Source organism: Actinocorallia populi, assembly GCF_002995495.1.
Lineage (GTDB): Bacteria > Actinomycetota > Actinomycetes > Streptosporangiales > Streptosporangiaceae > Actinocorallia > Actinocorallia populi.
This window is the reverse complement of record NZ_PVZV01000014.1, coordinates 1-96063: the sequence shown is the minus strand read 5'-3', so window position 1 is coordinate 96063 and position 96063 is coordinate 1. Positions and strand designations below refer to the sequence as shown.

Genomic DNA, 96063 nt, shown 5'->3' with positions numbered 1-96063 from the left:
AGCAGCAACGGGAACGCCAGGAACACGTCCATCGCCCGGCTGATCACCGTGTCGACCCAGCCGCCGAAGTAACCGGCCAGCACGCCCATGACGGTGCCGATCAGCACCGACAGCAGCGTCGCCAGGAACGCCACCAGCAGCGAGATGCGGGCGCCGGAGACGATCCGCGAGAGCATGTCGCGGCCGGTGTTGGGCTCCACCCCCAGCAGGTGGTCCCAGCTGATGCCCGAGTGCAGCCAGCCGCTCTTGGGGCGCTGGAACGTCGGGTCGATCAGCTGCTGGTTGTACAGGGTGGGGTCCTGCAGGAAGAACGGGCCGAAGAGCGCGGCCGCGATCAGCAGGACGATGACCACCCCGCCGGCCAGCGCCGCCTTGTCCCGCTTGAGGCGGAGCCAGGCGATCTGCCCCAGGGATCGCCCCTGGACGGCCTTGCCGGGGACCCCCTGCAGGACGTCCTCCGGATGGGCCTCGACCTCGCCCTTCGACACCTCGATGGGCGCGGTCACGCGGCCTCCCTAAGCTCGCTCACGCACGTTCCTCTCCTGCCATCGCCACCCGCCGCCGCAGCGCCGTGGTGTACGTGCCCCTTGTATCCGCGTCGTGGTCGACGACAAGGCGCTCGAAGCAGCCCTCTTAACAGAAAGTTACCGTCTGATGACGTATTCCGAACTCTTCCCCGCCCCACGGAAGAACTTCCGTTACAAAGGCCGAATCCGGACACACCGCAAGAGAGTATCCACGCAGCCGGATAGGGCTTTGTTCCCGGAAGCCATGATCACGGAAAGATTTACATTTTCGAGTCATACGTGTGATCTGATCACCCGACGGGGGGTACGGGCGCTGAAGGATATTCGTACCGACGGGTAGCTCCGTCCGGATGCCGGAACGATCCAACGTGTCCTTAATCACATTGCGGACAGCACGAAGGCCCGCCCCCGTTCGGGGGCGGGCCTTCGTCCGTCCGCTCGGGGGCACCGCCCCCGGACGCTCAGATCCCGCGGCGGCGCAGGATCTCCTCGATCTCCTTCATGTCGTCGTCCATCCCGTCTCCCACGGACTGCCCGCCGCGCGGTGCCGGGGCGGCGGCGGGCCGCCCGCCGGCCTCCACCCGGCGCGGACCCGGCTCCCCGGCCCGCGGACCCCCGGTCCGCGAGCGCAGCTTCACCCCGGAGACCACGTAGAGGACGCCGGCCAGGCCCAGCACCGCCACACCCGCCCAGCGGGCCGGGTTGAGCGCCAGCGAGGCCAGGAACCCGGTCAGCCCGGTCAGGTAGAACCCCAGCGGCACCAGCGACCAGGCCGCGCCGCGCAGCCCCGAGGCCGCACCGCGGCTCCGGGCGAACCGCCAGCTGGCCAGCAGCCCCAGGACGGTGACCGCGAGGCTGGCGGTGAACAACAGGACATCACTCATCTTCACTCCCCAGTGCGCGCTCCTTCCATCGTCACACGCGGGAGCAAGCGGCTCCTCCTCCCCCGGGAGGGTTGTGCCCCCCATCTCTGCGGGGGGCCGCCCCCTACGGAGGTCAGGGGCCGACGATCAGGGAGCGCAGCCGCTCGACGGTCAGCCCCTCCATCGAGGGCAGCACCGTCCGGGTCGGCGCGTGCTCGACCGGCACCACGCACGGGATCGCCACCACCGCGCAGCCCGCGGCCTCCGCGGCCTTCACCCCCGTCAGCGAGTCCTCCAGCGCCACGCACCGCGCCGGGTCGGCGCCCAGCAGCCGCGCCGCCTTCAGATAGGGCTCGGGGTGCGGCTTGGTGTACTCCACCTCGTCCCCGGCGACGGTCAGCGTGAAGTGGTGGCGGCCCAGCGCGTCGATCGCCACGTCGGCCAGCGACCGGACCGTCGAGGTCACCAGCGCGATCGGGACGCCCTCCGCGGCCGCCTCGGTCAGCAGCTCCTTGGCCCCCGGCATGACGGCCAGCTCCGTCGGCAGCCGCTCGGCCATCAGCCCCAGCAGGCGCTCGGCGACCGCCTCGCGCGGCACGCTCGAGCCCGCGAGCGCCAGCATGTAGTCGACGGTCGACCACAGCGCCCCGCCCACGACGGCGTTCTGGTGCTCGACGTCCCACGGGCCGCCGAGCCATTGCATGACCTCGTGCTCCACCGCCAGCCAGACCGGCTCGGAGTTGATGAGGGTGCCGTCGAGGTCGAAGAGGATCGCTTGGAGGGTCACGGGTAGTGAGGATATGGCGGAACCTTGACGGGCGCAGTAGCGTTCCCCGGACAGAGACTACCGACTGGTAAGGAGCACCCCCCATGACGTACCGGTCCATCCTCGTGGGCACCGACGGTTCGGCTTCCTCCTTCCTCGCCGTGGATCGTGCGGCCTCCCTCGCCGGGGCCACCGGCGCGGTGCTGGTGCTGGCCTCGGCCTACCACCCGATGCCCGAGAAGGAGCGGACGACCGCAGCCGACCAGCTGGGTGATCTGGCCTACAAGGTGCAGGGCGCCACCCCCGCCGAGGACGTGCTGCGCGCCGCCCGGGAACGGGCCGTGTCCGCGGGCGCCAAGGAGGTCGAGACGGTCGCGGTGGAAGGAGACGCCGTGGACGCGCTGGCCACGATCGCGCGCCGCCGCCAGGTCGACCTGGTCGTGGTCGGCAACCGGGGTCTGAACAGCCTGGCCGGGCGGCTGCTCGGCTCGGTGCCGGCGAACCTCTCCCACAAGTCGCCGTGCGACGTCCTCATCGTCCACACCACCGACGGCAGGTAGTTTCGGTCCCGCGAAGCCGGGAAAATCCCCGTGAAACAAGCGGGGATCACCCGAAACGTCGACATCCCTCCCCGGCCCGCCCCGGGGCGGGATGCCCGGTCGAAGGGACGGGGACGGGCCGCCAGGACATAGGCTGGAGTCGGCCCCGACGTGTCGTCACCCCCGGTAAGGAGGCCGCGTGCTCGAACTGGAATCCGTGCCGGAGCTCGACCGCCCGGTGCTGGTCGCCGCGTTCGAAGGCTGGAACGACGCGGGCGAGGCGGCCAGCGGGGTGATCGACCACCTCGCGGAGAGCTGGGGCGCGCGCCAGATCGCCGAACTCGACCCCGACGACTACTACGACTTCCAGGTGACCCGCCCCTCGGTCCGGCTGGCCGGGGACGGGGACCGGCGCGAGATCGTCTGGCCCACCACGCGGATCTTCACGGCCCGCCTGGAGTCCGGCCGCGACGTGGTCCTGCTGCACGGCATCGAGCCGAACATGCGCTGGCGCGCGTTCTGCCGCGAGATCACCGACTACCTCGTCCGCCTGGGCGTGCAGAGCGCGGTGCTGCTGGGCGCCCTGCTGGCCGACTCGCCGCACACCCGCCCCGTCCCGGTCAGCGGCAGCGCCGCCGACCTCGGCCTGGGCGAGACGCTGGCCCTGGAGCCCTCCCGCTACGAGGGCCCCACCGGCATACTGGGCGTGCTGCAGGACGGCTGCGACGGGCTGGGCATCACCACCGTCTCGTTGTGGGCGCAGGTGCCCCACTACGTCTCCTCCCCTCCCTCGCCCAAGGCCACCCTGGCGCTGCTGCGCCGGGTGGAGGACATCCTGGACGTGACGGTGCCGCTGGGCGAGCTGCCCGAGCAGTCCCGCGCCTGGGAGGAGGGCGTCAACGAGCTCGCCGAGCAGGACACCGAGGTCGCCGACTACGTGCGCACCCTGGAGGAGCAGAAGGACGCCGCGGAGCTGCCCGAGGCCTCCGGCGAGTCCATCGCCCGGGAGTTCGAGCGCTACCTGCGCCGCCGCGGCATGGAACCCCCCGTCTGAGCCACCCGGGATCACCCGGATCATCAGCCCGTCGGCCACCGGCGGCACGCGCTGATCCATGCGCACCGCCGCACGCGTCAGCGCGCGTCGGCCGCCGGCGGCTGCGCGAGCACACTGCCCTTCGTGCGGACCACCAGCCCGTCGGCCACCGGCGGCACGCACTGATCCGTGCGGGCCGGCGGCGCGCGTCGGCCACCGGGAGCGTGGGCGAGCATGCGTCTATTCGTGTGGATAAGCTGCCTTCATGCGTTCCTGGTCTGCTCCCGAGGTCCCCCGGCTCCCCGCTCTCGGCCTGCCCGGTCCGGGCCCGGCCCTGAAGCTCCACGACAGCGGCACCGGGACGGTGCAGCCGACCGCGCCCGGTCCGGTCGCCCGCATGTACGTGTGCGGCATCACGCCCTACGACGCCACGCATCTGGGGCACGCCAACACCTACCTGGCCTTCGACCTGGTGAACCGGGTGTGGCGGGACGGCGGGCACGAGGTGCACTACGTGCAGAACGCCACCGACGTCGACGACCCGCTGCTGGAACGTGCCGACGCGATCGGCGTGGACTGGCGGGACCTGGCCGAGCGCGAGATCGAGTTGTTCCGCACCGACATGGAGGCGCTGCGGATCCTGCCGCCCGCCCAGTACGTCGGCGCGGTCGAGGCCATCCCGATGATCATCGAGATGATCGCGGAGCTGAAGGCCCGGGGGCTGACCTACGAGGTGGACGGCGACCTGTACTTCCCCGCCGCCGCCGACCCCGGTTTCGGGCAGGTGAGCGGCCTGTCGCGGGCCGAGATGCTGCCGCTGTTCGCCGAGCGCGGCGGCGACCCCGACCGCGCGGGCAAGAAGGACCCGCTGGACGCCCTGCTGTGGCTGGCCGAACGGCCCGGCGAGCCGTCCTGGGACTCCCCGTTCGGCAGGGGCAGGCCCGGCTGGCACATCGAGTGCTCGGCGATCTCGCTGCGCCATCTGGGCATGGGCTTCGACGTGGAGGGCGGCGGCAGCGACCTGACCTTCCCCCACCACGAGTTCAGCGCCTCCCACGCCCAGGCCGCCACCGGGGAGAGCCCGCACGCCCAGGCGTACGTGCACGCCGGGATGGTCGCCCTGGACGGCGCGAAGATGTCCAAGTCCAAGGGCAACCTGATCTTCGTCTCCCGGTTGCGCGCCCAGGGCGCCGACCCGATGGCGGTCCGGCTGGCGCTGCTGGCCCACCACTACCGCTCCGACTGGGAGTGGACCCTGTCCCAGCTCGAGACCGCCCACGAGCGGCTGGACCGCTGGCGCGCCGCGGCCGCCCGCCCGTCCGCCCCGCCGGCCGCCGCACTGCTGGAGCAGGTGCGCGCCGCCCTGGCCGATGACCTCGACGCCCCGGCCGCCCTGGCCGCCGTCGACGCCTGGGCCGCCGCCGACGGCGACGACACCGCCGCCCCCGCGCAGACCGCCGCCATCACCGACGCCCTGCTGGGCGTGGTGCTCTAGCCCAGGACGGTCGTCCAGGCCGACGGGTCGCCCGGGCGGCCGGAGAAGTCGTAGCGCACTCCGGTCGGGCCCAGGGCGACCAGGCTGACCGAGGTGGTGGCGAAGACGCGGCCGGTGTCGGTGAGGTGGCGGTGCAGGAGGGCGCGGGGGTCGGCCGGGTCGAGGCCGTCGCCCTCGGCCAGGGGGAGCCAGTCGCCCCAGGCCTCGGCGGCGGGTCCGTCCTTGGGTTCGGGGCGGGCGGCGGCCTCCAGGCGGGGCCGGAAGTGCGCCAGGCGGGCGCGGATGCCGTCCAGGGCGGTCTGCGGGATGGCCGTGGGCCCGGGGCAGGTGGCGTCCAGGCCGGTGTTCACCACCAGGTGGACGCCCGGTTCCAGGGACCGTTCGGTGAGGTCCTGGCCGGTCCACGTCCACACCCGGACCCGGTCGGGTTCGGCGCACACCAGGTGGAACGGGTCGAGCCGGGACAGTTCGAGCCCGTCCGGCGTGCCGTGCTCGGCGGCGCGCAGCGGGAGGTCGCCGCGGGAGAGCCTGCCCTCGGCGGGCGCGTCGACGCCGCAGCCGTTGAGCACGCACGCCGCCCTCGGCGCGGCGGGGTCGACCGCCAGCCAGGTGCCTCCGGCCTGGCGGTCCCGGCCGCCCAGCAGCCCCGGGCGGTCCGGCCAGTGCGCGGCGGGCGGGTCCCAGAGCCGGTCGGCGTACTCGTCGCGTACTCCGACGAGTAGCACCGGCACCGCGGAGGAGGGGTCAAAGCTCAGCAGGCAAGTACACACTCCGCCATTTCACCAAATAAACAGAAATGCTTTTACATCGGGGGCCAGGGAACGGCAGGCCAGTCCTCCGGCGGGTAGGGGTGCACCCGGTGCTTGAGCATCAGGTCGACCCGGCGCCGGGTGGCCTCGACCTCCTCGGCGGTGATCAGCTCGGCCAGCCGCCCGGCCAGCGCGCCCTCCAGTTCGGCCCGCACCTTGGCCAGCGCCTGCAGCGCCAGCGGCTTGAGCGGCTTGCCGCGCCACTGCCAGAGCACCGTGCGCAGCTTGTACTCGGTGGAGAAGCACACCCCGTGGTCGCAGCCGTGCACGTGGCCGCCCTCCACCGGCAGCAGGTGGCCGATCTTGCGGTCGGCGTTGTTGATCACGGCGTCGAACACCGCGATCCTGCGCACCGCCGCGTCGTTGGCGCGCGACAGGCCCACGACGTCGACCGAGGGGTCGGGCTCGATCCACAACTGCACCATGCCCGGGCCCCACGGCCCGTCGCGGTGCACGGTCGGCGGCACGATCCGCCAGCCCATCGCCTGGGACACCAGGTAGGCCGCGACCTCGCGCCCGGCGAGGGTGCCGTCGGGGAAGTCCCACAGCGGGCGCTCCCCCGCCACCGGTTTGTACACGCACTTGGCCCGCAGACCCTCGAGCTCGATGTCGCAGCGGAGCGTGGCGTTGGAGGCCTGGACCAGCCGCCCTTCGACCGCCATGGCGCCGTGCGTCAGCAGCCGTTCGGCCGCGGCGGTGTCCTCCGCGAGGGACTGCGTCATATCGTCCTGAGGTGTCCGTTCTGGCGGGGGCACACATGCCCGGTGGCGTCCAGGGGGAGCCCGCACAGCGGGCAGGGCGGGCGGCCGGCGGCCACCAGCCGCAGGGCGCGGTCGGCGAACGCCCTGGCCTGGGCCGCGGTGATCGTGACCCGCAGCGTGGAGCCCTCCGGCTCCAGCTCGACGGGCTCGTCGGGGTCCAGCAGCGTGGGGTCGTTCTCGGCGGCCTCGATGATGATGCGCTCGTCCTCGGGGTCCCAGGCCAGCGCCATCGAGCCGACCCGGAACTCCTCCTCCACCGGCTGGTCGAGCGGGGAGTCGTCGTGCAGGGACTCGGGGGCGACCGCGGGGACCGGGGCGGTGCCGCCGCTGCGCCGCAGCACCTCGTCCAGCAGTTCCTCCAGGCGCTCGGCCAGCAGTCCGACCTGGAACTTCTCCAGGCCGACGCTGGTCACCCGGCTCCCGGCGCGGGCCTGCAGGTAGAAGGCGCGCTGCCCGGGGCCGCCGACGGTGCCGACGACGAACCGCTCGGGCAGGTCATAGGAGATGACGGGCATGATCCGACCCTACGCGCCGCCGCCGACCGGCGCGTCACCGTCCCCCTGGTTCACCGGCACCAAACCGCTCAGATCGCTCCCGCTGTCGTTCAGCCGCACCAGGAAGGGCCGCAGTTCGGTGTAGCGGATCACGGTCAGCGAGGCGGGGTCGACCTGGATGCGCTGGAACTGGTCGAGGTGCAGGCCCAGCGCGTCGGCCACGACCGCCTTGATGATGTCGCCGTGGGAGCAGACGGCGTAGACGGCCTCGGGGCCCAGCAGCTCGTTCCAGTCGCGCACCGCGCGCACGGCCCGCAGCTGCGCGGCGGCCAGCGGCTCCCCGTCCGGGCCGGGGAAGACGACCGAGCTGGGGTGGGCCTGCACCACCTTCCACAGCGGCTCCTCGGCGAGCTCCTTGAGCTCCCGGCCCGTCCAGTCGCCGTAGCGGACCTCGCCGAACCGCTCCTCGACGCGGAGCCCGCCGGGCGTGTCACGGGCGTCCAGGAGCGCCTGCGCGGTCTGCACGCACCGTTCCAGGGGGCTGGTGACCACCGCGTCCAGCGGCAGGCCGGCCAGCCTGGCCCCCACGTCCCGTACCTGGGCCGCGCCGCGCTCGTCCAGCGGCACTCCCGGGGTCCAGCCGGTCAGCACCGGCCCTGTCTTGGCGGTCAGGCCATGGCGGATGAACAGAACAGTGGGCACGGTTCACACTTTATGCCGGATACTGGGCGGCATGATTGTCGACTGCGCCCTCTACCGCGGCGGGTTCCGGCAGAAGGCGGACGGCGACATCCGGGAGACGCTGCGGGCGGCCAGGCAGGAGGCGGACGCGTTCCTGTGGATCGGGCTGCACGAGCCTGGCCCCGAGGAGTTCGACACCGTCCGCAAGGACCTGGGGCTGCACCCGCTGGCCATCGACGACGCCGCCTACGGGCACCAGCGCCCCAAGCTCGAGGACTACGGCGACAACATCTTCGTGGTGCTCAAGACCGCCACCTACGCCAAGCCGGCCGAGGTCGTCATCGGCGAGATCATGCTGTTCGTCGGCGCCGGCTTCGTCATCACCGTCCGGCACGGCGCGGCCAACCCGCTCGCCCCGGTGCGCCGCCGCATGGAGAGCGACCCCGACCTGCTGGCGACCGGCCCCACGGCGGTGCTGTACGCGGTGCTGGACGAGGTCGTCGGCAGCTACGACGTGGTCAACCACGACATCGAGGCCGACATCATCGCCCTGGAGAGCCGCATCTTCACCCGCAGCGGCGGTGACGCCACCGAGGACGTCTACACCCTCAAGCGGGAGATCCTGGAGTTCCGCACCGCGCAGGACCCGCTGCTGCCGGTGCTGCAGGAACTCGTCAAGGGCAGGATCCCGCTGTGCGTGCGGCACAAGGAGCGCTTCCGCGACGTGCAGGACACCCTGCTGCGCATCGACCAGCAGATCGACGCGCACAGCGAGATGGTCACCAGCGTGCTGACCGCGCACCTGGCGCTGCAGGGCAGGCAGCAGAACGAGGACATGCGCAAGATCTCCGCGTGGGCGGCCATCCTGGCGGTCCCCACGATGATCGCCGGGATCTACGGCATGAACTTCGAGCACATGCCGGAGACCGGCTGGGTGTTCGGCTACCCGCTGGCCGTGCTCTGCATGGCGGCCGCCTGCACGGTGCTGTACCGCAAGTTCAAGAAGAGCGGCTGGCTGTGAGGCCGCCCGGCCGCGCGGGGCTCTGACGGCCGCGCGGATCCGGGTCGTGAACGCGCCCGCTCAGCCCTTGCCGCGCAGGGCTCTGACGCGGGTCGCCGCCGCCGAGGCGCGGTGCATGAGGCCGACGGCGATCTTGCCGACCTGCATGCCCTCGGGCTTCGTGGGGTGCAGGATCGCGTCGGTGCCGCCGTCGGCGAACAGCACCGAGCCGACCAGGAGCGAGGAGGCGTCCGACAGCAGGAACACGATCGCCTCCGCGACCTCCTCGGGCCTGCCGGGACGGCCCAGCGCGCTGGGGTAGGCGTCGGCGAACACGCCCAGCTTCGGGTCCTTGCGCAGGCCGTCGGTCATCGGGGTGGCGATCATCCCGGGGGCGATGGCGTTGAGCCGGATGCCCGCGCCGATCCACTCCTCCTTCACGCTCTCGCCGCGCGCCCAGTAGGCCAGCGCCGCCTTGGTGGCGGGATAGGCCGCGACGGCGTCGGCGGACTCGGCGGCCCGGCGCGCGCCCTCCTCGTCGTCGCGCAGGCACGCCGCCGCCACGTCGGCGTTCCAGCCGGGCTGGCAGGTCACCGAGTTCGACGACAGCAGCACCACCGAGGAGTTCCCGGCCGCCGCCAGCTCCGCGCGCAGCCCCCGCACCAGGGCCAGCGCGCCGAAGTAGTTCACCGACACCACCAGCGCCGGGTCCACGCCGGTGAGCCCGGCGATCCCCGCGCACGGCACGACGCCGTGCACGGCGGGCGCCTTCTCGCGCACCGCGGCCACCGCCTCGGCCCTGCCCCGCGCGGTGGACAGGTCGGCGGTCACGTCCGCGTCCCGCAGGTCGACCGTGACGACCTCGTGCCCCCGCTCGCGCAGCAGCGCGGTGGTGGCCGCTCCGATGCCCGACGCCGCTCCGCTGACGACAAAGGTTCCCATCCGCCCGCCCGCCTTTTTGTTCCGGTCGCGTCCGGGCGAACTGTAACGAATTTCAGCCTCTGCCGTCAGCCCTTCGCGCCCGCCCGGCGGTAGGGGGCCAGCAGGGACGCCCACAGGCCGCTGCTGACGCCGCCGGCCTCCATCCGCGCCCTTATCCGCTCGATCGTCCCGCGCGTCGGGAGCGCCAGCGCGACCACCAGCGGATAGCCCAGGCAGAAGGACAACGCCATCGGCAGGAAGCTGTCGGCCGCCATCGACAGCGGAAGCCCCAGGAGCACCACGCCCTCGGTGAGCGCGAAGCGCAGGAACAGGGTGGCGCGGAAGGACTCCGACGCGCTCATCCGGGAGCCCGCGGCGTCGCGCGGCAGCGCCGACGGCAGCCTGCGCGCCGTGACCAGCGCGCCCGCGGCGGCGAGCGGGACGACCGCGCACGCCCACAGCGGCTGCGCGTCCACGGTGTGCGTCTCCAGCCGGACGATGTACGGCGAGAGCGCCAGCACCCCGACGGGCACGGCCAGCAGCCCCAGGAACGCCCTGCGCAACTGGGCGAGCAGGGTCGCGGTGCGCAACGACGCGAGGTATCCGGGGTCGCCCTCGGGGCCCGCCCCCGGCGAAGGATCTACGGGAACTACCACGAGCCCGAACCTTAGCCTGACACGCCCGTTTCGGACAGTGCCGGTGCGTGCGCGCACGCCGCGCCCCTCGCCGCTCCCTCCCGGAGTCCGGAAACGCTATAACCTGTGGATCTTATGGAGCAGCGTCAGCTCGGTCGGAGCGGTCTCATGGTGTCCCGGCTGGGACTCGGCACCATGGACTGGGGTGAGGGCACCAGACCCGAGGAGGCCGCGGCGCAGCTCACCGAGTTCGTCGACGCCGGCGGCAACCTCGTCGACACCGCGGACGTCTACGGCGGCGGGCGCAGCGAGCAGATCCTCGGCCAGCTGCTGAACACCGTCGTGGACCGCGACGACATCGTCGTGGCGACGAAGGCGGGGGTGACGCCCCGCGGCTACGACTCCTCGCGCCGGCACCTGCTGGCCGCGCTCGACCGCTCCCTGGACCGCCTCTGCCTGGACCACGTGGACCTGTGGCAGGTCCACGCGCACGACCCGGCCACCCCGTACGAGGAGACGATGGCGGCGCTGGACGAGGCCGTCGCCTCCGGCCGGACCCGCTACGTCGGGGTGTCCAACTACGGCGGCTGGCAGCTGGCGACCGCCGCGACCTGGCAGCGCGCCTGGCCGGGACGGCAGCCGATCGTCTCCGACCAGGTGGAGTACTCGCTGCTGCAGCGCGACCCCGAACGGGAGGCGGTCCCGGCGGCGCTGGACTCGGGCACCTCGATCCTGGCGTGGTCGCCGCTGGGCCGCGGCGTGCTCACCGGCAAGTACCGCACCGCGATCCCCGCGGACTCCCGCGCGGCGCGCGACCGGCTCGAGGACTTCGTGGCACCGTATCTGGGCGAGCAGAGCTCCCGGATCGTGGAGTCGGTCGCCACCGCCGCCGACGGCCTGGGCGTCACCCCGCTGGCCGTCGCCCTGGCCTGGGTGCGCGACCAGCCGGGGGTGGCCGCGCCCCTGGTCGGCGCGCGCACCGCCGCCCAGCTGCGGGCCGCCCTGCAGGCCGAGGAGCTGACCCTGCCCGACGAGATCCGCGACGCACTGGACGACGTATCCGATGTCTGAACCGACCTCCCCCTCCGCGCTGGGACTGCCCGGCGACCTCGCCGCCCGCGCCCGCGCCCACCTCGGCGAGGACGCCGAGACGCTGCTGCGCGCCGACCCGTGGGACCTGCTGCGGGTGCCGGGCGTGACGCCCGCGCAGGCCGACAGGTTCGCGTTGTCGGTGCTCCCGCCGAGCAGTCCCGCCGACCCGCAGGATCCGCGGCGCGGCCGGGCGCTGGTGGAGTTCCTGCTGGCCGAGGCCGCGCGGCGCGGCGACACCGCGCTGCCGGGCGAGGAGGTGGTCGAGGCGCTGCGCGGGCTGCGCATCGCCGACCCGAACGCGGCGGTGAACGCGGCGCTGGACGAGGCGCGGGTCATGCTGTTCGAGGTGGAGCCCGAACTCCCCGACGTCTTCGACGAGTCGATGGAGGACCTGCCCGACGCGCAGCAGTGGCTGGCGCTGGCCCGGTACGGGCTGGCCGAGGAGACCGTCGCCGAGGGCGTGGAGCGGCTGGCCGCCACCGCGCCGCCGCTCGAGGCCGCCCCCGGCGCCCCGGAGCACGGCGAGGCGGCGCGCCAGGCGCTCTTCCACGGCGTGAGCGTCGTGACGGGACCCGCGGGCTCGGAGGACGGCCTGATCGCCGATCTGCGGGCGCTGGAGCCGTCCCTGCCCGTCCCCGTGACGGTGGCCGCGGCCACCGCGACGGCGGCCGCGCGCCACGAGGGCGCGGTGAGCCTGCACCGGCTCCTGGAGGCGCGTGAGGGCCTCGGCGGGCTCGGATACGCCCGGGGCGAGCAGTGGCCGCTGGAGCCCGGCGTGCTGGTGGTGGCGGGCGCGGAGGCGCTCGACGTGGAGCTGGCCGCCGCGCTGGTGGAGGCGTGCCCCGACGGCATGCACCTGGTGCTGGCGGGCGACCCGGACGGACTGGCCTCCTACCGGCCGGGCCGGGTGCTGGCCGACCTCGTCGAGGCGCAGGCGGTGCCCGTCACCCCGGTGCCGCCGAGGGGCGGCCCGCTGGCGGAGCTCGCCGAGGGCGTGCGCGCGGGCGGGCTGCGCCGGGTGGAGGCGCCGGGCAAGGAGGTCGTGGTGGTCACGGCCGCCGACGGGCGCGAGGCCGCCCACCGGGTGGGCCAGCTGCTGGCCGATTCCATCCCGCGGGCGCTGGGCATCGGCGCCGAGGACGTCCAGGTGCTCACCCCGGGCCCGGCGGGGACGGCGGCGCTCAACGCCGCGCTGAAGGCGCGGCTGAACCCCGGTCCGGGCGTGTGCGGCGGTTTCGACGCCGGGGACCGGGTGGTGGTGGCGGTGCCGTTCGCCGAGGCCGCCGCGGGCGAGACGGGGACGGTCACCGAGGCCTCCCCCGAAGGGCTGACGGTCCGGTTCCCCGACGCGGTGGCGCACGTTCCCGCCGCTTCGCTGCCGCGGTTGCGGGCGGGCTGGGCGATCCCGGTCCAGCAGGCGGCCGGCACCCGATGGCCGGCCGTCGTGGCGGTCTTCCCGGCGGCCGCGGGCCTGTCGCGCCCGCTGGTGCTGACCGCGTTCACCCGGGCGCTGGAGCACCTGTCGGTGGTGACGGCGGCGGGGCCGGGACTCGCCGGATCGCTCACTGACTTTGCCCCGGTTAAGAGACAGACGAGACTGATGTCTCTTTTTTCCTAGAACGCCATTCGTTTTTTCTCTTTGTCAAGACGTGACTCCACCGCCATTGATCCGTTAAACAAGGACAGAGCGACACCACCCCCGGGCAAGGAGGAGCATGCTTCCAGGACGATTCCCCGTCCGCCGGCTGGGCGCGGCCTCCCTCGCGCTGTCGGCCGGCGTGCTGATGGTCTTCGCCGCGCCCGCGCCCACCGCGGCCGCCGAACCCCGAAAGTGCGTGAAGGGACACGACCCCCAGTCCTCGATGAAGGACATCGAGTGCCAGTTCCACAACAACGTCGAGGCGATCAAGAACAAGATCGACGAGGCGAACGGCAAGGAGACCGAGAAACCGGCAGACAAGGCCGAGAGCGACAAGAGCGATAAGGGCGACAAGGGTTCCACCGCGGCGAACAAGCCCAAGAAACCCAAGAAGCCCGCGAAACCCTCCGGTCCCCGCAACAGCCCCCCGATCGCCCCCCAGACCAGCGTCCGGGCGCCCTCGGGATTCACGGTCCAGCCGCCGAAGAACCCCGGCGTCCGGCCCCCGGAGTCCGTGGCCGACGCGCTGCCCGAGCAGCCGCAGGTCGCCGACGCCCCGCAGGCCGAGCCGGTGCTCGCCCTGCCCGAGACCCACCTGGTCGCGCCCGTCGCGGCCACCCGGCCCCTCGAAGGCGACTCCGCGCGGGCCATGTGGGCGGCAGGGGCCTCCGCGGCCATCACCGCGGTGGTGATGGGCCAGTTCAGCCTCATCGGCTCGCGGCTGCGCCGCAGGGCCCGCGGGAGCCGCTGAGAAGCGCACGCAGCGCCGAAAGGCCCCGGACGTCGGAGCGTCCGGGGCCTTTCGGTGCGGGGCGAACACGGCGGAACACGGGGCTCCCGCGACCGTCCGCGGTCCGGGGCCGGCCCCGGACCGGCGGGTCAGTCGAACTGGCCGCCCATGGCGTGCACGCCGCCGTCGACGTGGACGATCTCGGCGGTGGTCGCCGGGAACCAGTCCGACAGCAGCGCGACCGTCGCCTTGGCCGTGGGCACCACGTCGGTGATGTCCCAGCCCAGCGGCGCCGACTTGCTCCAGCCCTCGGTGATGCCCTCGAAGCCCGGGATGTTCTTGGCGGCCATCGTCTTGATCGGGCCGGCCGCCACCAGGTTGAAGCGGATGCCCTCCTTGCCCAGGTAGCGGGCGAGGTAGCGGTTGGTGGACTCCAGACCCGCCTTGGCCACGCCCATCCAGTCGTAGACCGGCCAGGCGGCGCGCGCGTCGAAGGTCAGGCCCACGACCGAGCCGCCGTCCTTCATCAGCGGCAGGCACGCCATCGTCAGCGACTTCAGCGAGTACGCCGAGATCTGGACGGCCGTCGCCACGTCCTCCCACTTGGTGTTGAGGAAGTTGCCGCCGAGCGCGTCCTGCGGCGCGAAGCCGATGGAGTGCACCACGCCGTCGACCCGGTCCCAGCCCAGCGCGCGCAGCTGCGCCTCCAGGCCGCCCAGGTGCTCCTCGTTGGTGACGTCCAGCTCGATGACCGCCGGCGGGTCGTCGGGGCCGCTGGGCAGCTTCTTGGCGATGCGCTGGGTCAGCGTCGGCCGGGGGAACGCGGTGAGGACCACGTTCGCGCCCTGCTCCTGCGCGATCCGCGCCACGTGGAAGCCGATCGAGGCGTCGGTCAGGACGCCCGTCACCAGGATGTTCTTGCCCTCGAGGATGCCCATGCTCAGTGCCCCATTCCCAGTCCGCCGTCCACCGGGATCACGGCCCCGGTGATGTAGGCGGCGTCGTCGCTCGCGAGGAACCTGACCACCTTGGCGATCTCCTCGGGCTCCGCCTGCCGCTTCAGCGGGATGTTCTGCTTGATCGTTTCCTGCAGCTTGTCGTCGAGCACCGCGGTCATGTCCGTGTTCACGAAGCCGGGTGCCACGACGTTGGCGGTGATGTTGCGCGAACCCAGCTCGCGGGCGAGGGATCGGGCCATGCCCACCATGCCCGCCTTGGACGCCGCGTAGTTGGCCTGCCCGCCCGAGCCGGAGAGGCCGACCACCGAGGAGATGAAGACCATCCGGCCGCGGCGCATCTTCATCATGCCCTTCACGGCGCGCTTGGCGACCCGGAAGGAGCCGGTGAGGTTGGTGTCCAGGACCGAGGTGAACTTCTCCTCGCTCATCAGCGCCAGCAGCTGGTCCTGGGTGACGCCGGCGTTGGCGACGACGACCTCGACCGGGCCCTGCTCGGCCTCGATCTTGCCGAAGGCGTTGTCGACGTCCTCCCAGCTCGTGACGTCGCACTTCACCGCGAAGAGGCCTTCCGGCGGTTCGCCCGACCGGTAGGTGACGGCCACGGCGTCCCCCGCGGCCTGCAACTCCCGGGCGATCGCGAGTCCGATGCCGCGGTTTCCGCCGGTGACCAGGACTGAGCGCGCCATGCGCTGCACCTCCGTGTGGGTTTGTGGGTAGCGAACGTCACATCGCGGCACGAGGTTACCGGTCCGGGGGCCGCGTGTCGGGTGTCGAGATCCACAAGATTCCGGCGGGTGTTCTTGTGCGCGCGGGGCCGCGGGCCCGGCAAACCCGGTGCCGGGCCGGGGCGGGTGCGGATAGGTTCGAATCCGTGCATGAAATCGATCCGGCTTTCACCGCGCTCCCCCTCCGCGTCCTCGCGGACGCCGCGCTGTCCCGGGCACGGGAGCTGGGGGCCTCCCACGCCGACTTCCGGCTGGAGCGCATCCGCAGCCAGTCCCTGCGCCTGAAGGACGGCGCCCTGGAGACCTCACTGGAAACCGACGACATCGGCCTGTCGGTCCGGGTCGTCAAGGACGGCACCTGGGGGTTCGCCTCGGGCATCGACCTGACCCCCGAGGCCGCCGCCGGGCTGGCCGGGCAGGCGGTCGCCGTCGCCCGGGTGGCGGGCGCCATCAACCGCGAGCCCGTCGAGCTGGCGCCCGAACCGGCGCACGGCGAGCAGACCTGGGTGTCGTCCTACGAGATCGACCCGTTCGCGATCCCGTCCGCCGAGAAGGTCGAGCTGCTGGGCGAGTGGTCGCGGCGGCTGCTGGCGGCGGGCGTGGACCACGTGGACGCCTCCCTGCTGCAGGTGAAGGAGAACAAGTTCTTCGCCTCCCTGGAGGGCACCGTCACCACCCAGCAGCGTGTCCGGGTGCACCCGCAGCTGACCGCCGTGCGGGTCGCCCAGGGCGCGTTCGACACGATGCGCACGCTGGCGCCGCCGGCCGGACGCGGCTGGGAGTACCTCACCGGCACCGGCTGGGACTTCGACGCCGAGCTGGCCGAGATCCCCTCGCTGCTGGCCGAGAAGCTCGCCGCGCCGTCGGTGGAGGCGGGCTCCTACGACGTGGTCGTCGACCCGTCGAACCTGTGGCTGACCATCCACGAGTCGATCGGGCACGCCACCGAGCTGGACCGGGCGCTGGGCTACGAGGCCGCCTACGCCGGGACGTCGTTCGCCACCCCCGACAAGCTCGGGAGGCTCCAGTACGGCTCGCCCGTCCTGAACGTCACCGGCGACCGCACCGCCGAGCACGGCCTGGCCACCATCGGGTTCGACGACGAGGGCGTGGCGACCCAGGAGTGGGACATCGTCACCGGGGGGCTGTTCACCGGCTACCAGACCGACCGGCGCATCGCCCACCTGACGGGCCGGGAGCGCTCGAACGGCTGCGCCTTCGCCGACTCCCCCGCCAGCACCCCCATCCAGCGGATGGCGAACGTGTCGATCAGGCCCGCGCCCGGCGGCCCCTCCACCGAGGAGCTGATCTCCCGGGTCGAGAACGGCGTCTACATCGTCGGCGACAAGAGCTGGTCGATCGACATGCAGCGCCACAACTTCCAGTTCACCGGCCAGCGCTTCTTCCGCATCCGCGGCGGCCGCCTGGACGGCCAGCTGCGCGACGTCGCCTACCAGGCCACCACCACCGACTTCTGGAACTCCATGGAGGCCGTGGGCGGCCCGCAGACGTACGTGCTGGGCGGCGCGTTCAACTGCGGCAAGGGCCAGCCCGGCCAGGTCGCGCCGGTCAGCCACGGCTGCCCGTCCGCCCTGTTCCGGGGCGTCAACATCCTCAACGCGCTCAAGGAGGCCGGCAAGTGAGGCCACAGGAAGCGGTCGAGCGCGCTCTCGACCTGTCGACGACCAGCGACTGCATGGTCATCGCCGAGGAGTCCAGCTCCGCCAACCTGCGCTGGGCGGGCAACACCCTGACCACCAACGGCGTGGGCCGCTCCCGGCGGCTGACGGTGATCGCCGTCCAGGACGGCTCGGTCGGCGTGGTCTCCCGCGCGGGGGCGGGCGCCGATGAGCTGCCCGACCTGGTCAAGGCCGCCGAGGAGCAGGCCCGCGGCGCCGAGCCCGCCGAGGACGCCGCGCCGCTGCCGGCCGGGGCCGTCGCGGGCGACTGGGACGCCGAACCGGCGGTCACCGACATCTCGGTGTTCTCCTCCTTCGCCCCGGCGCTGGGCGAGCAGTTCGCGGCCGCGCAGGCGGCGGGCAGCAGGCTCTACGGCTTCGCCGAGCACCAGCTGACCTCCGCCTACCTGGGCTCCTCCACCGGCCTGCGGCTGCGCCACGACCAGCCGACGGGAAGGCTGGAGCTCAACGCCAAGAACGACGACAGCTCCGCCTGGACGGGGGCCGGCACCCGCGACTTCACCGATCTGGACGTGCCGGGCCTGGGCGCCGAGCTGGAGCGCCGCCTGGGCTGGGGGCGGCGCCGCCTGGACCTGCCCGCCGGGCGCTACGAGACGCTGCTGCCGCCCAGCGCCGTCTCCGACCTGATGATCTACCTGTACTGGACGGCAGGGGCGCGCGACGCGCACGAGGGCCGCACGGTCTTCAGCTCCCACCCCGTCGGCTCGCGGCTCTCGCCGCTGCCGCTGCGGCTGTACAGCGACCCGCACGCGCCCGGCATGGAGTGCGCCCCGTTCGTGCTGGCCCACGCCTCCGGCCGCGACACGTCGGTGTTCGACAACGGCCTGGCGCTGGGCGCCACGGACTGGATCTCCGGCGGGGAGGTCGCCGCGCTGACCCAGACCCGGCACTCGGCGGGGCTCACCGGGCGGCCGGTCACCCCGGCCGTCGACAACCTCATCATGGAGGGCGCCCCCGGCGGCGCCACCCTCGAGGAGATGGTGGCGCGCACCGAGCGCGGGCTGCTGCTGACCTGCCTGTGGTACATCCGCGAGGTGGACCCGCAGAGCCTGCTGCTGACCGGCCTCACCCGCGACGGCGTCTACCTGGTGGAGAACGGCGAGATCACCGGCGAGGTCAACAACTTCCGGTTCAACGAGAGCCCGGTGGACCTGCTGTCCCGGGTGACCGAGACCGGCCGCACCGAGCGGACCCTGCCGCGCGAGTGGTCGGACTACTTCACCCGCGCGGCCATGCCGGCCCTGCGCGTGCCGGACTACAACATGTCCACGGTGAGCCGGGCGTCCTAACCCTCGCCGGGTTCGGGCTCCTCGAGGCGGAAGCCCACTTTCAGGGTGACCTGGAAGTGGGCCACCTCGCCGTTCTCCACCTGGCCGCGCAGTTCGGTGGCCTCGAACCAGTCCAGATTCCGCAGGGTGGCCGCGGCGCGGCCGATGCCGTTCCTGATCGCCTGCTCGACCCCGTCGGGGGAAGTGCCGACGATCTCGGTCACCCGGTAGGTGTGGTTGCTCATCTGCTCCTCCTGAAAGCCGTTGCCCTCCCCCTACCCAGCGGGCCGTCCGGATGTCGCCTAACGTGGAGGGCGTGAGGGCACTTTCCCGTCGGAAGACCACCGTCTACACCGTTACCGATGCCTCCCGGCCCCTGTCGGAGGACGTCGACGAACGCCAGCGCCACTACCTGATCTCCATGGGCGTCCGGATGGCCTGCCTCGTCCTGGCCGTGGTCCTGTGGGGCCGGGTCCACCCGGTGCTGCTGGGGCTGCTGCTGGTCGGCGCCATCCTGCTGCCCTACACCGCCGTCGTCTTCGCCAACGGCGGGCGCAAACCCCCGCCGGGCGGCGGTCCCGCCGAGCTCTTCGAGGGCCGGGCGATCTCCGCGCCCCCGCCGCCTCCCCAGGCGTTCCGGCGGGATTCCCCGGCGGCGGATCCGGCGGATTCCAGCGTCCCTTCAGAAACCAGTCCGTGACTATCTCTTGACTAACCCCGGGGGGGTTCGGTGTACGATTTGTACCTGGCGCTCCGGTCCCCCGTCGGGGCGCCCGTGCCGGTGTTCCGGGCCCCCGTCGGAACACCGATGTGCGGCGCAGGGAGGGTTGCCCCCGTATCCTCCCTGCGCCGCTTTCCTTTTCCCCGCCCTCAGCCCTCGCCGGGCTCGGCGACGACGACCACGGGGCAGGCCGAGTGGTGCAGCACCGCGTGGCCGACCCGGCCCGGCATCGCGCCGAGGCCCGGCCTGCGTCTGCGGGCCCCCAGCACCAGCAGCGCGGCCTCCTCGGACGCCTCGACGAGCGCGCGTGCGGGGGTCGTCTCGGCCAGCACGTATTCCACCGCCACGTCGGGGTGATCGCTCACCCGCCCGGCCAGCGCCTCCGACAGCTCCATCTGCTCGCCGATGCGCTGGCCGGGCGCCCCGAAGCCGCCCACCGCGTGCAGGGCCGCCAGCGGCGCCCCGCGCAGGTCGGCCTCGGCGAAGGCCCAGCCGATCGCCGCGGACTCCCGGTGCCGCTCGTCGACGCCCAGCACGATGCGGTCGCCGCGCTCGCGCTCCCCGCCGCGCGGCACCACCACGACGGGGCAGTGCCCGTGTGCCGCCACGTGCAGCCCCACCGAGCCCAGCAGCAGCCGTTCGAACCCGCCGGCGCCCCGGGTACCGACCACGACCATCAGCGCCGTCCTGCTGAGCTCCGTCAGCACCTGCGCCGGGTCGTCGGCCTCCAGCTTCAGCTCGACCCGCAGTTCCGGCAGGCCCCGCAGGAGTCCCTCGCGGGTCGACTCCAGCAGCCGCCACCGCTCCTCCCGCAGCCGCTCGAGCGCCTCCCTCCCGAGCATGCTCCCGGGTTCCAGCAGCCTGCTGGCGTGCGTCAGCAGCAGCGGCGCCCTGCGGAGGGCGGCCTCGGCCGCCGCCCACTCCAGCGCCGCCGACGCCCCCGAAGAGCCGTCCACGCCCACCACGATCGTTTCGTTCACGATGTCGACGTCCATGCGGGCCGGCCGTCAGACCGGAACGATCACGACGGGGCAGCGGGCGTGGTGGAGCACGGCGTGGCCGACCGAGCCGAGGAGGAGGCTGCCCAGGGAGCCTCTCCCGTGCGTGCCCACCACCAGCAGGTCGGCGTCGGCGGAGGACTCGCTCAGGACCGCGGCGGGGTGCGCGTTGACGATCTCCTCGGCGACCTTGACGTCGGGGTAGCGGACCCGCCAGGACTCCAGCAGCTCGGTGAGGCGGTCCAGGGGGTCGACGAAGGAGGGGTCCTCGGCCGCCTGGCGGGCGAAGGTGTCGGTGACGTCCCAGGCGTGCACGGCCCTCAGCCGCGAGCCGCGGCGGCGGGCGGCCTCGAAGGCGTAGGTGAGGGGGCCGGTCGGGTCGTGGTCGAAGGCCACGCCCACCACGATCTCGCCGCGGCGGGTCGCCGGCTCGCCCCGCACCACCACCACGGGCCGGGCGGCGTGCCCGGCCACCCGCAGGGTGGTGGAGCCCAGCAGCAGCTCGGCGAACCGGCCCCGCCCCCGGCTGCCGAGCACCAGCTCGCCGCCCCGCTCGGCGAGCAGGCGCAGCGCCCGGACGGTCTCGCCCTGGATGTTCTCGGTCTGCACGGTCAGTTCGGGGCGGCCCTTCGCGGCCAGCGCGGCGGCCTCGTCGAGGATCTCCCGGGACTCCACCGCCCGTGCCTCGTCGGCCATCGGCGGCGGGATGTCGGGCAGGCCCAGCGTCCACGGCTCCTGCACGTGGACGATGCGCAGCGGGCGGCCCGTGCGCAGGGCCTCGTCGGCGGCCCAGGCCACCGCGGCGTGCGAGGCGGGCGAACCGTCGGTGCCGACGATCACCGGCTCCGGGGAAATCTCGTTCATACCCCGAGACTGCTCCTCCCCTCCCCCGCACGCGAGGCACGGAGGTCACGGCGGGCAGGGACCTTCGTCCCGCCTCGCCGGTCAGCGCAGGGGTACCCGCCACAGCAGGACGGTGCCGCCGCCCTCGCGGTCCCTCAGCTCCAGGAAGCCGCCCAGGGCCTCGGCGCGCGCGGCCATGTTCTTCAGGCCGCTGCGCCTGCCGCCGGGCGGGATGCCGCAGCCGTCGTCCTCGACCCGCAGGACGAGGTCGTCGCGGACGTCCAGGACGACCTCGACGCGGCCCGCCCCGGCGTGCCTGGCCACGTTGGACAGCGCCTCGGAGACCACCGCGACGAGCTGCTCGCCGATCTGGGGGTCGACGTCGGTGTCGAGGAGCCCGTCGAACCGGACGGAGGGCGCGAAGCCCAGGAGCCCGGTGAAGTCGTCGACGACCGAGTGCAGCCGGCTGCGCAGGCTCTCGGCGTCCGGCTCGACCTGGAGGGCGAAGATCGTGGAGCGGATCTGCCGGATGGTCTCGTCCAGGTCGTCCACCGAACGCTGGATGCGGCGCCGCACGTCGGGCCGGTCGGCGAGCTTCCCGGCGCTCATCAGGGTCATGGCGGTGGCGAACAGCCGCTGGATCACGGTGTCGTGCAGGTCCTTGGCGATGCGGTCGCGGTCCTCCAGCAGCGACAGGCGCTCCAGGTCGCGCCGCCGGTCGGCCAGCTCCATCGCGACCGCGGCCTGCCCCGCGAACGGCTCCAGCAGCCGCTGGGTGACCTCGGTGAAGGCGGCGCCGCCCGCGGCGTTGGCCACCGCGAGCACGCCGCGGGCCGAGCCGCCGCGGCCCAGCGGGACCAGCAGGGCGGGCCCGATCGGCAGCTCCACGCAGATGGCGTCCCCGGGGGCCGCCTCCCGGGCGTCGGCGACCAGCAGGCACCTGTCGTGCTCGTGCACCTCGGCGCCCAGGGCGCCCTCGAACGGCAGCCGCAGGCCGCGGATGCGCTCGGCGCCGCGCCCGGCGGCGGCCGCCACCACGAACTCCCCGGCCACCTCGTCGGCGGTCGCGACGAAGGCCAGGTCGGCGTCGCAGATCTCCCTGGCCCGGTCGGCGACCAGGCCGCCCACCTCGTCGGGGGCGGTGCCCGACAGCAGCGCGGTGGAGATCTCGGTCAGCGCCTGCTGCCAGCGCTCCCGGCGGCGGGTCTCCTCGTACAGGCGGGCGTTCTCGATGGCGACGCCCGCCGCGGTGGCCAGCGCGGTGAGCACCACCTCGTCCTGCTCGTCGAACTCCCCGCCGTCGCGCTTCTCGGCCAGGTAGAGGTTGCCGAACACCTCGTCGCGCACCCGGATGGGCACGCCGAGGAAGCGGTGCATCGGCGGGTGGTTGGCGGGGAAGCCCGCCGATTCCGGGTGGGCGCCCAGGTCGGCCAGGCGCAGCGGGCGCGGCTCCTTGATCAGCAGGCCGAGGATGCCGCCGCCGTGCGGCCAGTGCCCGATGGCGGCGATCTCCTCGTCGGTGACGCCGACGGTGACGAACTCCGCGAGGCTGTCGCCGCCGTCGCCGATCACCCCGAGCGCGCCGTATCTGGCCTCCACCAGGGTGGTGGCGGCCTCGGTGATGCGGCGCAGCACGGTGCCCAGGTCGAGGTCGCTGCCGATGGAGACCACGGCCTCCAGCAGGGAGTGCACCCGGTCGCGGGTGGAGCGCGCGGCCTCCAGGCGGGACTGCAGCTCGCTCAGCAGATCGTCCAGCCGCAGCTGCGGCAGGATCAGCCGGGCCCGGTCCCCGTGCCGGAAATCGCCCTCCACGTTCGCGGCCCCTCCTGGATGAACGCCCTGGTCACACGGTCGGAGCGGCCCGGCCGCGGCGGCGGGCCCGCAGGGACCTTGGTCCCGCGTTCCCGGGCCTTCGGCCGTTGTCACAGGACGGACGCCCCGATACCTTCAGCAGCAACATACCGTCCGAGGAAGAAGGCCATTCCGTGACCCAGGTCACCCACGGCGCCAAGATCCGCGTTTTCCTGCTCGACGACCACGAGGTGGTGCGCAAGGGCGTCGCCGCGCTGCTGGAGGCCGAGGGGGACATCGAGATCGTGGGGGAGGCCTCCTCCGCGGCCCAGGCGCTGGCCCGCATCCCCGCCTCGGCGCCGGACGTGGCGGTGCTGGACGTGCGGCTGCCCGACGGCGACGGGGTGAGCGTGTGCCGGGAGATCCGGGCGCAGCTGCCGCAGGTGGCGTGCCTGATGCTCACCTCCTTCTCGGACGAGGAGGCGTTGTTCGACGCGGTGATGGCGGGGGCGTCCGGGTACGTCCTCAAGCAGATCCACGGCTCGGACCTGGTGGGCGCGGTGCGCACCGTGGCGTCCGGCCAGTCGCTGCTGGACCCGCGCTCCACCAGCCAGATGCTGCAGCGGCTGCGCGAGCGGGAGAGCCGCAAGGACCCGCTGGCCGCGCTGTCGGACCAGGAGCGCCAGATCCTCGAGCTGATCGGCGAGGGCCTGACCAACCGGCAGATCGGCGAGCGCATGTTCCTGGCCGAGAAGACGGTGAAGAACTACGTCTCCAATCTCTTCGCCAAGCTGGACATGCGCCGGCGCACCCAGGCCGCGGCGTTCGCCGCCCAGCTCAAGGCGTCGCGGGCCCCCGCCGACCGGGAACGCCACGGCGAGGGGCAGCCGGGATAGGGACCTTCGCCCCTACGAGCCCGCGGGCGCGGGGAGCAGGATGGCGGCCATGCCCTTGGATGCCGGAGGCCTGGAGATACTCGGGGACGACGAGTGCCTGGCCCTCCTCCAGACCACCCCCGTGGGCCGGATCGTCTTCACCCACCAGGCCCTGCCCGCCGTCCAGCCGGTGAACTACGCCATGGACGGCGCGGACGTCATCATCCGCACCTCGCCGGGTTCGAAGCTGGCGGCCGCCGCGCGCAGCGCGGTGGTGGCCTTCGAGATCGACGACTACGACGCCCGGAGCCGCACCGGCTGGTCGGTGGTGCTGGTGGGGCAGGCGCGGCGGGTGGACGACCCCGCCGAGGCGGCGGCGCTGGCCGGGCTGGACCTGTGGCCGTGGGTGCCCGGCGGCCGGGAGGAGTTCATCCGCATCTCCCCCCGGCTGTGCTCGGGCCGCCGCATCCTCACGTCCCCGGCACCGGCCGGTCCGGCTGATCGGGCCGGTAGTTCCAGCCGCTGACCAGCGGGTCGTCCTCGCCGTGCGCGCGGGTGTAGGCGCGGCAGCGCAGCCGCTCGTCGGCCATCCGCTGGCGCAGCGGCGCGACCTTCCCGCCCAGGCCCGGCACCCGGTCGATGACGTCCATGACCAGGTGGAAGCGGTCGAGGTCGTTGAGCATCACCATGTCGAACGGGGTCGTGGTGGTGCCCCTCTCCTTGTAGCCGCGCACGTGCAGGTTGGCGTGCCCGTGCCTGCGGTAGGTCATCCGGTGCACCAGCCACGGGTAGCCGTGGAAGGCGAAGATGACCGGCTTGTCGGTGGTGAACAGGGCGTCGAACTCCGCGTCGCTCAGCCCGTGCGGGTGCTCCGACGGCGGCTGCAGGCGCAGCAGGTCGACCACGTTGACCACGCGGACGCGCAGTTCGGGCAGGTACTTGGCGAGGAGGCGGGCGGCGGCGAGGGTCTCCAGCGTCGGGATGTCGCCGGCGCAGGCCAGGACGACGTCGGGGTCGGCGCCCCCGCCGGTGCTCGCCCACTCCCAGACGCCGATGCCGCGGGCGCAGTGCACGACGGCATCGTCCATCGGCAGCCACACCGGGGCCTCCTGCTTGCCCGCGACGATGACGTTCACCACGTCCTTCGTGCGCAGGCAGTGGTCCGCCACGGCCAGCAGGGTGTTGGCGTCCGGCGGCAGGTAGACCCCGACGACCTCGGGCCGCTTGTTGAGGACGACGTCCAGGAAGCCCGGGTCCTGGTGGGTGAAGCCGTTGTGGTCCTGGCGCCACACGTGCGAGGACAGCAGGTAGTTCAGCGCGGCGATCGGCCGCCGCCAGGGCAGTTCGCGGGAGGCCTCCAGCCATTTGGCGTGCTGGTTGAACATGGCGTCGACGATGTGCACGAACGCCTCGTAGGTGTTGAACAGGCCGTGCCTCCCGGTCAGCAGGTAGCCCTCCAGCCAGCCCTGGCACAGGTGTTCGCTGAGCACCTCCATGACCTGGCCGTGCTCGGCGAGGTGCTCGTCGGTGGGCAGCAGCTCGCCGCGCCAGACCCGGTCGGTGCGTTCGAAGACCGCCGACAGCCGGTTGGAGGCGGTCTCGTCGGGCCCCATGATGCGGAAGCTCGTGCGGTTGGCCGCGACCACCTCGCGCAGGTAGCCGCCGAGCACCCCGGTGGCCCCGGCCTGGACCATGCCGTGCTCGGGCACGGCCACCGCGTAGTCGCGGAAGTCGGGCAGGTCGAGGGGGCGCAGCAGCAGCCCGCCGTTGGCCCTGGGGTTGGCGCTCATCCTGCGGTCCCCCGCCGGGCTCTGCGCCAGGATCCGCGGCACCGGGGCGCCGCCGGAGTCGAAGAGCTCCTCGGGCCGGTAGGAGCGCAGCCACGCCTCGAGCTGCGCCAGCTGCCCGGGTTCGGTGCGGGGCGCCTTCAACGGGATCTGGTGGGCGCGCCAGGTGCCCTCCACCAGCACGCCGTCCACCTTGCGGGGGCCGGTCCAGCCCTTGGGGGTGCGCAGGACGATCATCGGCCAGGCGGGCCTGCCGTGGTCGCCGCCCGAGCGCGCGGCCTCCTGGATCCCGGCGATGTCGTCCAGGGCGCGGTCCAGGGCGCGGGCCATCAGCCGGTGCATCTCGGCCGGGTCGTCGCCGCTCACCAGGTACGGGCGGTGGCCGTAGCCCTCCATGAGGGCGAGCAGCTCCCCCTCGGGGATGCGGGCCAGCACCGTCGGGTTGGCGATCTTGTAGCCGTTGAGGTGGAGGATCGGCAGCACCGCGCCGTCCCTGACCGGGTCGAGGAACTTGTTGGAGTGCCAGCTCGCCGCCAGCGGCCCCGTCTCGGCCTCGCCGTCGCCGACGACGCAGGCCACCGTCAGGCCGGGGTTGTCGAACGCCGCGCCGTAGGCGTGGGCCAGGGAGTAGCCGAGCTCGCCGCCCTCGTGGATGGAGCCGGGCGTCTCGGGGGCGGCGTGCGACGGGATGCCGCCGGGGAAGGAGAACTGCCGGAAGAGCCGCGCCATGCCCCGCTCGTCCTGGGAGACGTGCGGGTAGATCTCGCTGTAGGTGCCGTCGAGCCAGGCGCTGGCCACCGCGGAGGGCCCGCCGTGGCCGGGGCCCATCACGAACATCATGTCCAGGTCGCGCCGCCGGATCGCCCGGTTCAGGTGGGCGTAGCAGAAGTTCAGGCCCGGGGAGGTCCCCCAGTGCCCGAGCAGGCGCGGCTTGATGTGCTCGGGCCGCAGGGGTTCGCGCAGCAGCGGGTTGTCCAGGAGGTAGATCTGCCCGGCGGAGAGGTAGTTCGCCGCCCGCCACCAGGCGTCCAGGGTGTCCAGTTCGTCCGGTTCGCTCATGCTTCCTCGTCGGTGAGTTCCTCGGGTCTCCTGCGTACCGTTCCCAGAGTCGCGGTGGGCTCACCCAACCGGAGCAGGACCTGGGGGTGTCCTCCGTGACACAGGCGGACGCGGATGAGGGTGCGCAGTTCGGGTATCTCCAGCGGCTGGGTGTGCAGCGCCGCCGCCAGCCCCTCGGCCGAGGCGTGCAGCAGCATGCGCTGCAGGCCCTGGCCGGCGGCCAGCCAGTCGGCGCGCCCGTCGCCGCGGGTGGTGACGATCGCGACCACCCCCGTGATGCCGGATTCGGCCGACGGCTCCTCGGGCGCGCCCCACGGGCGGCCCTGCGCGAAGTCGCGCGCCGCGAAGTGCGGGTCGGTGAACACGTCCTCGGCCGGGTAGGAGCGGTCGACCATGCCCTCGTGGCGGTGGCGGCCCGGCGGCGGCGCCCAGCGCGCCGCCTCCGCCTGGTGCTCGGGGTCCAGGCGCTGGAGCTGCTCGGCCACCTCGGTGAAGGCGGCCAGCGCGCGCCGCTCCCTGGCGTCGGACACCAGGAGCAGCTCCGCGCCCTCCCGGTGGACCTCCTCGCGCAGCGCGGTCAGCGCGCCGGTGGCCACGACGGCCTGCCTGAAGGGGCCGCGGTGGCTGCGCCGCTCCCTCACCTGCCGGTACAGCCGCTCGATCGCCATCAGGGCGCCCGGCTCGACCCGCGCGGCGGGGTCGATGACGAGGTCGGCGAGCAGGCCGGGCCGGTCGGGTTCGGGCAGCGTCCGCACCCGCGGCTCGAACCCCTGCGCCTGGACGGCCAGGCGCAGGGTGAACAGGGCCGCGCCGCAGCTGACGAGCATCTCCCGGCCGTCGGGGTCGGCGATGTCCAGCCGCCGCTCGGAGTCGGAGTGCAGGCTGATGCGCGCGCCGCCGTCCCCGTGGTCGCAGGTGCCGAACCACCACGGCTGGGTGTTGTGCACGGACGGCGCCCACACCGCGGCCTCGATGGCGGCGCGCACGATCCCCTCGACGTCGGTTCTCACCGTCTCAGCACACCATCGCGGGCACGGCCGCGACAGGGACCAAGGTCCGCCGCCGCACCGACCAACGCTCGCCGTCCGGGACCTTCGGCTCTGCACCGGGCGGCGCCGCGCGTCCCACGATGATTCCATGGAAGTCGACGCTCATGGACTCGAAGTGCTGGACCAGCGGGAGTGCCTGCGGCTGCTGTCCTCCGTCCCGGTCGGCAGGGTCGCCTTCACCGACCGGGCGCTGCCGGCGATCCAGCCCGTCAACTTCGTGCTGGACGGCTCGGACGTCATCCTGCGGACGGGTGTCGGCAGCAAGCTCGGCCTGGCCATCCGGCGCGCGGTCGTGGCCTTCGAGGCCGACGACTTCGACCCCGAGGTGCGCAGCGGCTGGTCGGTGACGCTGATCGGCGAGGCCAGGGCCGTCACCGACCCGGCCGAGGCCGAGCGGCTGTCCCGGCTCCCGCTGCCCGCCTGGGCGCCCGGCCCCCGCGACCGCTACATCCGCATCTTTGGCCGGTACGTGTCGGGCCGCAGGATCAACGCCGTGGCCGCCTGAGCCCCCGCCCGCTCACCTGGCGATCGCGACCGGGCAGTGGGCGTGGTGCAGCATCGCCTGGCCGACCGAGCCCAGGAGCAGCCCCGCGAAGCCGCCGCGCCCCCGGCTGCCCACCACCAGCAGGTCCGCGCGGGCGGACGCCCCGGACAGGACGCGGACGGTCCCGCCGCGCACCGTGTCCTCGACGACCTCCACGTCGGGGTGGCGGGACCGCCAGCCCGCCAGCGCCTCCGCCAGGACCCGGGACTCCTCGCCGGCGACCAGTTCGGGGTCGTAGACCGGGGGCTGCATCTCGCCCCAGCCCAGGGAGGCGGGGTCGTGCCAGGCGTGGACGGCCCGCAGCCGCGCCGAGCGCAGCCCTGCCTCCTCGAAGGCGAACGCCAGCGCCTTCTGGGCGCTCGGCGTGTCGTCCACCGCCACCACGATCTCGCCGTACGCCGTCTCCTCGGTGCGCCGGACCACCACGACGGGGCAGTTCGCGTACAGCGCGACCTGGTTGGTGGCCGAGCCGAGCAGCAGCCCGCCGAACTCCCCCAGGCCCCGGCCGCCGACCACCAGCATCGGGGCGTCCTCGGCCTCCTTCAGCAGCGCCTGGGCGGGGCTGCCGGGGACCAGTTCGCTCTCCGTCCGCACCCGCGGCTCCCGCGCCGCGGCACGGGCGGCGGCCTGCCTGAGCACCTCCTGGCCGTTGTCGCGCAGTTCGCGGCGCATCCGGTCGGCGTTGGGCTCGGACAGCGGCTCCAGCAGCCAGGGCGGGAGCACGGAGACGATCCGCAGGCGGAGCCCGCGGCGGACCGCCTCCTGCGCCGCCCACTCGACGGCGGCGTAGCCGGGTCCGGAGCCGTCGGCCCCGACGATGACGGGTCTCTCCGCGCGCTCGTTCATCCTTCGAGCGTAGGAGCGGAGATCTTGGCGCGGAAAGGACCAAGGTCCCGCGGGCTGGTGCTGGACGGCCCTCTCCCGACATTCCCGTCACAGGATGGACTGGACCCCGGGTGACACACGCGTGGGGGTCTCATGTCCTACAGCCGTCCCGCCATGGTGGCCGAGACGCACATAGCCACCGTCTTCTTCTCCGGCGACCGCGCCTACAAGCTGAAGAAGCCGGTGCGCAACGGTTTCCTCGACTTCACCACCCGGGAGGCGCGGGAGCGCGCCTGCCGCCGCGAGGTGGAGCTCAACCGCCGCTTCTCCCCCGACGTGTACCTGGGTGTCTACGACGTGCGGGACGAGCGGGGCGTGGTCTGCGACCACCTGGTGGCGATGCGCCGCATGGACCCCGAGCGCAGGCTCTCGGCGCTCGTGCGCATGGGCGAGCCGGTCGGAGATCCGCTGCGTGAGGTCGCACGGCGGCTGGCGGCCTGGCACGCGGGCGCGCCGCGCGGCCCGGAGATCTCCCGGGAGGGCGGCCGGGACGCGCTGCGCCGCCGCTGGACCGACAACCTCGCCGAGACCGCCGCCTACGGGCTGCCGGAGGCCGCCGAGATCGAGCGGCTGGTGCTGCGGTTCCTGGACGGCCGGGGCCCGCTGTTCGCCCGCCGGGTCGCCGACGACCGGATCGTGGACGGCCACGGCGACCTCATCGCCGACGACGTCTTCTGCCTGCCCGACGGGCCGCGCATCCTGGACTGCCTGGAGTTCGACGACCGGCTCCGGTACGTCGACGGGCTGGACGACGCCGCGTTCCTGGCCATGGACCTGGAGCGGCTGCGCGCCCCCGCCCTGGCCCGCGCCTTCCTCGACCGGTACTCCGAGTTCGGCGGCGACCCCGCGCCCGCCTCGCTGCGCCACCATTACATCGCCTACCGCGCGTTCGTGCGGGCCAAGGTCTCCTGCTTGTCGGAGCGCCCCGCGGTGGCGCGGGAGTACGCCGAGCTGGCGCTGCGGCACCTGCGGGCGGGTTCGGTGGCGCTGGTCCTGGTCGGGGGGCTGCCGGGCACCGGCAAGTCGACCCTGGCGGGCGCCCTGGGCGACCGGCTCGGCTGGAGCGTCCTGAGCAGCGACCGCACCCGCAAGGAACTGGCCGGTCTGGCCGCCGAGCAGCCGGCCCGCGCCCCCTACGGGCAGGGCATCTACGGCCCGCGGGCCACCAAGGAGACCTACGCCGAACTGCTGAGACGGGCGGAGAAGCTGCTCGGCATGGGCGAGCCCGTCGTCCTCGACGCCTCCTGGAGCGACGAGGTGTTCCGGGAGGAGGCCGCGACGGTGGCCAGGCGGGCCCGCGCGGACCTCGTGGCCCTGGAGTGCCGGACGCCCGCCTTGGTCTCCTCCGCCCGGCTGCGCGACCGCCGGGGCGGCCCGTCCGACGCCGACACCGCCGTCGCCGAGGCGATGGCGGCCGAGGCCGCGCCGTGGCCGGGGGCCGTCGCCGTGGACACCGACCAGCCCGTCGAGGTCTGCGTGGACGAGGCGCTGCGGGCCGTCAGGCCGCACGGTTACGGCCATCACTGGCCGCTGCGCCCCCAGATGGCTCCGGACTGACCGGAGGGAGCGGTCAGCTCCGCCGCCAGGGGTGCACCACCACCAGGGTGCGGGGCGTCAGGTCCAGCAACGCGCTGCTGACCGCGCCGAGCCGCAGCGTGGCGGGCGTGTCGTCCCGCCGGTCGCCGAGGACCAGCAGCGCCGCCTCCTCCGCCGCCGCGCGCAGCGCCTCCCGCGGCTCCTCGTGCAGCAGGCGGGTCCGCATCCGCACCTGCGGGTACTTGGTGGCCCAGGGCGCCACCTGCCGCTGCAGGAGGACACCGGCCTCCCGCGCGGCCTCCTCGTGGCGGGCCGGATCGGACGGAGGCGGCGCGGCGTGCACGGCTACCAGTTCCCGGTCGCGCAGCGCGGCCTCCTCGAAGGCGAACGCCAGGGCCGCGTCGGCGGCGTGCGAGCCGTCCACCCCCACCGCCACCGGACCGTCCGCCCCGGGCTCGCGGACGATCACCACCGGGCACGAGGCGTGCCCGGCCACCTGGGTGGCGGTGGATCCGGTGGGCAGCTCGGGGAACCCCTCGCCGCCGCGCGCCCCCAGCACCACCATGGCCGCCCGGCCCGCCTCGTGCAGCAGCGCGGACGCGGCGGGCCCCCGGTGCAGCACCGAGCGGACCTTGACCCGGGGGGCGAGGCCCTCGGCCTCGAAGACCCCCTTGTACAGCAGGTTCTCGGCGAACCTGCGGACGGTCTCCACCGAGGGCAGGTGCACCGGATCCATCGCGTACGGCCAGTGCCAGGCGTGGCAGACCGCCAGCGGCAGGCCCCGCAGGGAGCTCTCGCGCACCGCCCAGCGCAGTGCCTGCTCGGAGGCGGGCGAACCGTCGTAGCCGACGAGGACCTCGGACATGGCTGCTCTCCCTTCAGGCCGCCCGCGTCTGGTCGTCCAGCTGGACCCGCAGTTCCGGCGGCACCATCAGGGACTGGGTGACCGGGCAGTCCCGGATCGCCGTGATCATGGCGTCGGTGTCCTCCTCCCGCAGCCGGGCGGGCGGGCGCACGGTGAGCGTCAGCCGGGAGATGCGCTGCGGGGAGCCCCCGCCCAGCAGGTACCGGGCGCCCATCTCCAGCCCGTTGTAGGGCAGGCCCTCCTTCTTGAGGTGGTGGCAGGCGAAGTGCGCGGCGCAGGCGGCCATCGCGGCGACGAACAGCTCCACCGGGGTCGGCCCGCTCTCCTCCCCCGACCGCGTCGGCTGGTCCACCTGCACGAGGTAGTCCCGTACGAAGATCGCGAACGCGTCCTGGTCGCGATGGATGACCCTGATCTCTTCCACCGGCTCCACCCCCTGGTTCCCCTCCTCCCAGGATCAGTCCTCTAGACCCGGGAGGCAGAGGCCGAAGGGCGGGCATCGGCGGGACCTTCGTCCACCCGCGCGCCCGCCTCCGCCTCCGCCCGTTCGGCGAGGTCGTGCAGCTGCTGGAACTGGCGGAACGACCGCAGGAAGCGCCCGGGGCGGTCGGCGAGGAGGCCGGCGAGCCGCACCAGGGCCCGCGGCCTGCCCTCGCTGCGGGTCCGGACGACCAGCCGGGTGCGCCCTCCGGGGAGCGGCCGCAGGTGGTAGCCCCGCACGGAGGTGGAGTAGACCGGCGGGAGCGGCCCCTCGGGGACCGTCATCCGGCCCTGGGGCAGCCGCAGGTCGGAGCTGAGGACCAGCGTGCGCGGAGCGTCGACGATCTCCACCGTGAGATGGGGGTCGCCGCCGGGCGGCATGGACACCCGCTCCCCCGCCTTGAGGTCCTCGCGCGCCAGCCACGGCCACACCCGCTCCGGCGCGGCCCGCAGGGTGACCCCCATGGTGCTCACCGTCCCGCCGGGGATCATCTCGTCCCCCGGCAGCCGCGCCGACGCCTCCGCCCGGGTCGCCCCGTAGCGGTCCAGCCTGGGCAGCAGCAGCCTCCCGTAGCCGTAGAGGGCCAGGGCGGCCAGCCCCGCGGGCGGCACGAGCCACCTCGTCCCGCGTCTCCCCTTCATGCTCCTTCTCCCTTCTGCCGCGTTCACTCCTCCGGCGGGTGGACCACGGTGACCGAGCAGAGCGCATGGCGGACGGCCGCGTCGCTCACCGAGCCCAGGAGCATGCTCCGGATGCCGCCGACGCCCCGGGAGCCGACGACCAGGAGGACCGCCCCCTCGGACGCGTTGATCAGCTCGGTGACCGGGTCGCCCTCCAGGAAGACCTTCTCGGCCCGCACCTGGGGGTACTTCGCCCGCCAGGAGTCCACGGACCGCTCGAACCGCTCCCGGGACAGCTCGCGCAGGACCCCGTCGTCGACGAACGGGGTGTCGCGCACGCCCGCGTTCTCCGGGCACACGCACAGGACGGTCAGCCCCGTCCGGCGCAGGTGCGCCTCCTCGAACGCCGCGCCCAGCGCGTGGTCGGCGGCGGGCGATCCGTCGACGCCGGCCACGATCCGCCCGGGCCGGCTCCCCTGCCCGAAGGTCGGGCGCACGACCGTCACGGCGCCGGAAGCGTGCGCGGTCACCTGGGCGCTCACCGATCCGAGGAGCGCCTTGCGCACGGTGCCGGCGCCCTCGCTGCCCACCACGGTCAGCCCGGCCTCCCTCGCGTGCTCGATCAGCGCGTAGGCGGGCGATCCGCTCTCCACCAGCCTGCGGACCTCCAGCCCCGGGTGGGCGCCCGAGACGCGTTCCGCGGCGGTCCTGGTGATGCTCTCGGCCGCGTCGCTCAACGTGGTCACCGGCATCACGACGAACCCCGGGTAGACGATCTGCCAGACGTGGCAGACCGTCAGCGGGAGCCCGCGGAGGACTGCCTCCTCCGCGGCCCAGTCCAGGGCGAGGTCGCCGCCCTCGGAGCCGTCGTAGCCGACGAGCACTCCATGGCGCCGGGTCATCGTGTTCTCCTTCGTCTCGATGGGCATCCCCGGATCGGGGGACGCGGTACCGGGTGCGCGGGTAAGCACTCGGTGTGCCCCGCCCCCCGAGTGGATCATGCCGTGCCGGGCGGGGCGGCCGGGCAGAGGCGCACGTCCCCGGCCGGGAGGACCTTCGCCACCGGCGGGACTGCTCCGGGAAAGGGACTTTCGCCCCTACCTGTCCGGGGGGCCGCGCCCGCAGCCTGGTGCGGGTGTCCGGATCGCCGGGCACGGGCGGGACGAGACGCGAGGGGGGCCGTGTGCCGGGCAGGGAGCGGTATCGGGTCTGGAGCACGGCGCCGCGCCCCTACCGGATCGTGGACCGGTACGCCGAGCTCCCGGGCGAGATGACGCTGGTCCTGGTGCCCGACGCGCCCGATGGACAGGAGCGCGAACGGGCCGGGCAGGCTCCCCCGGCGTCCGCCTGCGCGGCGCCGGGCCGGTTCTGGGTGCTGCACACCCGGGCGGGCATGCGCATCCCCGCGGCCGACGTGGGCGGCAGGCCGCTGCTGTCCGACGGGCGGTCCGGGGAGAGTTCGCTGGTGGAGCTCAGGGCCCTGCGGGTGCCGTGCGGGCCGGGCGCCTGCCGGATCGGCGACCGGGTGGGGCTGTCGGGCCCGCGCGGCAACGGCTGGGACCTCGGCCCCGCGGCGGGCGGCGAGCTGCTGGTCCTCGGCTGGGAGCCGGGTCTGGCCCTGCTCCGGCCGGTGGTGGAGCGGGTGCTGGCCGACTCGGCGCGCTACCGGAGCCTGCGGGTGTGGGCGGCGGGGGCCGTCTGGACGGCCGCGCCCGAGGGTTCCGGCGGGCGGCCCGCCCCGTCGGGGAGGGTCGTCCCGGTGGTGGACGGCCCTGCGGCGGACGGCCCGGAGTCCCCGGGCGGTCTGTCCTTCGACCCGGACGCGGCGGTGGCGCTGCTGGCCGGGCCGCTGCGGCCGGCGCTGGCCACCGCGCGGAGGCTGCACGAGCAGGGGGTGGCCGCCGAGCGGATCCAGGTGGCCGCGCACGAACTCGTCCAGTGCGGCAGCGGCCGGTGCGGGCGCTGCCTGCTGGAGACGCCGGACGGACCCGTGCGGGTCTGCCGAGAGGGGCCGGTCCTGAACTACGGGCAGCTGGCCGGATCCTCACGGTGAGCGCGGGCGCCGCCGGGACGCCTCCGCGCGCGGGACGCGGCCGTTCCTCTCGTTCTGGAGGGCGAGCACCGCGATCAGCAGGAAGCCCAGGGCGCTGTAGAAGACGACCATCAGGATCCCCTGGACGCGGGAGTCCTCCGGCAGGCCCGTCCACGGCTCCCCGCTGAAGAAGTAGATGAACGCGGCCAGGACCGTGCCGACGGCGCAGCCCCACAGGGCCGTCCTCTGCCGGGCCCGCCAGAGCACCGGACGGCCCGCCGAGCGCATGCCCCGCACGCCCGACCAGATCAGCAGCATCCCGCCCAGCAGTCCCGCCGACACCACCAGCGGGAAGACGACCAGCGCGGTGGCGGAGCCGAAGTCCTGGCCCGGCGGTGGCGGCGGGCTCTCCGCCACCAGTTGCGGGGTGACGACGAGGGCGTGCCCGCAGAGCACCACGACCAGTGCCCCGGCTCCCAGCACCAGGGCACTCACCATCCTCCGCACCGGGGTCACCGGGAGGGGCGCCCCGCGCCCGCGGGCGGAGTACCGTGCCCCGGCGAGAACCGGCCTCGCATGTTCCCCCTCGATCCAATAACGGAAAGTGACATACAGTATCCCCCACGTGACCGTAACTCCAGACCGCAGGGTGCCCGGAGGGGGCGAGTACTCCTCCGCGGAATAACCAACCAACCTGGTTGACTTAGCATGGAATTCGGGTGACCATCGGTCCCATGGATCACGACCTCACCGACGAGAGCGTCTACGACGCCGTCCGCGCGCGCCAGTGGTCGCGGATGTCGCGCCGCGGCCTGCTGCGCGGCTCGGCCGCGCTGGGCGCCGGGCTGGCCTTCGCCGGCGCCGCGCCCTCCCCCGCGCGGGCCGCGGGTCCCATCGTCAAACCGCTGCCCCCCGAGTGGTTCGTCTCCCACGGGACCAACGCCGAACTGCGCTGGGAGTCGGTGCGCACCCGGGAGTTCCTCACCCCCGCCGAGCGCTTCTTCGTCCGCAACCACACCGCCACCCCCGAGATCGATCCGGACGCCTACCGGCTGCGGCTGTGGGGCGACGGGCTGCGCGGCGCGCCCGGACCCGGCCAGGCCGTCGAGTTCGGATACGGCGACCTGCGCTCCCTGCCGGCCGAGACCGTCACCGCCGCCATCGAGTGCACCGGCAACGCCCGGGGGTTCTTCACCACCCAGCAGGGGCAGGCCGTCAGCGGCACCCCGTGGAGGCTCGGGGCGATCGGCGTCGGGCGGTGGCGGGGCGTGCCGCTGGCGACCGTCCTGCGGCACGCGGGCCTCACCCCCGAGGCGGTGGACGTCCTGCCGTCGGGGCTGGACGCCGAGTACGTCGACAAGGGCGTCGTCCAGGGCCGGGTGCGCCGCCCCCTGCCGGTCTCCAAGGCGCTGGAGGACGTCCTGCTCGCCTACGAGCTGAACGGCCGGCCGCTGCCCCCCGACCACGGGTTCCCCGTGCGCGTGGTGGTGCCGGGCTGGGCGGGGATCGCCTCCATCAAGTGGGTCGGCGACATCCAGGTCGCCGCCGAACCGCTGTTCTCCCCCTGGAACACCCGGTACTACCGGCTGTTCGGCGCGGGCCACCCGCCCGAGGGCAGCGAGCCCGTCACGCGCCAGAACGTCAAGAGCGCCTTCGAGCTGGCCTGGGACGCCGAGATCCCCGCGCGCCGGAGGGTGGTGCTCACCGGGCGCTCCTGGTCGGGCGGCGGGCGGATCCGGCGCGTCGAGGTCAGCGTCGACGAAGGCGCGTCCTGGCGTCCGGCCGTGCTGGAACGCGCCCGCGCGCGGTACGCCTGGCAGCGGTGGCGGTATGTCTGGGAACGTCCGGCGAAGGGCTCCCACGTGCTCCTCGCCCGCGCCGTGGACGAGACCGGCGCCGTCCAGCCCGACACCGAGCCGCACAACACCCTCGGCTACCTGTTCGGCGCGGTCGTCCGGCATCCGGTGACGGTCGTCTGACAGGGCACGGAAAGGGACCCCGGGTGTGAAGCGGGATGAAGCGGGAATGGCGAGAGGAGGACACCGGCGCGAACCGGACGCCGAATGATCAGGGGTGCTCTAAGCTGGCTGACGCCATCCCCCCGCTTGACCGCCCGGAGCCCGACCGATGATCCCGACCTCGCCGAACAGACGCCGCTTCCTGCTGGGAATGGGCGGTCTGGCGGCCGGCGCGGTGGGGGTCGCGGCCTGGCCGGTCTCCCAGGCGCCGGGATCCTCCGACACGCCCCGCAAGCAGAACGTCCGGGCCGCGGGCCGGCGCCCGAACTTCATCGTCGTGCTCGCCGACGACCTCGGCTACGGCCAGCTGGGCTGCTACGGGCAGCAGAAGATCCGCACCCCCCATCTCGACCGGATGGCCGCCGACGGGCTGCGCTTCACCCACGCCTACGCCGCCGCGCCGGTCTGCGCGCCCGCCCGCGCCTCGATGTTCACCGGGCTGCACAGCGGCCACTCGCCGGTCCGCCGCAACCCGCCGCAGGGCCAGGACCTGCCGCTGCAGGGCGTGCCGACCTTCGCCACGATGCTGCGCGAGAGCGGCTACCGCACAGGCCTGTTCGGCAAGTGGGGCTTCGGGCCCGACCAGCCGGGCCCCGACCACCCCAACGCCTACGGGTTCGAGGAGTTCTTCGGCTACCTCACCCACCGCTCGGCGCACTACTACTACCCGCGCGCGCTGTGGCACAACGACGAGTCCGTGTCGGTGCCGGGCAACCAGGGCGAGAGCGGCATGCTGTTCGGGCCCGACCTCATCATGCGGCGGGCGCTGGACTTCCTGCGCGAACCGAGCCGCGAGCCGTTCCTGCTCACGCTCACCCCGCCGCTGCCGCACGCGCCCTCGGCCGCGCCCCGGCTCGGCGAGTACTCGGGTCTGGGCTGGGACCCCGAGGACGCCGCGCACGCCGCGCAGATCACCCTGCTCGACAGGTACGTGGGCACGCTCCTGGAGGAACTGCACACCCAGGGGCTGGCCGACGACACCGTCGTCATCTTCACCAGCGACAACGGCCCCCACCAGGAGCGCGGCGTCCACCCGGACTTCTTCCAGGCCGCGGGGCCCTTCCGCGGGCTCAAGCGCAACCTCTACGAGGGCGGCATCAGGGTCCCGTTCATCGCCTGGTCGCCCCGCCTGTTCCGGCGCACCTCCGGCACGACGGTCGAGCACCCGACGGCGCACTACGACCTGCTCGCCACCCTCGCCGACTTCGCGGACGTCCAGCCGCCCCCCGGCACCGACGGGCTGTCCCTGCGCCCGGTCCTCACCGGCGACGGCGCGGCGGCGGTGCACCCGTACCTGTACTGGCTGCGCCTGCACGTCGGCAGCACCCCCCTGCACCGCGCCGAGGAGGAGGGCCTGGGCAGGAACGTCTCCGCCGCCGTCCGGTTCGGCCGCTGGAAGCTCATCGGCTGGGGCCCCGGCCCCGACTACAGCGTGCCGGGGGCCGACTGGACGTACGAGCTCTACGACCTCTTCGACGACCCGTGGGAGAGCGAGGACATCGCCTCCCGCCACCCCGCCATGGTCCAGGAGGGCATCTCCTACATGCGCGAGTCCTGGACGCCGCAGGCGCAGGACCTCCGCCCCGGCCCGGGCGGCCCCGGCCTCCCCGCCTAGCCCGCCCGGCCCCTGGCGGCCTGCCTGCGGACGAGGTCGCGGCCGAGCCGCTGGAAGGGCGCCTCGACGCAGCGGTACGACGCCCAGCTCACCGCGACGAGCACCAGGGTGAAGACGGCCAGGCCGCCCCAGCGCTGGGGGCCCGCCTCGCCGAGCAGCGCCTCGGCCGCCATGAGCAGCACCGGGTGCACGAGGTAGAGCGAGAAGCTGATGGTGCCGAGGCCGGTCAGCGCCCGCGGGACGCGGCGGTGGCGCAGGCGGCGCCCCGCCCAGAAGCTCAGGGCCGCCAGCACCAGCGAACCCGTCCAGATCAGCCGCAGCCCGGCGGCCTCGGAGCCGCTCAGCCACTGCCCCGCGTTGAGCAGCCCCGACGCGACGGTGCAGCCGAACACCAGCGCCGCGGCCCACGCGGCCGTCCGCCGGGAGATCTGGCCCTGTTCGACGCGGTAGATCGCGGTGCCCAGGAACATGACGGCGAAGATGGACAGGGTCTCCCAGGCTCCGGGCCGCCCGTTGACCAGCAGGAGCACCAGGCCCAGCGCCCCTCCGGCCACCGCGCCCCAGCGGGCGAGGGCGGGGCGGCCGGAGACCGACGCGGCGAGCGCCGCGACGAGGACGGCCGCGACGGCCGCGACGACGGGGCCGGTGCCGAAGGACTCCGACAGCAGGGCCCGGGGCAGCAGGCCGCCGAGCAGCACCGCGGCCACCGCGAAGCCCAGCGCGATCTCCGCCGAGCGCCGGTGCGCCCCGGTCACGAACAGCGCGACGACCAGCAGGTAGAAGACCATCTCGTAGGAGAGCGTCCACAGCACGTTGAGCAGGTTCGGCACGGCGACCAGGTCCTGCAGCATCGTCAGGTGCGCCACGGTGCCCAGCAGCGGGTCCATGCCCTCGACCTCGGCGCGCGGCTCCCACCAGCCGAGGGCGAGCGGGACCAGCAGCAGCGCGCAGACCGTCAGCAGCAGCGGGTAGATGCGCAGGAGGCGCCCGATCCAGAAGCCGCGCACGCTCCCCCGCCGTTCCAGCGAGGCGGGCACGATGTAGCCGCTGATGAGGAAGAACAGCAGGACCCCGTACTTGCCGGGATCGATCCAACGCGACATCTGCGTCCAGGCGGCCGGGGTGTAGTAGTACATCGCGTGCTGCAGCGCCACCATCAGCGCGGCGATCCCGCGGAGGAGGTCGAGCCAGCCCAGGCGGGCCGGTTCTCGGGGGACGGCGGACCCGGAAGGCGCGTCCGAGGGCGGGCGCATCGTCACCTGAGACATCTGGACAGCGTATGCGCCGCCGACCATGGCACGAGGCGCGAACCATGATGAGAAGCCCGCTTCGTCCCATCAGGAACACCGGAGCGCCCCGGCCCCGCGGGAAACCGCAGGTAGGGGCGCTCCGGGAGCGGGCGGCCGATTTTGGACAGATCAGAGAACGGCCTGCCCCAGCATCAGCCGCCTGAGGTACGGCGGCGCGATGAACGTGCAGTAGTGCTGGCCGCGGAAGCTCGCGGGAAGCGCGTTCCACGTCCACGGGACGGACAGCGACCGCGACGGCAGGTGGAGCCTGCCGCGCCGGTCCTCGTACGCCGCGGGGAACTCCCACAGCCAGTCCCAGCCGGTGAAGGCCGGCACGTCGCGGTCGACGACGACCTTCGAGGCCGGGTAGGCCAGCGAGGCGCGTTCCGCCTCGGTGAAGGAGGCGTCGACCTCCTGGAGCGTGGTCTCGTTGACCACCTTGCACTGCTGTTCGGGCCCTGCCGCGTCCTGCCCGTAGACCAGTTGCAGGTGGTCGGACCGCTTGGTCTTGCACCGGACCTGCCGGGGCAGCGTCCCCGCCTCGTCCTCGTAGGTGGTGTAGGAGCCGGTGACGAGGGGCTTCTCCGTCGGTTTGGACTTCTCGAAAGAGGTCTTGTCGGGATATTCGACGTTGCTCAGTTCGCCTCCCGCCGCCTGGAAGGCGGCTTGGTCGATCCCGGCGGTCTGGTGCTGCGCGCGCAGGCACAGGTCACCGGCCGGCGCGGCCGCCGCGGAGGCGGAGGAGGCGCCGGAGAGGACGGCGAGGCAGGTGCCCGCCGTCCCCAGGGCGAGGATTCCCCGCCCGATGGTGTGTCGCATGGACCAACTCCCCAAGTGAGGGAAACGACGTTTCGCTTGAAGATACAGATCCCTATGCTGAACCGGAACGCACAGAGGGGATGCGCAATGAATTTGGAACAAGACTACGAAAAAGCAGGATTCGGAGGGCGGCTGCCGTTCGGGCGGCGGCCCGCCGTCCTGGTCGTGGACATGGTGCGGGCCTACCTGGAGAAGGACTCCCCGCTGTACGCCGGCGTCGAGGACGCGGTCGCCGCCGGGGCCGCGCTGGTGGCCGCCGGACGCGCCGCCGGGGCGCCCGTCGTCTTCACCAGGGTCGAGTACCTGCCCGGCGGCGCCGACGGCGGGCTGTTCTACCGCAAGGTGCCGGCGCTGGCCGCCTTCCAGCGCGGCAACCCCCACGGGGGCTTCGTGCCGGAGCTGACGCCGCGCGAGGGCGACGTGGTGGTGGTCAAGCAGTACGCCAGCGCGTTCTTCGGCACCAGCCTGGCCGCCACCCTCACCGCGATGTCCGTCGACACCCTGCTGATCTGCGGCCTGTCCACCAGCGGCTGCGTGCGCGCCACCGGGGTGGACGCCCTGCAGCACGGGTTCGTCCCCTACGTGGTCGCCGACGCCTGCGGCGACCGCGACCCCCGCCCGCACGAGGCCGCCCTGTTCGACCTGCGCCACAAGTACGCCGAGGTCGTCTGCCTGGAGGAGGCCGCGCAGCTGCTGGCCGCCCCGCCCCGCACGCCTTGACGCGACGCCCTCCGGACACCATGCTATTGCCGATAATGAAACATCGTTTCCTTTAGGGAAACGGATGCGGCAATCCTGGAGGCTCGGTTGCAGCTTTCGATAGCGGGCGGGATCAGGGAGTTCGCGGTCGGCAGCCCCGGCGCGGTGGCCGTCGTCGACGGGCCGCGCCGGCTCACCTTCGCCGAGGTGCACGAGCGGTCCAGCAGACTGGCGGACGGGCTGCTGGCGGCGGGCCTGCGACCCGGAGCCCGGGTCGGCGTCCTGCTGGGCAACCGGCTCGAGTGGCCGGAGGTCGCCGCCGGGCTGGCCAAGGCCGGGCTGGTGCTGGTCCCGCTGGGCACCCGCTCCACCGCGGCCGAGAACGCCTACGTCCTGGAGCACTCCGAGTGCGCCGCCCTCATCGCCGACCGGGCGCTGCTCGGCGGCGTCCCCGCCCCTCCCCCGGTCGTGGTGGAGGTGGACGGCGGGTACGAGGAGTTCCTCGCCGCGGCCTCCCCCGTCGACCCGCGCGTCCCGGTCGCCGAGACCGACCCGTTCACCATCGTCTACACCTCCGGCACCACCGGCCGCCCCAAAGGCGTCCTGATCAGCCACCGCTCGCGCGCGCTCACCTTCTACTGCGCGGCGCTGGAATGGAACCTCGGCCCCGGACGCGTCAGCATCGCGGTCGCGCCGATGTACCACGGGGCGGGGTTCGCCTTCGGCTACGCCCCGGTCTTCACCGGCGGCACCGTGGTGATGCTGCGCGCGTTCGACCCCGAGGCGCTGCTGTCGCTCGTCGCCGAGACCCGGGCGCAGAGCGTCTTCCTGGTGCCCACCCACGCCCATCAGCTGCGCGCCTCCGGGTTGATGGGACGGTACGACGCCTCCAGCCTCGACACGCTGTTCTTCAACGCCGCCGCGCTGCCCGTCACGCTCAAGGAATGGGTGATGTCGGCCTTCCCCGGAGCGGGCGTGCACGAGCTCTACGGCTCGACCGAGGGCGGCATCGTCACCGACTGCCGGCCCGCCGACGCGCTGCGCAAACCGGGTTCGGTCGGCCCCCCGTGGTTCCTCACCGAGGTGAAGGTCGTCGACGACGACGGCGCGGAGGTGCCGCGCGGCGAGCGCGGCGAGCTGTGCTCGCGCTCCCCCTTCCTGATGAACGGCTACCTGAAGAACCCCGAGGCCACCGCCGAGGCCCTCACCGAGGACGGCTTCTACCGCTCCGGCGACATCGCCGTGCAGGACGCCGACGGGTTCCTCACCATCGTGGACCGCAAGAAGGACATGATCATCTCGGGCGGGGTGAACGTGGCGCCCCGCGAGGTGGAGGAGGTCCTCTGCTCCTTCCCCGGCGTGGCGGAGGCGGCCGTCGTGGGCCTGCCGGACGAGCGCTGGGGCGAGCGGGTCACCGCCTTCGTCGTCCCCCTGCCCGGCGGCTCCCCCGATCCGGACGCCCTGGTGGAGCACTGCCGGACGGTCCTGGCGGGCCCCAAGGTGCCCCGCCGGATCGAGTTCCTGACCACCCTGCCGCGCAACGCGGCAGGCAAGATCCTCAAGCGCGAACTGCGGAAGGACTGAGACACCATGCGGCCGCACGTCGAACTGATCCAGGAGAACGACTACGTCTGGCACGGCGCCGAGCTCGTCGGCGGCGAGGGCCGCGCCAGCGAGCGCCGGCTCTCGGTGGACGAGGAGGACGGCTCCTCGTCCCTGCGGATCGACTTCCACACCCGCTGGGGACGCGGACCGGGCGTCCACCACGCCGACACCGAGTTCTACGTCCTCGGCGGCTCCATGACGTACGGGGGCAGGGAGTACGGCAAGGGCGCCTACCTCTACGTTCCCAAGGGCGTTCCCGCCGAGTCGCTGGTGTTCTCCGAGGGCAGCAAGGTGCTGCACTACCGCGAGTACGGCGACGCGGGCTTCGACCCCGGCGCCTCCCGCCGGGACGACGCCCGGGAAGAGGTCATCGTCCTGGACACCGAGGCGATGAAGTGGGACGCGGTGCCCAACCCCGGCCCCATGCCCGGCCTGTTCATCAAATACCTGCACGTCGACCCGGCCACCGGCTTCTACACCCGGCTGGTACACGCCCAGGAGGGGTGGACCGACCACCGCCTGGCCCACCACCCCTGCTACGAAGAGGCCTACACCACCCAGGGCCACATGGAGTACAACTTCGGCACCCTCGACCTCGGCACCTACTTCTTCCGCCCCGCACGGGTCAAGCACGGCCACTTCACCACCCAGGAGGGCGGCGCGACCTGGCTGCTGCGCTCCGACGGCGAGCTGATGAACTGGTACACCCAGAACGAGTGGCTGCGCTGGGGCGGCGAGGCCGTCAACTACGGGCCGGAAGGCGGCCGGATGCGCTGGTCGCAGTCCTCCCACGACCTGGGTCCCGCCGGGCGCTCCGACCGCGACCACGAGGAACTGGTGGCGTCCGTGGCCTACCAGCACTCCCAGGGCGAGATGGACGCCCCGTTCGTCCCGCACGGGACGGGCACCGACAAGAGCCTCATCGCGATCGCCAAGGCGCTGGACGCCGCCACCCTGCAGGGCGGCCACGGACACGACCACGCGCACGACCACGACCACGAGGTGCCCGCCGCCGACTGGGGAGCGGACCCGGCGTCCCTGGAGCACGCCAACGAACGCACCGACCGGCTCAACCACAACTGGGGAGCGGGCCGCCAGTGGAAGCAGGGCGACCCGATCCCCGCCCCGATCCTGTCCACCCTCCCGGTGCGCAGCCGCTCGACCGGCCGCTGGAGCGGCGAGGGCATGTGAGGCTCCGCTGACGTGCGCCCACGGTGAAGGCCCCGGTCCTTGCGGACCGGGGCCTTCCTCTCGTGCGGGGTCAGTTCGTGCGGCGGCGGCGCGGCACCAGGAACAGCGCGGCCGCACCGGTGAGCACCAGGGCCGAGGCCGCCAGGGCGAAGGTGGGCACGCCGTCGGGGCTGCCGGTCTGCGGCAGGGCGTTGTCGGTGTCGTCGTTGTTGGAGCCGGGGGTTCCGGAGTCGTTCGAGTCGTCGTTCGCGTCGTTCGAGTCGTCGTTCGAGTCCGTCGAGGAGCCGCCGAACGTCAGTGACGCCGTGGCGATGACGTCACCGGGGTTGGTGAGGCTGGTGACGCCGATGATGCAGGCGCCGGCCGCGGAGGTGCAGTCGACCCCTCCGATGGTCTTCACCAGCTTGATGGCGGTGCCCTTGGAGGACTTCCACGTGCCGCTCGCGTCGGCGTTGCCCGACAGCGCGCTGCTCAGCTCGCAGTCGGTGGGGCCGGCGACCTTCTTCTTGCACTGGGCGACGTACACCTGGGCCAGGTTGGCCTTCAGGCCGGTGAGCGAGGTGACGTTGACCGTGTCGCCGACCGCGAGACCGCTGGTCTTGCTCAGCGAGAGCTTGGCCGCCGCGGCCGAGGCCGAGGCCGCGGACGGCGCGCAGACGAGCACCGCCGCCGCGCCCAGCGCGGCGGCCTGAGTGAACTTCATGTGATCCTCCTGAGGGACTGTCGCCGGGCGGCGAGGAAGGTGACGAGGACGAGCAGCCCCGCCGTGGCGAACCACAGGGGGGCCGAGGGGCCGCCCACGCCGTCGGGGTCGGCGTCCGCCGCGGCCGGAGCCGCGGACTCGGTCGGCTCGGGCTCGAAGGTCGCGCCCTCGAAACCGAGCCGGGTGGTCACGGAGTTGGCTTTCTGCACGGAGTCGGGCACCGCCCCGGGAAGCGGGCCCGCGCCCACCACGCACTGCTGGGCGAGGCAGTCGTACTCCAGGAACTTCGTGGAGACGGTCAGCGTCAGCGTGGGCAGCTTGCCCTGCCCGTCGGCGGCGACGAAGGCGGCGCCGCTGTCCTGGATGTCGCAGTGCTTCAGGCCGTTGGTGTACCCCTCGATGCACAACCCGACCGCGATCCCCTGCAGGCCCGGCTTGAAGCCGGTCCCGGTGACCGTGATCTCGTCGCCTTCGGCGATGCCCTCGGTCTTGCTGATCTCCAGGGCGGGTCCGCCCTCGGCGAGGGCGGGTGCGGGCGCCAGCGCCGGCGCGGCTGCGAATGCCGACGCGGCGGCGAGCGCCAGGAGCGCGGTTCTTCTCATGGGCGTCCTCGGTCCAGGCTCGCGGTCAGTTCTTCTTCGGTGGGATGCGGGAGCTCGTCGGCCGGCCGGCCGTGGCGCAGCAGGTGGGCGTGGGCGCCCAGGGCCGTGGTCAGCGGCACCGGCGGCTCGGCCAGGACGACCACCGCGCCGCCGGCGGCCAGCCCGTCGAGCACCGGGGCCAGGCCGGGATCGCAGCCTCGGGCGTCGACCAGCACGATCCGGGGGCGCAGCAGCAGCGCCTCGGCCAGGCCCAGCAGCAGCGCGCCGGTCTCGTCGAGGTCGGCGGCCGGCTCTCCGCGGCGCTCCGCCAGCGCGGGGAAGACCTCCAGCACCGCGCGGACCCGCCAGGGATCGCTCACCGTCAGGTCGGCCAGGCGTTCGGCGACCGTCCTGCGGTCGTCCCCCGGCACGGCCGGGACCCGGTGGCTCACCCTGAGCTCGGTACGCCGCGCCGCGGTCGCCTTGGTGAAGTCGACGCCCCGCGACAGGAACCTGCCTCCGTCGGCCCTGGCCTCGCCCGACAGCAGGCGGAGCAGGCTCTGCGAACCCGGCCCGTAGAACGCCATCTTCTCCCCGGCCTCGGCCCGCAGGTCGAGGCGGTCGATGCTCCGCTCGGCGTCGCTCAGCCGCCACAACGCCAGCGGCGGCCCTCCGGCCTCGGCGGCCGGGGTCAGGTACACCGACCACAGGATGAGCAGCGCCATGGGGATCGTGCTGAGCGCCAGGACGGCGCCCGAACCGGCGAACATGCGCAGCAGCGGCTCGGCCCCGTAGGCACCCAGACCTCCCAGTAGCGCGGCGGTCGCGGTCAGCGCCGCGCCCCGGCCCCCGGCGAGCCGGTCCAGCCGGGACAGCGCGGCCATCGCCGCGCCGAACACCACGGCGGCGCCGGCGGAGACCCCGGCCGCCCACGGGGCGGTGGCCACCAGCAGCAGGCCGCCCGCGGCCACGACCAGCAGCAGCTGGACCTCCCCCGCCAGCCTGCCGAGGAGGAACGCCAGCACGCATCCGCCGGCGACCGCGGCGAGCAGGTGGTACATCCGGTCGGCCCCGAACAGCTCGAACCGGAACAGCAGCAGCCGGGCGGCGGGCAGGATCACCGCGCCCAGCGCCCAGCCGACCGCCGCGTAGTCGGGCAGCATCCAGCGCACCTCGCGGAAGGCGCGGCGCGAGTCGGGGACGGGCCCGGGAAAGGCTCCCGCGAACGCCGCGAAGACGCCCGCGACCGCCAGGCCCAGCCTCGGCTCGTCCTGCCACACCGCGGCGACGGCCACCGCCCCCGCCGCGCCCGCCACACCCGCGTAGCCCATGCCGCGGCCGGCGCCGCCCCGGGTCATCGCGAGCAGGGTCGGGATGCACAGGCCGACCACCATGGCCAGGGAGGCGAACACCGGTACGGTCGGCAGCGCGGCCATCACCAGCAGGCTCAGGCCGGGCAGCAGGCACAGCAGGCGGCGGACCACCGGGTGGCCCTCGCCGCGCAGCACCCAGGGCGAGACGCCGATGCCGACCAGCACGCCCATGGCGACCATGTAGCCGACCACCTGGCCGGGGAAGCTGAGCAGGGTGCCCAGCCCGTCGCCCAGCAGGACCAGCGAGCCCAGCGCGAGCGGCGCGACCGCCGCGGAACCGACGATGTGGACGCGTTCACCGTGACGCATCGGGCCCTCCATCGGACAGGAAGCGGTCGAGGGCCTGGGAGTCCAGGAGGGGCGGCCCGTTCAGGTAGGCCACCAGCGAGGGCCGGTCGATGACCAGGGTCTCGCCGTCCTCCCGGCGGGCGTTGCCCTCCAGGTAGGCCAGCAGCGCGGTCTGGTCGAGCCGGCGCGGGGCCGCCTTCGGCGCGGCCGGGAAGGGGACGTCCACGGCGGCCCCGCGCGATCGGGTGCGCCTGCGGCGCAGGGCGGCGCGCACTCCGGCGAGCACCGCCAGGAGGGCGACGAGGTTCACCGCGAACAGCAGGTACGGGTAGGTCGTGAACTTGAGCTGGAACTCGGTCTGGCCGGCGAACCTGCCGCCGACCACGAACGTGCCGTAGGAGGCGGGCGGCAGCTCCACCGGCACCCGGTAGACCGCGGTCGCGCCGGGTTCGATGGTGCCGGTCGGCGGCGCGGTCAGCGGGGAGTCGGCCGTGGCGTCCGCGCCCCAGCCGACGACCAGCGGCGCGTCCGTCACCGGGTCGGGCCCGTTGTTGCGGACGGTCAGCACCAGCGTCCGCCGGGTCCGCCAGCCGAACAGCTCGCTGACGCCGCCGCTGCCGCGCAGTTCGGCGTCGACCACGTCGATGCGCGCCGGGTTCTCCTGCCTGACGACCTCGGCGGTCTCGTGGCCCAGCACGGTGAACGGGACGTTCACCGTCATCCGCTCCGCGCCCGAGGGCGTCGTGATGTGGACGACGCAGGGGCACGGCACGGGCGGGGCGGACACGGTGAGGCCGGCGGTCACGATCCCGTCGGGGCCGACGGGCGCGGCGACCGCGTTGATCTGGTCGCAGTCGACGGACCCGTTGACGGCGTTGCGGCCGCAGACCGAGACCTGCACCGAGACGCCGGCGGGCCAGCCGGCGCCGCGCACCTGGACGACCGTGCCGGGCGCGCCCTCGGCGGGGGAGGCGCTCGCGCCGGGGTCGGCCGCGGCGGGCGCGGGCCACAGGAACAGGGACACCAGCACGAGGGCGGCCAGAGCGCGCGGGCTACGCGTGCCGGTCATGCTTTTCTCCGGGCGGTGAGATGGCGGTGCGTCCGCAGGGCGACGGCGGCCGCGATGACGAGGGCGAGCAGGGCGACGAGCGTCTGCCAGGGCAGGGAGGTGTAGCCGGTGCGGGCGACCGACTGCAGGCCGGCCCGGGTCTTGAGCTCGACGGTGACCTTCACCGCGTCGGCGGGCGGGGCTCCGGGCCATTCCAGCTCGACCTCCACCTCCTCGCCGGGCAGCAGTTCGGGCATCGCCCGTTCGGGGAAGTCGCGCAGGACCCGGCCGAACAGGCCGGTGGCGCGGATCTGCGCCGTGGGCGCGAGCCGGACGTTGCCGACGTTGGCGATCCGATACCTGATCACGGTGCCGACGGGGCCGCCCCAGGGCAGCCGCGGTTCGGTGTTCTCCACCCGCAGGCCCTCGACCTTGGCCCCGGGCACGAGGGGCCCTTCGAGCCGCAGGTAGATCCGGGCGCCGACGGCGCGGCGCAGGCCGAGCGTGGTCCCCCCGGCCTTCTTGACCGCCTCCACCTCTTTACCGGCGACCACGACGCCGCCGATGTGGTCGCCGGGCGTGGCGTTCTTCGGGACGCTCACGATGAAGGGCACGTCCACGGCGCGGCCCGCCGGAACGGAGACGTCCCGGCTGCCGACCCTGGTCCACAGGCCGATGCCCTTCTGCGGCTCCTTCTCGCCGCGCAGGGCGAAGGCGCCGTCCCGCGCGGTGTTGTAGCCGTCGGCTCCGTACACCTCGAACTCCATCTTCTCGCCGGTGAGGTTCCAGATCCGGACGGTGTCGCGGACGACGTCGCCTGCCCGCCCCTCGAGGGTGAAGTGCAGCCGGGGGGTGAGCGTCTTGCTGTTCGTCGCCGGGCCGACGGCCCACGAGCCGTTGCCGGTCGTCCCGGCGGGCTTCCGCGGGACGTCCTTGCTCGCCGGCGGGGAGGTGCCGTCCGCGCGGACCGGGGAGCCGGGGGCCAGCGCGGTCAGCGCCACGACGAGGGCGGTGATCACTCTGATCATGTGGTCACCTCCTTCACGAGGGGGGTGCCCCGCCGGGCGGGCGCGTTCGCCCGGCGGGGGGTACGGGGATTGCCGGAGGGGTCAGGAGAGGGTGAGGGTCAGGACCGCGTCGTACTCCCCGGAGGCGGTGGCCGCGGGGACGTTCAGGGACAGGGCGGCGCCGGCGTCGTAACTGCCGCCGACGGGCCCCGCGGTGCTGTCGGCGGTGGAGCACAGCAGCGCGCCCGCCTCGCCGAGCGGCCCCGGGGTGCCGGTGACGACGGGTGTCGCGCCGGCCCGCGCGGTGCACTGCGGGGTCCAGGTGAGGTTGCCCGCGGCGATGGACGCGCCGGCCGGGCCCTTGAAGTCGCCGAGGGTGCCGATGAGCGACCAGCCGACGGACGAGCCGCGCGCGTCGCTGACCGTCACCCGCCGGAGCATCCCGGTGGTGGTCTGGGCGGCGCCGTTCAGGGTGACGGGGTCGAGGACGACCTCGCCGGGGTCCTGGGCGAGGGTGAGGGGCCCGCCGGTGACGGTCACCGTGACGTCCTGCTGCCCGCACTGGTCGGGTTCCTTGCCGGCGCAGGGGTCGGGTTCGCCCTGCGTGCCGGGGTCCTCGACGCGGATCGACACGAACTTGGCCGCGTCGCCCTGGCTCGCCTTGATCTTGTAGGTGCCGGCGGCGGTGCCCTCCTTCACCCTGGCGCTGCCGGTGAGCTTCCCGCCCGCCACCGAGGTGGCGACGTCGGTGAGCCCCGCGGCGTCGCAGCCGGAGCCGTCCTCCCGGCACAGCGCCAGCTTCACCTCGCCGCTCCCCCAGCCGGAACCGGACACCTCGACCTCGGCGCCGGGCGTGACGGCGGCGGAGTCGGCCAGCAGGGTGACCGGCGAGCTCTCCCCGCGCACCTTCAGCGACAGCAGCTTGGGCGTCCTGCCCTTGGGCCTGCAGGTGATCGGCACCGAGATGCCGAACGAGGTGCCCGTGATGGTGAGCGCGCCGAGGGTGAAGTCGACGGTGCCTCCCGCCGTCAGCGGGACCCGTGCGGCGAGTTCGCCGATCGGCAGCGGTTTCTTCTTCTGGACGGGGCCCTTTCGCCGGGGGCCCGTGAGGTCGTAGGTTTCCGACTGCGCGCCCGACGCGACGAGCTCGGCGGTCGTCCGCCAGGAGTCGACCTTGAGCGGTGCGACGCCGGGCAGGTCGGAGAAGTCCGCTTCGATCCGGGCGGTGTCCCCGACGCCGCCGGGTGAGGGAGGACCGCTCACCCTGACCTCGGCGGTGTAGGTGAAGCTGCTGGCGAAGATCTGGCAGTCGTAGGTGATGCCGCCCGTTCCCGCCCGCGCCGGCTCCCCCGCGACCGCCGTGGCGGCCACGGCGGTCGCCCCGGCCACAAGGCCCCGGAGGGCGGCCTGTCTCTTCATCACGGGTTGAACTCCGTCTGTTCCGCTGGAGGAAACAAAGTTTCACAACTGCGCTTTAGAGAACCGTCCCAGAAGCGCCCCTGTCAAGACCGCCCGGGACGTGAAACACAAACGTTTCCTTCACCGGTCCTTTGTTTCCCTTTCGCGCGAAACTCGGGATACCGTCCCTGGACATGCGCACCGTGGTACGCCTGCTCGCGGAACTCCTCATCACCGCGGGACTGGTCATCGCCCTCTTCGTGGCCCACCTGACGTGGGGCACCGACGACTACGCCCGCCGCGCCCAGGCCGGCCTCAACGACGAGCTGGACGAGCTCTGGCGCAAGCAGACCACGGTCTCGGCCGCCGTCCGCCCGGGCAGGCCCCAGGTGGTGCCCCGGACGGCCGCCCGTCCCGAGCGGGGCAGGGCCTTCGCGGTCGTGCGCATCCCCCGCTTCGGTCCCGCCTGGCGATACGCCGCGGTCGAGGGGGTGAGCAACGCCGACCTCGCCAAGGGCCCCGGCCACTACCCCGGCACGGCGCTGCCCGGCCAGATCGGCAACACCGTCTTCAGCGGGCACCGCACCACCTACGGCGGCCCGTTCAACCGGCTGGGCGAGCTGGTGTCCGGCGACCAGATCCTCGTCGACACCGCCACGGCCACCCACGTCTACCGGGTGACCGGCCACAAGGTGGTGCTGCCCACGGACGTCTCGGTCATCGCCCCGGTGCCCGGCAGGCCCGGCGCGAGGCCGGAGAAGGCGCGGCTGACGCTGACCACCTGCCACCCGAAGTTCTCCGCCGCCTACCGGCTCATCATCTTCGCCGACCTGGCGCGCAGCGAGCCGCGCGCGACGGCCTGACGGCGCGGGGCCCGTCCACCAGGCGGAACACGGGATCATGCCCGACGCCTTCCGCCCACTGTTCCTCACAGTGTAACGTCGTTTCCATAAACCACGACGGGCTCCGCGCAAGAAAGGCATGATCTGACCTTGCTCTGGAATGACCTGGCCGGGGCGGCGGTCCTCGACCTCGCCCAGCCCATGCGGACCGGCATGCCGCAGTCACCGAACCACCCGCCGTTCCGGATGCTGCTCGAGCGGCGGCACGGCGACATGGTCCGGGCCGACGGAGGCTCCGCCGCCAACGAGATCATCATCACCGGCGGGCACGTCGGCACCCATGTCGACGCCCTGGCGCACGTCTCCCACGAGGGGCTGCTGTACGGCGGGAGGCCCGCGGTCTCCGACCACCGCGGCTTCGCCGAGATGGGCATCGACGACTTCCCCCCCTACGTCGGACGGGGCGTGCTGCTGGACGTCGCCGGAGCGCACGGCGTGCCGGTGCTGCCCGCCGGGTACGAGGTGACCGTCGACGACCTGGAGAAGGCCGCCGACGGCCTCGAGATCCACCCGGGCGACGTGGTGCTCATCGGCACCGGCTGGTCGCGGCACTGGGCGGACGGTGAACGGTTCGTCGGCGCCCGGGACGGCGTGCCGGGACCCGGCGCGGCCGCGGGCCGCTGGCTGGCCGGGCTGGGCGTGCGCGCCGCGGGGGGCGAGACGATCGCCTTCGAGCACCTGGCCCCGGGCAAGGGCCACGCGCTGCTCCCGGTCCACCGCATCCTGCTGGTCGAGGCGGGCATCAACATCATCGAGACGATGCGGCTGCTGCCGCTGCTGGAGTCCGGAGTGCGGGAGTTCCTGCTGGTGCTCAACCCCCTGCCGGTCGTCGGCGCCACCGGCTCCCCCGTCCGCCCGCTCGCGGTCATCCCGGCGGTGGCCGGTGAGTGAGCTCACGCAGGTGCAGGCGCTGGCGGGGTTCGCCGCCCGCTGCCGCGACGAGGGGATCCCCCCGGAGGTCTCCCGCGACGTCCGCGAACGCGTCCTGGACGTCGTGGGCAACTGCCTGGCCGGCCGGGCCGAGGAGACCTCCGCGACCGACCCGGGCAACGCGGTGCTGACCACCGTGCGCGGCTGGGGCGAGGGCGGCGCGGCCGAGGTGCTGGGGACCGGGACGGTCCTGCCCGCGCCGAACGCCGCGCTCGTCAACGGCACCTACGCGCACGCGCTGGACTTCGACGACACCCACCTGCCGTCGGTGCTCCACCCCAGCGCCTCGGTGGTCCCGGCGGCGCTGGCCGTCGCGCAGGAACGCGGTTCCTCCGGAGCCGACCTGCTGGCCGCCGTCGCGGCGGGCGTCGAGATCTGCAACCGGCTCGGCATGGCCTCCTACGACCCGAAGCTGCGCAACTCGGTCTTCTTCGAGAAGGGCCAGCACGCCACCTCCATCTGCGGCACGCTCGGCGCCGCCGCGGCGGCCGCGCTGCTGTACGGGCTGGAGGCCGAGGGCGTCGCCTCGGCGATCGGCATCGCCGCCAGCATGGGTTCGGGCGTCCTGGAGGCCAACCGCACCGGCGGCACCGTCAAACGCGTCCACTGCGGATGGGCCGCGCACGGAGGCGTGGCCGCCGCGGGGTTCGCCGCCGCCGGGGTGACCGGCCCGCCGACCGTGCTGGAGGGCCGGTTCGGCTTCTTCCAGGCCTGGCTCGACGGCGTGTACGACTCCTCCGCGCTGATGGAAGGGCTGGGCGAGCGCTGGGAGACCACCCGCACGGTCTACAAGCCCTACCCCACCAACCACTTCACCCACCCGGCCATCGACTGCGCGCTGGCGCTGCGCGAGCACGGCCTCGACCCCGCCGACATCACCGCGATCGAGGCGGGCTTCCCGGCACCGACGCTGCGCACCGTCGGCGAGCCTCCGGAGGAGAAGGCGCGGCCGCGTTCGGCCTACCACGCCAAGTTCTCCGGACCTTTCACCATCGCCACGGCGCTGCTGGGCGGCGGAGGACTCGGCGTCTACCTGGACGACTTCGCCGACGGCGCCCACGAGGACCCCGAGCGGCTCGCGCTGGCCGCGAAGGTGACGTGCTTCGCCGACGAGAAGGCCAGCGACATCTTCCCCAACGCGTTCGCTGCGGTGCTGCGGGTGACCACCCGCGGCGGCTCCGTCCTGGAGCACCGGGTGGACTCCTCGCGCGGCGGTCCGGGACACCCCCTGCCCGCGGCCGACCTGCGCACCAAGTTCCTCCTCAACGCCGCCCGCGCGATCCCGCAGGACCGGGCGGAGGCCCTGGCACAGGCCGTCGCGGCCCTCGCGGACACACCGCGGGTGGGCCCCCTCACGACGGGAGAATGACCGGTGGGAGCTCATCCCTACGGTTGGTGGATCGTCCTCCACCTCGTACTGTTCGTCTTCTGGCTCGGCGGCGACCTCGGCGTCTACTACTCCAGCCGGTTCGTCATCCGGCCGGACCTCACGCCCGCCGCGCGCAGCACCGCGCTGAGCATCATGAACGGCCTGGACCTCGGCCCGAAGATCTGCCTGGTGCTGTTCCTTCCCAGCGGCGTCACGCTGATGGCGATGGACCCGCACGGCGCGACCCTGGCCGGATACGACGTCTTCAGCTGGCCGCTGGTCGTGCTGACGTGGGTGTTCGCGGTCGGCTGGCTGGCGTCCGCCGTCGTCGACCACCGCACGCACGGCCGCTACCCGTGGGTGCGGCGCGCCGACTGGGCGGTCCGGATCGGCCTCATCGCCGTGCTGTTCGGCTCGGCCGCCTACACGTTCGCCGCGGCCGAGCCGTTCGGCGTCACCACCGACCCCGATTGGCTCGCCGGGAAGATCTTCCTCTACGGCCTGGCCATCGCCTGCGGGCTGGGCATCCGGATCAAGCTGAAGCCGTTCGGGCCGGCCTGGGGCGCGCTGATGGCGCAGGGCAGCGGCCCGGAGACCGAGAGCGCCGTCAAGCGCTCGATCGACGGCTGCGTGCCCTATGTGCTGGGTATCTGGATCAGTGTGCTCGTCACCGCGGTGCTGGGCGTCCTCAAGCCCGGCGCGAACCTCTAGCGGTCACCCGGGATGGCCGAGCTGGGCGGAGACGCGCGCCGCCGCGGCGAGCAGGAGCGGGGCGTACTCCTTGATATGCGGTTTGAACCGGCTCAGCGGACCCGAGACGCTCAGCACGGCCAGCACCCGGCCGTCGTGGTCGAAGACCGGGGCGGCGATGGAGGCCGCCCCCTCCTGGCGCTCGCCGAGCGAGGTGGCGTACCCGCGCTTGCGGATCAGCACCAGCTCGGCGCGCAGGGCGTCCTCCTCCACGAGGGTCTTGTCGGTCAGGGCGGTCAGCGGGTGACGGGCCAGGTAGCCGTCGACCTCCGCCTCGTCGAGGAAGGCGAGGAAGGCCTTGGAGGAGCTGCCCGCGTGCAGCGGGTAGGGGATGCCGAGACTGACCTCCATCCGCAGCTCCTGGTTGGGCACCGCCTGGTCGACGTACATGCGGGTGTCGCCGCGGCGCACCGACAGCGTGGCGGTCTCCCCCGTCTGGCGCGACAGCAGCCGCAGCTCGGGGCCGACCATGGCGCGCAGGTCCATCCGCGCCATGTAGGCGCGGCCCAGCGAGATCGCCGCGTGCCCGAGGGAGTAGCGGCGGGTCACCGAGTCGACGGTGATGAGCTCCTTGCTGCGCAGCGCGGTGAGGATGCGGTGCACCGCGGCCTTGGTCAGCCCCAGTTCGGTGGCGATCTCCGTCACGCCGAGGTCGGGGCGCGCGCTGCGCCCGAACAGCAGCAGGACGTCCATGGCCCGCTCCACCGCGGCGATCGATCTGCTCTGACCCTCGGCGGCCTCATCGCCCTTGGTCGACGCTGTCCTCGGCACGTTCCCGCCCTCCTGAAGAGATCTGACATCGCGAGTCTAGGGCAATTCGTTTCTCTACGGGAAACAGGCGGGGAAACACATTGACACCCTGTCCACAGCATTGTTACCTTCTGCGGGACAGTGTTTCCACAAGCGAAACGAGGGGGACTCAGGTGGCGGTCGACACCGAGACCTTCAGATCCGTGCTCGGGCAGTGGCCGACCGGGGTCGTCCTGGTCACCACGACCGCCGGCGACGGCTGGCACGGCATGACGGCCAGCTCGTTCTCCAGCGTCAGCCTCGAGCCGCCGCTGGTGCTGGTCTGCCTGGACACCCGTCTGGCCAGCCACCGGCTGGTCTCCGACAGCGGCGCGTTCGGGATCAGCATCCTCGGCCGCGACCAGGCGGAGCTGGGCCGGCGCTTCGCCGGCCGGCTGCCCCCCGCCGAGAGGTTCCAGGGGCAGGAGTGGCTGACGCCGCGGACGGGCTCGCCCGTGCTGGCCAACGCGCTCGGCTGGCTGGACTGCCGGGTCGTGCACGCCTACCCGGGCGGCGACCACACGATCTTCGTCGGCGAGGTGCTCGCCGCCGACACCCCGCGCGCCACCGGCCCGCTGCTCTTCCACTCCCGCACCTGGGGCCGGCTCGCCGATCCGCTGCCCGACCGCGTCGTCCTGGCCGACACCGGTCTGGCCGCGGCGCTCGAGCGCCGCGGCCTGGCGGACGGGCGGCTGCTGGAGGCCGTGCGGGACGCCGGGGTGCGCACCCGGGTGCGCGGAGGCGGACCGGGCAAGGCCCGGTCCGTGCTGCTGGACTCCCCCGCCGGGCCCGCGCCGGGGCCCGGCGGGGTGATCGAGTTCCCGTACCGGGACCCGGCGGCGGCCGCGGCGATGGTCGCCGCGGCGCGCGCCGCGGACTGCACGGCCGTCGGTCGGGTCTTCGACGCCTTCGCCGCCGACCGGCGCGCGGGAACGCTGGCCGCGGTCGGCGAACTGCTCGCGGCGGGCTGCGACGAGATCGCGCTGGACGAGGGCGGCGAACCGGCCTCCCCCCTGGCCGTGCGCGAGATCCTGGGCGACGCCGTCTCCCAGGCCCGCCAGACCCCGGTGCGGGTCCGGCTGACCGACCGGGCCGGCCTCGGCCTGGCCAACGCGCTGACCGCGATGAAGAGCGGCGTCCGGCACTTCGACGTGACCCTCGGCGGGCTCGACGACGGGCTGTGCTCGGTCGACCTGCTCTTCCTCGCGTCCCGGCTCGGCGTCGAGGGCCCCGCCGACCGGGAGGCGCTGGCCGCCGCGGCGGCCGAACTGGAGACGGCCTGCGGGGAGCCGCTGCCCGGCCGCACCCGCGCACTGGGAAGGACGGCTTCTTGAAACCCTCCCCGCCCCCGGCGGGGACCTTGGCGACCGGCCGCGGGGGCAGCCCGCCGGTCGCCGCACCTGCCTGCTTCCCCTCCCCCGTGGCCGAGCCGGGGGCACCCATCTTCAAGGAGTTGCGATGACACTGATCGCCGAACGGCTGCTGACCAAGCTCACCGACGCCGAGCGCGCCCGGATGGAGAAGGTGGAGTCCGTCCTGCCCGCGCTGCGGGAGGCCGCGGCCAAGGCCGACGAGACCGGGGAGTTCCCCGTCGGCCACATCGCCCTGATGCGCGAGGCCGGGCTCCTCGGCCTCATCATCCCCGAGGAGTTCGGCGGCCTGGGCGGCGGGCTGCGCGACCTGGCCGGGGCGACCTTCACCCTCGGCTCGGCCTGCCCGTCCACCGCGCTGGCCTACTTCTTCCACAACACCAGCGCCTCCCGCGGCCTGCTGCCGCTGGAGGCCATCGAGGCCGGATTGTTCTCCGCGGAGGAGGTCCCGGTCATCGACGCCTTCGCGCGGCGGCTGCTCACCAGGATGGCCGGGGGCACCTGGCTGGCCAACTTCGCCTCCGAGGAGGTCAAGAGCTCCAGCGCCAACATCGCCATCGCCACCGTCGCCACCCCGGCCGAGGGCGGCTGGTCGCTGAGCGGCGTCAAGTCCTTCGGCTGCGCCACCGGCGTCGCCGACTACTACCTGGTCACCGCCAAGGTCGACGGCACCGAGAACGCCGACGGCCTGGCGCTGTTCCTGGTCGGCCGCGACTACGCGGGCATCACCAACCGGCCCAGGTGGAACGGCCTGGGCATGCGCGCCTCGGCCAACGACGGCATCGTCATGGAGAACGTGTTCGTCCCCGCCGAGGACTCCCTCACCGTGCCGGGCTCCTTCGTGAAGATGCTGCAGATGAGCCGCGGCAGCTTCGTCGGCAACCAGCTGGCCATCATGGCCGTCTACCTGGGCGCCGCCCAGAACGTCTACGACTACGCGCTGGAGCGCACCACCGGCAGGACCTTCGCCGACTCCGGCAGGACCATCGCCAGCTCGCCCATGCACCAGGTCATCATCGGCGACATGGCCGAGCGCCTGGAGACCGCCTACCTGTGGATCAGGCGGCAGATCGAGCTGGAGACCTCCGAACCGCCGCTGCTGCCCAAGCCCGAGGTCTACAAGCAGTGGCGCATCGCCAAGGGCGACATCTCCGAGGCCTGCTTCCAGGTCGCGCTCGGCGCGCTCAAGGCGTGCGGCACCTCCGCGGCGACCATGGACGGCGTCATCGGCCGCACCCTGCGCGACCTGGCCATGGCGCTGGTCATGACCTTCCCCGCCGAGCGCGGCAGACTGGAGGCCGCCTCCATGATCACCCAGGACAAGGAGAACGAGCTGTTCGCGAGCGTGAAGTCGTGAAGACGCCCGAACCCCGCGACCTCGTCGCAGGGACGTGGGAGCCCGCCGGCGACGTCCTCGACCTGGTCCTGGAGAACCCCGCCACCGGCGAGCCCCTGGCTCCCGCCGCCGCCAGCTCGCCCGAGCGGGTCGAGCGGGCGCTGGCCGCCGCCGACGCGGCGGCCGGGCCGTGGGCCGCGACCCCGGTGGCCGAACGCGCCCGGATCCTGGAGGCCGTCGCCGCGGCGCTCGAGCCGAGGGTCGCCGAGATCGCCGCGCTGGAGTCGTTCGCGACCGGCGTGCCCATCCGGCAGACCCTGCCGCTCGGCATGATCGTCACCGGTTCGTTCCTGCTCGCCGCCGGCCAGCTGCGCGAGGGGTGGCTGACGCGCACCCTGGAGCGCGAGGACGGCAACACCACCGAGGTGCACCTGCTGCCCTGGGGCCCGGCACTGTGCCTGACCGCCTGGAACGCGCCCGCGCCCACCGGCGCGCACAAGATCGCCAACGCGCTGGCCGCGGGCTGCCCCGCCCTGTTCAAGGCCAGCGAGTACGCGCCCTACGGCAGCCAGCTGATGTCGGAGGTGATCGCCGAGGCGCTGCGCGCCCAGGGCGTCCCCGACGGCGTCTTCCAGTTCCTGCACGGCGGCCCCGGTGTCGGCGGCACCATGGTCAACGACCCGCGGGTGCGCGCGGTCTCCTTCACCGGCGGCGCCAGGGGCGGGCAGGCCATCGCCGCCGCCTGCGCCACCGGGCACAAGCCCGCCCAGCTCGAGCTGGGCGGCAACAACCCGATGGTGGTGCTGCCCGACGCCGGCGTCGAGGCGGCCGCCCGCGGCGTCGTCGACCTGCTGACCACGCTCAACGGCCAGTGGTGCCGGGCGCTCGGCAGGCTCATCGTCCCGGCGGGGCGGGAGGAGGAGCTCGTCGCCGCGGTCGTCGCGCGCCTGGGCGCCCTGCGGGCCGGCGATCCGCTGTCGGAGGACACCGACTACGGGCCGCTGATCCACTCCCGGCACCGGGAGCTCGTCATCTCCCAGCGGGACGCGCTCGGCGGCATCGTGCACACCGGCACGGCGCTGCCCGGGGGCACCAACCACCTGGCTCCGGCACTGGTCACCGGCGTCCCGGCGGAGGAGGCCGTGGAGGAGATCTTCGGCCCCGTCGCGACCGTCCACCCCTACACCTCCCTCGACGAGGCCGTGGCGCTGGCCAACGGCACCGCCTACGGGCTCGAGGCGTACGTTTTCGGCGCCGACGAGGAGCAGGCCCTGTCCGTCGCGCGGCGGATCCGCGCGGGCGAGGTGAAGGTGAACGGCTCGAGCATCATGAGCCTGCACCTGTTCGCCCCGCGCCCCGCCTGGGGCCACTCGGGACTGGGCGAGGAGGGCACCGCCGAGACGCTGCGCTTCTTCACCAACCCCCGGGTCGTCGGCGTCGAGAACGGCTTCGCCCTGCACTCCAGGGAGGCGTGATGCGCGTCCTGGTCGCCGGGGCGGGCCCGGTCGGGCTGGCCGCCGCGGTGGCGCTGGCCCGCCGCGGCTTCGAGGTGCGGGTGCTGGAGGCCGGCGAAGGACTGGCCGCCGAGTCCCGCGCCTCGACCTACCATCCGCCGACGCTGGAGATGCTGGCCGAACTCGGCGCGCTGGACGCGCTGATGGCCAGGGGCCTGGTCTCGCACACCTTCCAGTACCGCGAGCGCAGGGGCGGCGTCGTCGCCGAACTCGACCTGCGGCTGCTGGAGAACGACACGCCGTACCCGTACCGGGTGCAGTGCGAGCAGAGCAAGCTCACGCCGATCCTGCTGGAGCTGCTGCGGGCCGACGGCGGCGAGGTCGTCTTCGGCTCGGCGGTCACCGGCGTCGTCCAGGACGGGGCGGGCGTCTCGGTGACCACCGCGGACGGCACCGTCCACCGGGGCGACCGGCTGATCGGCGCGGACGGCGCGCACTCGCGGGTCCGCAAGGAGCTGGGCGTGCCGTTCGAGGGCATCACCTATCCCGAGCGGTTCCTCGTCGCCTCCACCGAGGAGGAGCTGGAGACGCTGATCCCCGGCATCGCCGCGGTCAACTATGTCTTCGACCCCGAGGAATGGCTGGTCCTGCTGCGCACGCCCGACCACTGGCGGGTGCTGTTCCCGACCCCGGACGGCACCCCCGACGAGGCGGAGACGGCGCGGCTGCCCGAGCGGCTGCGCGGTGTCGTCGACGTCGGGTGGAAGGTCGCGCACTCCACCCTCTACCGGGTGCACCAGCGGGTCGCCGCCCGGTTCCGCGCCGGACGGGTGGTGCTGGTGGGCGACGCCGCCCACGTCAACAACCCGCTCGGCGGCATGGGCCTCAACAGCGGCATCCACGACGCGGTCGCCGTCGCCGCCGCGTTCGGCGACGACGCGGCCCTGGATCTGGCGTGTGAACGCCGCCGGGAGGTCGCCGCCTCGTTCGTGCAGAAGATCACCCACGCCAACTGGGAGCAGCTGCGCGACCCCGAGGCCCACAAGGCCGGACTGCGCGCGCTGGCCGCCGACCCCGTCAAGGCCCGCGCGCACCTGCTGCGGACCTCGATGATCGCCTCGCTGCGCACCCCGGAGCCCGGGAGGGCGGGATGAGCGCCTGGCTCGACCGGGAGAACCCCGCCCGGCTCGGTGAGCTGGTCGGGCGGGTTCCCGTCGCGGACGCCCCCGACGTCGACGAGGCCGTCCGGGCCGCGGACGCGGCGCAGCGCTCCTGGGCGCGGACCCCGCTCGCCGAGCGGGTGCGGGTGCTGCGGGAGGCGTCCGCGACCTTCGACGACGAAGACCTCGCCGTGCTGCTGGCCCGGGAGAGCGGCAAACCGGTCGGCGACTGCCGGGGGGAGCTCCGGTTCTCCGGGGTCTTCCTGAACTGGGTCGCCGACCGCGCCCCCGAGGTGCTGGCCGACGTGGAGACCGACGACGCCGCCGGCCGGCTGCTGCTGCGGCGGCGCCCGTACGGGGCGGTCGCGGCGATCACCCCGTGGAACGCGCCGGTGATCCTGGCGATGCTCAAGGTCGGACCGGCGCTGGCCGCGGGCAACACCGTCGTGGTCAAGCCGTCGCCGCTGGCCCCGCTGGCCGTCTCGGAGCTGCTGGGCCGCTTCGGTGACGGGCTCGTGCGGGTGGTCCACGGGGAGGCCGGGACGGGCGCCGCGCTGGTCGGCCACCCGCTGGTGCGCAAGGTCGCCTTCACCGGGGGCGAGGGCGCGGGCCGGGCGATCGGCGCCCTCGCCGGGCGGATGATCACCCCGGCGGTGCTGGAGCTGGGCGGCAACGACCCCGCGGTGCTCCTGCCGGACGCCGAGTTCACCGACGACGCGATGGACCGGCTGGTGATGGGCTGCTTCCAGACGTCGGGGCAGGTCTGCATGGCCGCCAAACGGCTCTACGTCCCCGCCGGGCGCGAGGCGGAGTTCCGGGACGCCTTCACGGCGGCGGCCCGGCGCGTCGTCGTGCTGGGCGACCCGTTGGACGAGGAGACGACCGTCGGACCCGTGATCACCGCGGGCGCGGCGGAGCGGATCCGGGCGCTGATCGCCTCCGGCGGCGAGCCCGTGCCGCTCGGCCGCGTCGCCTGCGACCTCGAGCGGGGGCACTACGTCCGGCCCACGCTGCTGACCGGCCTGGACGACTCCTCGCCCGTCGTGGCGGACGAGCAGTTCGGCCCGGTGGTGCCGCTGCTGGCCTACTCCACCACCGAGGAGGTCCTGGCCCGCGCCAACGCGGGCGAACTGGGCCTGGGCGCCTCGGTCTGGTCGGCCGACGAGGACCGGGCGTTCGACTTCGCCCGCCGCTTCGAGGCCGGTTTCACCTTCGTCAACACGCACGGCCGCACCGGGATGGCGCTGCGGGCGCCGTTCGGCGGGGTCAAGCGCAGCGGCCACGGCCGCGAGTACGGCGACGAGGGCATCCTGGAGTACGCCCAGACCTGCTCGGTGCACGCTCCCGCGGCCTTCCGCGCCGGAGGCGGCGGCATGGCCGCGGCCGCCTACCCCGGATAGCGGACGAGGCCGCCGCGGGACTCCGCGGCGGCCTCGTCTCATGGCGGTAACCCGGTTTTTACGGCGGCACCCTGTCCCCCCGCCGCCCCAGCGCCTAGGATCGCCACACCTTCGCTGGTCAGCCCGTTCAGCACCTTCTCCAAGGGGTGGGTCCCCTGCCGGTCAGAAGTCGACCGAGGCCCGGGCGGCCAGGCGCTCACGCAGCCAGCCCGCCGCCTTCAGATGCTCGGGGTGCCGCTGGTAGCCGCGCAGCCCGTCGAGGTCCGTGTGCTCGGTGATCAGAGCCAGGTCCCAGGAGACCTCCCCGCGCACCGCGTCCAGGCCCACGGTCATGCCGCGGATCTGCCCGATCAGCGGCACGAGCGCCTCCAGCCTCTCCTTGGCCTCGGGGGCGTCGGCGGGGTCGGTGAACTTCATCAGAACGACGTGGGTCAGCAAGGTGGCTCTCCAGGTGTGAAATCTCTTCCCATCCAGCGGCCCTGATTGTATGTTTTGGAAACAGCGTTTCGCTAGAGGTAACCAGGAGGCCATGAAGATGCGGGTCGCAGCGGTACAGTTCGCGGCGGGCGAGGACCTCGCGGTCAACCTCGCCACCTGCCTGCGGATGATCGACGAGGCAGCCGCCGCCGGTGCCGAGCTGGTCGTCCTGCCGGAGTTCTGCAACCACCTGTCCTGGTACCCCGACCGGGAGACCGCGCACCGGCTGGCCTGCACCCTGGACGGCGGATTCCTCGGCGCCGTCGCCGGGCGTGCCGCCCGGCACGGGGCGTACGTGAAGCTCAACGTCACCGTGGCCCGCGAGGACGGCCGCACCACGATCACCAGCCTGCTGTACGGGCCGGACGGGAGCCTGCTCGGCCAGGCCGACAAGCTCACCCTGATGGGCGCCGAGGGCGACCACATGGACCCCGGCACCGAGCGCGGCCCCGTCATCGACACCCCGCTCGGCCGGATCGGGCTGTACGCGTGCATGGAGGGCGTCACCTCCGACGTCTGCCGGGACCTCACCCTGCGCGGGGCCCAGCTGCTGCTCAACAGCCTGAACTCCTTCGCCACCGACGAGGCGAGCCTGCACATCCCGGTGCGCGCGGCGGAGAACAAGGTGTGGGTGGTCGCCGCCAACAAGGTCGGCCCGCTGCTGCCCGAGGCGCTCACCCCGGCCATCGCCGAACGGCTGGGCGTGCCGCCGGAGCAGGTGCACGGCGCCGGGGAGAGCCAGATCGTCGCCCCGGACGGCACCGTCGTGGCCAAGGGGCCGCGCACCGGCGAGGCCGTGGTCGTCGCCGACATCGACCTCTCCCTGGCCGACGTGAAGACGCGGCCGGACGGCACCGACATCCTCGCCGCGCGCCGCCCCGAGCTCTACCGGCCGATCGCCTCCGTCCCGGTGGAGCGCACCGCGCCCCCCGGAGCCGACGCGTGCCGGGTCGCGGTCGTGGCCGACGCCGACCCGCTGCCCGGGACGGCCGAGGCCGCCGCGGCCGGCGCCGAGCTGATCGTCCTGCCCGAGCTGGCCTTCGGCGCGGCGGACCGCGCCGAGGTCACCGAACTGCTGGCCAAGGCGCTGTCCGGGACCGCCGCGTACGCCGTCACCAGCGTCCGCGACGGCGACGCCCACGCCGGCCTGGTGGTCTCGGCCGGGGGCGAGGCCGGCGTCCAGCTCCAGCTGCACCGCACCGGCCGCCACCCCTGGGCCGTCCGGACGGGCGAGGGGGTGGCCGTCCTCGAACTGCCCTTCGGTCGGCTCGCGGTGGTGGTCGGCGACGACTCGGTGTCGGTGGAGACCTTCCGGCTGGCCGCGATCGCCGACGCCGACGTGGTGGCGGTGCCGCGCAGCGCGGGCGAGTCCTGGGAGACCTCCCTCGGGCTGCCCGAGCGGGCCGCGGAGAACCGGCTGAACATCGTCTCGGCCTGGGCCGAGGGCGGCCTCATCCTCGACCTCACCGGCGACTTCACCCTCTGGACCGCCTGGGAGGGGCCCTTCACCGGCCGGATCAGCCACCCGCTCGTCACCGAGGCGGGCCCCGGGCTCACCACGGGCGCCGTGCACCCCGCCCAGGCCGTCAACCGGTTCGTGTCCAAGAACACCGACCTGGTCAACGGGCGGGCCTGGCGGACCCTGGGCTCGCTGGTGGAGACCGCACCGTGACGGCGTACCCGTTGACAGCCGGACCTCCGGATCGAAAAATGGAAACAGCGTTTCCCCCAGCGAACCAGGACGGAAGATTCGATGACTGAGACCATCCGGAACGTCGAACAGATGCTCGACAGTTCGCCCGTCGTCGACGTGACGGAAGCGTTCGGGAAGTACCAGCGCCTGCTCGAGGAACTGAAGGCGAAGATCGACGCCCGGTTCGAGACCACCCGCGACCCCTCCACGCTCGAGCTGGAGTCCTACGGCACCTACCCGGACGGTCCCGGCGGCAAGGTCGCCGCCTACAGCGGCCCCGAGGTCGACTGGATGGTGCACTCCTGGCTCGGCAACCCCGCCGCCAGCTTCGTCAACCTGCACCTGACCGTCTGGCTCGGCCCGCAGGTGCGCGTCCCCCACCTGGGCATCGCCCTGCTGCTGTGGCCCGAGGGCTGGTTCTACTGCGACTCGGTGCCGCGCACCAGCCTCGTCATCGACGCCGACTACTACGACGACTACTACGCGCCCGTCAACGAGGACTGGCTGAAGTTCCAGGCCGACCACCCGGACTTCGAGTGGTTCACCAGCCCGTCGGCGTTCATCCGCACCAGCCTCTCCCCCACCGCCCAGTGCTACTCCTTCAAGTGGTCGGAGGAGAACTTCCAGGCCGTCAACGACTGGATGCACGCCCACGTCGACCGCTGGCTCGGCTGGGTCGACGAGGCCGAGGCGGTGCCGGAGGCCGAGCGCGAGGCGCAGCGCGACACCGACCTGACCATCCGGCGCAACATCGCCGAACGCGACCCCGCCAACTCCATGGGCGTGCGGTTCTTCGGCGAGGAGCTCACCGGCAAGCTCGTCCGCGCCCTGTGGGGCGGCGACCGGGAACTGCCGCGCCCGTGACGAACCCTCCTTTGATCCGCTCCCTGTGGTGGTCGGCCCGCACGCACGGCGAACCGCCGTTCGACACCGCCCACCTCAAGGTCTACTACCCCGCCCTCGCCGAGGGCACCGACGCCGAGCGCCTCACCGGCGTCTTCCCTCCGGCACCCGGAAAGCACCCCGTCGTGCTCTTCTTCTCCGGCGTCAACGTCGCCCAGGACTCCTACCGGACCCTGGCCGTCGCGATCGCCGAAGCCGGATACGTCGTGGTGACCTTCGACCGGGTGGCCGAACTGTTCGGCGGCCAGTACGGGCTGACCCCCGGGGTCGACCTGGAGGCGGCCAAGCCCGGCGCGTACGGTACCCGGCCGACCTGCCCCACCGTCCCGGCGATCCTCGACGCGCTGCGCGGGATCGACCTGCTGAAGGACGCGCTGGACCTCGACCGCGTCGCCCTCGGCGGCCACTCCGCGGGCGGGACCGTCGTGCTGCAGTCCGCGCGCTTCTTCCCCGGCGTGCGGGCCGCCTTCGGGTTCGGCACCCACACCATGGTCGCCACCATGCTCGGCTGGCCCGCCGGCACCGTGCTGCCCGCCCAGGTCGACTGCCCGGTGTTCCTGGCCGTCGGCACCCGCGACGGGGTCATCCTGGGCAGCAGCGACCGGTACGGCCAGGACGGCTTCACCGATCCCGTCAGCAGGACCTTCGACGAGGCGCTGCCCGGTGAGGGCCACCTGTTCGCCGTCCTCGACGGCGCCAACCACTTCGCGGTCGCGGACCCCGTGGACCCGACCGCCGCGCGGGCCTTCCTGGACCTGGAACCCGAACGCGACCCCGCCGAGAGCCGCGCCGCCTACCTGGAAGTGCTGCTGGCCTTCCTGAGCGCGCGGCTGAACGGCGACCCCGATCCCCTGGAGAACGTGCGGAAGAACCCGCCTCCCTCCGTGTCACTGCGGGAGCACTGATGCTGAAGAACTTCTGGTACGCGGTCGAGACGTCCGACCAGGTCACCGGCAAACCCAAGAAGATCACGTGCCTGGGGCAGGACTTCGTCCTGTACCGGAAACGCGACGGCGCCGTCGTCTGCATGTCGGACCTGTGCCCGCACCGCGGCGCGGCGTTGTCCGGCGGCTGGGTCAAGGACGACAAGATGGTCTGCCCCTACCACGGCTGGGAGTTCGTGCCCGACGGCACCTGCGTGAAGATCCCGGCCAACCTGGAAGGCCGGGGCATGCCGAAGAAGGCACGCGTCGACTCCTACCCGACCACCGAGAAGTACGGCTTCGTGTGGGTCTTCATGGGCGACCTGGCCGAGGAGGACCGTCCCCCGATCCCCCACTGGCCCGAGTTCGACGACCTGAAGAAGAACGGCGGCCGCTGGAAGCCGGTCTACGGCGAGTACCTCTGGAACTCCAACTACGAGCGCATCCTGGAGAACGGCTGCGACATCGCGCACACCCCGTTCGTCCACGGCGGCCGGTTCGGCAACCCCGAGCGGCCCGAGGTGGAGGAGTACGAGGTCGAGACGCCCGACGAGTGGTCGGCGTTCGCGACCGTCAAGCTCTACCCGCCGCAGGCCAAGGGCCTGTGGGGACGGCTGTCGGGCAAGAGCCGGGACCTGAAGGACCGCCCGCCGGTCGAGACCAGCGCGGGCTGGATGCTGCCGAACATGATCAAGCTGCACGTGCGGCTGCCCATGGGCAACATCATCATCTACGACAGCAACGTGCCGATCGACGAGACCACCACGCTGGTGAAGTTCGTGGCGCTGCGCGACTTCTTCACCGGTGACTGGGCCGACAAGAACGCCCTCAAACGCATCTACGGCATCTTCGACCAGGACGTCCCCGTCGTGGACGGCACCCGGCCCGAGCTGCTGCCCGCCGACCTCGCCGCCGAACTGCACGTCAAGTCCGACCTCATCGCGGTGCACTACCGCCGCCGCCGCCAGGAGCTGGCCGACAAGGGCTGGATGCTCGGCGACGAGGACCGCATCATGGGCGACGTCCCGCGCCGCGAGGCCACCGTCATCCCCTCGCCCGCCCGCAGGAACAACCCCGAGCTGGCCCGCGCCTGGGTGCACAAGGCCCGGGGCGAGCACCCCCGGGTCGACGACTCCATCCTCAAGGGCGAGGCCGAGCGCGCCGCCGCCAAGGCCGCCGAGACCGCCGAGACCCCCGCAGCAGACAAGGAAGAGCAGTCATGACCTCACTGCCCAAGGGCCTGTTCGACCGTACCCTCGCCAAGCTCGAGGGCGTGGAGGAGCTCAAGCTCGTCCACGGCGAGGACCTGTTCAGCACGATGGGCCCCGACCCCGTCGGCCGGCTCGAGGTGCGCACCGGCAGCCGGATCGCCAAGGTCGTGACGATCAGCCTGGTCGTGCCGCAGATCGGCATGGACAGCCACATGATCTTCGCGTTCTCCCCGGACGGCTCGGCGATTCCGCACTTCACCCTGGACTCCGTCGAGGCCGGCGGCAACCTCGCCTTCCACCTCGACCTCGTCCCGCGCGCCGAGCTGGCCTCCCACCTGGCCTACGTGAACACCGTCTTCGAGCCGCTCAGCCCGGTCTTCGAGCGCTCCAAGGAGGTCTTCGGCTCGCTGCGCGCCGCGATCGGCCCGCGCCAGTACGCGATGATGTCGCCCTGGATGCTGGTGAACCGCGCCGACGAGGAGCAGTTCAAGGCGTTCGACACGTTCGTGGACGACTACTTCGCGCACTGGTCGGCGCTGCTGGAGTCCGGCCTGCCGCAGGAGGTCCTGGCGACCCTGGCCGACACCGACCTGGCCGCCCGCGACCGCGCCAACCGGGAGAACCTGTTCAGCCCCGAGGTCGACCCGGTCTGGGAGCGGGTCACCCGCCTCGTCGGCCGGGAGACCTCCGACAGGCTGCGCGCCGAGCTGATCTCGAACGAGGTCCAGGCATGAGCGAGCCCAGCGAATGGCAGAGCCGCATCGCCGGCGAGTGGCACGGCCGCCCCTCCCTGTTCGACGCCAGGGGCGTCTGGTGCGGTTACGAGGACATCCGGCGCTCGTCGGTGTTCGAGGACGGCAGGACCACGTACTACATGGACGGCGGCCTGGAGGGCGGCGGCGAGCTGGCCGGGCGGTTCCGGCTCGGCGCCCCGTTCGCGTTCGGGGTCGTCGACTCCGACAGCGACCGCGTCTACACCGGCCCGGACTTCTACGGGACGGGCCAGCCGTACGGCGCGTTCGTCGACGCCCACTACTACGGGCCGGGCTGGCAGGTCGACCTCAACACCTGGAACCACAACCTGCCCGACGGCGAGACCCAGGTGTACTCCTCGGTCCTCTACCAGGGCTGGACGGTCGTCGGCTGCTTCAACGGCGTCTACAAGCGCCGGGAGGAGCCGCCGCTGGACTTCCTGGAGGCCGAGACCCGCAACGGGCCGGTGCCGTTCATCCTGCCGACGAAGAAGGCCGGCGGGTACGAGGGCGTCTGCGAGCTGTGGGGCGCCGACCAGAAGCTGGTCGGCGAGGTCACCGTCACGCTGGAGCTGGAGCCGATCGACCTGCTGCGCACCCGCGCGCACGTCACCTGGTCCGGCGCGCTCGAGCGGTCCTCCACCGTCGAGCAGCGGCGCGACGGGACACGGATGTTCTACGAGGGCCCGGAAGCCTGGGGCAACGCGCAGGCGTTCGGCCGGGCGAACTTCACGAGCGTGCACTTCTCGACCGGCGCCGCCGTCACCAAGATCAAGGGGCGTGAGTTCATGATCGACGCGACGCCGGGCATGAACGCGGGCGAGACCCTCGCCGTCACCTACGAGGTGTTCGACGGCAACACGTTGTCGGGCGTCGTCCACGGGGTGCTCACATGGCGGTGATCGTGGTGACCGGCGGGACCCGCGGCATCGGCCGCGGGCTCGCCAAGGAGCTCGGCGCGCGCGGCGCGCGGGTCGTCATCTGCGGGCGGAGCGGTGTCGACGAGGCCGCCGCCGAGCTCGGCGCGACCGGCGTCGTCTGCGACATGACCGACCGCGCCCAGGTCGAGGCGCTGTGGGAGAAGGCCGCCTCGCTCGGCACGGTCGCCCACTGGGTCAACAACGCCGGTGTCTCCACCGCGCGCAAGCCGCTCACCGAGCTGCCCGCCGAGCAGATCGAGACGGTCGTCGCGGCCAACCTGCTCGGCGTGCTCAACGGCAGCGCCGTCGCGGCCCGGCACATGCTCGAGCAGGGCTCCGGCACGGTCTGGAACATGGAGGGCTTCGGCAGCGACGGGCGCACCATGCCGGGACTCGTCGCCTACGGCGCCACCAAGCGGGGCGTCACCTACGTGACGGACGGGCTGGCCAAGGAGCTGAAGGGCACCCCGGTCAGGGCCGCGCACCTCTCCCCCGGCATGGTCGTCACCGACCTGCTGGTCCAGGAGTACACGCCCGAGGAGCTGGAGAAGGCCAAGAAGATCTTCAACATCCTCGCCGACAAGGTCGAGACGGTCACCCCGTTCCTGGCCGAGGGCATCCTCAAGGGCGTCAAGAACGGCGGGCGCGTCGCCTGGCTGACCGGGCCGAAGATCGCGTTCCGGTTCGCCACGGCGGGCTTCAGCAAGCGGGACCTGTTCTCGTGAGCCCCGAAGAGTACCCCCTCGTCCTGGCCCTGGAGGACTTCGTCCCGGTGGCCTTCACCACCGCCGGGGCGCTCCTCCTGGCCAGGGTCGACGGCGTCGACACCCGGCTGGCCCGGATCGCGGCGCTGCTGCTGGGCATCGGCGGGGTCGCCAAGGCCGGCTGGAAGACCATCATCGCCACCACCCACGTCGACCTGTGGATGGTGCCGCTGGCGCTCTTCCCCTTCCTGGCCGCGGGCTTCCTCGTGCTCCTCAAGGCCATCGAGCCCCGCGTGCCCGTGCCCGCCATCGCCGGATTGTGGATGGCCTGCCTGGGCACCGCCTTCGCGATCGGCGACACCCTGCCGATGCTCATCCTCACCATCGCGGCCAGCACCGCCGCCGCGGTCGTCCTGAGCCGCAGGCACAAGCTGTTCATCGTCTGGATCATCGGCCAGTACGCGCTCGGCCCGCTCAGCTCGGGCGAGCAGACCATCGCCCGCCAGTGGGTCGAGCAGTCCATCAACACCGTCAGCCAGGGGATGTTCCTCCTCGCCGCCTGGCGGCTCGCCACCCTCCGGGACCGACAGAGACGACAGGAGATCCCCTCATGACCGACGCGCTGGGCTGGCGCCGCAAGTTCGGCGTGATCGCCCCCTCCACCAACACCATCGTCGAGCCCGACTTCTACCGCATGACGGTGCCCGGCGTGACCTCGCACTTCTCCCGCATCCACATCCGCGACCAGAACATGGCCGGCGACGCGGGCATGGAGCGCCTGCTGGAGCAGATCCGCGACGAGATCGGCGCGGCCTGCGAGCGGGTCATGACCTGCGAACCCGACTACATGGTCATGGGCATGTCCGCCGAGACGTTCTGGGGCGGCGTCGAGGGCAACCGGGCGTTCGTCAAGCAGATCCACGACCTGACCGGCCTGCAGGTGGCGACCGGCGCCGAGGCGTGCGAGCGGGCCCTGAAGCTGTACGGGGCGCGCCGCATCGGCGTCGTCACCCCCTACCAGCCGGTCGGCGACGCGAACGTGCGCACGTTCTTCAACGAGCTGGGCTTCGAGGTCGACAAGATCATCGGCCTGAAGTGCCCGACCGCGGTCTCCATCGCGCACGTCACCGAGGACGAGCTGCGCGGCGCGCTGCGCGAGCTCGCCGAGGGCGAGGTGGACGCGCTGATCCAGTGCGGCACCAACCTGTCCATGGTCGGCCTGGCCGACGAGGCCGAGCGCTGGCTGGGCCTGCCCACCATCGCCATCAACGCCGCCACCTGGTGGATGGCGCTGCGCGAGAACGGCATCACCGACCGCGTCGAGGGCGCCGGAAGCCTCCTGCGCGACCACTGAACCCTCGATCGCCGTAGGGGCCTGCGGCAAGGACCTCGTCCGGCGGCCTTCCCGCTTCGACGGCGGCGCGTCCTCTCTCCCGCGCCGCCGTCGGACCTTTCCGGGCACGGGCGGGCCCGGACCTCATGCTCCACAGCCCGCCTCCGAAGGAACGCCGCGCATCACCCGCCCCGGCGTTCACCGCGCCCACAGCTCATTGGGAGAGATCCCGAGCTCCCCCAGCAGTTTCCGCAGCACCGGAAGCGAGAGCCCGAGCACGTTTCCCGCGTCCCCTTCGATGCCGTCCATGAACCAGCCGCCCTTCCCGTCGATGGTGAAGCCCCCCGCGGCCCAGAGCGGTTCCCCCGAAGCGGCATAAGCCCGGACCTCCGCATCGGTCGGGTTCCCGAACCGCACCGAGGTCTCCCCCACCGCGCTCACCTGGCGTCCGCTCCCGGTGTCGATGACGCAGTGCCCCGTGTGGAGGGTCCCGCTCCTTCCCCGCCGCCTCTCCCACCACTCCACGGCCTGCTCCGCGCTCTCGGGTTTGCCCAGCCCGCGCCCCTCGAACTCCAGCAGCGAGTCGCACCCGATGACGAGGGCCTCCCCCGCCACGCGCTCCGCGACCGCCCGTGCCTTGCCGACCGCCAGCGCCTCCACCAGCTCCCGCACCGACCCGGCCTCCACCGCGTCCTCGTCCACTCCGCTGACGACCACCTCGGGCTCCACCCCGGCCGCCCGCAGAACCGCGAGCCGCGACTCCGACGCCGACCCCAACACCACCCTGCGCACAACGCCCTCCCACCGGTTCTTCCTCGTGCTCGACCGCCGCCCCGGCGACCGCCGTCCGGGCGGCGCCGCGTCCGGCGGACGACATGATCCCCCAGAACCCCCTGCCGAGGCGCGGGACGGGACCGTCGCCGCGGTGTCAGGAGGCCGGCAGGGCACGCAGGAGGTCGGTGGCGGGACGGTCCACGGAGCGTGCCGTGTCGGAGAGCGCGGCCACCGCGGTGCCGTCGGCGGGGCGCAGGGCGAGGAAGGAGGTGAAGCCGCCGGTGGCGCCGTTGTGCCAGAGCTGGGTGGAGCCGTCCTTGCGGAGCTCCATCCAGCCGAGGCGGACGGTCATGAAGCGGTGGACCCGGTGGCCCTCTGTTCGGGTGAGGCGGACGGCTTCGGCGAGGGCGGTGGAATCCGGGTCGAGCTGGGCCCGGGCGAAGACGAGGAGGTCGGCGGCGGTCGAGCGCAGGCCGCCCGCTCCGGCCAGGTCGGCGAGGTTCCAGGGGGCGACGGGGCGTCGGCGGCGGTCGTGGCCCTGCACGAGGCCCGGGGTGTCCAGGGCGGTGTTCGCCAGGCCGAGGGGCCTGCAGACCTGCTCGGCGACGAGTTCGCCGTAGGAGGTTCCGGCGCGGCGCGCCAAGGCCAGGCCGAGCAGTCCCGCGCCGAGGTTGGAGTAGCGGAAGCGCGTGCCCGGTACGGCACCGAGTCTCGTGCGGGTCAGGCCCTCGAGCAGGAACTCCGCGCTGCAGCCTGCGTACGGGTCGGGCTTGCGCGGGTCGAGCAGGGACGTGAGGAGCATGCCCTTCGGCAGCCGCGGCAGACCCGAGGTGTGGGTGGCCAGATGCCGCAGGGTGATGTGCTCGCCGTCCCGTTCGGGCACCGGCGCGTCGAGGAGTTCGGCGACCGGTTCGTCCAGCCCGGCCTTCCCCGCCACGACCATCCGCGCCAGCGCCAGTGCCGTGAACACCTTCGTCAGCGACCCGATCTCGAACACGGCCTCCGGGGCGGCCCGTCCGGCGGCCGCCGTCTCCGCCTCTCCCCCGGCGATCGCCGCCACCGCCACCCCGGCCCGCCGTCGGGCCAGCTCCCCGGCCGTTCCCCGAACGAGTCCCGCGAAATCCGTCATGCCCCAATGATCAGCCCGCCCACCTCCCCTTTTCCTCCTTCCGCAGGACGATCCACCCTCCTCCCGCGAGGTGCCCCGACCCGGTACCACCGGCGTCCGGGATGGAAAGCTTGCTTTACATTTAGACAAGCATGCTTTACATTCCGGGCATGAACGAGAAGCGGAAGGGCACGGTCGAGCGGGCGCAGGCGCGCCAGGCGTGGCGGGACTGGCTGCCGGGCGTGGCCGTGATGGCGGCGCTGGCCGTCGTGCAGGAGGCGGGGCTCTTCGGCTCCGACGGGTCCGCACGGGTGGCGTGGTCGCTGGCGAACGCGATACCGGCCCTGCTGCTGGGCTGGGCCGTGTGGCGCGGGCTGCGCCGGGCCGACGAGTACCAGCGGGTGCTCCAGCTCGAGGCGATGGCGCTCGGGTTCGGATGCCTGCTGTTCGGGGTCTTCGTGGCCGGGCTGCTGGACGCCTCCTCCGTCGGGGACCTGCGCCGGTCGGTGCAGATCTCCCTCGCCGCGTCGGTCCTGGTCTGGGCGGCGGCGCTGGAGCTGCGGGGCAGGGCCCGGTGAACAACCGGCTGAGACAGATGCGCGCGGCCCGCAGGTGGAGCCAGGCGGATCTCGCCGACCGGCTGCAGGTCTCCCGCCAGACCGTCAACGCCATCGAGACCGGCCGCCACGACCCGAGCCTGCCGCTCGCCTTCAAGATCGCCGAGGTCTTCGAGACCAAGATCGAGGACCTCTTCATCCCCTGACCCCCCGGAGGTGTCCGATGCGTCCGCCCCGCACCCTGACCGCGCTGGCCGTGGCGCTCGCCGCGACCGTGCCGTCCACCGCCCACGCGAACGCCCCCGCCCGGCCCGCCCGGCTGCAGGCGGCCCTGGACGGGATCATCGCCTCCGGCGTGCCCGGAGCCGTCGCGCTCACCCGGAAGAACGGCGACACCGGACTCCAGGCACGAGGTGTCCGGAATCTGAAGACCCGGGCGAAGATCCGGCCGGACGACCGGTTCCGGATCGGCAGCGGCACCAAGACGTTCGTCGCCACCGTCATCCTGCAACTGGTCGGCGAGGGCCGGCTGCGCCTGAAGGACGACGTCGGGCGCCGGCTGCCCGGCGAGATCGTCAGGGGCCGGAAGATCACCGTGCGGCACCTGCTGGACCACACCAGCGGGCTGCCCGACTTCAGCCGGGACCCCCGCCTCCTGGAGCCGTACGACAAGGACCCCGCGTACTACTCGCCGCCGCGCCGGCTCCTCTCCCTCGTCGAGTCCGAGCCCCTGCTGTTCCCGCCGGGCACCGGCTTCGCCTACTCCAACACCAACTACGTCGTGCTCGGCCTCCTCATCGAGAAGATCACCGGCCGCAGCGCGTCCGCCGAGATCCACCGGAGGCTGATCAGGCCGCTCTCCCTGCGCGGCACGAGCCTGCCCGTGCGCGACGCCCGCATCCGCGGCCCGCACACCCGCGGCCACCTCACCAACGTCCCCGGCGAGGGCACGGTGGACGTCACCGAGCTCAGCCCCTCCATCGCCTGGACCTCCGGCGGGATGATCTCCACCGCCAGGGACCTCGCCCGCTTCCAGCGCGCCCTGTTCTCCGGCCGGCTCCTCCGCCCCGCCCAGCAGCGCGCCCTGAAGACCATCGCCGCCGCGTCCGACGGCTACGCCCTGGGCGTCGCCCGCGCCGACACGCCCTGCGGCACCGCCTGGGGCCACGGCGGCGCCTTCCCCGGCTACCACAGCCTGGCGTACACCACCGCCGACGGGCGCCGCCAGGCGGTCATCGCCATCAACACCGACCGCGTCCTCAGCGAGACCACCTACCGCCGCCTCGACGCCGCCTTCGAGGTGGCCCTGTGCGGCAAGGCGTCCCCCGCGTCCCCGTCCGCGAACGGGTACTCGATCCGGGAGAGTGTCGGAGGCGGCTCGTAGGCTGGGTGCATGGCACGGGTCAACGAGGCTGCCGCCGAGGCGCTGCGCGAGTACGCCGACCTCTTCGCGCTGGAGGGCGGCGACCCCTTCCGGGTGCGCAGCTACCAGCGCGCGGCCAAGGCGATCGCGGGGTATCCCGAGGATCTGCGCCCCGGCCACGTCCGGGACGTCCCGGACGTGGGCTCGGCGATCGCGGCGAAGATCGAGGAGTTCCTCGGCCGGGGCGGGTTCCGGCAGCTCGACGAGCTGCGGGCCAAGATCCCGGCCGGGGTGCGGCGGCTGATGGCCGTGCCCTCGCTGGGTCCCAAGACGGCGCTGTTCCTCTACCGGGAGCTGGGCGTCGACTCGGTCGAGGCGCTCGCGCGGGCGATCGACGAGGGGCGGCTGCGCGGGGTGCGCGGCATGGGGCCCAAGACCGTCGAGAACCTGCGGCGCGGGATCGAGCGGCAGCGGCAGGCAGGCGAACGGGTGCACCTCGGTGTCGCGAGCGCGCTGGCCGAGCAGGTCGTCGAGTCCCTGCCGGGCGCCGAGCGCATCGCCGTCGCCGGGTCGCTGCGCCGCATGTGCGAGACCGTCGGCGACATCGACGTCCTCGTGGCGGGTCCCGCCGAGCTGATGAGCGTCTTCACCGCCCAGCCGTACGTGGCCGAGGTGCTGGCCGCGGGCGAGGGCAAGACCTCGGTGCGCACCGAGCAGGGCCTGCAGGTGGACCTGCGCCGGGTTGCGGCCGACTCCTGGGGCTCGGCCCTGCTGTACTTCACCGGCGGCTCCGACCACAACGTCCGGCTGCGCGAGCTGGCCGCCAGGAAGGGCTGGAGGCTCTCCGAGCACGGCCTGTCCGACGGGGACCGGACGCTGGCCTCACGCACCGAGGAGGACGTCTACGCCGCGCTGGGCATGCAGTGGGTGCCGCCGCCGCTGCGCGAGGACCTCGGCGAGGTCGAGGCCGCCCTGCGCCACGAGCTCCCCGTCCTGGTGGAGCAGGCCGACCTCCGCGGCGACCTGCACACCCACACCGACCTCACCGACGGGATCGCCTCCCTGGAGGACATGGTCGCCGCCGCGGCGGCCCGCGGCCTGGCCTACTACGCCGTCACCGACCACGCGCCCGACCTCGCGATGCAGCGCATGACCCTGGACAAGGCGCTGGCCCAGCGGGAGCACCTGGCGCGCCTGCAGGAGCGGTATCCCGGCCTGAGGCTGCTGCACGGCACCGAGCTCAACATCGGCCCCGACGGTTCGGTCGACTGGCCCCTGGATGTCCTGGAGGGCTTCGACGTCCGGATCGCCAGCGTGCACTCGCACTTCACCCAGTCCCGCGCGGAGATGACCCGCCGGCTCATCGCCGCCTGCGAGAACCCGGGCGTGCAGATCATCGGCCACCCCACCACCCGCAAGATAGGCAGGCGCCCCATGGTGGACGCCGACTGGTCCGCGGTCTCGCGGGCCGCCGCCCGCACCGGCACCGTCCTGGAGATCGACTCCTATCCCGACCGCGCCGACCTGCCGTCCGACCTGGTGCGGCTCGCCCGCCACCACGGCGTGCGGTTCTCCATCGACAGCGACGCCCACGCCGTGCCCCACCTCGCGCACACCCGTTTCGGCGTCGGCATCGCCCAGCGCGCCGGCCTCACCCGCGAGGACGTCGTCAACACCTGGCCGCTCGAGCGGCTCCTGGCCTTCCTGAAGGGCGCCGGCGGCCGTTGAGCCCTACAGGGCGGGGGCGTTCTTGCCCAGGTCGCCGGCGCGGTAGTGGCGGCGGCACAGGACCTGGTAGCGGACGGGCGCCTGGCCGGTGTCGGCGATGACGACCTGCTCGCCGGCGCGCACCAGCTCGCCGCCGACGGTGCGGGCGTTGAGCTGGCCGGGGCGGCCGCACCAGCACAGCACCTCCACCTGCAGCCGGCACACCTCGTCCGCCAGCTCGAAGAGGCGGCGCGTGGCGGGGAAGAGCTCGGAGCGGAAGTCCGAGGCCAGCCCGAAGGCGTAGACGTCGACGTCGCAGTCGTCGACGAGGTCGGCGAGCTGCTCTATCTGCTCCACCGAGTAGAACTGCACCTCGTCGCAGATGAGGTAGTCCAGCCGGGGCGCGGTCCGGCGCACCAGGGAGCCGAAGTCGAACGCGTCGTGCACCTCGACGGCCTCGTCGCCCAGCCCGATGCGGCTGGTGACGCGCGGGCCGCCGGAGCGGTCGTGCTTGGTCATGACCAGGCCGTGGCGGCCCTGTCTGCGGTGGTTGTAGTTGATCTGCAGCGCGAGGGTGGACTTGCCGCAGTCCATCGGACCGTAGAAGAACTTGAGCACCGCGTCGCGGTGCAGTCCGCTCACTCCGGCGGGCGGGACAGAGGACAGGGCCGACAGATCACTCACGGAGCGCCAGTCTAGAGTGAACGGCGGGCGAGCAGAACGTGACGAATAACGCGTTCCCCGCCTGCCCCGCCGAAGGAGACGGGAGGCGGCGCGTGATACGCACGACGTGGGACCGGCGCGCGCGGCGGGGGGCACGGGCGCCGGACGCCCGCGCCCCCCGTGGTCCGTGCCCTATTCTTCGGGCCGGACCTCCACGGGCCTGTCCTTGGAGGACCGTTTCTCCTGCTTGGCGGCGCGTGTGGCCTTGAGCGCCGCCTTCTTGGCCTTGCCGGTGGTCTTGGCCGGCTTCTTCCTGGTGTCTCCCATGAGATCCTCCCGAATCGCTTGGGACGCCCGAAATGGGCACAAGACACACGTTGCCGCTCTTCCCGCGGAAACGACATCCACAGCCGCTAAAGAAAGACCAAAACGGTGAAAGATCCCGATCTCATCTGCTCCGCCAAGGACTGCCGCGCCGCCGCCGTCTGGGGCCTGCGCTGGAACAACCCCAAGATCCACACGCCGGAGCGGCGCAAGGTGTGGCTGGCGTGCGACGAGCACCGCGACGGCCTGTCGTCCTTCCTCGACCGCCGCGGCTTCTTCAAGGACGCCGTCCCGGTGGCAGAGCTCTCCCCCACCGACGGCTGACCCTCACCGGCCCGGCTGCTCCGCCTTCCGCGCCAGCGCGCCGAGCCTGTCCGCCAGCGCCTCGGCGTCCCCGCCGCGCCCGACCGCCACGCCCAGCAGGTAGGCGGTCAGCGGCGCGGCCGGGCGCGCCACCCCGTGCGCGACGTCGCGGGCCAGGTCGAGCACCAGGTCGCGGTCCACCGACCCCGGCTCAAGGCCCAGCTCGGCACAGGCGGTCTCGATCCACTCGTTCACTTCAGCATCTCCTCGGCGCGCGCCAGATCCTCAGGGGTGTCGCAGTCGGTCCAATCATCGCCCGCCGGCACCCGGACCGGGTCCAGCGGCCCCAGCACCCCCCGCAGCGACCGCCCCCCGTAACCCTCCAGCGCGGCCCTGAGCGCGTCCGTGCGCCACGCTCCGGTGAGCCACTGGTCATGACCCCCGCCGTCGATCAGTACGGCGTTCGGGTGCGCCAGGAGCGCCGCGACGATCCCCGGGGTGAGGAGGGGGAGGTCGGCGGCGAGCAGGACGAGCCGCGGCGACCGGACCAGCGCCAGACCGGCCCGCAGCGCGGGCACCGGGCCGCCCCCCGGCGGATCCTCCCGGACGAACACCGCCTCCAGCCCCGGCCGCTCGGGTCCCACCACGACGGTGCGCGCGGCGCCCGCCGCCGCCGAGGCCACCCGGACGACCATCGGCACGCCGCCGACCGGCGCGCCGGGCTTGTCGCCGCCGAACCGCCGGGCCGCCCCGCCCGCCAGGATCACCGCGTCGTAGGGCTCCACCGCGCCCTCATCCCCCGATGGCGGACATGGGCCGGTCGGGCTGCAGGAAGGACGGGTCGTCGATGCCGTGCCCGGCCCGCTTGGCGCGGACCGCCGCCGCCCAGCGGTCGGCCAGCTCGTCGTCCCCGGCCCCGGCGCGCATCGCGTCGCGCAGGTTGGACTCCTCGCGGGCGAACAGGCAGTTGCGGATCTGCCCGTCGGCGGTCAGCCGCACCCGGTCGCAGGCGCCGCAGAACGGCCGGGTGACCGAGGCGATGATGCCGACGGTCGAGCCCTCCACCGCGAAGAGCTCGGCGGGCGCGCTGCCCCGCTCGGCCGACGGCAGCGGCTCCAGCGTGAACTCCTCCGCCAGCCGCTCCTGGATCTCGTCCGCGGTGATCATGTTCTCCCGCTGCCAGCCGTGCTGGGCGTCCAGCGGCATCTGCTCGATGAAGCGCAGCCGGTAGCCGTGCTCCAGGCAGAACCGCAGCAGCGGGGCCGCCTCGGCCTCGTTGACCCCGCGCATGAGCACCGCGTTGACCTTCACCGGCGCCAGGCCCGCCGCCTCGGCGGCGGCCAGGCCGGCCAGCACGTCGGGCAGCCGGTCGCGGAAGGCCAGCCTGCGGAACACCTCCGGGTCCAGGGTGTCCAGGGAGACGTTGACCCGGTCGAGCCCGGCCTCGCGCAGCGGCCCGGCCAGCCGGGCCAGCCCGATCCCGTTGGTGGTCAGCGAGATCTCGGGCCGCGGGTCCAGGGCCGCGGTGGCCGCGACCAGACCGGTCAGCCCGCGGCGCAGCAGCGGCTCGCCCCCTGTGTAGCGGACCTCGGTGACGCCCAGGCGCTCCACCCCGATCCGCACCAGCCGCAGGACCTCCTCGTCGGTGAGCAGTTCCGGCTTGGGCAGCCAGTCGAGCCCCTCGGGCGGCATGCAGTAGGAGCAGCGCAGGTTGCAGCGGTCGGTGAGCGACACACGGAGGTCCGTGGCCTGGCGTCCGTACCCGTCGAGCAAGCGCACCTTCACTCCTTTCGGCGCCTTCACCTTACTTACGGTCTTCGGAATACCGAACGGCGCGGGGGCCGCGGGTTCAACCGGTGCGGCGGCGGGCGCGGTAGGCGGCGACGTGCGCGCGGTTGCCGCACGTCCTGCTGTCGCAGAAGCGGCGGCAGCGGTTGCGGGACAGGTCGACCAGGACGCGGTCGCAGTCGTCGGCCGCGCACGCGCGCAGCCTGTCCAGCTCCCCGGCGGCCAGCACGTACGCCAGCGCCATGCCGCACTCGACGGCCAGGTGCTCGCTCACCCGGCTGCCGGGCTCGAAGAAGTGCACGTGCCACTGGTAGCCGTCGTGGTCCGTCAGGTGGGGGGTGACGCGGACCGCGCCGAGCAGCGCGTTGACCAGCGGGACGGCGGCCGCCGGGTCCGGCGCGAGGAAGACCTCCCGGAACCTGGCGCGCAACCGCCGCACCTGCGCCAGGTCCTCCTCCAGCACGGGCGGCACCCCGCTCATCCGCGAGGCCGCCACGAAGGAGCGCAGCGATTCCAGGTCCGGCAGCCGCTCCCCGCCGCCCTCGGCGCTGTTGACCAGATCCACCATGATGCCGAGGGCGTGCTCGGTGTCATGGGCGAAAATCATGCGGAGAGCCTAACGCCTCGCTCATATGGAGTAATGCGGATCCGCGACCACCGGGTAGGCGGCGCCCTCGTGCGGGATGCGCATCACGATCGTGTTGCCTTCCAGCTCGTAGCGCGCCTTGATGGAGCGGAAGAGCGAGTCGCAGGCCCACGGGCTGTAGAAGCGGCCCACCGTGGCGCCGTAGCGGAGGTTGACGACGTCGAAGCCGCCGGACGGCATCGCCTCCAGCGCCAGGCCCTCGGGGAGCGAGACGGAGAAGCGGAACGACGTGGGGGCCTCGGGGCCGTGCACGACCGTCACCAGGCGGATGCCGTCGGAGAGGGTCTGGGCCACGATGTCGGTGTCGACGTCGACGCCGGCGAAGACCCGCAGGCTCGGCCGCAGCACGGTCGCCGCGCGGTCGCCCGCCGCGCAGTCCAGGGACACGTGGATGCGCTGCTTGTCCCGGGTGGGCGTCCACACGCCCTCGCGGGCCCGCATCGCCCACTGGACGTCGGCGTTGTCGAACTCCTGGGGTTCGGCCTTGCCCCGGACGGCGAGCACCTGTGCGGCGGCGTTCATCGCCGCCGTCGCCCCGTCGAGCGCGTGCCTCTTCGGCACCAGCCACCTCCGCCTTTTTCTTTCCGACGGCCAACATCCAGCGGTTGGCGCTCTTTGGTTTATCACGTGGGGGAAGACCACGATGAATTTCAGGGGGTACCGGCATCAGCCCGTGAAAGGCCGTGCACGGAGGGTCGTCGTCCCTCGCTCCGGTGACGGAGCGGCTCCGCGGACACCGCATCATCGCACGGCCGCCCCCGCGCGGGCACCCGGTATGGACCGTGCCGATAATGGTCCTCCCGCGGAAGCCACCGGGGACGGAGAGGAGCGGACCATGAGCGAGTGGACACCGGACGGCGGCACCATCAGGGTCGCGGACCTGCCGGAGGCCGACCAGGAGTTCATCCGGGCGCAGCTGCGCCGCAACACGCCGCTGCACCACCTGCTGGCCCTGGACCTCGTGGAGATCGGCGAGCGGCACTCGGTCGTGGCGATGCCCGTCCGGGAGGAGGCCTTCAACAGCACCGCCAACCTGCACGGCGGGGCGATCGCCACCCTCATCGACGTGGCGGCCGCCAGCGCGGCGGCCCGCGGCAGCGGCTTCAAGCCGGGCGAGCAGAGCCTCGTCACCGCCGACCTGCACGTGCGCTACCTCGGCCGCCCGCACGGCGACGTGGTCCACGCCCGCGCCGAGGTGATCAAGACGGGCCGGCAGCTGGTGATCGTGGAGTGCCGGATCACCGACCTGGAGGACCGCATCGTCGCCACCGCCGACTTCTCCATGATGATCGTCCCGCAGCGCCAGCCGCTGCGGCCGATGGAAGGCGCCCAGCCGCACGACCCCGACCTGTAGCGCGGAATAAAAACAATTTGATCATCTGTTACCGGCTGTGTCTCTATGGTCCCTGAATATCTCACAGGAAACCAAGACAAAGGAGCCGGTGTTGTCCCACCAGGTACTGCCGGGGGGCACCGTCCCGATCCGGATGTGGGCCGATCCCGCCGAGGTCGAGGAACAGGCGCTCGCCCAGCTGGAGAACGTGGCGGGCCTCCCGTGGATCCACGGGCTGGCCGTCATGCCCGACGTGCACTACGGCAAGGGCGCCACGGTCGGGTCGGTCATCGCCATGCGCGACGCGGTCTCCCCCGCGGCGGTGGGCGTGGACATCGGCTGCGGCATGACCGCTGTGCGCAGCGACCTCACCGTGGCCGACCTCCCCGACGACCTGGGACGGCTGCGCTCCAGGGTGGAGCGGGTGCTGCCGGTGGGCCGCGGCGCGCACCGCACCCCGGTGGACCCCTCGGGGGTCCCGGGGCTGCGCGAACGCGGCTGGTACGAATTCTGGAAGGGTTTCGAGGAACTGCACCCGGCCGTCCGCGGGAGGTCCGAGAAATTGGGCAAGGCCAGGTCGCAAATGGGCTCGCTGGGCTCGGGCAACCATTTCTGGGAGCTGTGCTCCGACACTTCCGGAGCGGTCTGGGTCGTCCTCCACTCCGGTTCCCGGGGAATCGGCAACGAACTGGCCCAGCACCACATCGGGGCCGCCGCGAAACTGCCGCACAACCAGGACCTGCCCGACCGGGACCTGGCGGTGTTCCTCACCGGGACCGCGGAGATGGACGCCTACCGGCGCGACCTGTACTGGGCGCAGGAGTATGCCCGGCGCAACCGCGCGGTGATGCTCGCGCTCACCGTCGACGCCGTCACCGCCTGCTTCCCCCGGCACCGGGTGCGGTGGGACCAGCCGATCTCGTGCCACCACAACTACGTGGCGGAGGAGACCTATGGCGGCGTCGACGTCATCGTCACCCGCAAGGGTGCGATCCGGGCAGGACGGGGCGAGCTGGGCATCATCCCCGGCTCCATGGCCACGGGCACGTACATCGTGCGGGGCCTGGGCAACGAGGACGCGTTCAACTCCGCCTCGCACGGGGCGGGCCGCAGGATGAGCCGCACCCAGGCGCGCAAGCGCTTCACCGTGGCCGACCTGGAGGAGCAGACGCGGGGCGTGGAGTGCCGCAAGGACTCCGGTGTCCTGGACGAGATCCCCGGCGCCTACAAGGACCTGGACTCCGTCATCGAGGCCCAGAGCGACCTGGTGAAGGTCGTCGCCCATCTGCGGCAGCTGGTGTGCGTCAAGGGCTGATCCGGGACCGGTAGCGGGCCCTGGCCTGCTCCAGCAGGTCGAACAGGGAGCGGTCGGGGTCCTTGCCGTGCTCCCGGATCAGCGCCTCCAGCCGGTCCAGCCACTCCAGGCACCAGCGCACGTCCTCCGCCCGCGCCACGGAGCGGCCCGACACGTTCAGCTGGACGGGGCTGGTGTGCGCGTAGCGCCCCCGCGGGTCGAGGTCGTCGGGACGCGGCTCCCCGTCTGCCTCGGCCACCAGATAGGTGGGCTCGTCCACCCGGTAGGCGAAGTCCAACCGGCCCTGCCCCTCGGCGACGACACCCGCGGCGTCGTGGACCCTCAGCCGGTCGGCTCCGGTGGCGGTGGCCACGACCCGCACGGTCCGCCCGGGTTCGACGTCCAGCAGGGCGCCCGGCCCCTGCCCCTCGGCCTCCAGGGTCAGCCAGGGCCCGTTGGTGGCGAAGGTGCGTCCGGCCCGGACGGCGTCCTGGAAGGCCGCGACGCTCAGCGGGCCGTCGAGGCGGGCGTAGACGCGGGCCCAGCCCGGCGGGTTGGAGTAGGTGCCCAGGCGGCTGTAGGAGAGCATCACGTCCGTGCCCGCGGTGGCCGCGAGCCGCACGCCCGCGCCCAGCAGCCGCCGGTAGATGCGGGCGGTGCCGGTGCAGGACAGGTGGTTGAGCACGTCCAGCCCGTCGACCAGGCCCAGCGCCGCGTCGACCACCAGCTCACGAGCCTCGCAGGAGCGGCTGCCCCCGCCGAACAGCACGTCCAGCGGGTCCTCGGCGTCCGCGGTCAGGGGGTGCGCCCAGATGATGACGGCACCCCTGCGGCGCAGCTCGGCGCACATGTGGGCGTTGGAGGGCGAGTCGGCTGGCGAGTCCGACTCGGCGTGCCCCGCGTAGTAGCGGGACGGCTCGGACAGCGGCCCGAAGGCCGCGAAGTGGCCGAGCAGGTCGTTGCGGTACTCCGTGCCCATCCGGGCGACCAGATCCGGGGCCGACCACGGCAGGTCGCGGCCGAGCCACTCGACGAACGCCTCCCGGTCGTAGACGAAGGAGGTCGTGGCGTTGGCGGCCAGCGGGTTCATCATGTGCAGCGCCTCCCCCCGCTGCATGAGCGCCGCCTCCACGGGCCCCGCCACCTGGTCCCCGGCGAAGTTGAAGTGCAGGTGCAGGTCCCCTCCGTACCAGCCGTCCGCGGCGGGGTCGCGCGACGGCGCGGGGTCGAGTTCGACCACGGCCTCCCCGCCTGGCTCCAGGACGACCCTGGTCCGCTGCACCTCGTGGTCCATCCCCCGGGCGGCGACGACCTCCAGCTCGCCCGCGGGGACGTCGAGGATCGCCTCCTCAGCGTGGAAGTAGGCGCGGTCCCGGGCGTCCCACTTGCGCAGCGCGTCCTCGGGGAACCAGCCGCGCCCCTGCGGGCTGAGCACCGACCAGCGGCACGTGGCGGGCGAGCGCACCCGCAGGGTGGCGGTCTCGGCCTCCCTGGCGACGGCCGGCATCTCGACCGGTGTCCCGTCGACGACGAGGAAGCCCGGGGCCGCGCCGAGCAGGACCTCCCAGACCGCGCAACCGCCGGGCGGCACCGTGCCGAACGGTTCGACGAGGACCTCGGCGTCCAGCCTCGACTCCACCAGCAGCAGGTGCTCCAGGCTCTCCCCCCGCAGGACCGGCTGGACGTTCCCGGAGGCCTCGACCTGCGGCCCGCCGGGGGTCAGCCGCAGCACGACGACCCCGTCGGGGACCCGGCCGCCCAGCGCGTCCCGGAACGCCGCGGCCAGGTCGCCCTCCGCCGCGCCGTCGATGGCCTCGGTCAGCGAGCGGCCCTCGGCCAGCGCGGCGGTGACCGGCCCGGCCAGCAGCCGGGTGTGCCGCACGAACTTCAGGTAGGGGACGAGCGGCCCGTAGAGCGACCGGGACGACTCCTTCCAGTTGGCGCCGTGCTCGGCGACGACGGCCCGGTAGGCCTCCAGCGTCCGGGCCACCGCCGCGGGCAGTTCATGATCTACGCACATGCCCCCACGCTGCGGGAGCGCTCTCGCGCGGGACAAGCCGCTGGCCGATGCGGGCCAGCGCGGTATCAGGAACCTTCTACCGTCACCAGTGGTCGGGACTGAAAGGTTCCGCCTCGGGGCGGTTGGAGAAGGACAGCAGCGCCAGGTCGGACTCGACCATCATCGCCACCAGTTCCTCGAACGTCACCTCGGGCTCCCAGCCGAGCTGCTCGCGCGCCTTCTTGGGGTCGGCGCACAGCAGGTCGACCTCGGCGGGCCGGGTGTACCTGGAGTCCAGGACGACGTGGTCCTCCCAGTTCAGCCCGACGGTGGCGAAGGCCAGCTCCACCAGCTCGCGCACCGAGCGGGTGACGCCGGTGCCGATGACGTAGTCCTCGGGGGTCTCCTGGGTCAGCATCAGCCGCATCGCCTTGGCGTAGTCGCCGGCGAAGCCCCAGTCGCGGCGCGCGTCGAGGTTGCCCAGCCGCAGCTCCGCGGCGAGCCCCAGCTTGATCCTGGCGGCGCCGAGGCTGACCTTGCGGGTGACGAACTCCGCGCCGCGCCGCGGCGACTCGTGGTTGAACAGGATGCCGCTGACGGCGTACATCCCGTACGACTCGCGGTAGTTCATGGTGATGAAGTGGCCGTAGGTCTTGGCCACCCCGTACGGGCTGCGCGGGTGGAAGGGCGTCAGCTCGTTCTGCGGGGTCTCGCGCACCTGGCCGAACATCTCCGAGGACGAGGCCTGGTAGAAGCGGATCTGGGAGCGCGGGTCGACGGTGCGGGATCCGCCGATCCCGCTGACGACCCGGATGGCCTCCAGGACCCGCAGCGTGCCCATGCCGGTGACCCCGGCGGTCAGCTCCGCCTGCTGCCAGGACATCGGGACGTAGGAGATGGCGCCGAGGTTGTACACCTCGTCGGGCTGTGCCTGCTCGACGGCGGAGATGAGCGAGCCCTGGTCCAGCAGGTCACCCGTGATGATCTTCACATCGCCGATGTGCTTGCGCAGCCTCGCGACATGGGGGTTGGCCTGTCCGCGTACCAGTCCCCAGACCTCATAACCCTGTTCGAGCAGGTGCTCGGCGAGGTAGGAGCCGTCTTGGCCGGTGATACCGGTGATGAGCGCTCGCCTGGTCAGCGGAACCCCCCTCTGATGTACCCGAAGGCACGGCCTATCTGGAAGAAACACAATAAATCGTGTGAAAGACGAGGTTATCCACACATAGATACTTCTGAGTAGACCGGGGTCCTGCTGAGCCGAATGAGATTCATCATCGAGGACACGATTCGCGCACCGGCGGCCGGTTGTGTGACCCTCGGAACCCATCGGAGAAAGACGACTTCGGGAGCAGCTATGGAAGGCGACGGGCGCACCGCGCCGCTCCGCCTCGGCGGGCGTGACCTGGCCGGATACTCGATCATGGCGGTGCTCAACCGCACCCCGGACTCCTTCTACGACCGGGGCGCCACCTACGCCTTCGACGCCGCGCTGGCCGCGGCCGACCGCGCGGTCGCCGAGGGGGCCGACATCATCGACATCGGCGGGGTGAAGGCCGGACCCGGCGACGAGGTGGACGTCGCCGAGGAGCTGCGGCGGGTCGTGGACACCGTGGCCGCCGTGCGCGAGCGCCACCCCGGCGTCGTCATCAGCGTCGACACCTGGCGGGCGGAGGTCGGCGACGCGGTCGCCAGGGCCGGCGCGGACCTGCTGAACGACACCTGGGGCGGGCCCGACCCCGAGCTGGCCGCGGTCGCCGCCGAGCACGGCCTGGGCCTGGTCTGCGCGCACGCCGGGCGCCAGGCGCCCCGCACCCGCCCGCACCGGGTCGGCTACGACGACGTGGTGGCAGCGGTCGTCGCGCACGTCACCGCCGAGGCCGAGCGCGCCCTGGCCCTGGGGGTGCGCCGGGAGTCCCTGCTCATCGACCCCGCCCACGACTTCGGCAAGAACACCCGCCAGTCGCTGGAGATCAGCCGCCGGCTCGGCGAGCTGGTCGCCACCGGCTGGCCGGTGCTGGTGGCGGTGTCGAACAAGGACTTCATCGGCGAGACCCTCGGCCGCCCGGTGGACAAGCGCGGTGTGGGCACGATGGCCGTGCTGGGCGTCTCGGCGTGGCAGGGTGCCCGGGTGTTCCGGGTGCACGACGTGGCCGGGGCGCGCGGGGCACTGGAGCGGGTGGCGGCGCTGCGCGACGGCCGGCGCTGACCGCCGCGCGCCCGCCCCGTCAGCCGGGGTGCTCCTTGGCGTAGGCCAGGAACTCGCGGGCCACCGGGGTGAGCGCGCGGTGGGCGTGCACCAGCCCGATGGTGCGGGTGATCGGCGGCATCAGCGACCGCACCACCAGGCCCTCGGTGTCCTCGATCTGGTTGCGGTACCACAGCAGGGAGCCGCGGCCCGCCCGCACCCAGCCGGGCCAGGAGCCGCGCTCGTCGGACTCCACCGCCACCACCGCGCTCGCGCCGATCCGGGCCAGCATGGCGTCGAGCTCGGCCCGCCGCGCGGTGCCCCGGGTCGGCATGATCAGCCGCAGCCCGTCCAGCGCCGCCAGCGGCACCGGGTCGCGCAGCTTGAGCGCAGGCCCCGAGACCAGCACCACCTCCCGCTGCTCCAGGGGGTGGGCCGCCAGGTCGCCGGGGACGGGCAGGTCCGTCACCGCCAGGTCGGCCCGGCCGGTGCGGACCGCCGCCCCGACCGCCTCCCTGCCCTCGCAGCGCACCACCCTGACCCGCACGGCCGGCTGGTCCCGGGCGAAGCGCGGCAGCAGCCTGCCGGTCAGCTCGGGCTCCAGCGTGGGGGTGGCGGCGATGCGCAGCTCGGCGCCCCTGCCGCCCGCCCGGCTCACCGCCTCGATGGCGTCGACCGCCTCCAGCGCGATCCGGGCCTGGCGCACCACCTGCTCCCCCGCCGTGGTCAGCACCACCCCCCGCCCGGACCGCGCGAACAGCTCCGTGCCCAGTTCGCGTTCCAGCTCCCGCACGGCCCGGGAGAGAGCTGGCTGAGCGACGTAAAGCGCCTGTGCCGCCGACGTCATCGTGCCGTGGTCGGCGGTGGCCACGACGTAGCGCAACTGCCGCAGATTCATGCTCCGACGGTATGGCAACCGCGGCCCCGTAGCTGGTACATGCCGGAAAGTCACCGGTTGTAACTAGTTACGTGGACGATTGACGCGGCGCCCTCCGCGAGGAGGGCGCCTCGGTCACCGGTCGGGCAGGTCGGCGGCGTAGGACTCCTTCACGATGTCCAGCACGTGCCAGGAGTCGAGGTCCTGCACCCCGTCCACCGCCCGCACGGAGTCCAGCGCGTCCACCAGGGCCGCGGGCGAGCCCGCCTCGATCCGCCCGATGAGGTCGAACCTGCCGAAGCCCGAGGACAGGTAGCGCACCGGTTCCAGGCCCCCCAGCTCGCGCGCCACCCGGCGGGCCGCGGAGCCGGCCACCACGCCGAACGTGGCGAGCTCCAGGTTGCCCAGGGCGGCCGGGGCGGCCAGGCCGGTCACCTGGATCACCCCCGAGCGCATCAACCGCACCACCCGGGCTCTCGTGGCCGCCTGGGAGAGCCCGATGATCCCGGCGAGCCTGGTGTAGGGGGCGCGGCCGTCGCGCTGCAGCTCCTGCAGCAGCCGCCAGTCGATGTCGTCGAGCACCACCTCTCCCAGCGGGCGCACCACCGAGTGGGCGTCCTTGACCACGTCGACCGAGCGGAACACCTCCACGGAGGCGACCCCCGGCAACTGTCTTATGTCGTCGACGACGACGGCGAGGGCCTCGTCGTCGCGGGCTCGCGCCTCGGCGACGACGGCATGCGGGCCGGTTGTCAGGCCGGCGAAGCAGACAGCGGGCTGCTTGGCCAGCTCGAGGGCGACGTCTCGTGCGGGCCCGGCACTGACCACGGCCAGATGGCCGACCGCGCCGGCACCGATGACCTGGGCGTGCACGATGCCCACCACACGGACGATGCCGTCTTCGAGCAGTCCTTGCACGCGGGCACGGACGGCTGTGCGAGAGAGCCCGACGCGATCGGCGAGAGCCTGGAACGTCGCCCGGCCGTCCCGCTGGAGCTCGCGGACCAGCACGGAGTCCACTGCATCCAGCACGGGGAGTCCTCCTGTCATGGGGGTTCGAGGCCGGTCGGACCTTGAAGGAAGTGATGCAAGATCCTTACATTTTCCGGCCGTTCGTGGGAAATTTTGATCTTGCTCGTGTTTGCCCCGTTCCACTACCGCCGAAGCGGTGGTCAGGGGCGACTGAATATCCGAAAAAACGGTGAAGGTGGAGTCCGCCGCAACGGAACAGCACCGGCGATCAGCTTCTTTCATCGGTGGTGTTTCCCACTTCTGTCCTGGCGGTCAGTTCACGCGCGAAACACCGGACCAGACCGGGCGGCCGGAAACTCATCCGGCCGCTGTCCTCGCACCTGACCACCTCCAGCAGACGCGCGTCGACCAGCTCCTCCAGCAGGTCGTCCGGCTCGCCCCGGTCGAAGGACCCGTCGGCCAGGCGCGCGAACACCCGCCGCGCCCGCGCCGAGAGCCGCGCGTGGCTGGCGGCCAGCCCCGGCCTGACGTCCAGGTCGCCGTGCGCCAGCTCGCCCAGCCGCCGGTCCTCGTCCGCCAGCCGGAAGACCAGGTCGGCCAGCCGCCAGTGCGGCTTGCCCGCCAGCCGCGCCGCGGCCGCCCGCACCGCCAGCGGGAGCCTGTCGCACAGCTCCACCAGCCGCAGGGCCGCCTCCGGCTCGGCGGCGACCCTGGCGTACCCGGCGACCCGTGCCAGCAGCTCCAGCGCGTCCTCGGGCGGCAGCGGCTCCAGCTCCACGTGGACGGCCCCCGGCAGCGCGCTGAGCCTGCTGCGCCCGGTCACCAGCACCCCCGGCCCGCCGCCGCCCGGCAGCAGCGGCAGCACCTGCCGCTCGGCGGAGGCGTCGTTGAGGATGATCAGGAGGCGCCGACCCCGGGTGCGGGCCCGGTACAGCTCGGCTCGTTCGGCGCGTCCCGGCGGCGGCTCGGCCACCCCCAGCATGCGCAGCAGCCGGCCGAGCACCTCCAGCGGCTCCGCGGTGAAGTGCAGGTCGGTGTAGAGGCAGCCGTCGGGGAAGCGGCGCCGCAGCTGGTGGGCGGCGTGCACGGCCAGGGCGGTGGCCCCCGCCCCGGGCCGGCCGCTGATCACCACGATCGGCAGCGCCGAGGAGGTGACGGCCTCGGTGACCCGCAGCGTCTCGGCGGTCCTGCCGGTGAAGTCCGCCGGGTCGTACGGCAGCGTCGTCTCCGCGGGCTCGGGCCCGGCCAGCACGTCGCGCTGGATGCGGCGCAGCTCGGGGCCCGGCTCCAGGCCCAGCTCGCCGACGAGCGCGTCGCGCAGCCTGCGGTAGGCCTCCAGTGCGGCGGGGCGCCGCCCGGACCGGGCCAGCGCCGTCATGAGCTGGCCGTGGAAGCGTTCGCGCAGCGGGTGCCCGGCGCACAGCGCCGTCAGCTCGGGCACCAGCTCGGCGGCCCCGCCCCTGGCCAGGTCCGCCTCGATCCGCGCCTCCAGGGCGAGCAGCCGCTGCTCCTCCAGCTGCGCGGCCTCGGCGTACAGGCCGGGAACGCCCTCCAGCGCCGGGCCGCGCCAGCCGCCCAGCGCCTGGCGCAGCAGCAGCGCGGCCCGCTCGTCGTCGCCGCGCCGCGCGGCGGTGCGGGCCAGGCCCGCCTTGCGGGCGAAGTCCAGCGCGTCCACCGCGTCGGCGTCCAGCGCCAGCAGGTAGCCGGGGGAGCAGGTCACCAGCAGCTCACGCGCCGGCCCGAACGCCCGGCGCAGCGCCGACACGCACCCCTGGATCTGGGTGACGGCGGTCGCCGGAGGCGTGCGCGGCCAGACGGCGCGCACCAGACGCTGGACGCCGACCGGCCGGCCCGCGTCGAGCGCCAGCGCGGCCAGCACCGCGCGCGCCCGCGGCCCGACCGGCACCGTCCCGTGCTCGCCGCACAGCTCGACCGGGCCGAGGAGCCTCACCCGCATCGTGCGTTCTCCGTGTCCCAAAACCCCGACTCCCCCGTCAGCCGTCCTGTAAGACGGCCATGTAAGAAAAGTGCAATGATCTAACAAAGGATGTCAAGGTCTTCCGGGAGGATTTCCCGGTACCCGCCGTCCGGCCTCGTCGAAACCGGCGCCCGCGGGTAGGAGGATCACAGCAGGAGTGTCCCCGACGGATTGGCAGGGCCTTGCGGTTGCTCAACGCTGAGCGGATAGCTCACGACCTCACCTACAACGACGTCTTCATGGTCCCGGCGCGTTCTTCGGTCGGGTCCCGGCTGGACGTCGACCTCGCCACCCGCGACGGCAGCGGGACGACGATCCCGCTCGTGGTCGCCAACATGACCGCCGTCTCCGGCCGCCGGATGGCCGAGACGCTCGCCCGGCGCGGCGGGATCGCGGTCATCCCCCAGGACATCCCGATCGAGGTGGTCTCCGACGTCGTCCGCTGGGTGAAGTCGCGCCACCTGGTGTTCGACACGCCCCTCACGCTGGGGCCCGGCGACACCGTCGGGGAGGCGCTGGGACTGCTGTCCAAACGCGCCCACAACGCCGTCATCGTCGTGCAGGACGGCGAGCCGGTCGGCATCGTCACCGACGCCGACTGCCAGGGCGTCGACCGCTTCTCCCAGCTGCGCGACGTCATGTCCCGCGACCTGCTGACGCTGTCCGACGCCGTGGAGGCCAAGGAGGCCTTCGAGGTGCTGCACGGGCGCGGGCACCGGCTGGCGCCCGTCGTGGACGGGCGGCGGCGGCTGGTGGGCGTGCTCACCCGCACCGGAGCGCTGCGGGCCACCCTCTACCGGCCCGCCGTGGACGCCTCGGGGCGGTTGCGGATCGCGGTGGCCGTGGGGGTCAACGGCGACGTCGCGGGCAAGGCCAAGGCCCTCCTGGAGGCCGGGGCGGACCTGCTGGTGGTGGACACCGCGCACGGCCACCAGGAGAAGATGATCAGCGCGCTGGAGGCGGTGCGCGGGCTGGACCCGCAGGTGCCGGTGGCGGCCGGGAACGTCGTCACCGCCGAGGGCGTGCGCGACCTGGTCGCCGCGGGCGCCGACATCGTCAAGGTCGGGGTGGGTCCCGGCGCCATGTGCACCACGCGGATGATGACGGGCGTGGGCCGGCCGCAGTTCTCCGCCGTCCTGGAGTGCGCGGCCGAGGCCCGCCGCCTGGGCCGGCACGTCTGGGCCGACGGGGGCGTGCGGCACCCGCGCGACGTGGCGCTGGCGCTGGCCGCGGGCGCGTCCAACGTGATGGTCGGCTCCTGGTTCGCGGGCACCTACGAGTCGCCCGGGGACATGCAGCACGACGCCGGCGGGCGGCTGTACAAGGAGAGCTTCGGCATGGCCTCCGCCCGCGCGGTGCGGTTGCGCACCAGCGAGGACAGCCCGTTCGACCGGGCCCGCAAGGCGTTGTTCGAGGAGGGCATCTCCACCTCGAGGATGTTCCTCGACCCGCAGCGCCCCGGAGTGGAGGACCTCGTCGACTGGATCGTCGCCGGGCTGCGCAGCTCCTGCACCTACGCGGGGGCGGCGACGCTGGAGGAGTTCCACGAGCGGGCCGTCGTCGGGGTGCAGAGCGCCTCGGGCTACGCCGAGGGGATGCCGCTGTCGAGCAGCTGGTGAGCATTCCCTTCGGTGACACGCCGTGACGTGACTGGCACACCGCGCCCGGATGGCTCACGCTGATCCTCCCGGACTTGATCTTGCGGGAGGGGGATCCGCGCATGGCACGTCGGCGACGGCGGGACGGGCTGCCCAGCGCCCTGGCGCTGACCGCGGCGTCCACCCTGCTGTGGGGGGTGGCCCATCTGCGGACGGGACGCGTGCGGACCGGCGCGGCGCTCCTGGTCTGCCACACGGCGATCGCCGGGCTGGCCGCCACCGTGCCCCTCGGCCACCGGCCGCAGCTGCTCAGGCTGGCGTTCAGCCCCGGCTGGCTGGCGGTCACCGCGACCGCCGGCCTCGTGCTTGCCGCGGTGTGGGTGGGCGTCGTCGTCCGCTCCTGGTTCCTGGTGCGGCCCGCGAGGATGCCCGCGCCGAGGCGGGCCGCGGCCTCCGGCGTGGTGCTCCTGCTGTGCCTGGCCGTCTCCACGCCGTTCGTCGTCGTCGCCCACGCCACCTTCCTCTACCGGGGCGCGCTGCTCTCCATCTTCACGTCGTCCGACCACGCCAGGGCCGACGGCCGTTCGGGCCCCTGGGCGGGCCTGCCCCGGCTGAACGTCCTGCTGCTCGGCGGGGACGCCGGCCGCAACCGGTTCGGGGTGCGCACCGACAGCATCACCCTCGCCAGCGTCGACACCCGCACCGGCGACACCGTCCTGATGAGCCTCCCCCGCAACCTCGAACGCGTACCGATGCCGCCCGGACCCGCCCGCGAACGTTTCCCCGACGGGTTCGCCGGCGACGGGCCGATGACACCGGGGATGCTGAACGAGGTCTACCAGTACGCCGAGGACCACCCGGAGGTCGTGCCGGGGGTGCCGCGCGACAGCCGCGGCCCCGCCCTGCTGCGCCCCGTCGTCGAGGCGGTCCTCGGGCAGCCGGTGCACCACCACGTCCTCGTCGACATGCGGGGGTTCGCCATGCTCATCGACGCGATGGGCGGGGTCGAGGTGACGATCCCCGAGGACATCGCCTACGGCAGGCGGGACGAGGGGCTGCTCCCCGCCGGGCGCCACCGGCTGACGGGGACCCAGGCCCTGTGGTACGGGCGGTCCCGGACCGGCAGCGATGACTACGTCCGCATGGCCCGTCAGAAGTGCCTCATGCGCGCCATGGCCCGCCAGGCCGAGCCGCACCGGCTCCTCCCGCGCTTCCAGCAGCTGGTGACGGCCGCGCGGCGCACCGTCTCCACCGACATCCCGCCCTCCCTGCTGCCGGCCTTCCTGGAGCTGGCCGAGAAGGTGAAGAGCCGGGGGCGCATCACCAGCCTCCCGTTCGTGCCTCCCCTGATCGACCCGGCCGGACCGGACTACGACCTCATCCGGGCGCGGGCCGCGCGGGCGGTCGCGAAGCCCGGACGCCAGGCCCCGACAGCCGCGGTGCGGACGGCGGCCCCCGCCACGGCGAGCCCGACGTCCCCCGATCCCGCCCGGCCCGTCTCCCTGGACGAGGCCTGCCCTTCCTGAACCCGCGCCCGCTCAGGGGTGCTGGCTGCTGACGGAGATCACCTCTCCGGTCAGGTAGGACGACTGGTCGCCCGCCAGGAAGATGATCACGTTGGCGACCTCCCACGGCTCGGCGTAGCGGCCGAACGCCTCGCGGGAGGTGAGCTCGTCGAGCAGTTCCTCGCTGGTCACCTTCACCAGGTGCGGGTGCATCGCCAGGGACGGCGCGACCGCGTTGATCCGCACCCCGTGGTCGGCCGCCTCCAGCGCGGCGCAGCGGGTCAGCGCCATCACCCCGGCCTTGGCGGCGGCGTAGTGGGACTGGCCGCGCTGGGCCCGCCAGCCGACGACCGAGGCGTTGTTGACGATCGCGCCTCCGGTTCCCTGCTCGCGCATCAGGCGCAGAGCGGCGCGGGTGCAGCGCATCGTCCCGTTGAGGGTGACGTCCAGGACCCGCTCCCAGCGCTCGTCGGCCATGTCGGCGAGCTCGTCGGTGCCGCCGAGACCCGCGTTGTTGACCGCGACGTCGACGCGCCCGAAGGTCGCCTTGGCGTGCTCGTACAGCGCCAGGACCTGCGCCTCTTCGGTCACGTCGCAGGGCAGCGCCGCCACCCGGTCCGCGCCGAACTCCTTCGCGAGCTCCTCGAGCGACCCGGCGAGCCTGCGCTCGTGGGCGTCGCTGATCACCACCGAGGCGCCCTCCTCCAGGCAGCGGCGGGCGGTGGCGCCGCCGATGCCCGCGCCCGCCGCCGCGGTGATCACGACGACCTTGCCGGTGAGCAGACCTCGGCCCTGCGGATACTGGGGAATCGTCATACGGTCACCCTACCGAGCACTTGTTAGGCTTTCGGGAGGCGGGTGCGGGACATGAGATCATGAAAGGCGAGAGCGCCGGCGACGAGGGACGAAAGGCGGGGACAGTGCCCACCATCGTGGAGTTCCGGGCCTACCGGGTCGCGCTGCACCGCGGCCGCCGTCCCGAGAGCGCCCTGGTGTGCCTCACCGCCGAGGACGGCACCGTCGGCTGGGGCGAGAGCGCCCTCCTGGACGACGGGACGTGGACCGACCTCGCGCAGCGGCTCGGACCGGCCCTGCGCGGCCTGGAATGGGAGCGGCCCGAGGACCTCGGCGGGCTCTGCGCCCTCGGCGGGCCGCGCGCCACCGCCGCCGTCGAGATCGCCGCCTGGGACCTGTGGGGCCGCGTGCACCGCGTCCCCGTCGCCCACGCCCTCGGCGGCACCCGCACGTCCGTCGTCACCGGCGCCCGCATCCCCTGCCAGCCGCACCTCGACGGGCTGCCCTCACTGGTCAACCGGTACGTCGGCGGCGGCCACACCCGCGTCACCCTGGAGATCCGCCCCGGCTGGGACGTCGAACCACTGCGCGTCGTCCGGCAGGCCTACCCCACCCTCGCCCTCCAGGTCGACGGGTCCCGCTCCTACACCGACACCCCCGAACACCTCGCGGCACTGGAGTCCCTCGACGAGTACGGCCTCGTCGCCATCGAGCGCCCCTTCGCCGACCTCGCCACCCACGCGGTGCTGCAACGCTCCGTCCGCGCCGCCGTCGCACCCGACATCGGCGACCTCGACGCCCTCGACGCCGCGATCGCCATGGACGCCGGCCGCGCCCTCAGCCTCCGCGTCAGCCGCCTCGGCGGCCTCACGACCGCCCGCGGCGCCCACGACCGCGCCTACGCCGCCGGCTGGGACGTCTGGTGCGGCGGCTCCGGCGTCTTCGGCATCGGCAAAGCCGCATCCGTCGCCCTCGCCAGTCTGCCCGGCTGCACCCTCCCCAGCGACATCACCGAGTTCGTCGGCGGCCCGGAATACCTCACACCGCCGCTGCGCGCCCACGGCGGCGTCGTCGCCGTCCCCCTCACCCAGCCCGGCCTCGGCCACGACATCGACGGCCCCCGCCTCACCCGCCTCGCCACCGACCAGCTCCACTTCACCGTCCACTGAACCCGGCGCATCCGTGCGGGGCGAAGCCAGGCGACCCACCGAAACGGCAGGGGAAATTCCCCGGAAATGCGGAAAGGCCCCGGACGATGTCCGGGGCCTTTCCTGATGTTGATTGCGGCGGTGACCTACTCTCCCACACAGTCTCCCATGCAGTACCATCGGCGCTGGAGGGCTTAACTTCCGGGTTCGAGATGGGACCGGGTGTCTCCCCTCCGCCATAACCGCCGCAAGTTTCTTCAGCGCTGCCGGTGGCAGGCCGAGCTCTTGAGCACGTAACGTTGCGGACGTGCGGTAAGTATTCAGTTGTACGGTTGCCGGCTGTTTTCCGGGAACCGCACAGGGACGCGAGCACACAGCCAAGACTTGGAGATTTGGTGTGTTGTTGGTCA

97 protein-coding genes and 1 rRNA gene are annotated in these 96063 nt (G+C 73.2%); 49 read left to right on the top strand and 49 right to left on the bottom strand.

Annotated features, from left to right (window positions below; all coding sequences use genetic code 11):
• The 3 genes from C2865_RS38005 to C2865_RS37995 all read right to left on the bottom strand — a co-directional run.
• Positions 1 to 506: ABC transporter permease (locus C2865_RS38005; RefSeq protein WP_408608352.1), on the bottom strand; the 506-nt coding region annotated here is incomplete at its 3' end.
• Between the two features lie 482 nt (positions 507 to 988).
• Positions 989 to 1411: a hypothetical protein gene (locus C2865_RS38000; protein WP_106403634.1), complete on the bottom strand. Its 423-nt coding sequence runs from the start codon at positions 1409 to 1411 to the stop codon at positions 989 to 991.
• 112 nt (positions 1412 to 1523) lie between these two features.
• A complete protein-coding gene (locus C2865_RS37995; protein WP_106403624.1) occupies positions 1524 to 2177 on the bottom strand; it encodes an HAD family hydrolase in 654 nt (217 codons plus the stop codon).
• Positions 2178 to 2260: 83 nt separating this feature from the next.
• On the opposite strand from C2865_RS37995, the gene C2865_RS37990 reads away from it, so the two are divergent.
• From C2865_RS37990 to mshC, 3 genes are all read left to right on the top strand, one after another.
• Complete coding sequence (locus C2865_RS37990; protein ID WP_106403623.1) at positions 2261 to 2716, top strand: universal stress protein; 456 nt, start codon at positions 2261 to 2263, stop codon at positions 2714 to 2716.
• 178 nt (positions 2717 to 2894) lie between these two features.
• Positions 2895 to 3749: a PAC2 family protein gene (locus C2865_RS37985; protein ID WP_106403622.1), complete on the top strand. Its 855-nt coding sequence runs from the start codon at positions 2895 to 2897 to the stop codon at positions 3747 to 3749.
• Between the two features lie 244 nt (positions 3750 to 3993).
• A complete protein-coding gene (mshC, locus tag C2865_RS37980; RefSeq protein WP_106403621.1) occupies positions 3994 to 5223 on the top strand; it encodes a cysteine--1-D-myo-inosityl 2-amino-2-deoxy-alpha-D-glucopyranoside ligase in 1230 nt (409 codons plus the stop codon).
• Here the strand turns inward: mshC and C2865_RS37975 are convergent.
• Genes C2865_RS37975 through C2865_RS37960 form a run of 4 tightly spaced genes read right to left on the bottom strand, consistent with a single transcriptional unit; the run spans position 5220 to position 7989 of the window.
• The gene (locus C2865_RS37975) at positions 5220 to 5993 is read right to left on the bottom strand and encodes an NRDE family protein (RefSeq protein WP_106403620.1); all 774 of its coding nucleotides are present in this window, start codon (positions 5991 to 5993) and stop codon (positions 5220 to 5222) included. The two genes, mshC and C2865_RS37975, sit on opposite strands and share 4 nt — an antisense overlap.
• A gap of 32 nt (positions 5994 to 6025) precedes the next feature.
• Positions 6026 to 6754: an SCO1664 family protein gene (locus tag C2865_RS37970; RefSeq protein WP_106403619.1), complete on the bottom strand. Its 729-nt coding sequence runs from the start codon at positions 6752 to 6754 to the stop codon at positions 6026 to 6028.
• Positions 6751 to 7308: a DUF3090 domain-containing protein gene (locus C2865_RS37965; RefSeq protein ID WP_106403618.1), complete on the bottom strand. Its 558-nt coding sequence runs from the start codon at positions 7306 to 7308 to the stop codon at positions 6751 to 6753. The genes C2865_RS37970 and C2865_RS37965 overlap by 4 nt, the downstream gene beginning before the upstream one ends.
• 9 nt (positions 7309 to 7317) lie before the next feature.
• Positions 7318 to 7989: an MSMEG_4193 family putative phosphomutase gene (locus C2865_RS37960; RefSeq protein WP_106403617.1), complete on the bottom strand. Its 672-nt coding sequence runs from the start codon at positions 7987 to 7989 to the stop codon at positions 7318 to 7320.
• Between the two features lie 31 nt (positions 7990 to 8020).
• Between C2865_RS37960 and C2865_RS37955 the strand changes: the two genes are divergently transcribed.
• Positions 8021 to 8989: a magnesium and cobalt transport protein CorA gene (locus tag C2865_RS37955; RefSeq protein WP_106403616.1), complete on the top strand. Its 969-nt coding sequence runs from the start codon at positions 8021 to 8023 to the stop codon at positions 8987 to 8989.
• 60 nt (positions 8990 to 9049) lie between these two features.
• Here the strand turns inward: C2865_RS37955 and C2865_RS37950 are convergent, their stop codons facing one another.
• Both C2865_RS37950 and C2865_RS37945 read right to left on the bottom strand, forming a co-directional pair.
• Positions 9050 to 9910 (bottom strand): SDR family oxidoreductase, encoded by an 861-nt coding sequence (locus C2865_RS37950; RefSeq protein WP_106403615.1) that lies wholly within the window; start codon positions 9908 to 9910, stop codon positions 9050 to 9052.
• A 65-nt stretch (positions 9911 to 9975) separates the two neighbouring features.
• Positions 9976 to 10545, bottom strand: a complete 570-nt coding sequence (locus tag C2865_RS37945; protein WP_157964093.1) for a hypothetical protein — start codon at positions 10543 to 10545, stop codon at positions 9976 to 9978.
• 114 nt (positions 10546 to 10659) lie between these two features.
• Between C2865_RS37945 and C2865_RS37940 the strand changes: the two genes are divergently transcribed.
• The 3 genes from C2865_RS37940 to C2865_RS37930 all read left to right on the top strand — a co-directional run bounded on the left by C2865_RS37940 (position 10660) and on the right by C2865_RS37930 (position 14006).
• Positions 10660 to 11595 (top strand): aldo/keto reductase, encoded by a 936-nt coding sequence (locus tag C2865_RS37940; RefSeq protein ID WP_106403613.1) that lies wholly within the window; start codon positions 10660 to 10662, stop codon positions 11593 to 11595.
• Positions 11588 to 13234, top strand: coding sequence for a helix-hairpin-helix domain-containing protein (locus C2865_RS37935; RefSeq protein ID WP_106403612.1), 1647 nt, complete (start codon positions 11588 to 11590; stop codon positions 13232 to 13234). The genes C2865_RS37940 and C2865_RS37935 overlap by 8 nt, the downstream gene beginning before the upstream one ends.
• 97 nt (positions 13235 to 13331) lie before the next feature.
• Entirely contained in the window at positions 13332 to 14006 is a 675-nt protein-coding gene (locus tag C2865_RS37930; RefSeq protein ID WP_106403611.1) for a hypothetical protein, read from the top strand.
• A gap of 128 nt (positions 14007 to 14134) precedes the next feature.
• On the opposite strand, the gene fabI is transcribed toward C2865_RS37930, so the two are convergent.
• Together fabI and C2865_RS37920 are read right to left on the bottom strand one after the other, a co-directional pair.
• On the bottom strand, positions 14135 to 14923 hold the full coding sequence (fabI, locus tag C2865_RS37925; protein ID WP_106403610.1) for an enoyl-ACP reductase FabI: 789 nt from the start codon (positions 14921 to 14923) through the stop codon (positions 14135 to 14137).
• Positions 14924 to 14925: 2 nt separating this feature from the next.
• Positions 14926 to 15630: a beta-ketoacyl-ACP reductase gene (locus C2865_RS37920; protein ID WP_106403609.1), complete on the bottom strand. Its 705-nt coding sequence runs from the start codon at positions 15628 to 15630 to the stop codon at positions 14926 to 14928.
• A gap of 185 nt (positions 15631 to 15815) precedes the next feature.
• Between C2865_RS37920 and C2865_RS37915 the strand changes: the two genes are divergently transcribed.
• Together C2865_RS37915 and C2865_RS37910 are read left to right on the top strand one after the other, a co-directional pair.
• The gene (locus C2865_RS37915) at positions 15816 to 17312 is read left to right on the top strand and encodes a TldD/PmbA family protein (RefSeq protein ID WP_106403608.1); all 1497 of its coding nucleotides are present in this window, start codon (positions 15816 to 15818) and stop codon (positions 17310 to 17312) included.
• A complete protein-coding gene (locus tag C2865_RS37910) occupies positions 17309 to 18658 on the top strand; it encodes a metallopeptidase TldD-related protein (RefSeq protein ID WP_232836044.1) in 1350 nt (449 codons plus the stop codon). The genes C2865_RS37915 and C2865_RS37910 overlap by 4 nt, the downstream gene beginning before the upstream one ends.
• Here the strand turns inward: C2865_RS37910 and C2865_RS37905 are convergent.
• Positions 18655 to 18882: a dodecin gene (locus tag C2865_RS37905; protein ID WP_106403607.1), complete on the bottom strand. Its 228-nt coding sequence runs from the start codon at positions 18880 to 18882 to the stop codon at positions 18655 to 18657. The genes C2865_RS37910 and C2865_RS37905 overlap by 4 nt on opposite strands.
• A gap of 71 nt (positions 18883 to 18953) precedes the next feature.
• Between C2865_RS37905 and C2865_RS37900 the strand changes: the two genes are divergently transcribed.
• Entirely contained in the window at positions 18954 to 19337 is a 384-nt protein-coding gene (locus C2865_RS37900) for a DUF3099 domain-containing protein (RefSeq protein WP_157964092.1), read from the top strand.
• A gap of 170 nt (positions 19338 to 19507) precedes the next feature.
• On the opposite strand, the gene C2865_RS37895 is transcribed toward C2865_RS37900, so the two are convergent.
• From C2865_RS37895 to C2865_RS37885, 3 genes are all read right to left on the bottom strand, one after another.
• Complete coding sequence (locus C2865_RS37895; protein WP_198653881.1) at positions 19508 to 20338, bottom strand: universal stress protein; 831 nt, start codon at positions 20336 to 20338, stop codon at positions 19508 to 19510.
• 27 nt (positions 20339 to 20365) lie between these two features.
• Positions 20366 to 21220 carry a universal stress protein gene (locus C2865_RS37890; protein ID WP_106403604.1) on the bottom strand — a complete coding sequence of 285 codons (855 nt, stop codon included), beginning with the start codon at positions 21218 to 21220 and terminating at the stop codon, positions 20366 to 20368.
• Between the two features lie 81 nt (positions 21221 to 21301).
• A complete protein-coding gene (locus C2865_RS37885) occupies positions 21302 to 23011 on the bottom strand; it encodes a sensor histidine kinase (protein WP_106403603.1) in 1710 nt (569 codons plus the stop codon).
• Positions 23012 to 23184: 173 nt separating this feature from the next.
• On the opposite strand from C2865_RS37885, the gene C2865_RS37880 reads away from it, so the two are divergent.
• Positions 23185 to 23886, top strand: a complete 702-nt coding sequence (locus C2865_RS37880) for a response regulator transcription factor (protein WP_106403602.1) — start codon at positions 23185 to 23187, stop codon at positions 23884 to 23886.
• Between the two features lie 49 nt (positions 23887 to 23935).
• Positions 23936 to 24391, top strand: a complete 456-nt coding sequence (locus C2865_RS37875; protein ID WP_106403601.1) for a pyridoxamine 5'-phosphate oxidase family protein — start codon at positions 23936 to 23938, stop codon at positions 24389 to 24391.
• On the opposite strand, the gene C2865_RS37870 is transcribed toward C2865_RS37875, so the two are convergent.
• On the bottom strand, positions 24336 to 26711 hold the full coding sequence (locus C2865_RS37870) for a phosphoketolase family protein (protein ID WP_106403600.1): 2376 nt from the start codon (positions 26709 to 26711) through the stop codon (positions 24336 to 24338). The genes C2865_RS37875 and C2865_RS37870 overlap by 56 nt on opposite strands.
• A complete protein-coding gene (locus C2865_RS37865) occupies positions 26708 to 27721 on the bottom strand; it encodes an Acg family FMN-binding oxidoreductase (RefSeq protein ID WP_198653880.1) in 1014 nt (337 codons plus the stop codon). Before C2865_RS37865 ends, C2865_RS37870 begins: the two co-directional genes overlap by 4 nt.
• Positions 27722 to 27848: 127 nt before the next feature.
• On the opposite strand from C2865_RS37865, the gene C2865_RS37860 reads away from it, so the two are divergent.
• Positions 27849 to 28265, top strand: coding sequence for a pyridoxamine 5'-phosphate oxidase family protein (locus tag C2865_RS37860; RefSeq protein WP_106403599.1), 417 nt, complete (start codon positions 27849 to 27851; stop codon positions 28263 to 28265).
• Positions 28266 to 28277: 12 nt separating this feature from the next.
• On the opposite strand, the gene C2865_RS37855 is transcribed toward C2865_RS37860, so the two are convergent.
• Entirely contained in the window at positions 28278 to 29150 is an 873-nt protein-coding gene (locus C2865_RS37855) for a universal stress protein (RefSeq protein WP_106403598.1), read from the bottom strand.
• Between the two features lie 132 nt (positions 29151 to 29282).
• Here C2865_RS37855 and C2865_RS37850 point away from each other — a divergent pair, with 132 nt between their 5' ends.
• Positions 29283 to 30746 carry a bifunctional aminoglycoside phosphotransferase/ATP-binding protein gene (locus C2865_RS37850; protein ID WP_106403597.1) on the top strand — a complete coding sequence of 488 codons (1464 nt, stop codon included), beginning with the start codon at positions 29283 to 29285 and terminating at the stop codon, positions 30744 to 30746.
• Positions 30747 to 30759: 13 nt separating this feature from the next.
• On the opposite strand, the gene C2865_RS37845 is transcribed toward C2865_RS37850, so the two are convergent.
• From C2865_RS37845 to C2865_RS37830, 4 genes are read right to left on the bottom strand one after another with little or no spacing between them, the layout of a single operon-like run.
• Complete coding sequence (locus C2865_RS37845; RefSeq protein ID WP_106403596.1) at positions 30760 to 31590, bottom strand: universal stress protein; 831 nt, start codon at positions 31588 to 31590, stop codon at positions 30760 to 30762.
• A gap of 13 nt (positions 31591 to 31603) precedes the next feature.
• Positions 31604 to 32014 (bottom strand): OsmC family protein, encoded by a 411-nt coding sequence (locus C2865_RS37840; protein ID WP_157964091.1) that lies wholly within the window; start codon positions 32012 to 32014, stop codon positions 31604 to 31606.
• Between the two features lie 41 nt (positions 32015 to 32055).
• A complete protein-coding gene (locus tag C2865_RS37835; RefSeq protein ID WP_157964090.1) occupies positions 32056 to 32712 on the bottom strand; it encodes a hypothetical protein in 657 nt (218 codons plus the stop codon).
• Positions 32713 to 32735: 23 nt separating this feature from the next.
• Positions 32736 to 33593, bottom strand: coding sequence for a universal stress protein (locus C2865_RS37830; RefSeq protein ID WP_198653879.1), 858 nt, complete (start codon positions 33591 to 33593; stop codon positions 32736 to 32738).
• Positions 33594 to 33874: 281 nt separating this feature from the next.
• On the opposite strand from C2865_RS37830, the gene C2865_RS37825 reads away from it, so the two are divergent.
• Positions 33875 to 34744, top strand: coding sequence for an iron-sulfur cluster-binding protein (locus C2865_RS37825; RefSeq protein WP_157964089.1), 870 nt, complete (start codon positions 33875 to 33877; stop codon positions 34742 to 34744).
• Here C2865_RS37825 and C2865_RS37820 read toward each other — a convergent pair.
• Positions 34736 to 35221, bottom strand: a complete 486-nt coding sequence (locus C2865_RS37820; protein ID WP_157964088.1) for a hypothetical protein — start codon at positions 35219 to 35221, stop codon at positions 34736 to 34738. The two genes, C2865_RS37825 and C2865_RS37820, sit on opposite strands and share 9 nt — an antisense overlap.
• A gap of 236 nt (positions 35222 to 35457) precedes the next feature.
• On the opposite strand from C2865_RS37820, the gene C2865_RS37815 reads away from it, so the two are divergent.
• Positions 35458 to 36702 (top strand): sulfite oxidase, encoded by a 1245-nt coding sequence (locus C2865_RS37815; RefSeq protein WP_106403632.1) that lies wholly within the window; start codon positions 35458 to 35460, stop codon positions 36700 to 36702.
• Between the two features lie 148 nt (positions 36703 to 36850).
• Positions 36851 to 38356, top strand: coding sequence for an arylsulfatase (locus C2865_RS37810; protein ID WP_106403590.1), 1506 nt, complete (start codon positions 36851 to 36853; stop codon positions 38354 to 38356).
• Here the strand turns inward: C2865_RS37810 and C2865_RS37805 are convergent.
• Positions 38353 to 39624: an acyltransferase family protein gene (locus C2865_RS37805; protein ID WP_157964087.1), complete on the bottom strand. Its 1272-nt coding sequence runs from the start codon at positions 39622 to 39624 to the stop codon at positions 38353 to 38355. The genes C2865_RS37810 and C2865_RS37805 overlap by 4 nt on opposite strands.
• A gap of 150 nt (positions 39625 to 39774) precedes the next feature.
• The gene (locus C2865_RS37800; RefSeq protein ID WP_106403588.1) at positions 39775 to 40464 is read right to left on the bottom strand and encodes a hypothetical protein; all 690 of its coding nucleotides are present in this window, start codon (positions 40462 to 40464) and stop codon (positions 39775 to 39777) included.
• A gap of 87 nt (positions 40465 to 40551) precedes the next feature.
• On the opposite strand from C2865_RS37800, the gene C2865_RS37795 reads away from it, so the two are divergent.
• The 3 genes from C2865_RS37795 (at position 40552) to C2865_RS37785 (ending at position 43959) form a co-directional block, all read left to right on the top strand.
• Positions 40552 to 41184: an isochorismatase family protein gene (locus C2865_RS37795; protein WP_106403587.1), complete on the top strand. Its 633-nt coding sequence runs from the start codon at positions 40552 to 40554 to the stop codon at positions 41182 to 41184.
• A gap of 87 nt (positions 41185 to 41271) precedes the next feature.
• A complete protein-coding gene (locus C2865_RS37790) occupies positions 41272 to 42747 on the top strand; it encodes a class I adenylate-forming enzyme family protein (protein WP_106403586.1) in 1476 nt (491 codons plus the stop codon).
• 6 nt (positions 42748 to 42753) lie between these two features.
• The gene (locus C2865_RS37785) at positions 42754 to 43959 is read left to right on the top strand and encodes a DUF4437 domain-containing protein (protein ID WP_106403585.1); all 1206 of its coding nucleotides are present in this window, start codon (positions 42754 to 42756) and stop codon (positions 43957 to 43959) included.
• A 70-nt stretch (positions 43960 to 44029) separates the two neighbouring features.
• Here C2865_RS37785 and C2865_RS37780 read toward each other — a convergent pair whose 3' ends face one another.
• The 6 genes from C2865_RS37780 to C2865_RS37755 form a co-directional block, all read right to left on the bottom strand.
• Complete coding sequence (locus tag C2865_RS37780; protein WP_106403584.1) at positions 44030 to 44662, bottom strand: neocarzinostatin apoprotein domain-containing protein; 633 nt, start codon at positions 44660 to 44662, stop codon at positions 44030 to 44032.
• Entirely contained in the window at positions 44659 to 45264 is a 606-nt protein-coding gene (locus C2865_RS37775; RefSeq protein WP_106403583.1) for a neocarzinostatin apoprotein domain-containing protein, read from the bottom strand. The genes C2865_RS37780 and C2865_RS37775 overlap by 4 nt, the downstream gene beginning before the upstream one ends.
• Positions 45261 to 46925 (bottom strand): P-loop NTPase family protein, encoded by a 1665-nt coding sequence (locus C2865_RS37770; protein WP_106403582.1) that lies wholly within the window; start codon positions 46923 to 46925, stop codon positions 45261 to 45263. Before C2865_RS37770 ends, C2865_RS37775 begins: the two co-directional genes overlap by 4 nt.
• Positions 46912 to 47973: a hypothetical protein gene (locus C2865_RS37765; protein ID WP_106403581.1), complete on the bottom strand. Its 1062-nt coding sequence runs from the start codon at positions 47971 to 47973 to the stop codon at positions 46912 to 46914. The genes C2865_RS37770 and C2865_RS37765 overlap by 14 nt, the downstream gene beginning before the upstream one ends.
• The gene (locus C2865_RS37760) at positions 47970 to 48980 is read right to left on the bottom strand and encodes a DUF916 domain-containing protein (protein ID WP_106403580.1); all 1011 of its coding nucleotides are present in this window, start codon (positions 48978 to 48980) and stop codon (positions 47970 to 47972) included. The genes C2865_RS37765 and C2865_RS37760 overlap by 4 nt, the downstream gene beginning before the upstream one ends.
• Before the next feature lie 81 nt (positions 48981 to 49061).
• Complete coding sequence (locus C2865_RS37755; protein ID WP_157964086.1) at positions 49062 to 50381, bottom strand: WxL domain-containing protein; 1320 nt, start codon at positions 50379 to 50381, stop codon at positions 49062 to 49064.
• A gap of 170 nt (positions 50382 to 50551) precedes the next feature.
• Between C2865_RS37755 and C2865_RS37750 the strand changes: the two genes are divergently transcribed.
• From C2865_RS37750 to C2865_RS37735, 4 genes are all read left to right on the top strand, one after another.
• Positions 50552 to 51220: a class E sortase gene (locus C2865_RS37750; protein WP_106403578.1), complete on the top strand. Its 669-nt coding sequence runs from the start codon at positions 50552 to 50554 to the stop codon at positions 51218 to 51220.
• Positions 51221 to 51349: 129 nt separating this feature from the next.
• A complete protein-coding gene (locus tag C2865_RS37745) occupies positions 51350 to 52150 on the top strand; it encodes a cyclase family protein (RefSeq protein ID WP_232836043.1) in 801 nt (266 codons plus the stop codon).
• Positions 52143 to 53558 (top strand): MmgE/PrpD family protein, encoded by a 1416-nt coding sequence (locus tag C2865_RS37740; protein WP_232836042.1) that lies wholly within the window; start codon positions 52143 to 52145, stop codon positions 53556 to 53558. The genes C2865_RS37745 and C2865_RS37740 overlap by 8 nt, the downstream gene beginning before the upstream one ends.
• Positions 53559 to 53561: 3 nt before the next feature.
• The gene (locus C2865_RS37735; RefSeq protein WP_106403576.1) at positions 53562 to 54269 is read left to right on the top strand and encodes a hypothetical protein; all 708 of its coding nucleotides are present in this window, start codon (positions 53562 to 53564) and stop codon (positions 54267 to 54269) included.
• Positions 54270 to 54272: 3 nt separating this feature from the next.
• On the opposite strand, the gene C2865_RS37730 is transcribed toward C2865_RS37735, so the two are convergent.
• Complete coding sequence (locus C2865_RS37730) at positions 54273 to 55079, bottom strand: IclR family transcriptional regulator (RefSeq protein WP_232836041.1); 807 nt, start codon at positions 55077 to 55079, stop codon at positions 54273 to 54275.
• A gap of 152 nt (positions 55080 to 55231) precedes the next feature.
• Between C2865_RS37730 and C2865_RS37725 the strand changes: the two genes are divergently transcribed.
• The 5 genes from C2865_RS37725 (at position 55232) to C2865_RS37705 (ending at position 61817) form a co-directional block, all read left to right on the top strand.
• Positions 55232 to 56431, top strand: coding sequence for a flavin reductase (locus tag C2865_RS37725; RefSeq protein ID WP_157964085.1), 1200 nt, complete (start codon positions 55232 to 55234; stop codon positions 56429 to 56431).
• Positions 56432 to 56555: 124 nt separating this feature from the next.
• Positions 56556 to 57824 (top strand): acyl-CoA dehydrogenase family protein, encoded by a 1269-nt coding sequence (locus C2865_RS37720; protein ID WP_106403573.1) that lies wholly within the window; start codon positions 56556 to 56558, stop codon positions 57822 to 57824.
• On the top strand, positions 57821 to 59278 hold the full coding sequence (locus tag C2865_RS37715) for an aldehyde dehydrogenase family protein (protein WP_106403572.1): 1458 nt from the start codon (positions 57821 to 57823) through the stop codon (positions 59276 to 59278). The genes C2865_RS37720 and C2865_RS37715 overlap by 4 nt, the downstream gene beginning before the upstream one ends.
• Positions 59278 to 60411, top strand: coding sequence for an FAD-dependent oxidoreductase (locus tag C2865_RS37710; RefSeq protein ID WP_232836040.1), 1134 nt, complete (start codon positions 59278 to 59280; stop codon positions 60409 to 60411). Before C2865_RS37715 ends, C2865_RS37710 begins: the two co-directional genes overlap by 1 nt.
• On the top strand, positions 60408 to 61817 hold the full coding sequence (locus C2865_RS37705; protein ID WP_106403570.1) for an aldehyde dehydrogenase family protein: 1410 nt from the start codon (positions 60408 to 60410) through the stop codon (positions 61815 to 61817). Before C2865_RS37710 ends, C2865_RS37705 begins: the two co-directional genes overlap by 4 nt.
• A gap of 162 nt (positions 61818 to 61979) precedes the next feature.
• Here the strand turns inward: C2865_RS37705 and C2865_RS37700 are convergent, their stop codons facing one another.
• A complete protein-coding gene (locus tag C2865_RS37700; protein WP_157964084.1) occupies positions 61980 to 62255 on the bottom strand; it encodes a Dabb family protein in 276 nt (91 codons plus the stop codon).
• A 97-nt stretch (positions 62256 to 62352) separates the two neighbouring features.
• Here C2865_RS37700 and C2865_RS37695 point away from each other — a divergent pair, with 97 nt between their 5' ends.
• The 9 genes from C2865_RS37695 to C2865_RS37655 all read left to right on the top strand — a co-directional run bounded on the left by C2865_RS37695 (position 62353) and on the right by C2865_RS37655 (position 70754).
• Complete coding sequence (locus tag C2865_RS37695; protein ID WP_106403630.1) at positions 62353 to 63966, top strand: carbon-nitrogen hydrolase family protein; 1614 nt, start codon at positions 62353 to 62355, stop codon at positions 63964 to 63966.
• An 81-nt stretch (positions 63967 to 64047) separates the two neighbouring features.
• A complete protein-coding gene (locus C2865_RS37690) occupies positions 64048 to 64851 on the top strand; it encodes an oxidoreductase (protein WP_106403568.1) in 804 nt (267 codons plus the stop codon).
• Entirely contained in the window at positions 64848 to 65795 is a 948-nt protein-coding gene (locus tag C2865_RS37685; protein ID WP_232836039.1) for an alpha/beta hydrolase family protein, read from the top strand. The genes C2865_RS37690 and C2865_RS37685 overlap by 4 nt, the downstream gene beginning before the upstream one ends.
• Positions 65795 to 67036, top strand: a complete 1242-nt coding sequence (locus tag C2865_RS37680; RefSeq protein WP_106403567.1) for an aromatic ring-hydroxylating dioxygenase subunit alpha — start codon at positions 65795 to 65797, stop codon at positions 67034 to 67036. The genes C2865_RS37685 and C2865_RS37680 overlap by 1 nt, the downstream gene beginning before the upstream one ends.
• Positions 67033 to 67758 (top strand): hypothetical protein, encoded by a 726-nt coding sequence (locus C2865_RS37675; RefSeq protein ID WP_106403566.1) that lies wholly within the window; start codon positions 67033 to 67035, stop codon positions 67756 to 67758. The genes C2865_RS37680 and C2865_RS37675 overlap by 4 nt, the downstream gene beginning before the upstream one ends.
• Positions 67755 to 68678 (top strand): hypothetical protein, encoded by a 924-nt coding sequence (locus C2865_RS37670; RefSeq protein WP_106403565.1) that lies wholly within the window; start codon positions 67755 to 67757, stop codon positions 68676 to 68678. The genes C2865_RS37675 and C2865_RS37670 overlap by 4 nt, the downstream gene beginning before the upstream one ends.
• Positions 68669 to 69421: an SDR family oxidoreductase gene (locus C2865_RS37665; RefSeq protein ID WP_106403564.1), complete on the top strand. Its 753-nt coding sequence runs from the start codon at positions 68669 to 68671 to the stop codon at positions 69419 to 69421. The genes C2865_RS37670 and C2865_RS37665 overlap by 10 nt, the downstream gene beginning before the upstream one ends.
• Positions 69418 to 70014, top strand: coding sequence for a hypothetical protein (locus C2865_RS37660; protein ID WP_106403563.1), 597 nt, complete (start codon positions 69418 to 69420; stop codon positions 70012 to 70014). The genes C2865_RS37665 and C2865_RS37660 overlap by 4 nt, the downstream gene beginning before the upstream one ends.
• Positions 70011 to 70754 (top strand): maleate cis-trans isomerase family protein, encoded by a 744-nt coding sequence (locus C2865_RS37655; RefSeq protein WP_106403562.1) that lies wholly within the window; start codon positions 70011 to 70013, stop codon positions 70752 to 70754. The genes C2865_RS37660 and C2865_RS37655 overlap by 4 nt, the downstream gene beginning before the upstream one ends.
• A gap of 177 nt (positions 70755 to 70931) precedes the next feature.
• Here C2865_RS37655 and C2865_RS37650 read toward each other — a convergent pair whose 3' ends face one another.
• On the bottom strand, positions 70932 to 71525 hold the full coding sequence (locus tag C2865_RS37650; RefSeq protein WP_106403561.1) for a Maf family protein: 594 nt from the start codon (positions 71523 to 71525) through the stop codon (positions 70932 to 70934).
• A 136-nt stretch (positions 71526 to 71661) separates the two neighbouring features.
• On the bottom strand, positions 71662 to 72636 hold the full coding sequence (locus C2865_RS39815; protein ID WP_157964083.1) for a serine hydrolase domain-containing protein: 975 nt from the start codon (positions 72634 to 72636) through the stop codon (positions 71662 to 71664).
• Between the two features lie 149 nt (positions 72637 to 72785).
• Between C2865_RS39815 and C2865_RS39810 the strand changes: the two genes are divergently transcribed.
• From C2865_RS39810 to C2865_RS37630, 4 genes are read left to right on the top strand one after another with little or no spacing between them, the layout of a single operon-like run.
• Positions 72786 to 73193: a hypothetical protein gene (locus C2865_RS39810; RefSeq protein ID WP_157964082.1), complete on the top strand. Its 408-nt coding sequence runs from the start codon at positions 72786 to 72788 to the stop codon at positions 73191 to 73193.
• On the top strand, positions 73190 to 73378 hold the full coding sequence (locus tag C2865_RS37640; protein WP_106403560.1) for a helix-turn-helix transcriptional regulator: 189 nt from the start codon (positions 73190 to 73192) through the stop codon (positions 73376 to 73378). Before C2865_RS39810 ends, C2865_RS37640 begins: the two co-directional genes overlap by 4 nt.
• A 17-nt stretch (positions 73379 to 73395) precedes the next feature.
• Entirely contained in the window at positions 73396 to 74556 is a 1161-nt protein-coding gene (locus tag C2865_RS37635; protein ID WP_106403559.1) for a serine hydrolase domain-containing protein, read from the top strand.
• A gap of 9 nt (positions 74557 to 74565) precedes the next feature.
• Entirely contained in the window at positions 74566 to 76263 is a 1698-nt protein-coding gene (locus C2865_RS37630) for a helix-hairpin-helix domain-containing protein (protein WP_106403558.1), read from the top strand.
• A 3-nt stretch (positions 76264 to 76266) separates the two neighbouring features.
• On the opposite strand, the gene C2865_RS37625 is transcribed toward C2865_RS37630, so the two are convergent.
• Together C2865_RS37625 and C2865_RS41695 are read right to left on the bottom strand one after the other, a co-directional pair.
• Positions 76267 to 76926 carry a thymidine kinase gene (locus C2865_RS37625; RefSeq protein ID WP_106403557.1) on the bottom strand — a complete coding sequence of 220 codons (660 nt, stop codon included), beginning with the start codon at positions 76924 to 76926 and terminating at the stop codon, positions 76267 to 76269.
• 171 nt (positions 76927 to 77097) lie between these two features.
• Complete coding sequence (locus tag C2865_RS41695; protein WP_269802775.1) at positions 77098 to 77232, bottom strand: hypothetical protein; 135 nt, start codon at positions 77230 to 77232, stop codon at positions 77098 to 77100.
• Between the two features lie 105 nt (positions 77233 to 77337).
• On the opposite strand from C2865_RS41695, the gene C2865_RS37620 reads away from it, so the two are divergent.
• On the top strand, positions 77338 to 77553 hold the full coding sequence (locus C2865_RS37620; protein ID WP_106403556.1) for a hypothetical protein: 216 nt from the start codon (positions 77338 to 77340) through the stop codon (positions 77551 to 77553).
• A gap of 3 nt (positions 77554 to 77556) precedes the next feature.
• Here C2865_RS37620 and C2865_RS37615 read toward each other — a convergent pair whose 3' ends face one another.
• The 5 genes from C2865_RS37615 to C2865_RS37595 form a co-directional block, all read right to left on the bottom strand.
• A complete protein-coding gene (locus C2865_RS37615; RefSeq protein WP_106403555.1) occupies positions 77557 to 77787 on the bottom strand; it encodes a DUF6457 domain-containing protein in 231 nt (76 codons plus the stop codon).
• On the bottom strand, positions 77784 to 78317 hold the full coding sequence (gene mobA, locus C2865_RS37610) for a molybdenum cofactor guanylyltransferase (protein WP_106403554.1): 534 nt from the start codon (positions 78315 to 78317) through the stop codon (positions 77784 to 77786). Before mobA ends, C2865_RS37615 begins: the two co-directional genes overlap by 4 nt.
• A 7-nt stretch (positions 78318 to 78324) precedes the next feature.
• Positions 78325 to 79311 (bottom strand): GTP 3',8-cyclase MoaA, encoded by a 987-nt coding sequence (gene moaA / locus C2865_RS37605; protein WP_408608351.1) that lies wholly within the window; start codon positions 79309 to 79311, stop codon positions 78325 to 78327.
• A gap of 70 nt (positions 79312 to 79381) precedes the next feature.
• Entirely contained in the window at positions 79382 to 79927 is a 546-nt protein-coding gene (locus tag C2865_RS37600) for a CGNR zinc finger domain-containing protein (RefSeq protein ID WP_106403552.1), read from the bottom strand.
• A 21-nt stretch (positions 79928 to 79948) separates the two neighbouring features.
• Complete coding sequence (locus tag C2865_RS37595; protein WP_232836038.1) at positions 79949 to 80527, bottom strand: hypothetical protein; 579 nt, start codon at positions 80525 to 80527, stop codon at positions 79949 to 79951.
• 274 nt (positions 80528 to 80801) lie between these two features.
• On the opposite strand from C2865_RS37595, the gene C2865_RS37590 reads away from it, so the two are divergent.
• Both C2865_RS37590 and C2865_RS37585 read left to right on the top strand, forming a co-directional pair.
• The gene (locus C2865_RS37590) at positions 80802 to 81320 is read left to right on the top strand and encodes a PaaI family thioesterase (RefSeq protein ID WP_106403551.1); all 519 of its coding nucleotides are present in this window, start codon (positions 80802 to 80804) and stop codon (positions 81318 to 81320) included.
• 133 nt (positions 81321 to 81453) lie between these two features.
• Entirely contained in the window at positions 81454 to 82614 is a 1161-nt protein-coding gene (locus tag C2865_RS37585; protein ID WP_106403627.1) for an RtcB family protein, read from the top strand.
• Here the strand turns inward: C2865_RS37585 and C2865_RS37580 are convergent.
• Together C2865_RS37580 and gmd are read right to left on the bottom strand one after the other, a co-directional pair.
• Positions 82604 to 84613, bottom strand: a complete 2010-nt coding sequence (locus C2865_RS37580; RefSeq protein WP_157964081.1) for a CehA/McbA family metallohydrolase — start codon at positions 84611 to 84613, stop codon at positions 82604 to 82606. The genes C2865_RS37585 and C2865_RS37580 overlap by 11 nt on opposite strands.
• A gap of 82 nt (positions 84614 to 84695) precedes the next feature.
• Complete coding sequence (gene gmd, locus C2865_RS37575; protein ID WP_456297949.1) at positions 84696 to 85784, bottom strand: GDP-mannose 4,6-dehydratase; 1089 nt, start codon at positions 85782 to 85784, stop codon at positions 84696 to 84698.
• A 165-nt stretch (positions 85785 to 85949) separates the two neighbouring features.
• Here gmd and folP point away from each other — a divergent pair, with 165 nt between their 5' ends.
• Positions 85950 to 86801 carry a dihydropteroate synthase gene (gene folP / locus C2865_RS37570; RefSeq protein ID WP_106403549.1) on the top strand — a complete coding sequence of 284 codons (852 nt, stop codon included), beginning with the start codon at positions 85950 to 85952 and terminating at the stop codon, positions 86799 to 86801.
• Between the two features lie 19 nt (positions 86802 to 86820).
• Here folP and C2865_RS37565 read toward each other — a convergent pair whose 3' ends face one another.
• The 3 genes from C2865_RS37565 to C2865_RS37555 all read right to left on the bottom strand — a co-directional run bounded on the left by C2865_RS37565 (position 86821) and on the right by C2865_RS37555 (position 90586).
• Positions 86821 to 87678 carry a LysR family transcriptional regulator gene (locus tag C2865_RS37565; RefSeq protein ID WP_106403548.1) on the bottom strand — a complete coding sequence of 286 codons (858 nt, stop codon included), beginning with the start codon at positions 87676 to 87678 and terminating at the stop codon, positions 86821 to 86823.
• 114 nt (positions 87679 to 87792) lie between these two features.
• A complete protein-coding gene (locus tag C2865_RS37560) occupies positions 87793 to 88689 on the bottom strand; it encodes an Lrp/AsnC family transcriptional regulator (RefSeq protein ID WP_106403547.1) in 897 nt (298 codons plus the stop codon).
• A 208-nt stretch (positions 88690 to 88897) separates the two neighbouring features.
• Positions 88898 to 90586 carry an AfsR/SARP family transcriptional regulator gene (locus C2865_RS37555; RefSeq protein ID WP_106403546.1) on the bottom strand — a complete coding sequence of 563 codons (1689 nt, stop codon included), beginning with the start codon at positions 90584 to 90586 and terminating at the stop codon, positions 88898 to 88900.
• Between the two features lie 203 nt (positions 90587 to 90789).
• Between C2865_RS37555 and C2865_RS37550 the strand changes: the two genes are divergently transcribed.
• Entirely contained in the window at positions 90790 to 92226 is a 1437-nt protein-coding gene (locus C2865_RS37550) for a GuaB1 family IMP dehydrogenase-related protein (RefSeq protein ID WP_106403545.1), read from the top strand.
• A 101-nt stretch (positions 92227 to 92327) separates the two neighbouring features.
• Positions 92328 to 93731, top strand: coding sequence for an LCP family glycopolymer transferase (locus tag C2865_RS37545; RefSeq protein WP_232836036.1), 1404 nt, complete (start codon positions 92328 to 92330; stop codon positions 93729 to 93731).
• A 12-nt stretch (positions 93732 to 93743) separates the two neighbouring features.
• On the opposite strand, the gene C2865_RS37540 is transcribed toward C2865_RS37545, so the two are convergent.
• Positions 93744 to 94526, bottom strand: a complete 783-nt coding sequence (locus C2865_RS37540) for an SDR family oxidoreductase (RefSeq protein WP_106403544.1) — start codon at positions 94524 to 94526, stop codon at positions 93744 to 93746.
• A gap of 104 nt (positions 94527 to 94630) precedes the next feature.
• Here C2865_RS37540 and C2865_RS37535 point away from each other — a divergent pair, with 104 nt between their 5' ends.
• Positions 94631 to 95674, top strand: coding sequence for an enolase C-terminal domain-like protein (locus C2865_RS37535; protein WP_106403543.1), 1044 nt, complete (start codon positions 94631 to 94633; stop codon positions 95672 to 95674).
• Between the two features lie 112 nt (positions 95675 to 95786).
• Here the strand turns inward: C2865_RS37535 and rrf are convergent.
• Positions 95787 to 95903, bottom strand: a 5S ribosomal RNA gene (gene rrf / locus C2865_RS37530).
• Positions 95904 to 96063 lie beyond the last annotated feature (160 nt).

Coding starts and splice junctions, on each gene's coding strand:
- C2865_RS37990 (WP_106403623.1), top strand. CDS start 2,261: ATGACGTACCGGTCCATCCTCGTGGGCACCGACGGTTCGGCTTCCTCC.
- C2865_RS37720 (WP_106403573.1), top strand. CDS start 56,556: ATGACACTGATCGCCGAACGGCTGCTGACCAAGCTCACCGACGCCGAG.
- C2865_RS37675 (WP_106403566.1), top strand. CDS start 67,033: ATGACCTCACTGCCCAAGGGCCTGTTCGACCGTACCCTCGCCAAGCTC.
- C2865_RS37585 (WP_106403627.1), top strand. CDS start 81,454: ATGTGGGCCGATCCCGCCGAGGTCGAGGAACAGGCGCTCGCCCAGCTG.
- C2865_RS37555 (WP_106403546.1), bottom strand. CDS start 90,586: ATGCGGGTGAGGCTCCTCGGCCCGGTCGAGCTGTGCGGCGAGCACGGG.
- C2865_RS37765 (WP_106403581.1), bottom strand. CDS start 47,973: ATGACCGGCACGCGTAGCCCGCGCGCTCTGGCCGCCCTCGTGCTGGTG.
- C2865_RS37950 (WP_106403615.1), bottom strand. CDS start 9,910: ATGGGAACCTTTGTCGTCAGCGGAGCGGCGTCGGGCATCGGAGCGGCC.
- C2865_RS37680 (WP_106403567.1), top strand. CDS start 65,795: ATGCTGAAGAACTTCTGGTACGCGGTCGAGACGTCCGACCAGGTCACC.
- C2865_RS37905 (WP_106403607.1), bottom strand. CDS start 18,882: ATGAGCAACCACACCTACCGGGTGACCGAGATCGTCGGCACTTCCCCC.
- C2865_RS37565 (WP_106403548.1), bottom strand. CDS start 87,678: ATGAATCTGCGGCAGTTGCGCTACGTCGTGGCCACCGCCGACCACGGC.
- C2865_RS37630 (WP_106403558.1), top strand. CDS start 74,566: ATGGCACGGGTCAACGAGGCTGCCGCCGAGGCGCTGCGCGAGTACGCC.
- C2865_RS38000 (WP_106403634.1), bottom strand. CDS start 1,411: ATGAGTGATGTCCTGTTGTTCACCGCCAGCCTCGCGGTCACCGTCCTG.
- C2865_RS37870 (WP_106403600.1), bottom strand. CDS start 26,711: ATGAGCGAACCGGACGAACTGGACACCCTGGACGCCTGGTGGCGGGCG.
- C2865_RS37965 (WP_106403618.1), bottom strand. CDS start 7,308: ATGCCCGTCATCTCCTATGACCTGCCCGAGCGGTTCGTCGTCGGCACC.
- C2865_RS37785 (WP_106403585.1), top strand. CDS start 42,754: ATGCGGCCGCACGTCGAACTGATCCAGGAGAACGACTACGTCTGGCAC.
- C2865_RS37800 (WP_106403588.1), bottom strand. CDS start 40,464: ATGCGACACACCATCGGGCGGGGAATCCTCGCCCTGGGGACGGCGGGC.
- C2865_RS37635 (WP_106403559.1), top strand. CDS start 73,396: ATGCGTCCGCCCCGCACCCTGACCGCGCTGGCCGTGGCGCTCGCCGCG.
- C2865_RS37860 (WP_106403599.1), top strand. CDS start 27,849: ATGGAAGTCGACGCTCATGGACTCGAAGTGCTGGACCAGCGGGAGTGC.
- C2865_RS37890 (WP_106403604.1), bottom strand. CDS start 21,220: ATGAACGAGATTTCCCCGGAGCCGGTGATCGTCGGCACCGACGGTTCG.
- C2865_RS41695 (WP_269802775.1), bottom strand. CDS start 77,232: ATGGGAGACACCAGGAAGAAGCCGGCCAAGACCACCGGCAAGGCCAAG.
- folP (WP_106403549.1), top strand. CDS start 85,950: ATGGAAGGCGACGGGCGCACCGCGCCGCTCCGCCTCGGCGGGCGTGAC.
- C2865_RS37750 (WP_106403578.1), top strand. CDS start 50,552: ATGCGCACCGTGGTACGCCTGCTCGCGGAACTCCTCATCACCGCGGGA.
- C2865_RS39810 (WP_157964082.1), top strand. CDS start 72,786: ATGAACGAGAAGCGGAAGGGCACGGTCGAGCGGGCGCAGGCGCGCCAG.
- C2865_RS37830 (WP_198653879.1), bottom strand. CDS start 33,593: ATGACCCGGCGCCATGGAGTGCTCGTCGGCTACGACGGCTCCGAGGGC.
- C2865_RS37845 (WP_106403596.1), bottom strand. CDS start 31,590: ATGTCCGAGGTCCTCGTCGGCTACGACGGTTCGCCCGCCTCCGAGCAG.
- C2865_RS37935 (WP_106403612.1), top strand. CDS start 11,588: ATGTCTGAACCGACCTCCCCCTCCGCGCTGGGACTGCCCGGCGACCTC.
- C2865_RS39815 (WP_157964083.1), bottom strand. CDS start 72,636: ATGACGGATTTCGCGGGACTCGTTCGGGGAACGGCCGGGGAGCTGGCC.
- C2865_RS37835 (WP_157964090.1), bottom strand. CDS start 32,712: ATGAAGGGGAGACGCGGGACGAGGTGGCTCGTGCCGCCCGCGGGGCTG.
- C2865_RS37955 (WP_106403616.1), top strand. CDS start 8,021: ATGATTGTCGACTGCGCCCTCTACCGCGGCGGGTTCCGGCAGAAGGCG.
- C2865_RS37655 (WP_106403562.1), top strand. CDS start 70,011: ATGACCGACGCGCTGGGCTGGCGCCGCAAGTTCGGCGTGATCGCCCCC.
- C2865_RS37855 (WP_106403598.1), bottom strand. CDS start 29,150: ATGAACGAGCGCGCGGAGAGACCCGTCATCGTCGGGGCCGACGGCTCC.
- C2865_RS37580 (WP_157964081.1), bottom strand. CDS start 84,613: ATGTGCGTAGATCATGAACTGCCCGCGGCGGTGGCCCGGACGCTGGAG.
- C2865_RS37670 (WP_106403565.1), top strand. CDS start 67,755: ATGAGCGAGCCCAGCGAATGGCAGAGCCGCATCGCCGGCGAGTGGCAC.
- C2865_RS37770 (WP_106403582.1), bottom strand. CDS start 46,925: ATGCGTCACGGTGAACGCGTCCACATCGTCGGTTCCGCGGCGGTCGCG.
- C2865_RS37690 (WP_106403568.1), top strand. CDS start 64,048: ATGACTGAGACCATCCGGAACGTCGAACAGATGCTCGACAGTTCGCCC.
- C2865_RS37775 (WP_106403583.1), bottom strand. CDS start 45,264: ATGAGAAGAACCGCGCTCCTGGCGCTCGCCGCCGCGTCGGCATTCGCA.
- C2865_RS37815 (WP_106403632.1), top strand. CDS start 35,458: ATGGATCACGACCTCACCGACGAGAGCGTCTACGACGCCGTCCGCGCG.
- C2865_RS37805 (WP_157964087.1), bottom strand. CDS start 39,624: ATGTCTCAGGTGACGATGCGCCCGCCCTCGGACGCGCCTTCCGGGTCC.
- C2865_RS37930 (WP_106403611.1), top strand. CDS start 13,332: ATGCTTCCAGGACGATTCCCCGTCCGCCGGCTGGGCGCGGCCTCCCTC.
- C2865_RS37545 (WP_232836036.1), top strand. CDS start 92,328: ATGGCACGTCGGCGACGGCGGGACGGGCTGCCCAGCGCCCTGGCGCTG.
- mshC (WP_106403621.1), top strand. CDS start 3,994: ATGCGTTCCTGGTCTGCTCCCGAGGTCCCCCGGCTCCCCGCTCTCGGC.
- C2865_RS37600 (WP_106403552.1), bottom strand. CDS start 79,927: ATGATTTTCGCCCATGACACCGAGCACGCCCTCGGCATCATGGTGGAT.
- C2865_RS37665 (WP_106403564.1), top strand. CDS start 68,669: ATGGCGGTGATCGTGGTGACCGGCGGGACCCGCGGCATCGGCCGCGGG.
- C2865_RS37705 (WP_106403570.1), top strand. CDS start 60,408: ATGAGCGCCTGGCTCGACCGGGAGAACCCCGCCCGGCTCGGTGAGCTG.
- C2865_RS37875 (WP_106403601.1), top strand. CDS start 23,936: ATGCCCTTGGATGCCGGAGGCCTGGAGATACTCGGGGACGACGAGTGC.
- fabI (WP_106403610.1), bottom strand. CDS start 14,923: ATGGGCATCCTCGAGGGCAAGAACATCCTGGTGACGGGCGTCCTGACC.
- C2865_RS37695 (WP_106403630.1), top strand. CDS start 62,353: ATGCGGGTCGCAGCGGTACAGTTCGCGGCGGGCGAGGACCTCGCGGTC.
- C2865_RS37810 (WP_106403590.1), top strand. CDS start 36,851: ATGATCCCGACCTCGCCGAACAGACGCCGCTTCCTGCTGGGAATGGGC.
- C2865_RS37540 (WP_106403544.1), bottom strand. CDS start 94,526: ATGACGATTCCCCAGTATCCGCAGGGCCGAGGTCTGCTCACCGGCAAG.
- C2865_RS37780 (WP_106403584.1), bottom strand. CDS start 44,662: ATGAAGTTCACTCAGGCCGCCGCGCTGGGCGCGGCGGCGGTGCTCGTC.
- C2865_RS37760 (WP_106403580.1), bottom strand. CDS start 48,980: ATGATCAGAGTGATCACCGCCCTCGTCGTGGCGCTGACCGCGCTGGCC.
- C2865_RS37940 (WP_106403613.1), top strand. CDS start 10,660: ATGGAGCAGCGTCAGCTCGGTCGGAGCGGTCTCATGGTGTCCCGGCTG.
- C2865_RS37590 (WP_106403551.1), top strand. CDS start 80,802: ATGAGCGAGTGGACACCGGACGGCGGCACCATCAGGGTCGCGGACCTG.
- C2865_RS37710 (WP_232836040.1), top strand. CDS start 59,278: ATGCGCGTCCTGGTCGCCGGGGCGGGCCCGGTCGGGCTGGCCGCCGCG.
- C2865_RS37970 (WP_106403619.1), bottom strand. CDS start 6,754: ATGACGCAGTCCCTCGCGGAGGACACCGCCGCGGCCGAACGGCTGCTG.
- C2865_RS37795 (WP_106403587.1), top strand. CDS start 40,552: ATGAATTTGGAACAAGACTACGAAAAAGCAGGATTCGGAGGGCGGCTG.
- C2865_RS37820 (WP_157964088.1), bottom strand. CDS start 35,221: ATGGTGAGTGCCCTGGTGCTGGGAGCCGGGGCACTGGTCGTGGTGCTC.
- C2865_RS37920 (WP_106403609.1), bottom strand. CDS start 15,630: ATGGCGCGCTCAGTCCTGGTCACCGGCGGAAACCGCGGCATCGGACTC.
- C2865_RS37850 (WP_106403597.1), top strand. CDS start 29,283: ATGTCCTACAGCCGTCCCGCCATGGTGGCCGAGACGCACATAGCCACC.